We start from the raw sequence: 111,836 nt of genomic DNA on the forward strand, positions 1-111,836 counted from the left end.
GTATTCGATGAGCGAGAGATCGACGCCGGCATTGGAAAGCGCCGCCACGCGTCCGTCGAAACGTGCCAATGCGTTGCCGAGCTTCAGCCCTGCCGCATCGGCGAAATGCGCAAGCGATGCGGATGCGTTGACCAGCGGCACGTTGAGCGACAGGAACTGTTCCAGCACATGGAAGGCCGCGTCATCGAGACGGGTCTCGGAGAGCACGAGCTTTTCCTTGAGCCGCCGGGCAATTTCCTGCGGCGAGCGGCTGGCATTGGTGGAATAGCCGGTCGCCTGCATCGTCTCGTCGATATAGGCGATCAGCGGCGTCTCATCCTCGAGGCCGGCGAGGGCTGCGACCTTGTCGTCCAGGCCGGTGACGAATTGCGGGCTGACGAGGCTCGCCAGCAGGCTCTCGAGCCGGATCATGTTGCCGAAGGCGTGGATCAGCCGCTTCTGCCAGCCGAGCGGCAGGCCGAGTGCCTGCACCACGGCCTCGAACACGGCCTGATCGCCGATGGTGACGGAGAGTGGCCGGCCGGGCAGCAGGCGGCAGAGGATGCCGACGGCATCGCCGATCGCGCGGGCATCGGCGCTGGCAAGGTTGATATCGCCGAGGTCTTCGATGCCGGCCTGATAGAATTCGTTGCTGCCGTCCCGGCGCTGGCGGAAGACCTCGCCGAGATAGGAATAGCGCTTGGGCGTGCCCGTGGCGCTCTCGATATGGCGCAGACAGACGGGAATGGTGAATTCCGGGCGCAGGCAGAGGCTGGCGCCGGTTTCGCTTTCCGTCATGAAGATGCGGCGGCGAAGATCTTCGCCGGCGATATCGAGAAAGGGTTCGGCCGGCTGGATGACCGGTGTGTCGATGCGCTCCGCCTTGCGGGCGGAAAACTCGTCCAGAAGCTCGCCGGAGAAATCAGGGAGGTTGATCAGGGGCATGGTTGTGCTCCGGGGTAAAGTCCCCTCCCCAACCCCTCCCCACAGGTGGGAGGGGTTAACTTGGAGCGCTCGCCCCGCGAAGTCAGAAACGTTGAGGGGTGAGCAAATGCTGCTTTGGGCCGGACGGTGCCACGATAAGCCCCTCCCCGTTGTGGGGAGGGGTTGGGGAGGGGTTTACTGCGCATTCGCAGCCCTCTTCCGGTCCTCCGCCTGGGCGGCGAGGATTTCCTTCACCTTGGCGATCAGATCGGCTTCCGCAACGGTTTCCTGGGCCACGCGCGCCTCGCGCCAGGTCGTGTTGTCCTCGATCTCGCCGGAGAGGCGCTTGCCCTCGATGAGATCCTTGATCTGGACGACGCCCTCAGCGCGCTCGTCGCCGCCCTGGATGATGGCGATCGGGCAGCCGCGGCGGTCGGCATATTTCAGCTGGTTGCCGAACTTCTTCCAGTTGCCCTGGAACATTTCGGCGCGGATGCCGGCGGCGCGAAGCTCCTGCGTGAAGCGCTGGTAGCGGCCCATGGCCTCGACATCGCCATCCATGACGGTGACGAGGACCGGCTCGATAATGTCCTGCTGGCCGAGCTTGCCGAGGTTCTTCAGGGCCGTCATCAGGCGCGAGACGCCGATGGAGAAGCCCGTTGCCGGAACCGGCTGGCCCATGAAGCGGGAAACGAGACCGTCATACCGGCCGCCGCCGCCGACGGAACCGAAGACGACCTTTTCGCCCTTTTCGTTGGTGACGTCGAAGAGCAGCTCGGCCTCGTAGACCGGGCCGGTATAATATTCGAGGCCGCGCACGACGGAGGGATCGATCTTGATGCGGTCGGACTGGTAACCGGCGCTGGTGACGAGCGCGCCGATGAAATTCAGTTCTTCGACGCCTTCGACGCCCTTGCTCGTGCCGGCGACCAGCTCGGCGAGCTGGGCTGCACTTTCGGCATAATTCTTGATGCCGACGAAGAACAGCACCTTGTCGATCTGGCTCTGGTCGAGGCCGGCACCCTTGGTGAAGTCACCGGACTCATCCTTGCGGCCGGGGCCGAGCAGCAGGGCCACACCTTCCGGGCCGAACTTGTCGAGCTTGTCGATGGCGCGCAGCACGTTGAGGCGCTGGCCGGCCTTGTCGTCGCCGCCGAGACCGATCGCTTCCAGCACGCCGTCCAGAACCTTGCGGTTGTTGACGCGGATCACATAGTCGCCGCGCTTGATGCCGAGCGCTTCCAGCGTATCGGACATCATCATGCACATTTCGGCATCGGCCTGGACGCCCGGCGCGCCGACCGTATCGGCATCGAACTGCATGAACTGGCGGAAACGGCCCGGACCCGGCTTCTCGTTGCGGAACACGTAGCCGGCGCGATAGGTGCGATAGGGAAGCTGGATCTCGTTGAAATTCTCGGCGACGTGACGGGCAAGCGGCGCCGTCAGGTCGTAACGCAGCGACATCCACTGCTCGTCGTCGTCCTGCAGCGAGAAGACGCCCTCGTTCGGGCGATCGCTGTCGGGCAGGAACTTGCCGAGCGCGTCGGTATATTCAAGCAGCGGCGTTTCGACCGGATCGAAACCATAATGCTCGTAGACCTCGCGGATCTTCGCGGTCATTTCGTTGACGGCGCGGAGATCGGCTGCGGAGCGGTCGACGAAGCCGCGCGGAAGGCGGGCCTTGAGCTTTTGCGGTTTCTTCTGCTTGTCGTTCATTTCGGGGGATTTCCACATATGTGACAGTGGCGGTTTCCTAGCGGATTGGGCGGTTAGCGGCAAGGGCAAGGGTCTTGATATGGCGCCCAGAATCGATGGATCGATGCGGAAAGGACCTGTTGCCAGGATATCGCCATGATCGCGGAAGCGCTTCAGTATCTCGCCACGGCGGCGCTCACCGGCCGCGCCTACCGCCGCTTCGTGCGCTATTCGGTCAATCTCTGGTCGCGCGCCGGCCGTTGCGGGCGGGCCTGGGCGGCGCATGAGGCGAGCAGCAAGGACGCCATGCGGGCCGCGATGAGCGATCTTCGGCAGCGGCGAACCGCCGTCGTGCTCGGCTCCGGCCTGCTGAGGGACGTGCCGATCGGGGATCTGGCAGCAAGTTTCGATACGGTCGTGCTCGTCGATCTCGTGCATCTGGCATCCGTGCGCCTGTGGCTGAAGGCCAAGGGCTACCGCAACGTGCGGCTGATCGAACGCGATCTATCGGGTTATGACGACCTGAAGGCAGGGAGGGAAGTGGAACCGCTCGGCTTCCTGCGCAGCGTGCCCTATCTCGATTTCGTCGTTTCCGCCAACCTGCTCTCGCAGATCGGCCGGGGAGTCAAACGACGCTACGAGGCAGACGCCCCTTCGGACATGCCTGCGGACACGGTGGAACGCCTGATTGCGGCGCATATTCAGGGGCTTTCCGACCTGCCCTGCCGGACCTGCCTTGTGACCGACATTTCCTATGCCGTCATCGACCGCACCGGCAAAGTGCATGAAGAAGCCGACCTGATGCATGGCGTGGCGCTACCCGAGGCGAAGGTCCGCTGGGACTGGCCCGTGGCACCGCTTGGCGAGGAGAGCCGCGACTACCAGATCGTTCACAAAGTCATTGCCGGCTGGTGAGCCGCTTGGCTTTTCGCCCGCACCCGCCTATGTTTTGCCCATGCGCGCTTTCGCCCTCATAAGCATGATCTTCGCCTGGCTGGTCTACGGCACCCTGTCCGCATGGGCGGGCTGTCCGACCTGTGCCTCGATGACCATGCAGGTTGAGGCCAAGGCGAGCGTGGCGCATCACCACACGGAAGGCATGACGATGCCCGAGATGGCGGCCAAGGACAGATCCGCGAAGGACCCGTGCGCCACGGGTGTCGCCCATATGCCGCTTTGCGCGGCCTGCCTGGTGCTGCCGCCGGCCGATCTGCTTGCCGATGGCGGCAGGCATGTTTTCGCCTATCCTTCTCCGGCACTCGACCGGGCGCTTAGCGACAACAGGCCTGCACCGCAGGCGCCGCCTCCCCGTCTCGTCTGACGTCCCCTTCTTGAGAACGGCAGCCCTGCCGCCGCCAGAACCTATTGTCAGACAGAGGAAGGAATACTCATGTCTCTGAAAATCTTCGCACTTTCCGCACTGATCGCCTTTGCCGCGCCGGCTTTCGCCGAGGATATGCCGGCCATGGACATGTCCAAGCACATGGGCGGCCACAGCCCGTCCAGCCAGGCCTTTACCGAGGCCAATGACAGGATGCACAAGGATATGATGATCAAACTGAGCGGCGATACCGATGTCGATTTCGTCCGCAGCATGATCCCGCATCACCAGGGAGCGATCGACATGGCCAAGATCGAGCTGCAATACGGGAAAGATCCCGAAATCCGCAAGCTTGCGGAAGGCGTCATCAAGGCGCAGGAAGCCGAAATCGCCGAAATGAATGCCTGGCTGAAGGCGCACGCGAAGTAATTCTTCGGTCCAAAATGCGAGGACCGCCGCGGGAACGGCGGTCCTTTGTTCAATCCGGTTTCGGCTTGATCAGGCCTTGGGCTCGAAATCGACCGGGCGGCGGGCGGCGGCCTGGCGGGTCAGCATCCAGCCCGGATATTCCGGTGCAAGCGCGCTCACCTCGTCGAGCCGCTTCATATCGTCGGCATCGAGCTTCAGCTTGACGGCGGCAAGGTTCTGGTCGAGCTGGTCGACACGCTTGGCGCCGATGATGACGGTCGTCACGAAGGGCTTGGCGAGAATATAGGCCAGCGCCACGGTGGCGACGCTGACGCCGTGTTTGCCGGCAATCTCGCGCATGACGGCAACGCAGGCCCAGGCGCGATCGCTGTCGACGGGCGGGAAGTCGAAATTGGCGCGGCGGCCCTCGCCGTTGCCCGGTGCGCCCGGGCCGTATTTGCCCGAGAGCAGGCCGCCGGCGAGCGGCGACCAGACCATGAGGCCGAGCTTTTCTTCCTGCAGGAGCGGCACGATATCGCGCTCGAGATCGCGGCCGGCGATCGAATAATAGGCCTGCACGGTCTCGAAGCGGGCATAGTCCTTGCGTTCGGAAATGCCGAGCGCCTTGGCGATGCGCCAGGCCTGCCAGTTGGACACGCCGACATAACGCACGAGGCCACGAGAGACGAGATCGTCGAGCGCACGCAGCGTCTCGTCGATCGGCGTGACCGGATCGGTGGCGTGGATCTGGTAGAGATCGATATGGTCGGTCTGCAAGCGCTCAAGGCTCGCCTCGACGGAATCCATGATATGGCCGCGCGAGGCGCCGCGGTCGTTCGGCTTGTCGCCCATGACACCGTAGACCTTGGTGGCGATGACGACATCCTTGCGCGGAACGCCGAGATTCTTCAGCGCCTGGCCGAGCAGGCGTTCGGATTCGCCAAAGGAATAAACGTCTGCAGTATCGATGAAGTTGACGCCGGCATCGAGCGAGCGCCGGACGATCTCATCGGCCGCCTTCTGGTCGACATCGGCGATGGCGCCCCACAGGGAGCCCTCCTTGGCTTCACCAAAGGTCATGGTGCCAAGGCAGATTTCAGATACGAAAAGTCCGGTATTTCCGAGTTGGTTGTAACGCATGTCGAGAAATTCCCTTGTGTCTACCGCAATAGGGGCTTGCGGACTGCTGAACTCTATTTTTTGATTATTGGCCTGCGCGTGACAGGCACAGCCGGGGCTGGCTGCAAGGTGAGGCACCTCTCATGTAGGTCGCCGCCTCGCGTTTTTCAACGGAACGCCGATCCGTCGCGACCCGCGGTAACGCCCTTGTCTCGACACAGGCCGGGAATAGATTGCCTCTCATATTTATAAAGGTGCGCATATGACCGCCCGACCATTGACGACGATCGGCTTCGACGCCGATGACACACTCTGGCAGAACGAACATTATTACCGGCTGACAGAAGAGCATTTCCGCAGGCTTCTTGCCGATTTTGCCGAGAGCGCCACGATTTCCGAGCGGCTTCTCGAAGCGGAAAGGCGCAACCTCGCCCATTACGGATTCGGCATCAAGGGTTTCACGCTGTCGATGATCGAGACGGCGATCGAAATCACCGAGGGCAAGGTGCCGTCGAGCGTGATCGCCAAGATCCTCGATACCGGACGCGATCTTCTGTCCCATCCGGTCGAGACGCTGCCGCATGTGCGCGATACGCTGGAGACGCTGGCGGGGAAATATCTGCTGGTGCTGATTACCAAGGGCGACCTTTTCGACCAGGAGCGCAAGCTCGCCCAATCCGGGCTCGGCGATTATTTCGATGCGGTGGAGATCGTCTCGGACAAGACGGCCGTCACCTACCGGCGCATCTTCTCCAAAGTGGGGGACGGGCCGGAACGGGCGATGATGGTCGGCAATTCGCTGAAATCCGATATCGTGCCGGCCATCGCCGCCGGCAGTTACGGCGTCTTCGTGCCGCACGAACTGACCTGGGTGCTGGAACGCGTCGAGGAACCGAAGGAGGCGCCGCGCTTCCGCAAGATCGGCCATCTCGGTGAATTGCGCGGATTGATCGACACGCTGGAATAGGTTTTGCGCTACTGCCTCTTCGGAAAGAGCGACGGCCGCTCCTGTTGCTCGGGGGCGGGCTGTGACGGCTGGGGCGCGGCGGCAAGCGGCTCGATCAAAATGCTGTAGGGCGCGCCCAGCCCGCGGCGCGGCGAAACCTTGGAATAATAGGGACGCAGCAGCCAGGTGGCATTTTCCTTGACCGTCGTCTCGTAGCTGGCGCCATCCTCGTCCGTGCCGAAAAAGGCCTCGTCATCCGGCTTCGACAGGTCGAAGATCGCCAGGAAAGCAAATTTGCTCTTGGTCTGGAAACTGATCCTGACGTGCTGGCCGGTGCGGACCGGCAGCGTATAGACATGGCTGTTGCCGAACTTGGTCCAGCCCTTCAGCTGCATGGTGACGGCGGGAAACTGCAGCTTTTCCAGCTTCTCGCCGGGATCGAGCTGCGGCGTCTGCGCCAGGGCAGCGGAAGCGGAAAGGAAAAGTGCTGCGGCAAGGGCAAGAACAGGTTTCATGGGCGTACCAATGCAGCGCGCATCGCCTCCACTTCCGCGCGGCAAAAGCAACCTTCAAGATGATCGTTGACGAGACCCATAGCCTGCATGAAAGCGTAAATTGTGGTCGGCCCGACAAAGGTCCAGCCGCGCTTCTTCAAATCCTTGGAAATCCTGACCGAGGTCGCCGTCGTCGGATTGGCGAGGATATGCTCGCGGTCGACAATTGCCGGCCGCTCCTCGGCACGCGGCTCGTAGCTCCAGAAATAGCGCGCGAGCGAGCCGAATTCATGTCTGAGGTCGATCGCGCGGCGCGCATTGTTGATGGTCGAAACGATCTTGCCGCGATGGCGGATGATGCCGGCATCGGCCAGGCACCGGGCGATATCCTCCTCGCCGAAGCGCGCCACTTTCTCGAAATCGAAGCCGGCGAAAGCGGCGCGGAAATTCTCGCGCTTGCGCAGGATGGTCAGCCAGGACAGACCGGACTGGAAGCCCTCGAGGCAGATCTTCTCGAAGAGCCTGATATCGTCGGTGACGGGCCGGCCCCATTCCTCGTCATGGTAGCGCAGATAGTCGGGCAGATTCGCATGCCAGTGGCAGCGCTTCCTGCCGTCTTCGCCTGTCACTATGCCGGTTTCGCTCATGTTTTCTTCTCGTTTCCTGCCTGCAAAGCCGGCTTTACCATTTGCAAACCTTCTTTCCAAACCGAACGATAACCCTGACGAAAAGTTTATCCGGCGCTTCGTCTTTTAATGAATCCGCATTTACCATTCGCTGGCGGGCGCGGTGGCAGCATGACCGCAGGCGGACAATTCCGCCAGCACATTTTCGGTCATTTGTAGAGAGTTCGTCCGATGATGAAACCCCTTGTCCTTGCCGCAGCCATGCTCGGCATTATCTCCACGGCCGCCCTTGCAGACGACCGATATGCCTCCCGCCCGCCCGTGGTGCTGAGCCCGGACCTGACAGCGCCCTGGATCAACCAGCTCGGCGGCGGCCCGGTCCGTCCGGTCGTCTATCAGCGGCCGGTCGTCGTGCAGCAACGCGGCCTCTTCCAGCAACGCCGTACGATCATCCAGCGCGCGCCGCAGCCGGTGCCGCAGACCGTGTCGGCCGTCCGGCCCGGCATTCCGGTCATCCGCGGGCGGATCGAGCCGCAGTTCCTGCCGCAGGTCGTCGATTACGACACGAAGGAGAAAGCCGGCACCATCGTCATCGATACCAATAACCGCTTCCTCTATCTCGTCATGGATGGCGGCAAGGCTCGTCGTTATGGCGTCGGCGTCGGCAAGCCCGGCTTCGAATGGGCAGGCGCCCACAAGATCACCCGCAAGGCGGAATGGCCGGACTGGACACCGCCCTCGGACATGGTGAGCCGCGAAGCCGCCAAGGGCCATTACCTGCCGGCCCGCATGGATGGCGGCCCCGAGAACCCGCTTGGCGCGCGCGCCATGTATCTCGGCTCGACCCTCTACCGCATTCACGGCACCAACGCGCCCTGGACGATCGGCAGCGCCGTCTCCTCCGGCTGTATCCGCATGCGCAACGAGGATGTTGTCGATCTTTACGATCGCGTCAACGTCGGCACGCGCGTCATCGTGATGTAAAGAGCAAATAATGGGCAGCGGGCGGCAAGAACAGCGGCCCGCCGCGCTACAAAAAATCGTATCCCGCGCCTCTCCGACTTGAAATTCAAACCGATTTGACTAGCCTCTACGCGATCCTGAAGGAGAGGGTATAGAAAATGAAGCAGTTTCTTAGGCTCGCGGCGGCGGCAGCCGTTGCGCTGTCCTGTACGGTTGTGACTGTCAACGCCGAACCGGTCATGACCGCAACCGACGCCGTGCGGGGCGTCAAGCAGACCCGCGAGATCAAGCCGCAGTTCCGCAAGCGCGTGGTTCGCCTTGCCACCAGCGAAAAGCCGGGCACGATCATCGTCGATACCAACAACAAGTTTCTCTATCTCGTGGAAGGCAACAACCGCGCCACGCGCTACGGCATCGGCGTCGGGCGTGACGGCTTCGGCTGGTCGGGTGTCGTGACGATCGGGCGCATGGCCGAGTGGCCGAGCTGGACGCCGCCGGCGGAGATGCGCGCCCGCGAGGCCCGCGAAGGCCACAAGCTTCCGGCGGTTCAGCCCGGCGGCCCCGATAATCCGCTGGGTGCGCGCGCCATGTATCTCTACAAGGGCGGCCGCGACACGATCTTCCGCATTCACGGCACGAACCAGCCCTGGACGATCGGCCTCAACATGTCGTCCGGCTGCATCCGCATGATGAACGACGACGTGACGCATCTTTACAACCGCGTCTCCGTCGGCACCAAGGTCATCGTCGTCGGCCCCGGCAACAAGCAGGGCAACGTCGCCTTCCAGGACAAGGGCATCGATATCCTGCGCACCATGTTCGGCGGTTAAGCAACACTGCCTGCAAAAATGAAGGCGCACGCGTTGCGCCTTTTCTTTGTTAAGTTCGTGACACAGAACTCTGCCACAGAATCGAACTGATAACCTTTTGGGTACTTCGGGGATATTCAATGGCATATAGATTGCGTCGTTCCACCTTGCTTCTCGCAGGCGTAGCGTTTTCCGCCCTGGCTTCGGTGGCTGGCACGGCTTCGGCCGAAGACCTGGAATTTTCCATTTACGGCGGCTACCAGACGGCGCCGCACAGCCATGTCGATGTTTCCGACGGCACTTCGTTCAGCGCCGGATGGGAGGGAAAATCATTCGGCAGCCCGCCCTATTACGGCGGCCGCGTCACCTGGTGGCTGGGCGACTTCAACCTGCCGAACTGGGGCGTGTCGGTCGACTACACGCATGACAAGGTCTATGCCGACGACGATACCATGGCGCGCTCGCCCGGCTGGACGCATTTCGAATTCACCGACGGCCTGAACCTTTTGACCGTCAACGGCCTCTACCGCTTCAAGGACCCGGCCCGCCGCTGGACCCCCTATCTCGGCGCCGGCGTCGGCGTGAACATCCCGCATGTCGAAGTCACCCGTCCCCAGGGTACGACCTTCGACTACGAATTCGGCGGCGTGACCTTCCAGGCGCAGGCCGGTGTCGATTTCCGCGTTACCGACAACTGGTCGACCTTCGTGGAATACAAGGGCACCTATTCGCGCGTCGACGTTCCGATCGACAGCGGCGACCGCCTGAAGACGAATATCGTCACCAACGCGGTCAATGTCGGTATTTCCTACCACTGGTAATCCGGGGCAAGAGCCGCAAAGGCGCCTGGCGATTTTGCCGGACTTGCGCGGAACAATGAGATGATCTTGCGGGGCTATTTGGTGCCGCAGCTCACCTTGCCTTCGACGACGAAGAAGTTGGCCTTGTTTTCGAGCCGCAAGGCATAGGTGCCGCCGAAATTCGACGAAGTCTTGCCGTGCTGGCTGGCAAGAACCGCGAGATCCAGGGATTCGCTTTCCGCATCGGTACCGTCCGTGGCAAAGACTTCCAGGCGCAGATCGCCGTCGCGCGACCAGCGATTCGTCAGATCCTGCGATTCGAGGATCCGTTTGCCGAAGTTCTTGGATTTGTTGGCGTCCTTGAACATGAGCGCGCCGCGGAAATGGATCAGCTTGTGGCCGCCAGCGTCTTCAAAAGCGCTTTCGAGCGTAAAGCGCACATCCTTGTCGTCTGCAGAACAGAAATACCTGACGTCGGCCCGCGCCGCGCCAGCTGCGCCGAGCAATACGGCAAGCACCATCAATCCACGCCACATAGCCAAAGCTCCTGAGATCGCCGCCGAAATCGCCAATGAATCGGTGTTCTCAGGCTAGTGGCAAATCCCTTAATTTTTCAGGCACAGCACCACCATAAGCCCAATCCAGGAGCTCGACAGTGTGCAGAATCGGCGTCGCTGTGCCCGACCTTATCTGGGTGATACAGCCGATGTTGCCGGTGGCGATAATATCGGCCTTGGTCGCCTCGATATTCTTGACCTTGCGGGCCTTCAGCGCCGCGGAAATATCCGGCTGCAGGATGTTGTAGGTGCCGGCCGAGCCGCAGCAGAGGTGGCCTTCGGCCGGATCGCGCACGGTAAAGCCCGCCGCCTTGAGCAGGTGCTTCGGCGCCATGGTGATTTTCTGGCCGTGCTGCATGGAGCAGGCCGAATGATAGGCGACCGTAATGCCCTTCGGCATGTGTGCCGGCAAGTCAAGCCCGGCAAGATATTCGGTAATGTCCTTGGCAAGCGCCGAAACCCGCGCCGCCTTGCCGGCATAGGCGGGATCGAGGCGCAGCATGTGGCCGTAATCCTTGATCGTCGTGCCGCAGCCGGACGCGGTGATGATGATCGCGTCGAGGCCGCCGGCCTCGATCTCGCGGGTCCAGACGTCGACATTGGCGCGCGCGGAGGCGAGTGCCTGCTCTTCGCGTCCCATGTGATGGACGAGAGCGCCGCAGCAGGTCTCGCCCTCGGGGACGACCACTTCGACGCCGAGGCGGGTCAGAAGGCGGATCGTCGCCTCGTTGATGGCGGGGTCGAGGACGGGCTGGGCGCAGCCGGTGAGGATGGCGACGCGGCCGCGGCGCTCGGCCTGCGGCTCATGCCGGCCGGGCCTGGCGAAAGGCGACGGTGCGGGCACGCTCCGGGGCGCAAGCGCCAGCATGGCGGCAAAGGGCTTCAGTGCGGCGGCGCGCATCAGGCCGGCAAAGGGACGGCCGATACGGGCGAGCGCGAGTGCCGCGCGAAAACGGCCGGGATAGGGCAGCACCGCCGCCAGGATGGCGCGCGTCAGCCTGTCCATCAACGGCCGCTTATAGGTCTTTTCGATATGAATCCGGGCGTGATCGACCAGATGCATGTAGTCGACGCCCGAAGGACAGGTCGTGGTGCAGGCGAGGCAGGACAGACAGCGGTCGATATGGGTCGCCACTTCGGCATCGGCCGCACGGCCGTTTTCCAGCATATCCTTGATGAGATAGATGCGCCCGCGCGGGCTGTCGAGTTCGTTGCCGAGGGTGACATAGGTCGGACAGGTGGCGGTACAGAAGCCGCAATGGACGCATTTGCGCAGGATCTGCTCGGATTCGGCCACATGCGGATCGGCCAGCTGGGCGAGCGTGAAATTGGTCTGCATGTCAGTATCCCGCCATCTTCCCGGGATTGAAGATCCCTGCCGGATCGAATTTTTCCTTCACCCGGCGCGACAGCAAGGCAACCGCCTCCTCCTCCGGGTGGAACGCCGATATCGCCGCCCTCGCCGCAGCCGGCGCACGCATCAGCGTCGCATGGCCGCCGCCGAGCGCCTTGACGAAGCGGCGGACGAGATCGGCCTCGGGATCGGCTTCCATGCGCATCCAGACGAGGCCGCCCTGCCAGTCGTAGAAGGCGTCGACACCGGCTTCGAGCCTCAGCGCTGCCACCAGCTGGTGGCCGATGGCGGGCGCCACCGAAACGCGCCAGACAGGGCGCGCGGTTGCGTCGGCATAGGGTGCGACGTCGCGGATTTCCCGCCAGAGCTGGCGGCTTGCCGCCGGATCGAGCCTCACGGCCTGCCCGAAGGGCGCCATGGCCGACAGAAGCTTGGCCGCCCGCGATTCCACCGAGCCGGGCAGGCCCTCGATGCGCAGCACCGTTGCCTCGCCCTCCGGCAGTCTGCCGGAAAGGAATTTCCAGGTGACGGTCAAAGGCAGATGCGCGGCACCCGACACTTCCACCGGCAGAGCCATGGCCGCCGCCATCGCATGTGCGGCCTCGGCATCGTTGAGGCCGGAGATGACGACGGTTTCCTCGGTCTTGGGGCGCGGCGGCACGCGGAACGTCACCTCCGTCAGGAAGCCGAGCGTGCCATGCGAACCGGCAAGCAGCTTCACCAGATCGAGGCCGGTGACATTCTTCATCACCCGGCCGCCGGCCTTGACGATCTCGCCCCTGCCGTTGACGAAACGGATGCCAAGCAGGCTGTCGCGCGCAGCCCCCGCCACGAAACGGCGCGGGCCGGAGACATTGGCCGCAAAGACGCCGCCGATCGTCGGCTCGCCGGCAGTCCCCATGAGCGCACGATGATCCATGGGCTCGAAGGCGAGCATCTGGCCGTTTTCGGCAAGGGCCGCCTCGACCTCGGCCAGCGGCGTGCCCGCCCTTGCGGTCATCACCATCTCGCCGGGATTGTAGGCGACGATACCGGTGAGGCCGGTCGAGCGCAGGCGATCGTCCGCCTTGACGACATTGCCGAAACCGGAGCGCGTATCGCCGCCGCAGATCGCGAGCAGACGGCCCTGATCGGCATAGGCGCGGACCAGCACCGCGGCCTCCTCTTCGCTTGCCGGCACCAGATCGATCATGCAGCCGAACGCCCCTCGAGCGGAAAGACTTTGGACGGGTTCAGCAGCCATTGCGGATCGAAGGCGGATCTGGCGGCCATCTGCTGGGCAAGATCGGCCTCGGAATACTGGTGGTGCATCAGGTCCCGTTTTTCGATGCCGACGCCGTGCTCGCCGGTCAGGCAGCCGCCGGCATCGACGCAGAGCTTGAGGATATCGTTGCCGGCCGCTTCCGCCCTTGCCGCGTCTTCGGGATCGTTGGCATTGAAGAGGATCAAGGGATGCATGTTGCCGTCGCCGGCGTGGAAGACATTGGCGACGCGCAGGCCGTAGCTTGCGACGATCTCAGAGGTCCGCTGCAGCACGAAGGACAGCTGGCTCAGCGGCACCGTGCCGTCCATGCAGATATAGTCGGCAATGCGGCCGGTGGCGCCGAAGGCGGATTTGCGGCCCTTCCAGATCAACGCCGCTTCGGTTGCCGACTGGCATTCGCGCACCGTCTTGACGCCGTGTTTGCGGGCGATGTCGACGATGCTTTTCAGCATGTCGTCCATTTCCGTTTCCGATCCCTCGACCTCGACGATCAGCAGCGCCCCGACATCGAGCGGATAGCCGGCATGGGCAAAGGCCTCGCAGATTTCGATTGCCGGCTTGTCCATGAATTCGATGGCAACCGGGATGATGCCGGCGGCAATGACATCGGCGACACAGCGGCCGGCCTCTTCCGAGCTTTCGAAACCGAACAGCACGGGACGGGCGCCCTCCGGCTTGGCGATCAGGCGCACCGTCGCTTCGGTGACGATGCCGAGCTGGCCCTCATGGCCGCAGACGAGGCCGAGCAGATCGTAGCCGGCCGCATCGAGCGCCTTGCCGCCGAGCTCAACGACGCTGCCGTCGGTCAGCACCATCTTGACGCCGAGCAGGTTGTTGGTCGTCACGCCATATTTCAGACAGTGGGCACCACCGGAATTCATGCCGATATTGCCGCCGATCGTGCAGGCAAGCTGTGAACTCGGATCGGGCGCATAGAAGAAACCGTCCGCCGAGACGGCTTCGGAAATATTGAGATTGGTCACCCCCGCCTGGACGGTGGCGCAGCGATTGGCGAAATCGATATCCAGGATGCGGTTCATCTTCGACAGGCCGAGCACGACGGCATCTTCCTGCGGGATCGCGCCGCCGGAAAGCGAGGTGCCGGCGCCGCGCGGGACGACCGGGATGCCGTAGCGATGACAGTATTTCATCACCGTTGCCACTTCCGCCGTCGAGCGCGGCAAAGCGACGGCGAGCGGCAGGCGGCGGTAGGAAACGAAGGCATCGGTCTCGAACGGCACGAGTTCGCGCGCTTCGTGGATCAGGCATTCGGGCGGCAGGAGGTCGACGAGATCGGCGACGATTTCCTTGCGGCGGGCAAGGACTTCGGGGCGCGGAGCGAGAAACGAAATGGCGTCGGACATGGCGATCTCCCTCGGCCAACATGACGGAAGCCGGCGACAAATCCTCCCTGTGACCGGTTCTTTCGGCTTAGCACTTTCCCGAAACCGGCGCAAATGTTAAGCACTTATGCCAAAAGGGGAAAAAGTTGTAAAAGCTTATGACCAATCTGGGTGATCTCGAAATCTTTGCCAAGGTCGTTTCGACCGGCAGCATGTCGCTTGCCGGGCGCGCGCTCGGCTTTTCTCCGGCCGTCGTTTCCAAGCGCATCAAACGGCTGGAGGACCGGCTCGGCACAAGGCTCCTGCAGCGCACGACGCGGCAGATTTCGCTGACGGAAGCCGGCCAGGGCTTCTACGACCGCGTGCTCGGCATCCTGGCGGGGCTGGAAGAGGCGGAATTCTATATTTCCGGCCGCTCGGCGCAGATGCACGGAACGCTGAAGATCTCCGCTCCCACTTCCTTCGGGCGCATGCATATTGCGCCGCATCTGAAGGCTTTCATGGAAGCGCATCCGGAACTTGCGATCAACCTGGTACTGACCGACGAGTTCAGCGATATTGTCGGCGGCGGCTTCGACCTCGCCATCCGGATTGCGGAACTGACCGATTCGAGCCTCGTCGCGCGCCGGCTCGCTCCCGTGCGCCGGGTGCTCTGCGCCTCGCCGGATTATATTGCGACCCATGGCATGCCCAAACATATCGAAGAGCTGAAACAGCACCGCTGTCTGCCGGCTCACAACAACGACGTCTGGCGGCTGGACGGACCGGACGGCGCCTTCAGCCTGCGGCCCGAGGGCATGCTGATTACCAATTCCAGCGAGGTCATCCGCGAGACGGTCATTGCCGGCCTCGGCATTGCGCTGCGCTCCACCTGGGATATCGGCGAGGAGCTGAAGAACGGCAAGCTGGTGCAGGTGCTGCCGGCCTATGAGGGCTCGCACAATGTCACGCTCTCGGCCGTCTATCCGAGCCGCCAGTTCCTGCCGGCCAAGGTGCGTCTGTTCATCGATTTTCTGGCAGAGCTCTACGGCCCGGTTCCCTATTGGGAGCGTTGAGGAAGATAGCTAGCCCGCCAGTCGTTCGATGACGAGATCGAGCAGCGCCCTGAGTCTCGTCAGCCGCCGCATGTCGCGGTGATAGCCGACCCATGTGTCGCGGCCAGGCGGCGCTTCGCCGAGATCGACGGGCTCGATGGCCGGAATGGCATCGCCGAGCGGCCGCGGCAGGACGGCAAGACCGGCGCCTCTGGCACAAAGGGTCGCCTGCACATCCCGGTTGTTGCTGCGCATGGCAATCTCGGCCTTCGGGAGAACGCGCTGCAGCCAGCCGACGTCGGGCATGCCGCCGAAGGCCTCGTCCATGGTGACGAGCCGGGCGCCTCTGCCATCGCCGGCCTCCGGATGCGGCAGACCGCGGCGGAGATAGAGGCTGTAGTCGATACGCATGAGCTTGCGGGAGATGACTTCCGTCTCGGTGAAAGGCGCGATCCGAAAGACGATATCTGCCTCGCGTCGTGAAAGGCTGAGAAGCCGGCTGTCGGTCAGGAGTTCGATGACGACCTTCGGATAGGCAGCGGAAAACTCCGCCAGAACCGGCGACAGGACATGGGCGCCGAACCAGTCTGACGAAGAAAGCCGCAGCAATCCGTCGAGCTGCCGGTTCTGGCCGGCGAGTTCGCGTTCCAGTCCGAGCGCTTCCTCCTCCATGCGTTCGGCATGGGCAAAGACCGTCGTTCCCTCGTCCGTCAGCACGAAGCCTTCGGCGGTACGCTGGAAAAGCGTCTGACCGAGCGAGGCTTCCAATGCGCGCAGCCGGCGGCCCATGGTCGGCTGGGTCAGGCCGATGCTGCGTGCGGCTGCACCCAGCGTTCCGAGCCGGGCGATCGCCAGGAAAAGTTTCAGGTCGCTCCATTCCAAGGGCATTATCTCAAACAAGAATGCATGATCTTCATTCTTTATCTTTGATTTCCATTCAGAATTCAATGCGGCATTCTGCGGCCAACAAACCAAGGAGAGTTCCATGAGCATGATGAAAGCCGCGCTCGTCGAAGCGCAGAATGCCGAATTCACCGTTACCGATATCGAGAAGCCTGCCGCACAGGTCGGCCAGATCCTCGTTCGCATCAAGGCCGCCGCTCTCAATCCGCTGGACCTGAAAATCCGCGCCAACGAAGCCGCACATGCCCGCCATCCCCTGCCCGCCATCCTCGGCATCGACATGGCCGGCATTGTCGAAGCGGTCGGCCCCGATGTGGCGGGGTTTCACCCCGGTGACGAGGTCTACGGCATGACCGGCGGCGTGGGTGGATTGCAGGGGTCGCTTGCCGAATACGCGGCCGTCGATGCCGATCTCGTCGCGCTGAAGCCGCGCAATCTTTCCATGCGCGAAGCCGCCGCCCTGCCGCTGATTGCGATCACCGCCTGGGAAGGCCTTGAAGAACGCACCCAGGTGAGAGCGGGCCACAAGGTTCTGGTCATCGGCGGCGGCGGCGGCGTCGGCCATATCGCCGTGCAGATGGCTGTTGCCGCCGGTGCCGAGGTCTATGCCGTCGATGGCGGTTCGAAGGCTGAATATATCCGCAGTATCGGTGCGACGCCGATCGACTATGCGGTTGCGACTGTCGATGACTATGTCGCCCGCTACACTGATGGCAACGGCTTCGACATTGTCTATGATACAATCGGCGGGAAAGGTCTCGATGCCGCCTTCGAGGCAGTTGCGAAGTTCGGGCATGTCGTCACGAGCCTCGGCTGGGGCACGCATTCGCTGGCGCCGCTCTCCTTCAAGGGAGCCACCTATTCCGGCGTCTTCACACTCGCACCGCTCTTGACCGGCGAGGACCGTGCCCATCATGGCGATGTCCTCAGGCATATTGCGACACGCGTCGAAGCTGGAACGCTGATGCCGAACCTGGACCCGCATCCGTTTTCGCTTGGCGAGGTCGGCGATGCCTACCGGCTGATCGAAAGTCGGCAGGCAGAGGGCAAGATCGTCGTGGAAATCTAGCGCGCCAGATCGAGATAAGCGCTTGCCACCATCACATCGATATCGGCAGGCACCGGCATTCCGTCGCGGTTTTCTTCAATAACCGGCAGCCGTTGCCGATCCAGTCGATGCGTGTTGCAGCTTTTTCCATCTCATGCCCCTTTCGCTTCCCTCTGGTCTAACGGAGGGAAGATCGGGCCGGCATGGAGATATTTCTGGTGAAAGGGCAGAAAAACTGCCCTTTCTCATGTGCTGCCCGAGCGCAGCAGCCAGTTGCGGAGCGCCACGAGAGCCGGACGTTTTGCATCGGGGATGCGGCAGCAGAGGCTGTAGCCCGCCGGGCGGCGAATGAAACCATAGGGGGCGACCAGGATGCCACGGCTGAGGTCGTCCTCGATCGAGGCTTTCGGCGCCAGCGCAACGCCGAGGCCGGACCGGGCCGCCCCCAGCGCCAGAAGCAGGTCCTCGAACTCGCGCCGGCGGGCAAAGGCAACCGGCGGCGTGCCGCTTTCGGCAAACCATTCGGCCCAGAGTCCTGGCGCGCTGCGGCTTGCCAACATGGCGACGTCGGCCAGGGCTTCGGGCCTGCCCGCAAGTTCCCGCGCAAGCGCCGGTGTCGCAACCGGGCCGAACTCGTCCTCCATGAAGCGCGTTTCCACCGTGCCGGCCGAGGAGCGCTGCTCGCCGCCCATAATGACGGCGTCGAAATCCGGATGCCGGGACAGCGGCTCGACGACGGTCATCGGCACGATATCGACCTCGACACTGCCCAGGCTTGCCTGCATGTCGGCTGCGCGCGGCATCAGCCACCAGACGGCGAAGGCCGAAGGCACGCCGAGGCGGATGGCCTGCCTGCCCGCCTCCTCGAATTCATCGGCGGCGCGTTTCAAGATGGTCAGAGCAGTACCGGCCGCCTCGGCGAGGGCGCTTGCCCTCTCGGTCGGAAGGAGCCTGCGGCCATCGCGCACGAAGAGCTTGCTGCCGAGGTGATCTTCGAGCGTTGCGATCTGCTGGCGCACGGCGCCGCGCACCACGCCCAGCTCTTCGGCCGCCCTCACAATGCTGCCGTGCCGGCAGACGGCTTCAAAGGCGCGGATCGCATTCAAGGGCGGAAGTCGCATAGTTACCACATTCCAGAAAATCACGGTGGATCACCTGATCTCGGCATTGAACGGAATGCAAGATCCGACCATATTGTACAGGTGTGCAAGGCGACGCATTCGAGACAGGAAATGGCGGAATTCCCGAACCTGTCCCGCTTCGATTTTTCCTATGTACGTACAATGAACCAAATCGTAATTGTTTCGCTTTGCACGTATGGATCGCGCAAGCTTTTCATATGATACTAATATAACAGCAACTCAGACAAAGACCCTAAAGGTGACCCGACAATTGACCCTTCTCGCCCGCCTGGCTTCCGATGTGCAACTCATGTTCCGGCGTCCGCCGCGACAGCAGTACGCCGCGCTCTGCTACCGGGTGAAAAAGAAAACGGGCGATGTCGAGGTTCTGCTGATGACCAGCCGCGACACCGGTCGCTGGGTGATCCCCAAGGGCTGGCCGATGGCGCGCAAGCACGCCTATGAGGTGGCAGCCCAGGAAGCCTTCGAGGAGGCCGGCATACGCGGGACGGTCGAGACCGAAACGTTCGGCCACTACAGCTACCCGAAAGTTCTGCGCGATGGCCTGAAAGTGACCTGCAAGGTTCAGGTCTTTGCCCTTGAGGTGACGGGTGTGGCGAAAAACTTCAAGGAAAAGGGCGAACGGACCATCGAGTGGGTTTCCTGCGACGAGGCCGTGAAGCGCGTGAACGAACCCGACCTGCGCAACCTCTTCCTTGCCTTCAAGCGGCGCATGGCGGAGCGGCTTTCCGGCACTCTGCCAAAACAAATTCCGGCGGAATGAGTATTGCCATCTTGCGCTGCTAAAAAGAGCAGCGCAAAAGCAGGGCACCGCCGGGAAAGAGAATGCCGCAACGTAACCCAGTCCTGACCAAACGTACGCTTGATAAGGATCTCGACAAGGTCACGCATGTCGAGGATGCGGCAAAGTATGTCGCGCGACGGCTGGTGGCACCGGGACTTGGCCTGATCTTTCTCGGCCTCGCCATGCTTTTTGCCGGCGTCTACGTGTTCGACAGGCCCGGCGCGGTGCTGGTGGTCGCGGCCGCGGCACTTGCCGCCTACATGGCCCTGAATATCGGCGCCAACGACGTGACCAACAATGTGGGCGCTGCCGTCGGGGCGCGCGCCATCACCATGAAGCAGGCGCTGATCGTCGCCGCGATCTTCGAGGTTCTGGGCGCGACGATCGCCGGCGGCGAGGTCGTCAAGACCATTTCCTCCAGCATCGTCGATACGGTGCAGGTACCGCAGGCGACGCTCGGCTGGATCATGATGGCGGCGCTCACGGCCGCCGCATTGTGGATCAACCTCGCCACCTGGATGAACGCACCGGTTTCGACGACGCACGCGATCGTGGGTGCGGTGATCGGCGCGGGCATCGGCGCGGTCGGATTCGAGCCGGTCAACTGGCGGGTGATGCTGGAAATCACCGTAAGCTGGATGACGTCGCCGCTGTTTGGCGGGCTGATCGCCGCCGGACTGCTCTATCTGGTCAAAACCCTCATCGTCTATCGTGAGGACAAGATTGCCGCCGCCCGGCGCTGGGTCCCGGTGATGATCGCCGCCATGGCCGGCGGCTTCATGGCCTATATGATGCTGCAGCTCGCGCCGGAGGGCCGATATCCGGCGCTGACGATCCTTCTGGTCGGGATCGGCACCGGACTCGTCAGCTGGCTGGCTGTGCGGCCCCTCATCCTGCGGCAGGCGGAAAATCTGGAGAACCGCAACAGCTCGCTTCGGACACTCTTCCACTTTCCGCTGGTGGGTTCGGCCGCCCTGCTTTCCTTCGCGCATGGCGCAAACGACGTTTCCAACGCTGTCGGCCCGCTCTCGGCCATCGTCCATTCGGCAGGCATCGCCAATGGCGGCGCCGTCGGCCAGCCGCCGCTCTGGGTCATGCTGATCGGCGCCTTCGGAATCTCGGTCGGTCTCCTGCTTTTCGGGCCACGCCTCATCCGGCTCGTCGGCGAGGAGATCACCAAGCTCAATCCGACACGGGCCTATTGCGTGGCGCTTTCGACCGCCTTTACCGTCATTGCCGCCTCATGGCTCGGCCTGCCGGTTTCCACCACGCATATCGCCGTCGGCTCGGTCTTCGGCGTCGGCTTCTTCCGCGAGTGGTACACGCGCCATTCGAAGCGCCGCATCGAATTCATCCGCCGCAAGGCCGAGACCTGGGAAATCGACGAGCCGGAGCCGAACGTCCACGAAGTGCGCAGGCGCTATCTCGTCCGCCGCTCACATTTCATGACGATCCTCGGCGCCTGGATCATCACCGTGCCGGTTTCCGCCGCGCTTGCGGCCCTGATTTATTGGGCTATGTTCGCGCTCTTCATTTGAGTCAGGGTTTCAGGATGCGCGCCAATTTCCGCATGCAGCGGCTTTTCATCGATGCTCCCTTGTCGAAGGGTGCCGCCGTCGAAGCCAGCGCCGACCAGTTCAACTATCTCGCCAACGTGCTGCGCATGGAAGAGGGCGCGGAAATCCTGGTCTTCAACGGCCGCGACGGCGAGTGGAAGGCGAGCCTTTCCTTCCCGACGCGCAAGCGCATCCTGCTGACGGCGAGCGAAGAGACCCGGCCGCAGCCCGCCCCTTGCGACCTGCACTATCTCTTCGCGCCGCTCAAGGTCGGCCGCATGGACTATCTGGTCCAGAAGGCGGTGGAAATGGGCGCCGGCCTGCTGCAGCCGGTCATGACCCAGCATGTGCAGGGCAAGATCACCAATCTTGACAAGATCCGCGCCAATGTCATCGAGGCGGCCGAACAATGCGGCGTGCTCGGCATTCCCGCGGTGGCCGAACCGGTCAGGCTTGCCGATCTGCTCGACCGCTGGCCGGCCGACCGGCGCATCATCTATTGCGACGAAGGCGATGCCGGGCAGAACCCGCTGCCGCTGCTTTCAAAGGTGAGCGAACGGAAGCTCGCGCTGCTCGTCGGCCCGGAAGGCGGCTTCTCCGAAGAGGAACGGGCGCGGCTGCGCAGCCTCGATTTCGTGACCGCCATTCCGCTCGGGCCGCGCATCCTGCGCGCCGATACGGCGGCTGTGGCGGCCCTGGCGGTGATACAGGCTGCCATCGGCGACTGGAATTGACTACCGCACGCCGATAGCGCGGAAAGTGCTGCTATTTTTTTGATGACCTGTTGAAACAATTTCACTTGCAACTTAGCTGACTTGGGCACTAATCACCCTTCCAATTGCCCCGGCCCCGGCGCTTTCCGAATACAGGTAATTTCATGGCTCGCGACACTACCGACCAGACGCCGCTCTCTTCGGTTCAGGAGCTGACCGACTATCTTGCCGCCGGCAACAAGCCGAAGGAACGGTTCCGCATTGGCACCGAGCATGAGAAGTTCGTCTTCTTCCGCAAGGACAACAGCCCGGTTCCCTATTTCGGCGAGGCCAGCATTTCGGCGCTCCTCAAGGGCCTGCAGGCCAGGAGCGGCTGGGAGCCGATCATGGACGGCGACAACATCATCGGTCTCGGCGAGCAGAACGGCATGGGCGCCATCTCGATCGAGCCCGGCGGCCAGTTCGAACTCTCGGGCGCGCCGCTCGAAAACATTCACCAGACCTGCAAGGAATCCAACCTGCATCTGGCGCAGGTGCGCGAGATCGCCGAGCCGATGGGCATCGGCTTCCTCGGCATCGGCGGCAGCCCGAAATGGACCTATGCGGAGACCCCGCATATGCCGAAATCCCGCTACGAGATCATGACCAACTACATGCCCGAGGTCGGCACACGCGGCCTCGACATGATGTACCGCACCTGCACGATCCAGGTGAATCTCGATTTCTCCTCGGAAGACGACATGCGCCGCAAGATGCGCGTCTCGATGAAACTGCAGTCGCTGGCAACAGCGCTTTTCGCGTCCTCTCCCTTCACCGAAGGCAGGCCGAACGGCATGTTCTCCTGGCGCGGCGATGTCTGGCGCGACGTGGACAACCAGCGCAGCGGCCTCCTGGACTTCACCTTCCGCGACGATTTCGGCTTCAAGGACTATGCCGAATGGGCGCTCGACGTGCCCATGTATTTCGTCATGCGCGACGGCCACTATCACAAGGCGACCCATGTCACTTTCCGGCAATTCATGAACGGCGCGCTGAAGGGCGAGATCGCCGCTTACGAGCCGACGATGGGCGACTGGACGAACCATCTTTCGACGCTCTTCCCGGACGTGCGCCTGAAACGCTTCCTGGAAATGCGCGGTGCGGACGGCGGTCCGTGGCGGCGCATCTGTGCGCTGCCGGCCTTCTGGGTCGGCCTGCTCTATGACGACGCCGCCCTCGAAGCGGCCGATTTGCTGACGAAGGACTGGCGTTTCGACGAGGTCAACGCGCTGCGCAACGCCGTGCCGGAAGAAGGCCTGAAAGCCAGCTTCCGCGGCCACCAGCTGATCGAGACGGCGCGCGAGGTCGTCAATATTTCCCGCGCCGGCCTCAAGGCGCGCAACAGGCTGAACGGCGAGGGTGTCGACGAGAGCGTCTTCCTGGCGCCGCTCGACGAGGTTCTCGCCAAGAAGGCGACGCTTGGCGAGGATCTGCTGGCGCTCTATCACGGCCGCTGGAACGGCTCGGTCGAGCCGGTTTTCCAGGAATATCAATATTAAGAGGCAACAGGCCCTTTCCAAAAAGCCGTTTGCGCATTGCCTTTTCGAGCTATAGTGGCGCGAACATGCGCCACGACTCGGGAAAGGGACTCTTATGCTGCCGCTTTTCGACATGATGATGCAGGCGCAGAACGGGGCGGCGATGGATGCCATCGCCAAACAGTTCAACCTCGCCCAGGAACAGGCGACGAAGGCGATGGCGGCACTGATGCCGGCTTTTTCCGCCGGCCTCAAGCGCAGCACGGCCAACCCTTACGATTTCGCGGGCCTGATGCAGGCGGTGGCCTCCGGCAATTATGGCAAATATTTCGAGGACATGAGCAAGGCCTTCACGCCCGAGGGCATTTCCGACGGCAACACCATTCTTTCCCAGGTCTTCGGTTCCAAGGAGGTCTCGCGCGCCGTCGCCGCGCAGGCCGCGCAGATGACCGGCATCGGCCAGGAGATCTACAAGCAGATGCTGCCGGTTATGGCCGGCACGCTGATGGGCGGGCTTTTCAAGCAGTCGACGGGACAGATGGCCTCGCCGGTCAACCCGTTCGTCAATACCGCCATGGGCGAGACGATCCAGAAATGGCTGGAGAGCACCGGCTTTGCGCCGAAGCCGAAGGCGGCACCCGAACCCAGCATCTTCGATAATCCGTTCACGCAGGCCATGCAGCTGATGTTCAGCGTGCCGAAGCCGGAGCCTCAGCCTGAGCCGGCCAATCCCTTCCTCGACAATCCCTTCGCCAGGGCATTCCAGGACATGATGGCAAACCTTCAACAGCCCGCGGCCAAGGCTGCGGAGCCGCCGAAGGAAGAGCGCAAGGCCGAAAACGACAGTTATACGCAGATGCTGAATACGATGTTCGACAGCGGTCTCGAAGTGCAGAAGGGCTATCAGAAGAGCCTCGAAGCGATTTTCGAGGCCTACCGGCCGAAATCCACGCCCTCCCCCGAAGCCCCCTCTTCCACGGCCAGGAAATAAAAAAACCCGGAGATGGCTGGGAAAGCCGATCACCGGGTCAAGCGGCAGGGCTATTGGCTATCACCCTGCGGGGAAACGCGTGCGCTCAGCCCCGGTAGGGGCGCGTGAGCGCAATACGCCAGCGGCGCTTGGCCGCCTGCGTCAGATGCTCCGACGGATCTTCAAAGAAGGTCGAAGCCAGGAATGCGGAGGTGACGTCGGCCCGCGTCAGGCCGATATCGCGCAACTGATAATCATCGAGTTCGTGCAGCCCGTTCACCTGCGAGCGATTGCGCAGAATGCGAAGAGCGGTTGCCAGCGGCGAGAAAGCGGCCATGAGACGCTGGGTGAACGTCGGGGCGAGCTTGCCGCAGTCGAGTTCTAGTGTCTGTTCATGAGTGCGCATCGAACTCTCCTTTCTTCGGGCGCAGAACGGCCCACCCCGCCTGCGAGGTCGTGCAGGAAGGGTCAAGCCGGTCACAGGGCGGACAGGCAGGGTGTCTGTCCTTCACTTTGCTTGATTTGCATCCCGAAGATGCCAAAGGAGTATTGATCAGTCCAACGAATGTTTCTAATGATTAGCATCAGCGATCTTTATGGATGGACAAGATCATGTCGGCGCCTCTTGATATCGACCAGTTGCAGACCTTCATCGCAATCGTGGACTCCGGCAGCTTCACCAAGGCCGCCGACAAGGTCTACAAGACACAGTCCGCCGTCTCCATGCAGATGCGGCGGCTGGAAGAACGCATCGGCAAGCAGCTCTTCATCAAGGACGGCCGCGGCAACCGGCTGACGGTGGAGGGCGAGAAGCTGCTCAACTATGCGCGCCGCATCATCCGCCTGAACAACGAGGCGATTGCCGCCTTCGATGACAACCGGCTGGAAGGCACGCTGCGCATCGGCACGCCAGACGATTACGCCGATCGTTATATGCCCGAGATTATCGGGCGCTTTGCTAAGACGCATCCGAACGTCGAGCTCTACATCGTCTGCGAGCCTTCGGTGGATCTGGCCGAACGCATGCACAAGGGCGAGCTCGATATCGCGCTTGTGACGCACAATCCGCGCGAGCGCATTTCGGATGTGGTGCGCACGGAGCCGCTCTGCTGGGTCAGTTCCGCCAACCATCCGATCCGGGACGACGCTCCGGTGCCGCTGGCCGTCGGCCGCCGCGACTGCCAGTGGCGTCAGCTTGCCTGCTCCGCGCTCGATGCGGTCGGCCGCGAGTATCAGGTCCTGTTCACGAGTTGGTCCTGCACCGTGGTCGCCTCCGCCGTACTTGCCGGCATGGCGGTTTCGGTCATGCCGGAATCGGCGCTGCGCACGGGCATGAAGGTCTTGAGCCAGGCAGACGGTTTCCCGGCGCTGCCGCCGGTCCAGATCGGCATCATGAAGCGGCCCGGCGTTTCGCTGTCGCTGATGAATGCGATTACGGCACACATCACCGCCTGCCTCGACAATATCACGCCGACCGTCATCGAGGACGGGCTGGAGCACGATATGAAGACGGGTTACGCCCGCCACTATCCGCGGCTCAAGGCTGCGGCGAGCATGATGCCGAGCTGGTAGGCGGTTTCAAGCCGCCGAAACGGACGTTGGAGCAAAGAGGGAAGCGCGGATCACGCGCTTCCATTCCTTGAGAATATTCTCGCCGAAGCCGTTTTCGCTCAATACCGCAAGACGGACGGCCGCACCGATCAGGTGACTGAACAGGTAGGTGCGCGCTTTCATTTGTTCGTCGCAGAATTCCGGCGCCAGGCGGCGCACGGCTTCCTGGAATATCTCGGCGACATGGCCGCTGTGCTCGATATTCAGGCGCAGGAGATCCTGATCCGTCTCCGTGCCCATCCAGACGCCGAGATAGGCGGCATCGTTGCGGTATTCGGCATAGTACCAGTCGATCATTGCGGAGATCAGGTCGAGCGCTTCGTCGAAGGACTGGACGTCGGCGAACATTTCCGCCGTCTTCTGCTGGATCGCCTGGGCATGGCGGTCGAACAGCGCTTTGACGATCGCCGCCTTCTCCGGGAAATATTGATAGACCGAACCGATCGGAACTTTTGCGGCGACCGCAAGCTCGGTCATCCGCATGGCGCTGACGCCCTTTTCCGCGATGATGGCGGCGGCGGCGTTGAGGATCAGATCCAGCCGCTGGATGCTCCGCTCCTGTTTCGGCTTCCTGCGAAGAGCAATGCGATCCGAAATGTCCGCGCCCATGTGGTTCCCATCTGTCTTGTTATTGAGCGACGGAGGCAGTGTGTCATACCGGCGCGTCGGGCCGATATGACATGCAGGTCTTCATCCGTCGTAAATGGAAATGGTCGGATTTTAGGCAATGGCAAGAGCCCATGGAAAACGGGGCGTTACACCCCGTTTTGGTCTGTGTAAAAACTGCTCTTAGCACTTTGTTCAGCAAGACGGCCTGGCACCTGTCGACCGGGTCCGCCGCCTTGCTGCGCAGGGCGAAAGCCCGGCTCAGGCAAGGTTCTGTTTCAGAAACGCGACCGTGCGGCTCCAGGCGAGTTCGGCTGCCGCCTTGTCGTAGCGGGCAGCCGACGTATCGTTGTTGAAGGCGTGGTTGACGCCGTCATAGACGTAGATCTCGAATTTTTTACCATTCTCCTCCAGCGCCTTCCGGAAGGCATCGATGCCGGCATTGATGCGGTCGTCGAGGCCGGCATAGTGGAGCAAGAGCGCCGCCTTGATATTGGGGACTTCTGCAGCCGGCGGCTGGGCGCCGTAATAGGCAACGCCCGCTTTCAGTTCCGGCGATTTGGTGGCGAGATTGTTGACCGCACCGCCGCCCCAGCAGAAGCCGATCGCGCCGACATTGCCGTTGGCCGCATCGAGTTTGGAAAGGTAGGCGACCGTCGCCTCGCCATTGGCGGCAACCGTGGCCGCATCGAGCTTGCTGAACATTTCGCGCGCCTGATCCTCATTCTGCGGCGTGCCGCCCTGCGGCGACAGGAAATCGGGGGCAAGCGCCACGAAGCCTTCCAGCGCCATGCGGCGGGCGACATCGCGGATATGCGGGTTGAGGCCGCGGTTTTCATGGATAACGATGACGGCGCCGAGCTTGCCGGACGCGTCCTTCGGCTGCACCAGATAGCCTTTCATGTCCCCGCCGCTGCCGGGGTAGGTAATATCCTGCCCGGTCAGACGATCGTCGTTTTCGGCGACGACCTCGGCGGCGGCCTTGTTGGCGGCAAGCAGCGGCGCAATTGCCGCAGCCGCGGTTGCCGAACCGGCAAGCTTGGTGAGCTTGTCCATGAAACTGCGGCGATCGAGCGTCAGATGCGTATATTCATCATAGGCGTTGATCATCGCCTGTGTAATGACGGGCTTTTCCATGACAGACCTCCTCTGTTCCCTACCCCATGCCCAATCGGCATGGGAGAACATAGGTCAGCGGCCGATAACGCAGGAACAAAACTCCGTTACCGGACGCGTTCGGATCAGGAGAACAGCATCCAGCCGGCAAGCCAGGCCCACATGGCGGCGAGCACGACGAAACCGGCGGCGAAAAGCGGGCTGCGGTAACGCAGGTCGTTGCTGGTGACATGCACATAGGCATGCGCATAGCGCAGAGCGACGAACAGCCAGGCGAGCAGGACGGCGACGAGATTATCGGCCTCGGTAATATAAAGAAGAATGCTGCAGGCATAGAAAAGCACCGGCAGCTCGAACTGGTTGGCCAGGCTGTTCTTGACGAAGAGACTCTCGACCGGCTCGTCGCGGTTTTCGCGGTAACCGGATTTCTGCATCCGCCCCTCGCGGACGTCCTTGCCGCGGCGCAGGCCGAGCAGGCCGTAAAGGAGATAGACCAGCAGGACATGGGCAAGCAGAGGCCAGAACATCTCATAGCCGGTCATCGGTCATTCCTCTCCTTTGGCGACAGCGGGGAGCAGTAGCGGAAAGGCCGGACCGATGCCAGAGCCAAGGCGGCCTGCGGCGATGCCACCAGCGGCGAAGATTTCGGCGCCGGCTATGAAGCTCGAATGTTCGCAGGCGGGGATTTCCTTGCGGCACGGCTCTCGCAGCCGGCGTGGCGCTGGCCGCAGCAGAGCCATTCCGGCAAAAGAGTGCAGCGGCCCTGCGCCGGCAATTGCGCAAAAGGAAAATGCAGCAACCGATCAGCCTTCGCGCGAACCGCCAAGAAGCGCGCCGCGCACGATCAGAATGGCGCAGACGGCAAGGCTTGCGAATTTCAGCTTTGTCATCCACGGCAGGATTTGCGCCGCAATGCCGGCGGCGCCGCTGTCGCTGAAGGCAAGGAGGCTCGAGATGTTTTCGCTGTAATCCGCAAAGCCGTAGATGAAAGGCAGGAGATAGGTGATGCGCCCGAGCAGGCGGGGCGCCTGGCGGCCGCGCCATGTCTCGATCGGCCCGAGCCGCAGGAAAATCAGAAACAGAAGTGCCGTCAAAAGGGCGGGAAAGACGAGTTCCGGACCGAAATACATGGCCCGGAGAATGCGGCTGGCCGTTTCGTTCTGATCGAGCAGCGCCTGCATATCGAAGACGGCGGATTCGTCGTAACCGGCGAAATAGGTGTCGAGTACCGCCTGGCCCGTCTCATGCTCGAAGGGCATGGTGAAGCCGAAGGTCGTCCAGCCGAGGACGACGAGGCAGAGGGCGGCGAGCAGCGCGATGATCCACAACGGAATTGCGCTGCCCGCCTTCATGGTCAGACGCCGACGCCCGGATAGTTCGGGCTTTCGCGGGTGATCGTCACGTCATGCGGATGGCTTTCGCGCAGGCCGGCGCTGGAGATGCGCACGAAGGTGGCGCGGTCCTGGAACTCCTTGATGTCCTTGCCGCCGACATAGCCCATGGCCGCCTTGAGGCCGCCGGCGAGCTGATGCAGCACGCCGGAAACCGGACCCTTGTAGGGAACCTGGCCTTCGATGCCTTCCGGCACCAGCTTCAGCGTGTCGCGCACTTCCGCCTGGAAGTAGCGGTCCGCCGAGCCGCGCGCCATGGCGCCGACAGAGCCCATGCCGCGATAGGCCTTGAAGGAGCGGCCCTGGTAGAGATAGACCTCACCCGGGCTTTCGTCCGTGCCGGCAAGCAGCGAGCCGACCATGACGGCGGAGGCGCCCGAAGCGATGGCCTTGGCCACGTCGCCCGAGAACTTGATGCCGCCATCGGCGATGACAGGAATGTCCTGCGCCTTCGCGGCCTCGACCGCCGACATGATGGCGGCAAGCTGGGGAACGCCGACGCCGGCAACGACGCGCGTGGTGCAGATCGAGCCCGGTCCGATACCGACCTTCACGGCGTCGGCGCCGGCATCGATCAGCGCCTTGGTGCCGTCATAGGTCGCGACATTGCCGGCCATGATGCGAACGGAATTGGAAAGCTTCTTGACGCGGCCGACCGCTTCGAGAACGCGGGCCGAATGACCGTGGGCCGTATCGACGACGAGCAGGTCGACGCCGGCATCGATCAGACGCTCGGCACGCTCGAAACCATCCTCACCGACGCCGACGGCAGCGGCGGCCCGCAGGCGGCCCTGCGCATCCTTGGAGGCGTTCGGGTTCAGCTGCGCCTTTTCGATGTCCTTGACGGTGATGAGACCGACGCAACGGCCTTCGCCGTCCACCACCAGCAGCTTCTCGATGCGGTGGGCGTGCAGCAGCCGCTTGGCCTCCTGCTGATCGACGCTTTCCTTGACCGTCACGAGATTTTCGCGGGTCATGAGTTCGTAGATCTTCTGCTTGGGATCGGAAGCAAAGCGCACGTCGCGGTTGGTGAGGATGCCGACGAGGCGGCCGGACTTCTCGACGACCGGGATGCCGGAAATGCCGTGCATCTTCATCAGCGCCAGCGCATCGGCAAGGGTGGCGTCCGGGCCGATCGTCACGGGATTGACGACCATGCCGCTTTCGAACTTCTTGACCTGGCGAACCTGCTCGGCCTGTTCGGCCGGCGTCAGGTTCTTGTGGATGACGCCGAGGCCGCCGGCCTGGGCCATGGCGATCGCCAGCCGGCCTTCGGTGACGGTATCCATCGCGGCCGAGATGATCGGGATATTCAGTTCGAAGTCGGGGGCGATGCGGGTTGCGACACTCGTCTGGCCGGGGAGGACTTCGGAATGACCGGGTTGCAGCAGCACGTCGTCGAAGGTGAGTGCGTCCAGTCCGGTCGGCGTTTCTATGATGCGAGCCATGGCCAAATTCCTTCAAGAAAGAAAAATGCGCCCCACCCGGTACGAATCGTCCGCACCGGCGGTGTGCATGAGTTTATGGAAGTTGGCGAGGGCTGGTAACACGTCTATGACAGGAAGGAAATAGCAAAATAGCCCGGCTGGCCGCCGGGCTCGGTATGGCAGCTATGCAGATTGAACGTGCCGCATATCGTTGCCGCAAAACCGCTGCGCAGTTTTGCGCGACATGTCCGGTTCAAATATCGAACTGACAGGCCTTCGGCACGAAGCGATAACCGGTCTCCTGCTTCTCGACGAAACCGAGCGAAGGGAACGGCATTTCCATGCTCGACGCTGTGCGGTGCGTCGCAGCACGCCCACCGATAGGATGCGACCGATTTCTGGCCCCGGCCAGGTAAGCATATGTCAATCCTGAGAGGCGAAAGTGTCGAGCAAGCCGTCTCACGCAGTCGTGATCCAAACTTGTAATGGAACCCGATTGGGGGATTGGCACAGCCGACAACTGGGACTACACAGCACGGGCCTTCCGCGCCCTTTCCGCCCCCATCAAGGCAATCGCCTATGAACCGCATTGTCCCGCTGATCCTTGCTGTTGCCCTTTTCATGGAACAGATGGATTCGACCGTGATCTCGACGGCCCTGCCGGCCATCGCGGCCGATCTGCATGTCGGGCCGATCACCCTGAAACTGGCGCTCACGTCCTATATGGTGGCGCTGGCGGTGTTCATTCCCATCAGCGGCTGGATGGCGGACCGTTTCGGCGCCAAGAAAATCTTCCGCCTGGCGATCTGCGTCTTCGTCGTCGGCTCCATCTTCTGTGCCTTCTCCTCCAGCCTTGTCGAATTCGTCTTCGCGCGCTTCCTGCAGGGCATGGGCGGCGCGATGATGACGCCGGTCGGGCGCCTCGTGCTGGTGCGCACCACGCAGAAGAGCGAACTGGTTTCGGCCATGGCGCTCTTGACGATTCCCGCCCTTGTCGGCCCGCTTGCCGGCCCGCCGCTCGGCGGCTTCATCACCACCTATTTCAGCTGGCACTGGATCTTCCTGATCAACGTGCCGGTCGGCGTCATCGGCGTGTGGCTGGCGACCATCTTCCTGCCGGAAATCGAGGCGACGGCGCCGCCGAAGCTCGATTTCAACGGTTTCATCCTGACCAGCCTTGCCGCTGCCGGCGTCGTCTTCGGCCTGTCGGTCGTCAGCCTTCCGGCGCTGCCGCCGATCATCGGCATCTCGGCCACGGCCATCGGCATCATCTGCGGCGTGCTTTACGTGCGCCATGCCAGGCGCTATCCGACGCCGATCCTCGACCTGAACCTGTTCAAGAATTCGACCTTCCGCGCCTCGACCAGCGGCGGCACGCTGTTTCGCATCTGCGTCGGCGCCATGCCTTTCCTGACGCCGCTGATGCTGCAGCTCGGCTTCGGGCTGACGCCCTTCCAGTCCGGCCTGATCACCTTTTCCGGCGCGATCGGCGCCATTACCACAAAGTTCATCGCGCGCCGCGTCTACAAGGCGATCGGCTTCCGCACGACGCTTCTGTGCGCCGGCGCGGTGACGACGGTCGTCACAGCCGTTACCGGCCTCTTCACGCCGGATACGCCGCATCTGCTCATCATCGGCGTGCTGCTGCTCGGCGGCTTCTCGCGCTCCTTCATGTTCACCGGCGTCAACGCGCTGGCCTTTGCCGATATCGACGATGCGCAGGCAAGCCAGGCGACCTCCATGGCCTCCGTCATGCAGCAGGTGAGCCTCGCGCTCGGCGTTGCCGTTGCCGCGTCGATCCTGGAAACGTCGATCTATCTGCGCGGCGCCGAGCTGCAGATCGTCGATTTCCACATCGCCTTCTTCGTCATTGCCGGCCTGACGGTGCTTGCCACCATCCCCTTTGTGCGCATGGCCAAGGATGCCGGGGCCTCCGTTTCCGGCCACCGCGCCAAGCAGGTGCCGCCGGCGATCAATGCCGAGCAGCAACCGGTCAAATAAAGGCCGCTCTTCTGCCTTGCGAACAGATCAGGCGCTCTCGGGCGCCGCTTCGGCCTTGCGGCCCTTGAAGCCTTTCGCCAGCAGGAACATTTCCACCGATTCGGCGCGCGACGAGGCCGGCTTGACATGCACGACCTGGCGGAAATGCTGCTTCAGCATGGCGAGCAGATCGCGCTCGGTGCCGCCCTGAAAGGTCTTGGCGAGGAAATGCCCGCCCTCGCCCAGCACTTCGATCGCGAAATGGGCGGCGACCTCGCAAAGATGCATGGTGCGCAGATGGTCTGTGCGGTGGTGGCCGGTCGTGGGGGCGGCCATATCGGAAATCACCAGATCGGGCGTGCCGCCGACGGCCTCCATCAGCTTTTCGGGTGCCGTAGGATCGAGAAAGTCGAGCTGGAGGATCTTCACGCCCGGAAGCTGCGCCATTTCCAGAAAGTCGATCGCGGCCACGCGGATATCCTCGTCCGTCGACCCCGTCACCTTGGCGGCGATCTGCGACCAGCTGCCGGGCGCGGCGCCCAGATCGATGATGCGCTTGGCGCCCTTCAGGATGTTGTATTTCTCGTCGATCTCCAGCAGCTTGAAAGCCGCGCGGGCGCGATAGCCTTCGAGCTGCGCGCGCTGCACATAGGGATCGTTGATATGGCGCTGCAGCCACTGGCGGGAGGAAGCCTTCAGCTTCTTCTTCTTGACGCGCTGGCCGAGCTTGCGGCCGATCGGTGCCTTGGTCATGCCTACCCCTTGTTACCCCGCTGGCCGCGGCGGCTGCGGTGCCGCCGCCACACACCGTCATCGGCCATCATGTCGGTGAGCAGCCCTTCCCTCAAGCCGCGATCGGCAACCCGCATGCGCGGGCTCGGCCAGCGGCGGCGGATCGCCTCCAGAATGGCGCAGCCGGCCAGAACCAGATCGGCGCGGTCCGGCCCGATGCAGGGATTGGCGGCGCGGCTTTCGAAATTCCAGGAAAGAAGCTTCGCCTGCATGGCGGAGACCTCGTCATCCGACAGCCATATGCCGTCGACCTTGCGGCGATCGTAACGCGGCAGGTCAAGATGCACGCCGGCAAGCGTCGTCACCGTGCCCGAGGTGCCGATCAGATGGAAATCGCCATCCTCGGCAATTTCGATTTCCGGGCAATCGAACGCAGACAGCATGCCGGCGACTTCGCGCACCATGCCCTCGAAAACATCGGGCGTCACATCGCGGCCGCCATGGCGTTCCGACAGCGTGACCACGCCGACGGGAAGCGAGGTCCAGTGGGTGATGTGGTTGGCAAGGCGGGCGAAGCGGTTGTCGCCGATGCGGATGACGGCGATTTCCGAGGAGCCGCCGCCGATATCGAACAGCACGACGGAGCGCGCCTCGCGCCCGACCAGCGACGAGCAGCCGGAAACGGCCAGCCGCGCCTCGGTCTCCCGGTCGATGATTTCCAGTTCCAGCCCGGTCTCGGTCACGACCCGCTGCAGGAATTCCTCGCCATTGGCCGCCTGCCGGCAGGCCTCGGTGGCGATCAGCCGCATGCGGCGGATTTCGCGGTTGCGAAGCTTGGAGGCGCAGATGCGAAGCGCATCGATCGCGCGCTCCATCGCCTCGTCGGACAGCCTGCCGCTGGCGGCAAGCCCCTCGCCGAGACGCACGATGCGCGAGAAGGCATCGACGACGCGAAACTGGCCGGGGCGCGTCGGCTGGGCGATCAGCAGGCGGCAATTGTTGGTGCCGAGATCGAGCGCGGCATAAAGCTCGTCCGGCCAAGGATGATCGCCGGCGGCCCGCTCCTCGTCATGACCCGGCTGGCGGTTTCGGCGATGACCCGCATCGGCATCCTGCCCCTCGCGGAGCAGAGCGCGCGAAGGGGCTTCGGCGCGCTGCTCCGGCCGCGCGGACGGCGGCGCCTGCACCGGAGCCAGCGGCCGGCCCTGCAGGCCGCGCTTGCTGCGATGTTTGCGCCGGTTGCGGCGGCTGGAGGACGAATCACCCTCCGGGCGCGGAGCATGACCGTGACCGGCGGCCTGAACCACGGGCTGCGACTGGGCGGAACTATCGGATTGAGATGCGCCGCGCCCACCGCGACGGCGGCGCTTGCGCTTACGGGCCGGGCTTTCCGGATCGTCCTTCGGGCGCGCAGCCTCGCCGGCATGGCCGACAAGATCATGCGAAGCGGGATGAGCGGCGCTGCGGGATTGCCCGCCGCGCTTGCCCTTGCGACGCCTGGACTTCTTGCCGTCCCTGCGCCCTGCCGCCGTCGCCCCGTCAAATTGCGGCTTTGCGCCGCCCTCGGGGTCTTCCACGTTCGTTTTCCACCGCGCCGCGCAAGTCCGGAAAGGTATGCAGCAGGCGCTCATTCGATTTTTGCGTTGGCGCGAGAATATCAGCGAGCGACGAAATCACCAAATTCTTTTTGATTCCGGATTTTAGCCGTTCAATTTTCACCCGGATTGGCAGGATGGAATTTTTTCAAAACGGGTATTTGCATTCCGCCCGCTTTTGTTTATAAGCGCCGCACACCAGCCGAACCGGTGCGGTTCGCAGCTGCTGGGGAATAGTTCAATGGTAGAACAGCGGACTCTGACTCCGTCGATCTTGGTTCGAATCCAGGTTCCCCAGCCACTTTACCTGTTGTAATTCAATAACTTAGATCCATGTCGCTTGCCGTTGCCATCGCGCGCACGTTGGGCGAAGGACACGGCTCCATTCCGGATGCCGCCGTCACGACCATTGTAGGGATGGAGATTTTCGAGATGTTGGCGCGCATCGAACGCGCTGTAATCAAATCTGGCGAGGCCAGACGGAGCGTTGTCAGCAATTTGGTTTTGAAAGATATGGTTCGGCTCGGCTTCGGAGGTGGAGTATCCGAGCCCGGCGCTCAAGCCGTCGTCAACGGCGACTTTACATTCTCAACAATGTCGTTCAGCATTTTGGAACACCTTGTGAAAACCGCCGGAGGGTTGCGAGCCCTGTGATGGCGGTTTTTCTAGGCTCGACGGGCGGCGAGCCGACGTCAATACCAACCTACTATCGGTTGATCGGTGAATCGAATATCCTCCACGACCAACATGGAGAAGCCAATGCTCACCGCAGAGATCGAAGCAGCCCAACGTAGCGTCAAAACCGATGCCTATCAGATGTCTATCGGCGAAATTGTCACAATGTATGACGATAAGGAAATCGTCGTTGATCCGGATTTTCAGCGGATGTTCCGATGGGAAGTTGGTCAAAAGTCGAAACTGATAGAATCTCTTCTGCTTGGCATACCTCTTCCGTCGATCTTTGTGTTCGAGAAAAATGACGGTACATGGGAACTCATTGATGGGCTCCAACGGATTTCCACGATCCTAGAGTTCATGGGGAAGTTGAGGGAAGAGGATGGTAGTCTTCGTCCGCCATCTATCCTTGAGGCAACGAAATACCTTCCATCGCTCCATAACGGCGTGTGGGAGAAGTCCGAGCGATTGGAACACATCCCCCTAGATGAGCAGGCTCCAATCGACAAAAGTCACCAGATCGCAATCCGACGTGCACGAATAGGCGTCGAGATTCTAAAACGGCCCAGCGATGATCAGACCAAGTTCGATCTTTTTCAAAGATTGAACGCTGGGGGAACCCAGGCGAATGCGCAGGAGCTGCGCAACTGTATTATGTTGATGGTTAACAAGGATTTCTTCGCAGGCGTCAAGGATGCAGCGGAGTCAGACCAGTTCCGAAGGGTGACAAACGTTTCCGACGATCAAGCTTCAAAGCAGCGTCATATGGAACTCGCGGTCCGGTTCCTCGTCCATACCAACATAGCGTACGACGGCAAACTGGATGTAGAAGAGTACATTGATGAGGGAATCGTTCAACTGGCTATTGCCGGAGATCGAGCTAAGGCAGTCAAGCAGATTACCGAGACTTTCGATCTGCTCGATAAGGCGGCTGGTGCGGATGCCCTACGCCGATGGGATGCTAACCATGCCTCAGGGAAAATTGGTCTCGTCGCTCTCGAAGGTATCGCGGTCGGAATCGCGAAAAACCTAGACCACATCAAGGCGAAACAAGACTCAATTGACTTTGTCCGCGACCAACTCAAATCCTTCTGGGCCCAAGATGGTGTCAAAGGCCTTACAGCGCCCGGGATGCGTGGCACCACAAGGATCCAAAGAACGGTACCGTTCGGGGAGAAATGGTTTGCCGCATGAGCAAGGCATTCACCGAAGACGAATTCAGCGATCAGATCACTCAAGACCGCACGTGGCGTTTGAGGGAGATTTCCGATCTCAAATCCGCGGTCCGGCGTGCTGACCGAACGCTTCAAACTGTTCTCCTCAGAGCCCTCGTAACGGTGTGTTACGCACACTGGGAAGGGTACGTAAAATTCACAGCAATGAAGTACATGGACTTCATTGCAAGGAGGAAGCTTCAATATTCGGAGCTGAATTCGCAATTCCTACGGAATTACTTCCTTCCTCGACTAGCGGCCTTATCCATCAACAGAACCAGCGTGAAAGATCGATGCGCTCTCGTCGATGAAATTCTTTTTTCCGCAGATAAGCGCTTCTCAAAGACAAACGTTGACCTGATAAACACGAAGGCAAACCTAAACTATGACGTCCTTACAGACATCTGTACTGTCTGTGGACTATCCATTGATGATTTTTCGGCATCAGAAACATTCTTGGACGTTTTGTTATTGAAGCGCAGAAATGAGATAGCTCACGGTGAAAACACCTTTGTAGCTGTGGAAGACCTTGATGACATTGCGGATAGAACAATCGCACTCATGCGCACCTTCGGCGATGCCGTCGAGAATCAGATTGCCACTAAAGGATACCGCGCCGACGCTCAACCAGCCGCGGCAGGCGCAGCCCTCGCAGAACTACCGGGCTAGATGGCGGTCGGATATCGAGTCGCGAACGGCCCGGGTTCAGCCGGACGGCTGCATTGAGAGCGATCAAGCCTTAAAGGGGTGACGGCGGGCAACGACCAGATGGGATTTAAGAAGCATGAGTCAGCAGTGAGTTGAACGTTTTTGAAGGCCCTAAAACCTTAATTGTTGACACCCCCACAAACTACCCCCACATTGTTGACGTGACATCGAGCAACAGACTGAAAGTAAACGGGTTTTAGGAACGTTTCTCCGGCTCCAGGTTCCTCAGCCAACTCCTCAACTCTCTTGCTGATACTATTCGCCGGATCCTGACGCCGAGGCCGCAACATTGCCGGCTTTTCCGGACGGGTCATCGTTGATAGAAAACCTAGCGAATATATCCGCTCAGAGAGACGCCATGCAGATTCCCACAGGTAGCGAAGGCGAGCGGCTGCTGGCGATCCTGGACCTCTGGCACAAGATCGAATTCTTCATCCCTTACGATCTCTCCAGGCGGGCGGCGGGCGATGAAAACAGGACGGCGTTTTGGCTGCATGCCGAAACGCTCGAGGATGACAGTGCCGCCGTGCGACGGCCTGTCGTCCCCGAGCACAAGGAGATCACCGGGCTTACGCTATTCCTTGGCGTTTTCAGCAAATCGGAGACGACGAGGGCCAGCAGGAACTTTGCCAGCCCTGCGGGCGGCATGGCGGACTTCGAGGATGCGGAGCGAGGCGACCTGGATGGAGACACCTGCTTTGCAAGCCTGGAGCTCGATCCGCACGGCAATCCGATTTTCCAGACGTTTTCCATCTCGACTCTGCCCTGGGCACTTGGGCAAATCCGCGAACATGGGCTTGCGGCCCTCAGTTCGGAAGCATTCGCCGATGGCAAAAAGCGCCTGCAGGAATTGCTTGGAAATTTCCAGGCCCAGCGCCGCCTGTCCCATCAGCCTTCCGAGGAAGGCGACAACCAGCCGCTCGCGCCGGCTGAGATTCTTGCTCTTCATGCTTTGCTGTGCGAATGGGCCGGCTTCGTGCCCGATAGCGGCAAGCCGATCGCGCTTGTCGAAATCCGCTATAGGGACAAGCCGTCGAAACCGACGGTAAAGCTCCTGCCTGCGCCGCCGGAGCACGGCGCGGCCGGCGACGACGACCATGACGAAGAAGACATCACGCCCGACCAGGAAATCGGGATTTTGAACAGTTTCTTCATCGAGGATATCGAGCGGGCGATGGACTGCGTTCGCAGCGGCGCCGTGCCCGAACCGCTGAGGCGATACTTGACGCCGCTTGCGCCCGGTGCGCGGATCGACCTCTACACGGAAGCGGGCCGCCGCGCCCTCATCCGGTCGCTGCATCCGCGGAACCTCAATACCGGACGCTGGCTCGCGGAAACCCATCATGCCATGAGCCTGATGCAGCAATTCGCAATCAATACCGCCCTGGAAACCCTCTCGGACACGGGGCTGTTTTCCGTCAACGGCCCTCCTGGAACCGGCAAAACGACGCTGCTGCGCGACATATTCGCGGACAATATCGTGCGGCGGGCGCGCGCCCTCGCTACATTGAGGACGGCGCGGGATGCCTTTGACGACGCATCGCGAAAGATCCGTTTCAGGGATGGCAGCGAGGCGTCGATATCGAACCTGGATACCGGCCTTACCGGCTTCGAAATGGTCGTCGCCTCCTCCAACAACACGGCGGTCGAGAACATATCGCGCGACCTTCCGAAGCAAAGCTCGATCACGAAAGGCAAGTCGTTCGGCTATTTGCAGACCGTTGCCCACAAGATCGCCGCACAGAAAGACAATGGCAGCTTCACCGCCCTTGACGATGAAACCCGCCCATGGGGACTGATCGCCTGCGCGCTCGGAAAGAGCGGGAACCGGCGTGCGTTCAAGGAGCGCTTCGCCTTCATGCCGGCCAAAGACAAGGACAAGGCGAAGCCCGGCTGGTCCGGCCCGGACATGCCGCAGACGATCTGGGAGTGGCGGACCAGTTACAGCGGACCGACATTTGCCGAAGCAGGCCGTCGTTTTCGCGACGCCGACGAGGCGGTTCGCTCGATGATCGACGAATACGGGCAGCTTGCCGATCTCCATGGTGAAATCGCCACGACTTCCCCCGATGCCTTCTGTGGCCCGGCGCGTAGGGCCGTGGAAACTGCGGAGGCCGCGGTTCTGCTGGCTCAGGATCGGTATGCCGCAGCCGAGTCTCAGCTCCTTGCCATCCGCGCCGAATTGGCCCGGCTCAAGGAAGAGGAGCGGCTTCTCGACCGTTCGACGCCGGCCTGGTGGAAAAGGATGCTGCCCAGCAGCGACAACCAGGAGCACAGGAAAAATATCAAGTCGAACGCCCGGGAGCAGATCGCGCTGCGCCGGACGCTCGGCGGCTGCGAACGAGAACTTGCGGGTAAGCACCGGCCCGCCCTGGAGAAGGCTCTGCAGGAGCGCGAGCGGGCCAAAAGGGACCTGAACGCCAGACAGAAAGCCTGGGATGAAAAATCCGCAAGGTTCGAAGAGTTGCGGCAGAGGTTGGGCGGGCCGGCCCTGCCCGTAGACCTCGACGATCTGGAAACCGACCGTTTGCAGATCGAGGGGCTCTGGCACTCCGACAGGCTGGCCGACCTGCGCTCCACCTTGCTGGAAGAGGCATTGACACTGCATGAGGCATGGCTGGCGGAGGTCAGCAAGCCGGGCGGAGGTTTCGGCGGAAATATCGTGGCGATCACGAAGCTGCTTTCGGGAAATGTTCCTGACGACGCCGCCGACGTCCTGCCCATATGGCAGAGCCTCTTCATGATCGTTCCCGTCATTTCGACGACGTTTGCCTCGCTTGCCCGTCAGTTCGCCGGTCTCGGACCGGCTTCGATCGGCTGGGTCTTCGTCGATGAGGCTGGTCAGGCCGTGCCGCAGGCTGCCGTCGGCGCCCTGATGCGCGCACGCCGCCTGATGGCGATCGGCGACCCCCTGCAGATCGAGCCGGTCTTCACCCTGCCCGGCGCCCTCATTCGGTCACTCTGCCGCCTGTCGCCGCACACAAGGACGGAGACCTATTCGCCCAACCATGTATCCGTGCAAACACTTGCCGACGCGGCAAACCGCTATGGAACGGCCTTGCCGTCGGAGGATGGCAATGGGCTTTGGATCGGCAGCCCGCTCCGAGTGCATCGCCGCTGCATCGACCCGATGTTCTCCATCGCCAATCGGATCGCCTATCGGGACAAGATGGTATTCGGATTGAAGGAGCGGCAGCCGGCCGGTGACGCTTGGCCCTTTTATGGCGACAGCGTCTGGATCGACGTCAGGGGCAAGGTTGTCGGCCGGCAGCGTGTTCCCGAACAGATCGACTTCGTCGTCGATGTCCTGACCGCAACCTACCGCCGGGACGGGGTGCTGCCGGACCTCTACGTCATTTCCCCGTTCAAGGAGATCAAGAATGCGCTGAAGACGGCGCTGGAAAGGGCTGTGTGGATCGATGCGGCCGGCTCCCGCACCTCGCCTCCGCAACTGAAGAAGTGGCTGAAGGACAGGATCGGGACTGTTCATACTTTCCAGGGCAAGGAAAGGGACACCGTCTTCATGGTGCTCGGCGCCGACAGGGAGCATGCCGGCGCTGCCGCCTGGGCTTCTTCGAAGCCCAACCTGCTGAACGTGGCACTGACACGCGCCCAGCGACGTTTTCATATCGTCGGGGACAGAGGCTTTTGGGAAACGATGCCGTATTTCAGAGAGGTTGCCGGCGCTCTCGAGCCCGTCAGTGCGCAGGATTTTCTGCACGCGCTGCGATCGGCACCGCCGGTCGTCGAAACGAGCGCGCGGCGAGATGGATCATTTTAGCGTGCCGGCAACCCGTGCCGGCGGCCGCCCGGTAGCAAAACCTCAACTTTCCGCCGCTAGAATCAGCCCAACTCCTGGAGGCGATTCGAGCCATGAAGACCTTTTCTGCGATATTGCTGGCGGCACTTCTCGTCCCGGTGGCGGCCCGGAGCGAAGCGGTGCCGGGCGAGACGGAATGGATGGGCGAAGCCCGGCAATGGGCGGTCGGGTTTGTCGGCGAGAAGCCGTCCTATTGCCGGCTGGTCTGGGACGACGAGCTTGGAAAGACGGTCGAATTCCGGCAGAGCCTCGACAGCGTCATGTGGCTGGTCTCGAAAGACGGCTGGGATATCCCGGCAGGTACTGCGACCAAGGTAACGCTCGTCGGCTATTCCGGCACCAAGGCTGTTGCCGCCGAAGCCTTCGACGGCAAGACGCTTCGCATTCTGCCGGCCGACGGCAAGACCGGTGTCGCGCAGATCAAAAAGATCCTCAAGAACTCCTTTGTCGGCACGCCGGACATGGAGCTCGATTTTTCGGGAAATGAAGAGAAGTGGGTGGTGCCGCTGTCGCGGCTCCAGCAGATGTATACGACCTATGTCAATTGCCTGAACCGGCTCGTGCCTGCCAATCAGGCCAGACCGGTTTCCGACAAGACCCAGCCGTTCTGAATCCTGTCGCGATCCCCCGGATCGGTCGGCACGCCTTCGCTTTCTCACGCAGGCCTTGGCCGCGAAACCGCTGAACACTTTTGCGCGGCCTGCTCTCATTCCACGCAGGCCTTTGCCGCAAAACCGCTAAACACTTTTGCGCGACCTGCTTGCAAACCCCGCATTCTGCGTCGCCACGCCGCAGCAGCGCGCCACAAATACGGCCTCCGCCGCAATGATCATCCATTTCGCCCGCCGCCCTTATCGAGGCGGGCTGTTGGATGGTGCTCTTCCCCTTTCAGGAGGTCATTGTGCAAAAACGTCGTATCGCATCTCTCATGGGCGCTGCCGTCATTGCCGCCGCAGGCTTTGCCGGCCCCTCGGCAGCCCAGACCGTCTCCCATAAATCCACCGATACCCATATGCTCGTCGTGCGCCTGCCCGATGGCTCGCTCGAGCGCATCCGCTATGCCGGCAACCAGGTGCCGCAGATCCGTATCGACGGCGAGCCGGATCCGGCGCCCGGCCTCTTCGATCCGTTCTGGCCTGCGGCGCCCTTTGCCGATCTGGACCGCATATCCGCAGCGATGGATCGCGAGGCTGCCGCCATGCTGCAACAGGCCGACACGATGATGCAGGCCCCGCCTCGCGATCCGGTAACGATCACCGGGCTTCCTGTCGGCGTGCAGGGCTATTCGATGGTCTCGACCATATCCGGCGACGGCGTGTGCACGCGCAGCCTCCGCTACTTCAGCACCGGTAACGGCAAGCCGCATGTCGAGAGCAGCACGTCAGGCAATTGCTCGCCAGGCAAGGCGGCGAGCGCGCCTCTGCCCGCGAAGGCGCCTCACCCGGCCTTCAAGCCGAAAGCATCCGGCATCATCCAGGTGAATGCCGAGCCGCCGGCCGCAGCCGGAAGCATGTCGCAGGCAGGCTTTCGGCTTGCGAGCGCCGTGAACTGACGGATCGGGGCATGGCCCCTCTCGTCATGGCTAGACGGAAATCTTGCTTCGTACCGCGTCGGCGATCTCGGTCATCCGGTCGACGGGCGCGTGGCCGATGAGCATGAAGGCGTGGGTGGCGCTCGACCAGTAGACGACATTCATGCCCTTGCGGCCCTCTATATCGGGCGCCTTGGGACCGGCACCGGAGGCGACGATGCAGAGCGCCATGGGGCCGGTCTCCGGGTCGAGATAGGCGATCTGGGCCAGCGGCTTGCCGTCATATTGCAGGATCTGCGCGCGCTTGAAATCGACATCCGGCAAGGCGACCTGTTCCGGCGAGAGCTGCAGGCCGAGCGTGGTGTCGAGGCGGGCAAGCTGGGTTGCCTGCACTTCAGCCGATGGTACGGGACCGGCCAAGGTTTCCGGCGTATAGAGCGAGATATATTCGGCGACGACGGCGCGCCATTCGCCGTTTTCGTCCCTGCCCGAAAGCCTGGTGCCGAGGCCGATCACGGCGCGATCGACGGCAATGCCGACAACGAGCGAAGCGGCAAGCGCGCCGAGGAAACCGCGGCGGCTGGCAAAGACCGCCGGCCTTGCCGGCTGCGGGACCGGAATGGCCGACAGCATGGATTCGAGCTTCGCCTGCGGGGCGGCGTCGAGCAGCGGCGCAAAGGCTTCCCTGTACGGCAGGTCGGCGCGGGCCAGGAATTCCAGCCGCTCGGCCACGGCTTCGTCAGTGCCGATCAGCGCCTCGATGCGGGCTGTGTCTTCGGGGCCAAGCTCACCGTCGATGAAGGCGGTCAGTTCCTCGTCGGAGGGCATTATGTGCTTCGTGCTCATTCAAATCCCCCTGCCGATACGGTCTCGGAGAGCTTCGCGCGGGCGGCTGCCAGCCGGCTCATCACGGTGCCGATCGGAACATCCAGTATGGCGGCGACCTCGCGATAGGAAAGCCCTTCCACATAGGCGAGGAAAACCGCCGAACGCTGCGCCTCCGGCAGCGCGTTCACCTGTTTCAAGACCTGGTTGGCCATGACATGCGTTTCGGTGTCGCGGGCGCCGTCGAAGGTCAGCGTTTCATCCGCGTCGACGAAGCCCTGGCCCTGGCGCACGCGCCGCGCACGGATCTCGTTCAGCCAGATCGAATGCAGGATCGAAAACAGCCAGCGGTCGAGCCTGGTGCCGGCCACGAACTGCTCGGCCCTTTCCAGCGCGCGAAGGCATGTCGCCTGCACGAGATCGTCGGCCACATCGCGCTGGTGCGAAAGGACGAGGCCGTAGCGCCAGAGACGGGACAGATGTTCCGTCAGGCCTCTCCTGATATCCGCCTCGCTCGCGATGGCCGCCTCCGCGCGTATCTGTTGTCTGGGAACCGCCGGCGGCGCCGGCGATTCCGTTCGGGCGTGACTATAGGCAGGAAATGCGGTGTGTGCGACCGACATCCGGAAATATCCTTCAATCAACTCTGCCTCTCTCCTGCCGGCTGCCAACTCAGATCTTCGACGGATCGAGGATGGCGGCGTTGAGGTCCTGATATTCCTCGCAGCCGGTGCCGCAGATCGCCTTGATCGTCGTCAGCTGCTCCTTGGCGAGGGTGAGCTCACCTTTGACGACATAGGCTTCGCCGAGATATTCGCGAACCTTGGCATAGTGCGGATCGAGCTTCACCGACTGCAGATAGTAGGAGATGCCCTCATCCGTGCGGCCAAGCTTGCGGGTGGCGTAACCGCGATAATTCAGCCATTCGGCATTGTTCCTGTCCTTGACGGTGTCGAGCATGGCGAGCGCTTCTTCAAAGCGGCCGGCCTTGGCAAGCGAATAGGCGTAGTCGGTGCGGTTTTCATCCGTCACGTTGGCGCTCTGCTGCTTGACGCATTTCTTGGCCTTCTTGTCGTAGATTTCGCCCTTCTTGCAGACCGGCATGGTGCTGCTATCATCGCCGATTGCGAAGACAGGGCCGGAAAAGACGGAGGCGGCAATGCAGCTGCCGAGCACGAGGGTAGCGATGCGGACAGTCTTGGTCGTCATTGGAAAACTCCTCAGAAAATGACGTTGCGAGGAGTGAACACCGCTGCATCGGGCTTTATTCGGCGGCGTTGTGCTTTTTTGCGATCACGTCTTCTTGAAGAGAGCCGCACCGAATAAACCTTTCAGCCAGCGTGTTTTCCGCTCGTTCCGCCGGGAACGACAAGGAGAATATCGTGTTGCAATCCGTCAGACTCTTAAGTCTCGTCACCGCAGTGCCCGAACATATCATTCCCCAGACCGAGGCGGCCGAAGCCTCTGCCCGCCTTTTTGCCGACCGCTATAAGGAATTCCGCCATCTCGCGCGCGTCTTTGCCAATGCCGGCATCGAAAAGCGTCATAGCGCCCGTCCCCTCTCGTGGTTCGAGGAGACGCATGGCTGGCAGGACAGGATGGAGGCGTTTGAGGAAGTCGCCGGTTCGCTGTTCGCGACGGCAGCAACCCGCGCGCTCGAACAAGCGGGGCTGACGGCCGGCGAGGTCGATTGCATCGTCAGCGTTTCTTCCACCGGCATCACCACGCCGAGCCTCGACGCACGGCTGGCGGGCCGGCTCGGTTTTCGCGCCGATATCGAGCGCGTGCCGGTCTTCGGGCTCGGCTGCGCTGCCGGCGTATCCGGCTTCGGCATCGCCTCGCGGCTGGCACGCAGCCGCCCCGGCGCCGTCGTGCTCTTCGTCGCCATCGAACTCTGCACGCTCGCCTTCCGTCTGGACGAACTGACGAAACCGAACATCATCGCGACGGCGCTTTTCGGCGACGGGGCCGCAGCCTGCGTGCTGCGATCGGGCGACGGGGGCATGGCGGCGGTGGAATCGGCCGGCGATCACCTGTTTCCCGACACGCTCGACATCATGGGCTGGAAAATCGATGATACCGGCCTCGGCATCCTGCTGGCGCAATCGCTGCCCCCTTTTGCGGAAAGGGAACTCGGGCCGGCAATCGACGGCATTCTGGCGCGCAGCGGGCTCAAGCGCAGCGATATCGGCCGGTTCATCTGCCATCCCGGCGGCACCAAGGTGCTGGCGGCGATGGAGAGTGCACTTTCCATGGAATCGGACACGCTCGACATCGAGCGGTCGGTGCTTGCCGACTATGGCAATATGTCCTCGCCGACCGTGCTCTTCGTCCTGGAGCGGGCCATCCGTGCCGGCCTGCCGGACCGGGCAGCAATGGTCGCCATGGGGCCGGGCTTCACGGCAAGCTGCGTGACGCTGCGGAGGGTCGCATGATGTGGCCGTCCATCGCGCTGCTGACCTTCGTGACCGCCCAGCGGCTCTCGGAACTGGCGATCGCGCGCCGCAACACGATGGCGCTTTTTGCCAAGGGGGCGCGCGAGATCGCGCCCGAGCACTATCCCTATATGGTGGCGCTGCATACGGGCTGGCTCGCCGGGCTCTGGATGCTGGCGGCGGGGCAACCGATCCAGCCTGTCTGGTTCGGCCTGTTCATGCTGCTGCAGGTGCTGCGGCTATGGGTGCTGTTCACGCTTGGCGAGCGCTGGACGACGCGCATCATCATCCTGCCGGGCGCGCCGCTTGTCAAAAACGGCCCCTACCGCTTCCTCAAACATCCGAATTACATGATCGTGATCGGAGAGATCGCGGCCCTGCCGCTCGCCTTCGGCATGCCGCTCTACGCGCTCGTGTTTTCGCTGCTCAACGCCATCATCCTGACGATCCGCATCAGGGCTGAAAATGCCGCACTGAAGAGCGCAATGATTTTGAAATGAAATGCGATTTTTCGTTTGCGCCGCAGCATTCAGATGGGCATTTTAGGCTTTAAAAACACAGCGGAATGCAGGGGAAAATGACGAAAAACGCAATCGTGCTCGGCGCCGGTATCGTCGGGGTTTCGACGGCCATCCATCTTCAACGCCGCGGCCGGCAGGTGACACTGGTCGACCGCAAGGAGCCGGGCAACGAAACCTCCTTCGGCAATGCCGGCCTGATCCAGCGCGAAGGCGTCATGCCCTACGGCTTTCCCCAGCAGATCGGCCTTCTGCTGCGCTATGCGCTGAACAACCGCATCGATGCGCATTATCACCTGAAGGCGCTGCCGAGCCAGCTGGCGTTTCTGGCCCGCTACTGGTGGAACTCCAATCCGAAACGGCATGCGATGATCACCAGAGCCTATGCGCCGCTGATCGAAAACTCGATCATCGAGCACAAGGACCTGATCGAGGCCTCGCAGGCGCAAGCGCTGATCCGCAGGGACGGCTGGATGAAGATCTTCCGCACCGAGGCCAAGCGCGACGAAGCCTTTGCGGAAGCCGCCCAGTGGAAGGACCAGTTCGGCGTCGGCTACGAAAGACTGGATTCCGCCGATATCGCCCGTCTCGAACCGAACATCATGGGGAAATTCGTAGGCGGGTTGCGCTGGATCGACCCCTGGTCCGTGCTCGACCCGCATGCGCTGACGCGCGCCTACCGCACCTATTTCGAAAGCCTCGGCGGCCGCTTCGTGACCGGGGATGCGGCTTCGCTCGGGCAGGCCGGCTCCGGCTGGAGGATCATGACGGCGGAAGGCTCGATGGAGGCCGATGACGTGGTGCTGGCGCTCGGCCCCTGGGCAGCGGTTGCGACGCGCCGCCTCGGCTATTCCTTCCCGCTCGGCGTCAAGCGCGGCTATCACATGCATTACGGCGTCGAGGGCAATGCGGTGCTCAACAACTGGACGCTCGATTCCGAGCGCGGCTATTTCCTGGCGCCGATGAACCGTGGCGTGCGCCTGACGACGGGGGCCGAATTCGCAACGCTGGAGGCACCGAAAACGCCGGTGCAACTGGACCGGGCCGAAGCCGTGGCGCGCACGATATTTCCGCTGGGTGAAAGGCTCGATGCGGAGCCGTGGATGGGTGCGCGGCCCTGCACGCCCGACATGATGCCGATCATCGGCAAGGCGCCACGCCATCAGGGACTGTGGTTCGCCTTCGGTCATGCCCATCACGGGCTGACGCTCGGGCCGGTGACGGGACGCGTGCTGGCGGAGCTGATGACCGGCGAGACGCCGTTCATCAATATCTCGGCCTATTCGCCCAACAGGTTCAATCCGTAACGGCCAGGGCGGCGAGAGCCTTCAGGGCCTGCGCCGCGATTGCCTCGACCGTGTCGTCGATCCCGACCGTCACAACGCCCCTTTCGCCTGTCGGCACTTCCAGCGTCTGCAACTGGCTTTCCAGAAGCGAGGCCGGCATGAAGTGGCCCTTGCGATGGGCCATGCGCTCCGTCAGCAGCGCCCTGGAGCCTTCGAGATAGACGAAATAGAGATTGCCGCCGGCTGCCGCCCGCAGGCGGTCGCGATAGATGCGCTTCAGCGCCGAACACGAGACAACGATGCCCTCGCCCCTGGCAAGCGATGCCTTCATCGTCTCGCCGATGCGGTCGAGCCAGGGCATGCGGTCCTCGTCGGTGAGCGGAATGCCCTTGGACATTTTCTCGACGTTGGAGGCCGGGTGAAGGGCGTCGCCTTCCGCGAACGGCAGGCCGAGGCCTGCCGCTATCTTTTCGCCGATCGAGGATTTGCCGGAACCGCTGACCCCCATGACGATGATCGCATGGAGAGTTCGGCTATCCTCGGTCATTGCTCATCTCGCTCATATTGGCTGCGTGGACGATCTGCGGTTTACGAGACCGCAGACAAAACGGCATTCTTGCGCGCGAGGCGCGCCTTGATCGTATCGACATCCGCGCGCGGCGTCGCTGCAAACAGGGTCTTGGTGTAGTTGTGCTGCGGATCGTTGAAGACCTGATCGCGCGTGCCGTATTCGACCGCCTCGCCGAAATACATCACCATCACGTCGTCTGCCATGTAGCGGACGACCGAAAGGTCGTGGCTGATGAAGACATAGGTCAGGTTCAGTTCGTCCTGCAGATCGGCGAGCAGGTTCAGAACCTGGGCCTGCACCGACAGGTCGAGCGCGGAGACCGGTTCGTCGAGAACCAGAAGCCGGGGCTTGAGCATCAGCGCGCGGGCAATGGCGATGCGCTGGCGCTGGCCGCCCGAGAACATGTGCGGGAAACGATTGAAATGCACGTCCTGCAGGCCGACCTTGCGCAGCATCGCCATGGCGAGGTCGCGCCGCTCGGAGGCGGGCGTATTGGTGTTGATGACCAGCGGCTCCATCAGGATATCGCCGATCTTCTTGCGCGGGTTCAGCGATCCATAGGGATTCTGGAAAACGATCTGCACCTTACGGCGGATTTCTGGCGTCAGGTCGCCCTTGAAGATGTCGACCTTGTTGCCGTCGATCAGGAGATCGCCCGAGGTGGCCGGGTCGATCATCGTGACGATGCGGGCAAGCGTCGACTTGCCGCAGCCGCTTTCACCGACGATCGCGAGCGTCTTGCCCTGTTCGACGGAGAAACTCACGCCCTTGACGGCATGGACCGTTCTCGCCTTCTTGAACATGCCGCCCGGCAGGTAATAGTCGCGAACGATGTTCTTTGCTTCGAGGACTGGCGTCATCAGGCCGCTCCCTCCACGGTCTTGTTCGGATTGAAAAGTTCGCCGATGGTCGGCAACCGGTCGCCCGTCGCGTTTTCCGGAAGGGCGGCGAGCAGGGCGCGCGTATAATCGCTCTTCGGGGATTCGAACAGGGAGAGAACGTCGGCCTCCTCCATCTTGCGGCCCTTGTACTGCACGATCACGCGGTCGGCCGTTTCGGCAACCACGCCCATATTGTGGGTGATCATGATCAGGCCCATGCGATGCTCCGTCTGCAGGCGCATCAGAAGATCGAGGATCTGCTTCTGGATGGTCACGTCGAGCGCGGTGGTCGGCTCGTCGGCGATCAGGAGCTTCGGATTGCAGGCGATCGCAATGGCGATCATGACGCGCTGGCACTGGCCGCCCGACATCTGGTGCGGGAAGTGGTTGAGCCGTTCGGCGGGATCGGGAATGCCGACCGCCTGAAAGAGCTCGATCGCGCGCTTGCGGCGTTCCGCCTTGTTGAGGCCGAGATGGATCCTCAACACTTCCTCGATCTGGAAGCCGACGGTGAAGCAGGGGTTGAGGCTGGCAATCGGTTCCTGGAAGATCATCGACATATCCTTGCCGATGATTTCGCGCCGCTTGGCGCCGGACATGCCGAGCAGGTTCTGCCCGTCGAAGACCATCTTGTCGGCCGTCACCTTCGCCGTCCAGGGCAGAAGGCCCATGGCGGCCAGCATCGAGACCGACTTGCCGGAACCGGATTCGCCGACGATCGCCAGGACTTCGCCGGCATCGACCTTCAGCGAAACGCCGTCGACGGCCCGGAAAGGTCCGGTCGAGGTCTGGAATTCGACGACGAGATTTTCGATTTCGAGAAGCGCCATATCAGGACCTCTTCATCTTGGGATCGAGCGCATCACGCAGGCCATCGCCCATCAGGTTGATGGCGAGAACGGTGATGAGGATGGCAAGGCCCGGAAATGTGACGACCCACCAGGCGCGCGAGATGAACTCGCGCGCTTCGGCGAGCATCGTGCCCCATTCGGGTGTCGGCGGCTGCGCGCCCTGGCCGAGGAAGCCGAGGGCGGCTGCATCGAGGATCGCGGCGGAGAAGGCGAGCGTTGCCTGAACGATCAGCGGACCGAGGCAGTTCGGCAGGATCGTCTTGAACATCAGCCGGAAGGTGCCGGCACCCGCCACGCGGGAGGCAACGACATATTCCTTTTCACGCTCGCTCATGACGGCGGCGCGCGTCAGGCGCACGAAATGCGGCTGGTTGACGATCGAGATCGCGATCATCGCGTTCAACAGGCCAGGACCGAGAACGGCAACGAGCACGAGGGCCAGAAGCAGCGACGGGAAGGCCAGGATGATATCCATCAGGCGCATGATGACGATATCGACGCGGCCGCGGAAATAGCCGGCGACGAGGCCGATCAGCACGCCCGCCACCACCGACAGCGTGACGACCACGACACCGATGAACAGGGAAAAACGGGCGCCGAAGATCAGGCGCGACAGGATATCGCGGCCGACGGCATCGGTTCCGAGCGGATAGGAGATGCTGCCGCCATCCATCCAGAAGGGGACGGAAAGCAGAAGCTGGCGGTTCTGCTCGTTCGGCGCATGCGGCGAAACGAGCGGGGCGAAGATCGCCATCAGAAGGATGAGGACGAAAACGAAGAGGCCGATGACGGCGCCCTTGTTTCGCGAGAAATAATACCAGAATTCCGTGAGGGCGGAGGGCTGGTCGGATTTTGCAGTAACCGTGCTCATGGACCGCTCCTAGTGCCTGATACGCGGATTGACGAAGCCATAGGCCAGGTCGACGAGCAGATTCACCAGCATGATGATGCCGGCGATCAGGAGAAGGCCGCCCTGGACGACCGCGTAGTCGCGCTTGAAGACGGCATCGACCATCCACTTGCCGATGCCCGGCCAGGAGAAGATCGTTTCGGTCAGGATGGCGCCGGCAAGCAGCACGCCGACCTGCAGGCCGATCGTGGTGATGACAGGGATCATGGCGTTTCTGAGCGCATGGATGCCGACGACACGCAAGGGCGCCAGACCTTTCGAACGGGCCGTGCGCACATAATCCTCGCCCAGCACTTCGAGCATCGCCGAACGCGTCTGGCGGGCGATAACGGCAAGCGGGATGGTGGCAAGCACCACGGTCGGCAGGATGAGATAGCTGACGGCCGAGGCGAAGGCGCCCTTCTGGCCGGAGAGAAGACTGTCGATCAGCATGAAGCCGGTGACAGGCTTGAAGAAATACATCAGCGAGATGCGGCCGGAGACCGGCGTCCAGCCAAGATAGCCGGAGAAGAAGATGATGAGCAGCAGGCCCCACCAGAAGATCGGCATCGAATAGCCGATGAGGGCGACACCCATCACGCTCTGGTCGAACCAGGTCCCGCGCTTGACCGCGGCAAAGACGCCGGCGGGAACACCGAGGAGGATTGCGACAAGGATGGCGCAGATCGAAAGTTCGAGCGTGGCCGGGAAGAGCGTGAAGAACTCGCCGAGAACCGGGCGCTTAGTGACGATCGAGGTGCCGAGGTCGCCGTGCAGCACTTTTCCGAGATAATCGAAATACTGCACATACATGGGCCGGTCAAAACCGAGATCGTGCATGATCTGTGCGTGCCGTTCGGGTGCCATGGTTCGTTCGCCCGACAACAGCATGACGGGATCGCCAGGAAGCAGGCGGATGAACGAGAAGGCAATGAGCGAAACGCCTAGGAAGGTCGGTATCAGGACTGCGAGGCGCCCGATGAGAAATCGCAACATAGCAGGTTGTCCAATAGTTTCCGGCGGTCAGGTGGAAACCTGACCGCCGGTCAAGCCCGGTTTTAGCCGGGCAGTTTATCATTTTTCTTATTCGGCGATATCAACGCCGTCGAAGCGGTGAATGCCGAGCGGGTCCATGTGGAAGCCCGACACCTTCTTGCTCACGGGAACGAAGACCAGCGAGTGATCGAGCGGAGCCCAGGGGGCTTCCTTCTTGAAGATCAGCTGGGCTTCTTCGTAGAGCTTCGTGCGCTCGGCAACGTCAGCCGTTTCCTTGGCCTTCGTCATCAGAGCGTCGTAGTCCTTGTTGCACCACTGGGCGCGGTTGTTGCCGCCGACAGCGTCGCAGCCGAGCAGCGTATCCATGAAGTTGTCCGGGTCGCCGTTGTCGCCGGTCCAGCCGAGGATGACGGCGCCATCGCGCTTCGTGTCGGAGGAGAGCTTCAGGTATTCGGCCCATTCATGGGTGACGATCTCGACATTGACGCCGATCTTGGCAAAGTCCGCCTGGATCAGTTCGGCGGCGCGACGCGCGTTCAGCATGTACGGACGCGAAACCGGCATTGCCCAGACCTTCATGGAAAGGCCCTTGACGCCGGCAGCTTCGAGAGCCTTCTTGGCGCCTTCCGGATCGTACTTGTCGTCCTCGACCTTGTCGTTATAGGACCACATGGTCGGCGGGATCGGGTTCTTGGCAACCTGGGCAGCGCCCTGGAAGACGGCGTCGATGATCGCCTGCTTGTTGATCGCCATGTTCAGCGCGCGGCGGACTTCCGGCTTGTCGAACGGAGCCTGCTGGGTGTTGTAGGCGAGGAAGCCGACGTTCAGGCCCGGCTGTTCCATGACCGTGAGGTTTGCGTCCTTCTTCAGCTCGGCAACGTCGGCTGCGTTCGGATACGGGATCAGGTGGCACTCGCCGGCCTTCAGCTTCTGGGCGCGCACGGCAGCGTCAGGGGTGATCGCGAAGACGAGATCGTCGATCTTTTCCTTGCCCTTGAAGTAGCTTTCGTTGGCCTTGTAGCGGATGACGGCATCCGGCTGGTAGGCGACGAAGGTAAAGGCGCCCGTGCCGACCGGCTGCTGGTTGAACTGGGCCATTTTGCCGTCGGCAGCGAGCTTGTCGGCATATTCCTTGGAAACGATGGATGCGAAGTCCATGGCGAGATCGGCCAGGAACGGTGCTTCCGGATGGTTGAGCGTGAACTTGACCGTCAGGTCGTCAACCTTCTCGACCGACTTGATGAGATCGGGGAAGCCCATGCCGGCAGCGTATTCGTAGGAACCGCCTTCGACATACTTGTTCCACGGATTGTCGGACTTGATCTGGCGCTCGAAGGAGAAGACGACGTCGTCGGCGGTGAGATCACGCGACGGGGTGAAGAAATCGGTCGTCTGGAACTTCACGCCGGGATGCAGCTTGAACGTATATTCGGTGCCGTCGGGGGAAACCGTCCAGCTGTCGGCGACGCCGGGCTCGATCTCCGTACCGCCATGCTTGAATTCAACGAGGCGGCTGAAGACCGTGCGCGAAGAAGCGTCGAAGGTCGTGCCCGCCGTGTAGAGGCTCGGATCGAAGCCTTCCGGCGATCCTTCGGAGCAATAGACAAGCGTCTTGGAATACGCGGCGGTGGCCATGACCGAAGCCAGGGCTGTCGCTGCGAGCAGGACAGAGAACTTTTTCATGATGTCGTTTCCCAGGTTTGTTCTTTTTTGATCTTTGGAGATCGGGGGCTCATTACCCCGATCAGCGGGCCGATGGAACGATATTTATTTGCTGAAAGCAACGGCATCCGCAGAAAATTTTTCCAGAAAAGCAATTTTAGAAATTTTCGGTCAAAAATAGGCCAAAATTTGCAAGATTGAGGCAGATTTAATCCGATTCCCGTCGCTTTTGGTATAATTTCGCGTCGCGAAACGGCTCTGAAAACGGTTTCAAGCCACTCTGATATATCAACAGTCCGTGAGCCACCAACAAAAAACCACGGCCACTGAAAATGGCCATGGTTCGTGACGGTATCAGAATATTCCAATCTCAGGCGGCCGGCGCCGGAACGGCAGGCTTGCGATAGTCGTGTTCACCGGTGAGGCCGAGCAGGAAGTTGATCTGCGGCCGGGCTTTGACCAGGTCGTCGATCGAATATTCGGTCAGCACGTCGAAAAAGGCATTCAGCGCCTTGCGCAGCGCCGAATTCAAGCCGCAGCTATCGACCAGCGGGCATTCGATCGCACCGTCCTCAAAGCATTCCGCCATGGCGAAACTGTCTTCCGTGACCTTAACCACATCGAAGAGGCTGATCTCAGTCGCCGGCTTGCCGAGGCGCACGCCGCCGTTGCGGCCGCGCACCGTCTCGACAAGGCCCGCCTTGTTGAGCGGCTGCAGAATCTTGAAGAGAAAGAGCTCGGAAACGCCGTATGCCCTGGCAATTTCGGGAATGCGGCTCAACTGCCCTTCATTGGCTGCACAATACATCAACATGCGAACCGCATAGTTGGTCTGCTTCGTCAACCGCATGCCAATCTCCTGAATCGTCTTTACAAAGCGTATATAGTGGCTTTCGTAGTTTTGAACAATTCCAAAATATGAAATTCACATTCAGCTTAATTGAGGCCGATTGCCGCTGGCTTACCGGCCTTCCAGGCTCTTGGCGTAGTCGACGATAGCCTGCCGGCGCTCGGGCGTTCCCGGGTGGGTCGACAGCATGCTCGTCCCGGAGTGATCTCCAGGCCTGTCCTCGAGCTCTTCGAAAAACCGGGCGATCGCAAGCGGATCCATCCCGCTTGCCCGCATCAGCTCAACCGAGCGCCGGTCGGCCTGGCTTTCGGCGCTGCGGGAATAGGAGAGCGCCAGCAGGCCGCCGCCCTGAGTCATGATGTCTTCGACCCCGGAACCGACGTCGCCCGCGATCAACATGACGAGAGCCGCCATGCCGGCGGCGCGATAAAGCTGCCGAAGGCTGTGCTTGTATTCGACATGGCCTATCTCGTGGGCGAGAACGCCCGAAATCATTTCATCATCGCCATCGGCGAATTCGATCAACTGATCGGTGATGACGATATTACCGTCGGGAAGCGCAAAGGCATTGGGACCAATCGCACCGCCATCACGGAAATTCAGCACATAACCTGCAGCCCCCTCCTTCGTTGCGCCGGCAATACGCATGAAGCGCTCGGTAATTTCTGTCTGGCGCGCTTGCGGCACGTCACTTACCGACAGGACGGTCGTATCGAGCGTATTGAGCGTTCCTGACGACATCATCTGCGGCACGACGGGCGGCGTCACCAGAACGGCGATCTCGACCAGAAGCGGAAGAGCATAGCGGTAGATGCCGATGGCAAGAAGGATAACGAGTGCGGCGAAAACGAAGATGCGCGGATGGAATTCCTCAAGCAGATGAACCCAGCCGGCATGGCGCCGCCCGGCATTCTTCAAAAAGGCATCGATAGCCGCATTATCGGCCGTTTCGAAGAGCGAGCCATCTGCGAAATTGATCCGGCGCGGAATGTCGCCGACCCTTGCGCTGATCGACAGACCGGCAAACGCACCGCTGGAAAGCCTGGTTCCCTCGGCCGAGACGGCGGAAATACCATCGGGATACGAGACGAGGGTCGCGATGACGCGACCGCTCGAACCTGGCGGATACCATTCGCCGCCGGCGATGGTTTGGCCGTCAGAAACCAAAATCGAAGCCTTCCATGCTCATGTATTCCGAGCCGACCGCTCCACCGCTCTGCTGGACTGCCGTGACGACATCGCCGATATCTCCATCGACGGCTATTGCCGTGTGCTCCACGACATAGCGCGTCAGTCGCACTACCGCCCACGGACGCATCAGCCCGAAAGTGCAGATCGTCACCACCAGGTTCGACAATGTGATCCAGACATAACGGCCACGTGACAGATCGCTTCTCAGCCGGTGACGGCCATCGATCACCATGGACGACCATACGATGTTATGGACAGCCGCACGATAGATGATACCTGCAAGCGCGTAGACAATCACGACGCCGAATGTGACTAGGTAGATCGAACCGACCAGCACGGCCCCCGGCAGATTACCGGAGGACTGGGTAGCGACGGCTCCGGCGATCAGGACTCCCAGAATGACGAAGCCGATGATCGTGATGATCGCCGGGATGACAAGCGCCAGGTAGAGCGATCCAATACGGGGATCGACAAGGAATTTGCGATCGCCGTAACGAAGATTGTTGAACACATAACGGTTCAGCCACCGGCTGGCGAAGGGCGCCAGCAGACCGAGCGAAATGGCAGCCAGAAAACCGCCCACCATTACGGCAGCGAAGGCGCCGCCGACCGTGCCGACGAAATCGAACCGGACATTGCGGTAGCTCATCACCCGCGCGTTGAAGCGGATCCCGCGCATGATCAGCCACGGCATGGCGATCAGAACTAGGATCAGGGTGACGAAAGCAAACAGGGGATGGAGAGTAGTGAGAATGTTGAGAACCACGACAAGTCCGAAGACGATCAGCCGGCCGATGAAGATCTGCTTTCCGGTGGCGTGATATTCGAAGCTGCTGCCGAGCAGGACGGTATTGCCGTAGAAATACCGATTGCGACGCACCTTCGCCCAGGCCGAATAGATGCCTAGCGTGATGACCGTCAGAAGAATGTTGACGATCCAGATGCCGAAATATTCCGATGCACGACCGTTGAATTTCGCGCGCTCAAATGAATTGACGGCAGGCTTTGCCGTTCCAAAGTCCATGACATTTCCCCCAAACCCGGCATTCGCAGCTGCATAACGGAATCACTCGCAGAACAGCTTGCACGTGAACATGATTTGAGAAGCAAAAATCAGCGGAATTAACAACCTGCAATCGAACAAAAAGAGGGCCTCCCGGCCCTCAAATTGCAAATTCATGTGGTTTTCACGTTATTTCATCGTCGGCATGACGAATTCGGCGTCGCCCTTGATGCCGGAGGGCCAGCGGGCGGTGATGGTCTTGGTGCGGGTCCAGAACTTGATGGAATCGGTGCCGTGCTGGTTGAGATCGCCGAAGCTCGAGGCCTTCCAGCCGCCGAAGGAATGATAGGCGAGCGGCACCGGGATCGGAACGTTGATGCCGATCATGCCGATATTGACGCGGGAGGCGAAATCGCGGGCCGCGTCACCGTCACGCGTGAAGATCGCGACGCCGTTGCCGTATTCGTGCTTCATCGGCAGGGAGAGCGCTTCCTCGTAATTGTGGGCGCGCACGACCGAAAGGACCGGCCCGAAGATTTCCGTCTTGTAGATTTCCATCTCCGGCGTGACGTTGTCGAACAGGCAGCCGCCGACGAAATAACCGTTTTCATAGCCCTGCAGCTTGAAGTCGCGGCCGTCGACGACGAGCTTGGCGCCCTCTTCGATGCCCTTGCCGATGAGGCCCTGGATGCGGTTATAGGCATCCTTGGTGACGACCGGCCCCATGTCTGCCTTTTCGTCGGTGTAAGGACCGATGCGCAGGGATTCGATCTTCGGGACCAGCTTTTCGACGAGACGGTTTGCCGTCTCCTCGCCAACGGGAACGGCGACCGAGACGGCCATGCAACGCTCGCCGGCAGAGCCGTAACCCGCGCCCATCAGGGCGTTGACGGCCTGATCCATGTCGGCATCCGGCATGATGATCATGTGGTTCTTGGCGCCGCCGAAGCATTGGGCACGCTTGCCGTTCGATGCAGCCGTTCCATAGACGTAACGGGCGATCGGCGTGGAGCCGACGAAGGAAACGGCACCGATATCGGGATCGGTGAGAATTGCGTCGACCGCGGTCTTGTCGCCGTTGACGACGTTCAGGATGCCGGCCGGCAGACCGGCTTCGATCATCAGTTCGGCGAGGCGGATCGGCAGGGACGGATCACGCTCGGAAGGCTTGAGGATGAAGGCGTTGCCGCAGGCGATCGCCGGGGCGAACATCCACATCGGGATCATGCCCGGGAAATTGAAGGGCGTAATGCCGGCGCCGATGCCGACCGGCTGACGCAGGGAATACATGTCGATCGCCGGACCGGCACCTTCGGTAAACTCACCCTTGGCAAGATGGGGAATGCCGCAGACGAATTCGCAGACTTCGAGGCCGCGGACGATATCACCCTTGGAATCCTCGACCGTCTTGCCGTGCTCGCTGGAGAGCAGCGTCGCAAGCTCATCCATGTGCTGGTTGAGGAGATCGACGAACTTGAAGAAGACGCGGGCGCGGCGCTGCGGGTTGGTGGCGGCCCATTTCGGCTGTGCGGCCTTGGCGTTTGCGACGGCGGCGCGCAGTTCCTCGACGCTTGCGAGCGCCACCTTTGCCTGTACTTCGCCGGTCGCCGGGTTGAAGACGTCGCTGGTGCGGCCGCTGGTGCCGGCAACCTTCTTGCCGCCGATGAAATGACCAATCTCACGCATGGGTGTTCCTCCTGATCTTCTGGATGACGCAACAATCGCACTTCAATTTGCACAAATCAATGCGCTGGAATTAGCAACCGTTGTGCGCATATTATAGCTCTATCTGCGATGACCGGCGCTCCTGCCTGAAAACTTGGCACGGCGCGCGGGCAAGTCAAAGGGAAGGTCAAGAGATGCGTGGAAAACCTGTCGTCAGAATGGCGGAACTGGAGATCGATCCCGAAAGGCTCGAGGCCTATCGGGTGCTGCTCGCCGAAGAGATCGAAACTTCCGTGGCGCTGGAGGATGGCGTGCTTGCGCTGAATGCCGTTTCCGTCCGAGAGCGGCCGAGCAGCATCCGCATTCTCGAGGTCTATGCCAGCAGGGAGGCCTACGAGGCGCATCTGCAGACACCGCATTTCCTCAAATACAAGCGCGAGACGGCGGGCATGGTGACGTCACTGACGCTGATCGACGTCGATCCGATCGCGATGCGGTCTAAAGGATGAACTGGTCCGATCATGAACTGGCCCGATCATGAACTGGGATGACGTTCGCATTTTCCTTGCCGTCGCCCGTACCGGGCAGATCCTTGCCGCGTCGAAACGGCTGGGGCTCAATCACGCCACGCTCTCGCGCCGGCTGACCTCGCTGGAGGAGGCGCTGAAGACGCGGCTTTTCATCCGCCGCACGAACGGCTGCGAGCTGACGGCCGAAGGCGAGGTCTTCCTCGGCTCGGCGGAGCGGATGGAGACGGAAATGCTCGCCGCGCAGGCCAATCTCGGCCACACCGACACGGCCATCGCCGGGACGGTGCGCGTCGGCGCGCCGGACGGGTTCGGCGTCTCCTTTCTCGCGCCGCGCATGGGCAGGCTGATCGAGCGCCACCCGGCCCTGAAGATCCAGCTCGTGCCGGTGCCGCGGTCCTTCTCGCTGTCGCAGCGCGAGGCGGATATCGCCATCACGCTGGAACGGCCGGAACAGGGCCGGCTCGTTTCCTCCAAGCTGACCGACTACACGCTCGGCCTCTATGCGTCGCGGGATTACCTGGCGCTGCACGGCAGGCCTGACGATATCGAGGCGCTGAAGGCGCATCCGCGCATCGGCTATGTCGAGGACCTGATCTTCACCGCCTCATTGAATTTCTCGGGCGAAGTCATGCGCAGCTGGGATGCGGGGTTCGAAATCTCGACGGCGATCGGCCAGACGGAGGCGGTGCGCACGGGAGCGGGCATCGGCATCCTGCACGACTATATTGCCCGACAATACGCGGAACTGGAGCGTATCCTGCCGCAGGTCTCCATCCGGCGCGCCTATTGGACGACCTATCACGAGAGCGCGCGCGATCTCTTGCGCGTACGCTGCGTCATCGATTTTCTGCAGGAGCTGATCGATGCCGAGAAACACATCTTTCTCTAGAGATGGCTTGTTTCTCCGCAGATAACTTGGCCGTTGAAGGCCGACGACGGCCGATCAGAAAAGGCTGATCGGCCTTGTCGCAACGTCAGATATGCAAAAAGGCGGAAACCGGAACCTGCAGCGCTGCAGCAATGCGCTTCAGCTTTGCCGGATCGGCACTTTCGCCATTCTCAATTTCGAGGATTTCGCCGTTGGCCAGACCGCAGGTCACTGCGAGGTCTTCGATACTGTAGCCAACCGCACTGCGTGCGCCCTTGACTGCCGCAGCCACGTCAATCGGGGAAACAGCGGTCGATTCCTCAATATTCTGAACAGAAATGGACATCAAATTCTCCTTAATGCCTCGGTGGACTGTCCCTACCCCCAGGCGGCAAGCCGCCAGCATTTCGCGACGCAACGAAAACATCGGGCAATTGCTGCATCGCACCGCCCATAAATAGGTAAACGAATATTAACGGCAATAGCAAAATGCGAGCAGGCATCATTTTGACGTCAAAAAGCGTCCATGCCGTGTATTGTCGTCAGATCAAACCTACTTATGGGGGAGATGGTACGGTTGAGTGGGGTCGAACCACTGACCTCAGGTGCCACAAACCTGCGCTCTAACCAACTGAGCTACAACCGCACAATGTCACGCTCGGCGCGACGGGGGTCACATACGAGGACTTGAACTTTAATTCAAGTCCCGATTTGCACTCAATATACAAAAAGGCTGAACGCAAGGTCCAGCCTTTTATTGGCTATCGAGAGCAGCCGATCAGGCAGCCTTGAAGGATGCCATGACCTTTTCGGCGGCTTCCTTCGAAGGCTTTGCGACCTTCTCGGCCACCTGCTTGGTGGTTTCCTGCAGCGCCTTCGCCTGCTCGACGGTCACTTCCGCCTGCTTGCGCAGGAAAGAGGTCTGCAGCTCGAAGAATTCGGCGACGGACTTGACGTTGAGAAGCGCTTCCAGGTGGGAGAGCGAGCTTTCGGCATTGACGCGCAGCGCGTCGATCGCCTTGAGGCCGATCTCGACGCCGCCGGCCTGTGCGGTCTGCACGGTCGCTTCCAGCGTCTTGCCGGCTTCCTCGCCTGCAGACTTCAGCTTGGCATAGGCTTCCTTGGACTGCTGAGCACCTTTTTCAGCGAAGTCACGGAAGGACTCGGCCAGCTTGCTCGGGTCGAAAGAGGCAATTGAAAAAACGTCGTCGGTCTTTATGGTAGCCATGGGATAGCGTCCTTTGGGGCGGGCAGATCTCGTGCCCTCGATAAATTGGATAAATCTTATATAGGGCATTTTATTGTGCATTGCAACATCATTGTGCGTCGCACAATACGTTAACCTTCCCGGCCGAAAGCTCCCCGCTCTTCTGGACCGGTCGCAGACCTGCAGTTATTAATAAGCAGTTAATTCTAAAGAGGCGAAAGCGACAGGTTCGATCATGCCCGCAGTCCAGTATCCGTTCATCGACATTGCCGTGCATGCGCGGGTGCGTGAGCGATTCTCGCGTGGCGAAGCCATGGTGCTGTTCTCTGCCGATCTTGCGCGCCTGCTGTGGGCAAACGGCGCGGGTGCTGCGCTTTTCGGCCATACGGCGGTCTATGACCTGCTCGACCAGGGCGTCAGCCATGCCGACATTACCTTCCGGCAGCTGGAAGCGACCGCCCGCCAGCTCGGCGCGGTCGGCGACCAGAAAGGCCTCGTCATCCGGATCGCCAAGGGCTTCCAGCGCGTTCAGGCTCCGGCGACGGCGGAACTCATCCGCCTTGCCTCCGGCGAGAAGGCCATCCTGTTTTCGGTTCCCGTTTCCACACGGCCGCTGACGGCGGGTACCAGCGCCGCGCAGATGCTGCAGGGGCTCGACGATCCGGATACGCATATGGCCGTTATCGGCGCGGAAGGCGAAGTGATTGCGGCCTCGCCGGGTTTTGCCTCCCTCGGCATCACCCAGCAGGCAGCCAGGACGCTCATCACCCTTGCCGGCGCCCATCCGGACCGCATGGTCAAGCGTCCGGTCGCCACAGGACGTGGCTATCTGCCGGCTGCGTTCGGCAAGCTCAACGACAACCCGGCGCTCCACCTTCTGTTTGCGGTCGAAACGGCAATCGGCCATCTCGATCCGATCGAACCGGAGAGCGGGGCCGAAGAGGCTGAGGATATTGCATCGGCGCAAGCGCCGGCGGACGAAGTTGCCGTTGTCGCCGCACCGGCGGCCGGTTTCACCGAAGCCGAGGCGATCGAGGCGGTTTCCGGCATCGAGGAGGTCGAGGATACGCTGGAGGATATTACCGGCGAGACGGAACACCTGACCGACACGAGCCAGCCAGGGAAGGTCGAGGCCCGGTCGCGGCCGGCGGCAGACGATATCGATTCCGCGCCCGAAACGGTTGCCGCCGATGGAGCCGGCGAGCAGCCGGTCGAGGCGGATGCTGCGGCAGAAGCGGCCGTTGCGGAAAGCGCAGAGGCGCCCTCCCCCGTTGCGGCCGACGTGGAGCCGGAAGCGGCCATTTCCGTGGCCGAAAATTTTGCCGCCGCACCCGTCGTTCCGGAAGCAGCGGCCGCCGCCAGGGCGAGCAGCTTCGTCTTCAAGCCCAACAGCCGCGCGACCCGCTTCGTCTGGAAGATCGACGCGGAGGGCCGCTTCAGCGAAGTCTCGCACGAATTCGCCGAGGCTGTCGGACCGCATGCCAGCAACATTATCGGCAGCGCATTTTCCGATGTCGCCGCGCTCTTCAATCTCGATCCGGAAGCCAAGCTTTCCGAAGCCCTGGCGCGACGCGATACCTGGTCCGGCAAGACGATCTACTGGCCGATCGAAGGCTCGAGCCTGGTCGTTCCCGTCGATCTCGCCGCCTTGCCGACCTATACGCGCAACCGCGACTTCGACGGTTTCCGCGGCTTCGGCGTCGTGCGTCTGTCGGATGCCCAGGAAGATCCCCTTGCGCTTGGCCTGACGCTTGGACCTGACGGCATCGGCCATGACGCCTCCTCGCTCGGCCCGGTCAACGAAACCGCAGCGCAAGAGGCGGACGAAGAAGAAGAAGCGCCGCAGGCAGCCGGGACAGAGGCCGCCGTCCGGGATGAGACGGCAGAGCCGGAACTTGCAGAAGCCGAGCAGGCCGCCTCCGCGCCTGATAGTGCCGGGCAGCCGGAAGAACAGCAGGTTCGCGATGCAGAGGAGGAACCGCCGGCGCTGCGTATTTCGGAGACGCCGAACCGCCGTTTCACCGACAAGATCGTGCAGCTTCATAACGCCACGGGTGGCCTGACGGCCGCCGAGCAGGCCAACTTCCGCGAGATCGCCAAGCGCCTCGAAGCCTTCGGTGCCCGGCGCGACGAGCCGGTCGCGGCAGCCCAGCCGGAACCTGACGCGGCCGAAGCACCGGCCATCGACGACGAGACGGCGACGGTCGGGCAGGCAGCGCCGCAGGAGGCGATTTTCGAAGCCGCCGCCGAACCGCTGACGCAAGAGCCGGCCGGCGACGAGACCTCCGGCCCCGAAGCCGAAGATGACGTGACCGAAGGCCTGCAGGAAACGGTCAGCCAGATCGAAGTGCTGACCAGCTTTATTCCGCCGCGCGTGAAGATGACGGACGGGCTCTCGGCTGCGACCGTCGACCTGCTGCCCGTTGCCGTGCTCATCCATGCCGGCGACCAGCTGATCCACGGCAACCCGGAATTCCTGCGGCTGACCGGCTATGCGTCTGTCGATGCGCTCGCCGAAGTGGGCGGCATCGATGCGCTGCTGCAGCGTCACGATCTTGAGACCGGCGCCGGTGCGATGATGCTGGTCAGGGCCGATGACAGGCTGGTGCCGGTTACGGCGCGCCTGCAGTCGGTGCGCTGGGAAGATTCCAATGCACTGATGCTGGCGCTGATGCCGGTCGAGAGCCGGGAGGAAGGCAAGGGCGAGGTGATCCGCCTCGACCAGCGCTCCGACCGCATGGTCGAGAAGGTCGCCAAGCTGCAGGTCGAGGTGGAGGAACTGCGCTCGATCCTGGAAACGGCAACCGACGGCGTGGTCGTGATCGGCGCGGAAGGTGAAATCCGCTCGATGAACCGCTCGGCAAGCGCGCTCTTCAACTATGATGAGCAGGAAACGCGCGGCAAGCCTTTCGTCATGCTGTTTGCGCATGAAAGCCAGAAGGCGGTGCTCGATTATCTGCATGGGCTTTCGGGCCACGGTGTGGCGAGCGTGCTGAACGACGGACGCGAGGTGATCGGGCGCGAGGCAGCCGGCGGCTTCGTGCCGCTGTTCATGACGATGGGGCGGCTCACCTCCTCCAGCGGCTATTGCGCCGTCATTCGCGACATTACCCAGTGGAAGCGCACCGAAGACGAGCTGCGCAACGCCAAGGGGGCGGCCGAAACAGCCAACGCCCACAAGACGGATTTCCTGGCGCGCGTCAGCCATGAAATCCGCACGCCGCTCAACGCCATCATCGGCTTTTCCGACATGATGGCGAGCGAACGGTTCGGGCCGATCGGCCATCCGCGCTATATCGAATATGCCAACGATATCGGCCGCTCGGGCCGGCATGTCCTCGATATCGTCAACGACCTGCTCGACATTTCCAAGATCGAGGCAGGCGAGATGGATCTCGACTTTGCCTCCGTCGGCCTCAACGAGGCGATCTCGGAGGCCGTGGCGCTGGTGCAGCCGCAGGCCAACAGCCAGCGCGTCATCATCCGCACGGCACTGTCGCAATCCGTGCCCGACGTCGTGGCCGACCTGCGCTCGATCAAGCAGATCGCGCTCAACATCCTGTCGAACGCCATCCGTTTCACGCCATCGGGCGGGCAGATCGTCGTTTCGACCTCCTATGAGGCGAACGGCAGCGTGGTGCTCAGGGTGCGCGATACCGGCATCGGCATGACGCGCAGCGAGCTCGATCAGGCGATGAAGCCGTTCCGGCAGGTGCCGTCCACGCAATCGCGCCATCGCGGCGACGGCACCGGTCTCGGCCTGCCGCTCACCAAGGCGATGGTCGATGCCAACAGGGCGATTTTCTCGATCAATTCGGCGCCGAACGAGGGAACGCTGGTGGAAATCACCTTCCCGTCGCAGCGTGTGCTTGCCGGCTGAAACGCTTATTGTCGCGCGGTTTCGGACACAGAGCCGCTCTTCTGCTCACCAAAGAAAAGGCAGCCATTGGCTGCCTTCGAGAGTTAGTGCTGGTAAAACAAGAGCTTAGTCTGAGAACGTCATGTTTCGGGAACCGCGGTTCCAGGCCATCTCTTCATGTACGGCCTCCAAGTTGGCTTCACCTTTGACAAACCTTTCTTAACGAAAGGTTTCCGGCACAAAGAATTGATCAACGGCGAAAGTTTGTAGTTTAGCAAGCTCTTTCAAACCTTTAGCTCGTCCAGACCGGCAAAAAGCCTGAGCGCCTCGGGATTGGCAAGCGCCTCCTGGTTTTTCACCGGCCGGCCGTGGACGACTTCGCGCACGGCAAGTTCGACGATCTTGCCGGATTTGGTGCGCGGGATATCGGCGACCGCAATGACCTTGGCGGGCACATGGCGCGGCGAGGCGCCGACCCGGATGCGGGTCTTGATCGCCTTGACCAGATCCTCGCTCAAGGTGACGCCGGGCGCCAGCCGGACGAAGAGCACGACGCGCACGTCGTCCTCCCAATCCTGGCCGATGCAGAGCGCCTCGGCCACCTCCTCCATCTGCTCGACCTGATTGTAGATTTCCGCCGTGCCGATGCGCACGCCGCCGGGATTGAGCGTGGCGTCCGAGCGGCCGTGGATGATGAGGCCGCCATGTTCGGTCCATTCGGCGAAATCGCCATGGCACCAGACATTGTCGAAGCGCTCGAAATAGGCGGCGCGATATTTGGCGCCATCGGGATCGTTCCAGAACATCACGGGCATCGAGGGAAAGGCCCTGGTGCAGACGAGTTCGCCCTTTTCCTGACGGACAGAATTGCCCTCGTCGTTCCAGACATCCACGGCAAGGCCGAGCCCCGGCCCCTGGATCTCGCCACGCCAGACCGGCTGCAGCGGATTGCCGAGCACGAAGCAGGAGACGATATCCGTGCCACCCGATATCGAGGCGAGTTGGACGTCTTGCTTGATACCTTCGTAGACAAAGCTGAAGCCTTCCGGCGACAGCGGCGAACCGGTGGAGGTAATCAGCCGCAGGCTCGACAGGTCATGGCTGAGGCGCGGCGCCAGCCCGCTTTTGCGCACCGCGTCGATATATTTGGCCGAGGTTCCGAAGATCGCGAACTTCTCCTGAGCCGCATAGTCGAAGAGCACGTTGCCATCGGGCGCAAAGGGCGAGCCGTCGAACAGGCAGAGCGTGGCGCCGGAGGCAAGGCCGCTGACCAGCCAGTTCCACATCATCCAGCCGCAGGTGGTGAAATAGAAAAGCCTGTCTCCCGGCCGCAGGCTGCAATGGAGACGGTGCTCTTTCAGATGCTGGAGCAGCGTGCCGCCGGCCGAATGCACGATGCATTTCGGCACACCCGTCGTCCCCGAGGAAAACAGGATATAGGCCGGGTGGGAAAAGGGCAGCTGCACGAATTCAACCGGCTTGGCCGCGTAGGGCGCGATGAAATCGGCAAGCGTCTTGCCGCCTTCGGTCTCGCGCGCCACGGTTTCGGCGTCACCCGCATAGGGAACGACGATGGTCGGCACGCCAAGGCTGCTTGCGACGGCCGCCACCTTGGCCTTCACGTCCTGCAGCTTGCCATTATACCAGTAGCCGTCGCAGGCGATGAAAAGCTTCGGCGTGATCTGGCCGAAACGGTCCAGCACGCCCTGTTCGCCAAAGTCGGGCGAGCAGGACGACCAGATGGCGCCGATCGAGGTTGCCGCCAGCATGGCAGCCACCGTTTCCGGCATGTTCGGCATCATGGCGGCAATACGGTCGCCCTCACCGACGCCGAGCGCGCGAAAACCCTGCTGGAGCTGCGACACGAGCGCGCGCAGACGATCCCACGACCAGCGATCGCTCACCTTGTCCTCGCCGCGGAAGATAATGGCGTCACCCGTCCCGCTTCCGCTCAAGAGGTTTTCCGCAAAGTTCAGCCGCGCCCCGGGGAAGAAGCGCGCTTCCAGCATACGGTCGCCATTGACCAGGACATCGGCGCCGCGCTCTCCCTTCACGCCGCAGAAATCCCAGAGGGCCGACCAGAAATTTTCCCGGTCGGCGATCGACCAGGCATGCAGATCCTCAAAGCCTTTCAAAGCAAGGCCGAAATCCGCGTTGCAGCGCTGCATGAAGGCATGAATCGGGCTGTTCTCGATCCCGTCTTGCGTGGGTGTCCAAAGCGGCTGGTTTTCCTGCATTCAATCCTCCTCCCAATGCGGAAGTTATATCATGCTGCATTGCATTATAAAGTGTGCAACCATGCGTTTCACCATGCGCGGCATTTGCATATACCCGGCATTTCATATATCCGGCAAAATCAGAGAATAACGGGTAACCGACTGAATTTCCGGCAGAGCTCATGGGTACGTCAAGACACCGCAGATGGCGAAGAAAGATCGGCCCCGCCTCGCGCTGGCTGCCGGCCTTTGCCCGCGTCTCCACTATCGTGCTGCTGGCCGGCCTTGCCTTCTTCGTCTCGCTCCGCATCGCGGCGCCCTATCTGATCTCCACCGGCTTCGTGCGTTCGGGCATCGAGGACGCCCTGTCGAAATGGACGGGCTATCATGCCGAGATCAAGGGCACGCCGGTTCTCGAATTCTGGCCGACGCCGCGCATCACGCTCAACGACGTCACCATTCGCCAGCCGCGCGGGAGCGGTGACAAGCTGCTTGGCCGCATCGAGAGCCTTTCGGCCGATTTCAGCCTGATCGACGCGCTGCGCGGGCGCACCCGCTTCCACGAATTTCATCTGCTGCGCCCGAACCTTGCGCTGACGCGCGACGAGAACGGCCTGATCGACTGGAGCTATGCCGGCCTTCTGGCTCGCGCCATCGCCGGCGCGCAGGACAACAACGGCACCGAGGTTCTTCCTGCGAAACTTGATGCCGATATCGGCGCCGTGACCGTCGAGGACGGCGCGCTGACGGTGAGCGATACGCTGACGGGCAATGTCTATCATTTCGACGGCGTCGCGGCGGATATTGCTTGGGCGAAGCTGTCGAGGCCGATTTCGGCCGTGCTCATTGCCCGCTTCAACGGCCAGGACCTGAAGGTCGACTTCTCTTCGGCCGCGCCCCTGCTCGTCTTCGGCGGCAAGAACGCCGAGATGAAGGCCTCGATCACCTCCAATCTCATGACGGCACGCTTCCAGGGCGTCGGCAGCATGGTGAGCCTTTCTGCCGTATCGGGCAATATCAACGCGAGCTTTCCGGATGTGCCTGCCCTGCTGAAATGGTCCGGCAAATCGATGCCGGGGATCGAGTCGCTGAAGAGCGCGTCGATGACCTCGGATGTCACGTCGTCGTCCGGCGGTTTCCGCTTCAACAATCTCAGCATGACGCTGAACGATGCGAGCGCCACCGGGGTGATGGATTTCACCGTGGCGCCCGGCAAGCGGCCGAAGATCGGCGGGACGCTTGCCTTCGATCAGATGAACCTCAAGCCGTTCCTCGATGCCTTTGCCTTGCGGCTTGCCGCAGGCGGCATCGGCGACCTTGTGCTGCCGAGCCCGCTCGGACCGCTGCAGCTTCTCGATCTCGACGTGCGGCTGTCGGCACGACAGGCGCAGATGGGCATCTTTTCGCTTGCCGATGTCGGCGCCAGCGTGATCGTGGCCGGCGAAGAGGCAAAATTCGATATCGGCGACAGCCAGTTCGAAGGCGGCGAGATGACCGTCCACCTGGAAGCCACCCGGCGCGACTTCGATGGCGGCGGCAAGATGCAGCTTTCGATCCGCGACGCCGATTTCAACGCGCTTGCGGAAAAGCTGCAGCTCAAGGGGCCGCTGCCGCATGCGACCGGCTCGCTCGACCTTTCGCTGCAGACGCCGAAAGCAATCTGGACGACGGGGCTTGCGGACGTAACGGGCAAGCTGAAATTCTGGACGAGTGCCGGTTCCATTCCGGGCATCAACGTCTCCGAGGTCCGCACACAGGCCGCCCAGAAGCCGTTCTTCTCGCTGAGTGCGGCCTCAAACGGCACCTTCGCCTTCAACAGGCTGGATCTCCAGGCCGACTTTGCCGATGGCACTGCCGAAATCCATGACGCGCGCTTTACCGGCTCCGATCAGACGCTCTCGCTCTCAGGCGTCATCACCTACGAATCGAACGGTCTTGCGCTTTCCGGCTCGCTGGAAGCGACCGATCCCGCGAAAGCGGCCGATCTGCCGCTTCTGCCCTTCTTCATCGGCGGCTCCTGGCCGAACCCGGTGATTTCGCCGGTGCCGCTCCTGAACGCGCCAACGAAAAGCCAGCCATAGGCTTCCGCGCAATTCCGGGCGCAAAACCGCTGCGCACTTTTGCTGGAACTTGATTTCTTTGTTTGGCGCAATTCCGGACGCAAAACCGCTGCGCACTTTTGCTGGAACTTGCTCCTTGTCTGGCGCAATTCCGGACGCAAAACCGCTGCGCACTTTTGCTGGAACTTGCTCCTTGTCTGGCGCAATTCCGGACGCAAAACCGCTACGCACTTTTGCTGGAACTTGCTTTTAAGCCGTTGCCGCGGCAGCCCGTTCGTCGCGCTCGCGCTGCAGTTCCCGGCGCTTGGTGATGATGGATGCGCAGATGACGCCGACGGTGACGATGGCGATGAGGATGGTGCAGACGGCGTTGATTTCAGGCGTTACGCCAAGGCGCACCTGGCTGTAGATCTTCATCGGCAGCGTGGTGGCACCCGGTCCCGAGGTGAAGCTCGCAATCACGAGATCGTCCAGCGACAGGGTGAAGGCCAGGATCCAGCCTGAAAAGACGGCCGGCGAAATGATCGGCAGGGTGATTTCGAAGAAGGTGCGCACCGGCGGCGCACCGAGATCCTGCGCCGCTTCCTCGATCGACTGGTCGAAGCTCAGGAGCCGCGACTGCACGACGACGGCGACGAAACACATGGTCAGCGTCGTATGCGCCAGCGTGATCGTCCAGAAACCGCGATCGAGGCCGATTGCCACGAAGAGCAGCAGCAGCGACAGGCCGGTGATGACGTCAGGCATGACGAGCGGCGCATAGACCATGCCCGAAAACAGCATGCGGCCGCGGAAGCGCGTGTAGCGCACCAGCGTCAGCGCCGCCATCGTGCCGAGGATGGTCGCGAACGTGGCCGACAGCAGGCCAACACGGATCGTCACCCAGGCGGCATCGAGCAGTGCCTGGTTCGACAGAAGCGAGACATACCACTTGGTGGAGAAGCCGCCCCAGACGGTGACGAGCTTCGATTCGTTGAAGGAGAAGACCACCAGAAGCACGATCGGCAGATAGAGGAAGGCAAAGCCGAGCACGACGGAAATGATGTTGAAGCGGGTCCATCTCAGCATGACTTATTTCCCCCGCTCTTCGGCCTTGGCCTGCGCGTTCTGGAAGAAGACGATCGGGATCACCAGGATCAGCAGCAGGATGGTTGCCACCGCCGAGGAGACCGGCCAGTCGCGGTTGGCGTTGAATTCGTTCCAGAGCGTCTTGCCGATCATCAGCGTCTGCGAACCGCCGAGCAGGTCGGGGATGACGAATTCGCCGACGGCGGGAATGAAGACCAGCATGCAGCCGGCAATCACACCGGGGATCGACAGCGGGAAGGTGACGCGCCAGAAGGCCTGGATCGGCGTGCAGCCGAGATCCTGCGCGGCCTCGATCAGCGTGCCGTCCATCTTTTCGAGCGCCGAATAGAGCGGCAGCACCATGAAGGGAAGATAGGAATAGACGATGCCGATATAGACGGCCGTCGTGGTGTTGAGGATGATCAGCGGGCTGTCGATGACATGCAGCGACAGGAGAAGCTGGTTCAAGAGCCCTTCCGGCTTCAGGATGGCGATCCAGGAATAGACGCGGATCAGGAAGCTCGTCCAGAAGGGCAGGATGACGAGCATCAACAGCGTCGGGCGGATGGTGCGCGGCGCCTGCGCCATGCCGTAGGCGATCGGATAGGCGATCAAGAGCATCAGGAAGGTGGAAATCGCCGCGATGACGACGCTCGAGACATAGGCGTTGAAGTAGAGCGGGTCGTCGGTCAGGTAGCCGTAATTGTCGAAGGAGAAGGTCGCGACCTTGGCCCAGAAGCCGCTCCAGCCGTCGGCAAGCGAGAAGACCGGCTCATAGGGCGGAATGGCGATCGCCGTCGTCGACAGCGAAATGCGAAAGACGATGAAGAAGGGCGCCAGGAAAAAGAGCAGCAGCCAGGCATAGGGAACGATGATGACGAGGCGGCTGTAGAAGCGTGAAGCGACAGTTTCCATAGGCTCAATCCTTCAGCAGCACGCCGCCATCTTCGTCGAAGGAGACCCAGACTTCCTGATCGTAGGTGAAGGGGTCGTCGACGGAACGCTGGGCGTTGAGGGAGGATGCCCTGACGAACTTGCCGCTCGGCAGCCTGATATGGAAGACGGTCATATCGCCGAGATAGGCGATATCCCAGATCTCGCCCTTGGCGGCATTGGCCGATGCGTTGGCAGGGGCGGCGCGCGTCACGCGGATCTTTTCCGGGCGAATGGCAAAACCGACGCTGCTGCCGACGGCAGGCGTTTCGGAGGTGGCGATGCGGATCGAAAAGCCGCTTTCGACCGCGATCTCGACCGAGCCGTTTCCGGATGCGGCCACCTTGCCGTCGAAAATGTTCACGTCGCCGATGAAGTCGGCCACGAAACGGGAATTCGGCGCTTCGTAGATTTCGGCAGGGGTCGCGACCTGCACGACCTTGCCGTGGCTCATGACGGCGATGCGGTCGGCCATGGTCATCGCCTCCTCCTGGTCGTGGGTGACGACGACGAAGGTGAGGCCGAGGTTCTGCTGCAGGTCCATCAGTTCGAACTGGGTTTCCTCGCGCAGCTTCTTGTCGAGCGCGCCGAGCGGTTCGTCGAGCAGCAAGACTTTCGGACGCTTGGCGAGCGAGCGGGCGAGCGCCACGCGCTGGCGCTGGCCGCCGGAAAGCTGGTTCGGCTTGCGCGCGGCGAACTGCTCGAGTTTCACGAGCTTCAGCATCTGCGATACGCGCTCGGTGATCTCGTCCTTCGGCATGCCGTCCTGCCTGAGGCCGAAGGCGATATTCTTCTCGACCGTCATATGCGGGAAAAGGGCGTAGGACTGGAACATCATGTTGACGGGCCGCTTGTAGGGCGGCGTACCGGCAAGGTCGGTGCCGTCGAGCACGATCTCGCCCGATGTCGGCTGTTCGAAGCCGGCAAGCATGCGCAGCAGCGTGGACTTGCCGCAGCCGGAAGCGCCGAGCAGCGCGAAGAATTCGCGGTGATAGATGTTCAGCGACAAATCGTTGACGGCGGTAAAATCGCCGAAGCGCTTGGTGACGTTCCTGAAGGCAATGAAGGGTTTCGCAGACGGATCGGACCAGGGCGCGAATGCGCGGCGGATATTGCCGAGAGACTTCATATAATTCCCCGAAAGACAAGGTTTCAGCCGGCCTCCACCCGGGCCGGGAATTAAAAGGCCCGGACGTTTCCGTCCGGGCCTGGCATCGACTTACTGGCCAGTGACGACTTTCGTCCAGATTCGCGTCGCCGTGCGCTGGGTCTTCGGGTCCCACGGCCGCACCGTGAAGAGGCCCTTCATCACCTCATCCGTCGGATAGATCGCCGGGTCTTCCAGCACATCCTTGCTGACGAACTGCTGCGAAGCCTTGTTGCCGTTGGCGTAGAAGGTGAAGTCGCTCGCCTTGGCGATGACCTCAGGCTTCATCATGTAGTTCAGGAATTCATGCGCTTCGGCCACATGCGGCGCGTCGGCGGGGATCGCCATCATGTCGAACCACATCTGCGCGCCCTGCGCCGGGATCGAGTAGTTCACCTCGACGCCGTTATTGGCTTCGGCCGCGCGGTCGCGGGCCTGCAGCATGTCGCCGGAATAGCCGAAGGCGATGCAGATGTCGCCGTTGGCGAGCGCATTGATATATTCGGAGGAGTGGAACTTGCGGATATAAGGGCGAACGGCCGTCAGCAGTTCCTCGACCTTCTGGAAATCCTCCGGCTTGGTCGAGTTGGGGTCGAGGCCGAGATAACGCAGCGCGGTCGTCATCACGTCCTTCGGCGTGTCGAGCACGTAGATGCCGCAGTCCTTGAACTTTTCGGCGACTTTCGGATCGAAGATCACTTCGAGACCCGGCTTGGCATCGGGGCCGAGGATTTCGGCGACCTTCTTGACGTTGTAGCCGATACCGTCCGTGCCCCACATGTAGTCAACGGCATATTCGTTGCCCGGATCATACTCGCCAGTGCGCTGCTGGATCACATCCCACATGTTGGAAAGGTTCGGCAGCTTGGACTTGTCGAGCTTCTGGAAGACGCCGGCCTGGATCTGGCGCTGCAGGAAGTCGGCGGTCGGGACGACGACGTCGTAACCCGTGCCGCCGGCAAGCAGCTTGGTTTCCACGGTCTCGTTCGAGTCGAACGTGTCATAGACGACCTTGATGCCGGTTTCCTTGGTGAAATCGGCAAGGATGCTGTCGTCGATATAATCGGACCAGTTGTAGACATTGACGACGCGCTCCTGGGCGAAGGCCGGCGCAGCGGCGAGGAGAGCGATGACGGCGACTGCCGTCAGGTTGGCTTTTCTTGACCTCATGGTATCTCCTGTTTGTAAAGGTATCGCGCCCCCGGACACCTCTTCGTTCCCTCTGGTTTAACAGCAGACTAGAAAGGAATTTCGGAGCCTACAAGCGTAAAATCCTGCAGTGTCAATCATTTCACAATCACTGAAAATCGAAGGCTCCGAGGCCGGCGGCGGCCTCGTCCAGCGCAAGCGGGCGCGTCAGCGGCGGCTCGGCCCGCGAAAGGCAGCCGCGCCTCTCGCAAAGGCGACAGGCGGGGCCGATCGCCACCGGCGAAAGCTCGCTTCGGCCGTAGTCCAGGCTGTCCCTGAGCGCGGCATCGCAACCGAGCAGGAGAGCCGTGCGCCGCGCCCTCTCGCCAAATTCGACGACCGGGCCTTCGAGCGTGCGCGCAACCGTGAGGAAGGTTGCGCCATCAGGCATGGCGACCGTCTCGGCCAGCACCCTGCCCGGTTCGAGAAAGGCGGCGTGCACATTGAGCTTGGGACAGTTTCCGCCGAAACGCGCCTGCGGAAAACCCTGAGCACCTGCCCTCCTGACGACATGGCCGGCGGCATCGATCTCCATGCAGAAGAAGGGAATGCCGGAAGCACCGGGGCGCTGCAGCATGACAAGGCGCCATCCCGCCTGGGCAAAGGAGACCGCGAAGCGGGCGCGGATGAGATCGATGTCATAGCGGCAATTCTGCGCGGCAAGAAGAAAGGCGCCATAAGGCATCAACAGGGCCAGCGCCGCATTGCGCGTCAGCTCGAAACGGGCGAGGCGCCGCCCCTCGTCCGATGACAAAGGCAATTCGTCAAGCGCGGCTTCGATCTCCGGCCTGAGGGCGAGCCTTGCCACTTCGATCGCGATTTCCTGCGCCTGGTCGGCCGGCGAAAGCCGTTCCGACAGGAAAAGGCGCATCGAATGACGATCGAAGCGGCGGCGAAGATCCGGCATGACATGGACGGGCAGAACTCTCACATTGATGCCGCGTTCGCTCTTCAGCCAATCCTTCAGGCCGGCGCCGGCGGCAAGTCCGCTGGCGAAGCGTTCCGCCGCCGCCTCGATACCGGCGAAATAGGCGGAGCGGCGCTCCAGCGCCTCCCGCGCCTCATCCAACGGCAGGCGGCCGGGAGCGACAGGCGCAGGCCCCTCGCCTGCCATCAGGGCCGTCAGGTCGGAAAGCCGCATGGCCTGTTCCCTGTAGGCGCGGTAGAGCTTGATCATGCCGCCGGCCGCATTCGGCGCCGCATCGGCCACCTCGACCAGTTCCTGATCTCCCGGCAATTCGCCCGACAGAAGGGGATCGGCGAACACTTCCTTCAGCTGGCCGAGGCTGCCGGCAGTTTCGCCCTGCAGTTCGTCGAGGTCGATGCGATAGACGGCGGAGAGTTTCAGCAGCAATTGCACCGTCAGCGGCCGCTGATTGCGCTCGATGAGATTGAGATAGGAAGGCGAAATCTCCAGTGCTTCCGCCATGGCGGTCTGGGTCAGCGCCAGCGCATTGCGGATGCGCCTGACCTTCGGCCCCGCAAATATCTTCCGCTCCGCCATATCACATCCTTTACACCGCGCGATTTACAATATTTTACAAAATGACAGAACCAGCCTGTAAATCCTCCTCATCCTAACCTCTTTCCTCTCCTGAAATCAAAGGTTTTTCTGGATCATTCGCCCGGATTTGTAAACTCTGTCATCAGCGCTCAAACGTTGGACGCCAAAGAGGAGATTTGCATGACAGATTTTTACAAACTCATCCGCAACGCACCGGACGGACGTTTCGACGGCATCGAGCGGCCCTATTCGGCAGAGGATGTCGAGCGGCTGCGCGGCTCGGTGACGCTCAGCCATACGCTTGCCGAAATGGGGGCCGCGCGGCTCTGGCGGCTGCTGCACGAGGAGACGTTCGTCAACGCGCTCGGGGCGCTCTCCGGCAACCAGGCCATGCAGATGGTGCGCGCCGGGCTGAAGGCGATCTACCTCTCGGGCTGGCAGGTCGCCGCCGACGCCAACACGGCATCGGCGATGTATCCGGACCAATCGCTCTATCCCGCCAATGCCGGGCCGGAGCTTGCCAGACGCATCAACCGAACGCTGCAGCGCGCCGACCAGATCGAAACGTCCGAAGGCAGCGGGCTCTCGGTCGAAACCTGGTTTGCGCCCATCGTCGCCGATGCCGAGGCCGGTTTCGGCGGGCCTCTCAACGCTTTCGAGATCATGAAGGCCTATATCGAGGCGGGGGCGGCCGGGGTTCACTTCGAGGACCAGCTGGCATCGGAGAAAAAGTGCGGCCATCTCGGCGGCAAGGTGCTGATCCCGACCGCCGCCCATATCCGCAATCTCGACGCGGCGCGGCTTGCGGCCGATATCATGGGCGTGCCGACGCTCGTCATCGCCCGCACCGATGCGGAGGCGGCGAAACTTCTGACGTCCGACATCGACGAGCGCGACCAGCCCTTCGTCGATTACGATGCCGGCCGCACGGTCGAAGGCTTCTACCGGGTGCGCAGCGGGCTGGAGCCCTGTATCGCACGCGCCGTCGCCTATGCCAGCCATTGCGACCTCATCTGGTGCGAAACGTCGAAACCGGACCTGGAACAGGCGCGGCGTTTTGCCGAAGGCGTCCACAGGGCGCATCCCGGCAAGCTTCTCGCCTATAATTGCTCGCCCTCCTTCAACTGGAAGAAGAACCTCGACGACGCGACCATTGCGAAGTTCCAGCGCGAGCTCGGAGCCATGGGCTACAAGTTCCAGTTCATCACGCTCGCCGGCTTCCACCAGCTGAACTACGGCATGTATGAACTTGCCCGCGGCTATCGCGAGCGGCAGATGGCGGCCTATTGCGAACTGCAGCAGGCGGAATTCGCGGCCGAGCCGCATGGCTACACCGCCACCAAACATCAGCGTGAAGTCGGCACCGGCTATTTCGACGCCGTGTCACTGGCGATAACGGGCGGCCGCGCCTCGACCACGGCCATGCGGGAATCGACCGAACAGGCTCAATTCAAACCGGCTGCCGAATAGAGGAGGAACCGATATGGCATCCATCGCACGCGTCCGCGAACGGACGGAAGAGCAGGCAAGCAGCATGACCGACAACCAGCAGAGCGTGATCCGCATGCTCGCCAACGACCTGCACAGGCTCAACCAGTCGGTCATGAAAGCGGTCGATTCCGGTGTTTCGGTCGAACTGGTGCGTTCCGCCCGGCATCATGGCGGCGACGGCAACTGGGGCGATCTTCTGATCCCTGTCATCGTCGCCCACAGAAACTGAGGGTAGAGGCCCGGCGGTATATTCCACCGGGCCTACGCTATTTGACGCAATTGTCACCACGGCGGAGTCGCGGCATAATTGAGTACATATTCGAACGGAACTGCATATGCCCGGTTCGCCGCACGCAAAACTCGAAGTTCTGACCGATCTTATCTACGGCGCGCTTTTTGGCGAGACGACGTGGCAAGCCTTCCTCGACGTCCTCACCGCGACGATGCCGGATGCGAAATCGACGCTGTTCTTCCACGACGCCGTGGCGCGCACCGGCGGCCTCTCCCTGTCGTCCGGTCTGGCGGAAAAGGAAACCGAGGCCTATAACCGCTACTATGCGTCCATCAACCCCTGGATGCCCCGCGCCGCCACCCGGCCGATCGGCCTTGGCGTGATCGCCGACCAGATGCTGCCGCACGATCAGCTGCAGAAGACGGAATTCTACAACGATTACCTTCGCTGGATCGGCTGCGAGAGCAGCGTCGGCGTGACGATCATGCGCGAGCGCGGGCGCTCCTTCAATCTTTCGACGCTGACGTCCTCTTCCGATCCGGATTTCAATCGCGGCAACGCCGAACTTCTCAGCGATCTGGCGCCGCATCTGCGTCGCGCCTTCGATTTCATCCGCCGCGAACACAGCGATCCGCACCACAATGAAAACGGGCTGGCGCTTTTCGATGCGATCGGCGTCGGCATCGTCTATATCGGCGAGGATCAGGCCATTCGCTCCATCAACGGCGCGGCCGAACGGATGATCGCCGAGGGCGAAGCGATCGGCGTGACGTCGACCGGGCGGATCATGATCAACGACGGCGAGCTTGCCTCCCGCCTGTCGGCCCTGCTGCGCCATCGCCTGCCGGCAGTTTCGCCGGCCAGCACGCTGATCAGGACGAAGAACACCAGTTTCAAATGCACGCTGGTGAAGATGCAGTCGGATTTCATCACCGAATTTCTCGAAGGACCGACGGTGGCGATGATCATCGAGCGGACAAGCCTGCCGCTGCGGCCCGATCTCAATGACGCCCTGCCCCGCATCGACCAGCTGACGGCAGCGGAAATGCGGATCGCCGCCGGCATTGCGGCCGGCCTGTCGCTGCGCGAAGTGGCCCGAACGAACGATGTGAGCTACGAAACCGCGCGCTCGCATCTGAAGAACATCTATTCGAAGCTCGGCGTGAACAGCCAGGTGGGCCTGGTGCGCCGGCTGATGCCGTAGCGCCTTTCGAGCTAGCCGCGGCTGGCGCGTTTGCCGGCAATGAGGTCGGTATAGCTTTTCAGGAGTTTCGTCATCCGGTCGGCAACGGTGCGGATTTCCGGGCGGTGGCGATCCTCGGCATTCATGACGATCCATTGACGGTGGCGCAGTTCCGGCAGCTCGCCGCCGCAGCGTTCGAGTTCGGGATCGAGGTCGCCGACGAAACAGGGCAACACGGCCTTTCCCGCCCCCGCCCGCACGAGATCCGGCAGCGAGCGCGGGCGATTGACGGTTGCGACGATGGCGGACCCGGCCTGCCTGTAGGGCCAGCGCAGATAGGAAGAGATGGCATCCTCCTCGCCGACGGCGATCCATCTGTTGTCGTCCTGGCCGGCGTTGCGCCTGATGTAGACGGCATAGGCGACTTCGCCGAGCAGGCGGGCGGCGAGATTGCTTTCCTCCGGCTCGAAGGCGCGGATGCCGATGTCGCTTTCGCGGTAGTTCAGATTCGCGCGCGCTTCCCCGATCGTCAGGGAGATGGCGAACGTATCGGCCGGCATGCGGATCGCCGAAAAATTCTCGGTCAGCAGCCAGGAGATCCATGTGCCGGCTGTGATCCTGACGGTGACGCCCCGCTCGGAGGATTGCCGCCACGCTTCGACCTTGCGGGCGGCCGCCTCCATTTCCAGCAAATGGTCGACGAGCGTCTGCCCATCGGCCGTCAGGCGGTAGCCGGTCTGGCTGCGGTGAAAGAGCGTGCGAGCGAGTTCCTGCTCCAGGTCGAGCATGCGCCGGCCGATCGTCGCCGGGCTCAAATCCGTGGCGGCACTCGCGCCCGTCAGCCCGCCGGTGCGGGCAACCTGCAGGAAAAGCTGATAGGAATCCCAATTGCTGTTTTTCATGAGTGAAAAACATAGCGGGATCTTGCTTGTTCAGAAAGCGAATTTTGATGTGTAGATCAATCGATGTCCACGAAACGAAAGGACATCGTGATGATCGACTTTTTCATAATCGCATCGATCGGCAGCCGGATGCAACGCGCAGGCCTGTGCCCACCATCCACGGCGCGTGAGCGGATGAAGGAAGAAGACGCCTTCTACAACGAGGCCGGCAGCAGCTATCCGACGCGCTTCGTCGCCTGGCTGACATCGCCGGCAGGCGCGAGCGCCGGCCGCGCGAAGGCGCGGCCCGGCGAAGACCGATGCGCAGCTCAGGCCGCCTGCCGCGCACGACCCTGAGCGGCAGGCGTTCCGGCAAGGCGGAACTGGTCGATGAGCGCCATCAGCATGTCGGCCTCTTCCGCCAGCTGGCGGCTTGCCCGCGTGGCTTCGGCCACCATCGACGCGTTCTTCTGGGTCATCTGGTCCATCGCGTTGACGGAGCTGTTGACGTCCTGAAGGGCGGCCGACTGGTCGCGGCTTGCGGTGGCTATGGTTTCGACATGGCCGCTGATCGCGATGATCTCGTGGCTGATCGAGGCGAGTACGCTGCCGGTCTTCTGCACCAGTTCGGAACCGGCATTCACTTCGCGGGTCGACTGTTCGATGAGCGCCTTGATTTCCTTGGCGGCATTGGCCGAGCGCTGGGCAAGCTCACGGACTTCCTGGGCAACGACGGCAAAGCCCTTGCCGGCTTCACCGGCGCGAGCCGCTTCGACACCGGCATTCAGCGCCAGAAGGTTGGTCTGGAAGGCGATGTCGTCGATGACGACGATGATCTGTTCGATGCGTTGCGAGGCGTCTTCGATACGGCCCATGGCGGCGACCGCGTCACCGACGACAGTGCCGGAACTGTCGGCCGTGCGCTTGGTTGCGGCCACTACGTTGTTTGCCTCATGGGCGCGTTCGGCCGACGAGCGGACGGTGACGGTGATTTCCTCAACGGCGGCGGCGGTTTCCTCCAGGCTTGCGGCCTGGGATTCCGTGCGCTTGGAAAGCTCGTCCGCCGAGGCCGAGACCGAGCCGCTGTTGCGCTGGATCGAGGCGGCGCTCGCCCGGATGCGGGTCAGCGTATCCTGAAGGCGCTCGAGCGAACAGTTGAAATCGATCCGCAGCTGTTCGAGGCGGCCGACGAAGGGCGTTTCGATGGTCTGCGAGACATCGCCCTGCGACAGGCGCCCGAGGCCGGCCGCAAGCTGGTTGACGGCGAAATCGATCTGGCCGTCCAGCGTGCGCTTTTCGGCGTCGTTGCGGCTTCGCTCGGCATCGTTGAGGGCACGCTGTTCGGCGGCCTGCGTTTCGAGCTCCTGGCGGGCTGCCGCGCCGTCGCGGAAGAGAGCAAGCGCGCGGCCGATCTCGCCGAATTCGTTCTTCTTGTCGACGCAGGGGACAGCGCTGACGAGATCGCCGGACGAAATGGCATGCACGCTCGACGTCAGCGCCTGCATCGGCTTTACGGAGCGGCGGATCGCAAAGAAGGCCAGCACACCGACGAGCAGCATCACCACGGCGCCGACGCTCAGAACCAGTGTCTGCAGCTGGTTCATGCGCTCGTAGTAGACTTCCATGGGTATGCCGATGAAGAGAATGCCGATCGTGGCGCCCGACGGGTTCTTGACCGGGAAATAGCCCGTCATGAACTTGCGGCCGAAGAGGTCTGCCGGACCGTAATAGGCGTTGCCCTGCGCCAGCACGGGCTGGGCGGGATGATCGGCGGCGAGCTTGGTGCCGACGGCGCGATCGCCGTTTTCCTTCTTCAGGTTGGTGGAGACGCGGACATAATCGGCGCCCTGCTTTTCGAATATGGTGGCGACGCCGGCGATCGACTGCGCCGTGCGGTCAACCAGCGAATAATCGGCAAAGCTGGGGATCTTGTCCTCGGTGACGCCGGACAGCACGTTGTCCTTCACATCGATGCGGACACCGGCATCGCTTGCGCCATAGAGCACCGCCATCGAGCGGCTCGCGTCCTTGGCGTCGGAGACCGCGCTATCCATGACGTAACTGCCGAGATTGTAATAGGTCACGCCGACAATCGCAGCGGTGCTGACGGCAAGCAGAAGCAGCGTGATCGCAACGATCTGGCGCACAATGGATGTCGAAAAGAAACGCGGCATCAAAACCTCCGGCGAATACAACCAAAGCTAGGTTAACGGAAAAACGTTAAGGAAAATTTTCTCTTAACGCCTTTGCCAGCCGGGCATTCCATGCCTGCAGGCGCCACAAGACATGCCCTTTTGCGGCACGTCGCTGCGAACGCGGCACAGAATTTTCAATCATCGCATTTTTTCTGCAATCATTGCGTGATTTATGCCACCATAAAAAATGGCCCCGAATGCGGGGCCATTTCACTGCTTCGATGAAGATGAAGTTCGGGTCAGGCAGCGCGATAGACCTGCATGTCGCTGTCGCCATCGATCTTGAACTGCCGCACGAGGTGCAGCAGCGCATCCGCCTCGTTTGCCAGCTCGCGGCTCGCAGCCGTGGTTTCTTCCACCATCGCGGCGTTCTGCTGGGTCATCTGGTCCATCTGGTTGACGGTGGAGTTGACTTCCTGCAGCGCGCTCGACTGGTCGTGGCTGGCACGGGCGATCATTTCGACATGCTGGCTGATCGTGACGATCTGGGCGCTGATCTTGGCGAGAACCGTGCCGGTTTCCTGCACGAACTGCGAACCGGAATTGACCTCGTTGGTGGATTTGTTGATGAGGCCCTTGATCTCCTGCGCGGCAGCGGCGGAGCGCTGGGCAAGCTCACGGACTTCCATGGCGACGACCGCGAAGCCCTTGCCGGCTTCACCGGCACGCGCCGCCTCGATGCCGGCGTTGAGTGCCAGCAGGTTGGTCTGGAAGGCGATCTCGTCGATGACGCCGATGATCTGCTCGATCTGGCGCGAAGCTTCCTCGATCCGGCCCATGGCGTCGATCGCGTTGTTGACGACGACGGCGGAGTCGTCGGCGCTGCGCTTGGCCTGACGGACGATCTGGTCGGCATCCTTGGCGCGCTCGGCGGAGGAGCGGACCGTGACGGTGATCTGATCGACGGCTGCGGCGGTTTCTTCCAGCGACGCGGCCTGCTGCTCGGTACGCTTGGAGAGGTCCTCGGCGGACTGGGCCATCTGGTTGCCGTTGCCCTGGATCATCTGCACGTTGTCGCGGATCTGGCTCATCGTCGCCTGCAGGCGCATCATCGAACCGTTGAAATCCTGACGCAGCTGCTCGAGGCGGCCGATGAAGGGCGTATCGATCGTCGTCGAGATGTCGCCCTGCGACATGCGCTCCAGACCGGCGGCGAGCTGGTTGACGGCAAATTCGATCTGGCGGTCCATCTCGCGCTTTTCGGCATCGTTGCGCTGGCGCTCGTGTTCGGCGGCCTGGCGCTCTTCGTCGCTCTGCTCCTCGATGCGGATCTTGGAGATGGCATTTTCCTTGAAGATGCCGAGCGCACGGGCCATGTCGCCGATTTCGTCATGCCGCTTCTCACCGGAGATGCTGGTGTCGAGCGCACCTTCGGCGATGCGGCGCATGGCGGCGGTGATCTGGGCGATCGGCCGCTGCAGCGTCAGCACCAGCGCAATGCCGCCGACGATGGAGACCAGGATGCCGAGCGCGGTCGTGCCGACGGAAATGCTGTTGGCCTGATCGCGTTCCGTGCCGGCAGTCTGCTTCTGCTCTTCGGCAAAGCTGGTGAGCTGGCCCCAGACGCCGTCGAGCTGCTGGCGTGCGGCAACGTAATCGGCCGTGCGCTGATCGATCACATCGACGAGGCTCTGCGCGCCCTTGTCCATCGAGGTGAGAGCGGGGGTGATCGCATCGACGATATCGCTGGCGAAGTTCATGCCCTTGGCGCTTGCCTGCAGAGTGTTGAGCATGGTGTTGAGCGTGGCGATTTCCTGGTTCAGGCGAACGCGGTTTTCCTTGTTCGGCCTGGCGTTGAAATCGGCGAGCACGAGCTGCAGCGAGTAGATGGAGCTTTCGAGGCGACGCGTATCCTCGAGGACCGAGTTGGTCTGGGCGATGCGGCTGTCGAGCTCGACGAAGGTCGTCGTTGCCTCGCGCATCATCTGCGTGGCGGTGAGCTGCGTATAGGTCGACATCTGGCGGAAGCGGGAGACGAGACGGCCGAGATTGGCAACGCCCTCATCCGTGCCGGCATCGGGTGCCGCCGCCTGAGCCTTCAGGTCGCTGACGGTCTGCGCCATCGACTGGGTCATGCTCTTCTGGTTCTGCGGCACGGAGATTTCGATCATGCGCTGCGCCTTGATGATGCCGGGAAGCGCATCGGTCACGGCCTTCAGCTTGTCGGCCGGTGTCTGCGCCTTGCCGAAATCGTTCATGGCGTTTGCCAGCGTGTCGCCGCCCTTCAGCAGACGGTCGGCGGCGCGCAGCGTCGCCGTCGCATTGCCCTCGTCGGTGCGGATGTTTTCTTCCAGCTGCTTGGCGTCATAGCTGACGTTGAAGCGGTTGGTGATCATGACCTTCTGGGCGTCGTCGATCTGCTTGCGCAGCGCCACTTCCTGCTCGTGCAGGGTCCAGAGCTTGCCGACGGTATCGGAAATGCCGTTCGTTCCCTCGATTGCCGATTGCAGGTTGTCATGGCCGGAATTGTCGCCGATCTGCGCCATGGTGGCGTCCAGCGTCTGTCCCTGCGCCTTGATGTCCGCATAGAGCTTGTCGCGCGCCTGCTCGTTGGTGGTCTGCAGGAAGTCGTCCATCGAGGCGTAGAGATCCTTGAAGCCACTCAGCGACTGGAGAACGCTGTTGGAAATCTCCATGCGGCCCTGCAGCAGACCGGAGGCGTAGAGACCGGTCAGGCCGACGGCGGAAATGGTGATGACGAATGGCAGTACAAAAATCAGAACCTTGGTCTGAATCTTGAAACGAGAAAGAATCTTGTCAATGAACATGGCGCGCCGTGCCTTTCATACACCACTCCTCCCGCCGGCAGCCTTCTGGCGCCAGCCGGGTGCATATCGAGCTGATCTAATGACAGTTGGGAAACCCAGGAACGGGCGGCAATCATTGCCTGCTCATTTCCGGCGAGGCCGGAAACACCCAAATATTCGTCTACAATGTGTCAGATTAGATATTAATTTTCGGATAAGCGGTGAGGCGGCGTTAGCCTTGATCGCACAATAGTTGCAAATTGCGCGCAATGGCATCGCGATAGGTCGGTCCCGAGACCGAAAACTTCCATTTCAAGCTGCGGAAAAATCAGATGAAGTGGGAAAGAAGAACAGCAATGCTGGCGGCGGTTGCACCAGCGGCGAGCATCAGATAACGCAGGGTTACGAGCTTCGTATCAGGCTTTGCCTGGGCAATTGCAATGGCGCGGGCGCGTCGAGTGTTTCTGTTCATTGCGAAACCTCACTTCTTGTCTATACGCAACAATCCATCAAAACGGCTTGCCGGTAAAGCTTAATTTAGGAACGACTTTGCCAACCTGCCATTGAGACAGGATGGCGCAGCCAATCTTAAGAAGTCTTGAATCCGCCAAAAGGTTTCACGTCTACAAATATTAGCGTTTACAATGCCTCACCAGCGGCAAAGCCCGACGCCCAGGCCCACTGGAAATTATAGCCGCCGAGCCAGCCGGTCACATCGACGCATTCGCCGATGAAATAGAGGCCGGGAACGGCCTTGGCCTGCATGCTGCGCGAATCGAGCGCGGTCGTGTCGATGCCGCCGAGCGTGACTTCGGCCGTGCGATAGCCTTCCGAACCGGACGGGCGAAGCGACCAGTTCTGTGCCGCCTCGGCAAGCCGGCCCAGAAGCTTGTCGGAAAGGTCGGCCATGTTGCCGCTGACGCCCTCACGCTCGACAATATATTGCGCCAGCCGTTTCGGCAGGATTTCGCCGAGCGCGGTCTGCGCCGACTGGCGCCCGTTTACCTGTTTCGCCCTCTTCAGATGCGCGGCGAGGTCGATCTCCGGTTCGATATCGACGGTGATCGCGTCGCCTTCGCGCCAGTAGGAGGAAATCTGCAGGATGGCGGGGCCGCTCAAGCCCCGATGGGTGAAGAGCAGCGCTTCGCGGAACGCGGTCTTGCCGTGGCGGATCTCGGCGGGGGCGGAAATGCCCGACAGGGCAGCGATGCTTTCAAGCAGGACCGGGTCGAGGGTGAGCGGCACAAGGGCCGGGCGCATTTCGGTCAGCGCAAGACAGAATTGCTCGGCAATGCGATAGGCAAAGCCGGTCGCGCCCATTTTGGGAATGGATTTTCCGCCCGATGCGATGACGAGCGAGGAGGCTTCGAAAAGGCCTTCCGACGTCGAGACCCGGAAGCCGCCGTCGGTCTTTTCGACGCCCGATATCTCGACGCCGAGATGCCAGGCGGCACCGGCCGCGCGCATCTCGTCGAGAAGCATGTAGATGATGTCCTTGGCGCTGTTGTCGCAGAAAAGCTGGCCGAGCGTCTTTTCATGCCAGGCGATCCCGTGGCGATCGACCATGGCGATGAAATCCGCCGGGGTGAAGCGGGCAAGCGCCGACTTGCAGAAATGCGGGTTGGCGGAGAGGAAGTTCTTCGGGCCGGCATTGATATTGGTGAAATTGCAGCGGCCTCCGCCGGAGATGCGGATCTTCTCGCCCGGCGCGCGGGCATGGTCGAGCACGGTGACGGAACGGCCGCGCTGACCGGCGCGGATCGCGCACATCATGCCCGCGGCACCCGCCCCGATGACGATCACATCGCTCTTGCGCTGCAAAATCCGTTTTCCCCACTGAAATCCGCGCCTTCTTTTTCCATCGGAGGGCTGATGTCAACGCCTTCCACCCCCTCGCCAATTGCCAAACTCCGGTTATGATGGCGTTACGATCAACGCAAACCGGTGTGTCATGTCCCCAAAAAAGACGACGCTGAAGCCTGCCAGAAACGTGCCTGCCTCGCCGAAAATCCCCCCTGATCCCGGATCCTCGCGTGGTGTTGCAGACTGGAAGGAAGCGGCGCAGTGGCTGAGGGCACGCGGGATCGAAGACATCGAATGCATCACCCCCGATCTTGCCGGGGTACCGCGCGGCAAGATGATGCCGACCTCCAAGTTCACCTCCAACACGTCGCTCGCCCTGCCTTCGGCGATTTACCGCCACACGATATCGGGCGAATATCCTGAAGAAACCGAGAGCTTCCGCTACGAGCCGCGCGACAGCGACCTGAAGCTGGTGCCGGATCTTTCCACGCTCTCCGTCGTGCCTTGGGAGACCGACCCGACCGCGCAGGTCATCTGCGACATCGTCAATTCCGAAGGGCAGGAAGTGCCCTATACGCCGCGCAACGTGCTGAAGCGTATCCTCAGCCTCTATGCGCAGCGCGGCTGGAAGCCGATCGTGGCGCCGGAAATCGAGTTCTATCTCGTGGCCATGAACGACGACCCGGATTATCCGCTGCATCCGCCGAAGGGCCGTTCGGGCCGCTCGATCCTCGGCGGCCAGGGTTATTCGATCGCCGGCATCAACGAGTTCGACGAGCTGATCGACGACATCTATCACTTCTCGGAAAAACAGGGCCTCGAGATCGACACGCTGATCCATGAGGAAGGACCGGCGCAGCTCGAGATCAACCTGCGCCACGGCAATCCGATCGAGCTTGCAGACCAGGTCTTCCTGTTCAAGCGCACCATCCGCGAGGCGGCGCTGAAGCACAATATCTACGCCACCTTCATGGCCAAGCCGATGCAGGGCCAGCCGGGTTCGGCGATGCATATCCACCAGTCCGTCGTCGATATCGAGACGGGCAAAAACGTCTTTTCCAGCAATGACGGTTCCGCCTCGAAGGAATTCTTCCACTTCATCGGCGGCATGCAGAAATACGTGCCGAGCGCGCTTGCCATGCTGGCGCCCTATGTGAATTCCTACCGGCGCCTGCAGCCGGACATGTCCTGCCCGGTCAACAATGCCTGGGGCTACGACAACCGCACGACGGCCTTCCGCGTGCCGGTCTCCGATCCGCAGGCACGGCGCGTGGAAAACCGCCTGCCGAGTTCGGATGCCAATCCCTATCTGGCGCTTGCCGCCTCGCTCGCCTCCGGCCTGCTCGGCATCATGAAGGAGATCGAGCCGACGGCGCCGACGGAGGATGCGGCCAACGAAGGCTCGATCGACCTGCCGCGCGGCCTTCTGGAAGCCGTGGCGCTGCTGGAAGACGAGCCGGCCTTCGAGGAGGTCTTCGGCAAGGAATTCATCGGCCTCTATGCCGGCGTGAAGCGGGGTGAATTCGAAACCTTCATGCAGGTGATCAGCCCCTGGGAGCGGGAATTCCTCCTTCTGAACGTATAAGGGGCCGCCATGACCGAGGAGATTTGGCAAAGCCCCATCGCGCCCGGCCTGTCCTGGTACCAGGCGACCGTCGGCGAGCGCCCGGACTATCCGGCGCTCGACGGCTCCAGGCAGTGCGACGTCGCCGTTATCGGCGGCGGTTACACGGGCCTGCAGGCCGCCTATCATCTCGCCAGGGCCGGCGTTTCAGTGACGCTCATCGAGGCGGCCAGGCTCGGCGACGGCGCCTCCGGGCGCAATGGCGGGCAGCTCGGCACCGGCCAGCGCTGGTGGCCGGAAGAGCTGGAAGAGAAGATCGGCTACGAACGCTCCAAGGCGCTCTTCGATCTTGCCGAGGATGCCAAGAAGCACCTTCTCGATTTTGCGACCGAGCACCAGATCGACATGGATTACGTGCCCGGCCAGCTCAACGTCGCCCACAAGGAGAGCTACAAGCGCTATTATTACGAGAATGCGGAGATCGCGGCCTTCCGCTACGACTATCCGCATCTGCGCTTCATGGACCGCGAGGAGACGCAGGAGCGGCTCGGCTCCAGACGCTTCCATTGCGGCGTTCGCGACGTCGGCACCGGCCATATCCATCCGCTGAAGCTGCTGGTCGGCCTCGGCCGGGTGGCCGCCGATGCGGGGGCCGATATTTTCGAAATGACCAGGGCGACATCGATCGCGGAGCGCGGCGGCAAGGTCATCATCGAGACCGAACGCGGCACGATCACCGCCAGCCGGGCGCTGATCGCCTGCAACGCCCATATCGGCAATCTGGAGCCGGTCACGGCAAGCCATGTCATGCCGATCCGCTCCTTCATCGGCGCCACCGTGCCGCTCGACCGCTTCCCCGATGTGATACCGGGCGGCGAAGCGGTGGCGGATTCGCGTTTCGTGGTGCGCTATTTCCGCAAATCGAAGGACGGGCGGCTGCTCTTCGGCGGGCGCGAGGCCTACACGGCCGACAATCCGCGCGACATTTCGCGGCATATCCGCCGGCAGATCGCCGAAATCTATCCCAGCCTGAAGGATATCGAGATTACCCATGCCTGGGGCGGCTCGGTCGGCATCACCATGCCGCGCCAGCCGTTCGTGCGGGAAGTCATGCCGGGCGTCACCTCGATCGGCGGTTATTCCGGCCACGGCGTGATGCTGTCAAATTACTGTGGCAAGCTTTACGCAGAAATGATGCTGGGAAAATCGGCCGATCTCGATCTCTTCAAGGCGCTCGATATTCCCGCCTTTCCGGGCGGCGCGCGCATGCGGGCGCCGCTGCTTTTCCTTGCCTTGTCGTGGTTTGCCCTCCGCGACAAGTTTTAGTTCGATTGCGGATTTCCTCTCGCGGCAATTCGCTTTAAAACCGATGACCGACAGATTCATTGCACCGCACACTGGCTTTTTTAAATCGATTAGATTAAAACGGCCGCCAACCAAGCCTGATTGAGAGATAAGCTCATGAGCAGCCAGATCATTCCCGTTGAGCCTTTTGATTATGTCGTCTTCGGCGGCAGCGGCGACCTTGCCGAGCGCAAGCTTCTGCCCGCGCTGTACCATCGCCAGATCGAGGGCCAGTTCTCGGAACCGACCCGCGTCATCGGTGCTTCGCGCAGTCCGCTTTCGCATGAGGAATACCGCAAGTTCGCCAAGGACGCGCTCAAGGAGCACCTGAAGAAGGGCGAGTACAACGATGCGGAAGTCGAGAAGTTCTGCGCCCGCCTCTTCTACGTTTCGGTCGACGCACGCACGGATACCGGCTGGGACCACCTGAAGAAGCTGCTCGACGAGGGCAAGGAGCGCGTGCGCGCCTTCTACCTCGCGGTTGCGCCGGGCATTTTCGGCGACATCGCGCAGAAGATCCACGACCACAAGCTGATCACCAAGTCGACCCGCATCGTCGTCGAAAAGCCGATCGGCCGCGACCTCGCCTCGGCCCTGCAGCTCAACGACAATATCGGCCGCGTCTTCAAGGAAGAACAGATCTTCCGCATCGACCACTATCTCGGCAAGGAAACGGTGCAGAACCTGATGGCGCTGCGCTTTGCCAACGCGCTCTATGAGCCGCTGTGGAACGCCAACTATATCGACCACGTGCAGATCACCGTTGCCGAATCCGTCGGCCTCGAAGGCCGCGCCGGTTATTACGATACGGCCGGCGCGCTGCGCGACATGGTGCAGAACCACATCCTGCAGCTTCTCTGCCTGACCGCGATGGAAGTTCCTTCCTCGATGGATTCGGAAGCCGTCCGCGACGAAAAGCTCAAGGTTCTGCGCGCCCTGAAGCCGATCAACGCTTCCAATGTCGAGCAGGCGACCGTTCGCGGCCAGTACCGCGCCGGCGCTTCCGGCAACGGCCCGGTCAAGGGTTATCTGGAGGAGCTGGAAGGCGGCGTTTCCAACACGGAAACCTTCGTCGCCATCAAGGCCGAGATCAACAACTGGCGCTGGGCGGGCGTTCCCTTCTACATCCGCACCGGCAAGCGCCTCGCCGGCCGCGTTTCGGAAATCGTCATCACCTTCAAGTCGATCCCGCACTCGGTCTTCGACCAGGCCGCCGGCCGCATCAGCCAGAACCAGCTGATCATCCGCCTGCAGCCGGACGAAGGCGTCAAGCAGTCGCTGATGATCAAGGATCCGGGTCCGGGCGGCATGCGCCTGCGCAACGTTTCGCTCGACATGAGCTTCGCCCAGGCCTTCAACGTCCGCAACCCCGACGCCTACGAGCGCCTGCTGATGGACGTCATCCGCTCCAACCAGACGCTGTTCATGCGCCGCGACGAAGTCGAAGCCGCATGGCAGTGGGTCGATCCGATCCTCAAGGGTTGGGAATCCACCGGCCAGCAGGTGCAGGGCTACACGGCCGGCACCTGGGGTCCGAGCCAGGCCATCGCGCTGATCGAACGCGACGGCCGCACCTGGCACGACGACATCTAGTCCAAGGTCCGAAGATATGGCATCGACACTGCATTCCTTCGCCAACGCCGCCGAACTTGCCGCCAACCTTGCCGACAAGGTTTCCGGCGCCCTTTCGGCGGCCATCACAGCCCGCGGAGCGGCCAGCATTGCCGTATCAGGCGGCTCCACGCCGAAAGCCTTCTTCCAGGCGCTTTCGACGCGCGATATCGACTGGGCCAAGGTGACGATCACGCTGGTCGACGAACGTTTCGTTCCCGCCGACAATCCGCGCTCGAACCATCTGCTGGTCGATGCCAATCTTCTCCAGAACAGAGCCAAGGCGGCGCGTTTCGTGCCGCTTTACCAGCCGGCAACCTCCGTCGAGGAGGCTGCAAAGCTTGCAACGGCAAAGAGCGCCGAGATCGGCATCCCCTTCGATGTCGTCATTCTCGGCATGGGCGGCGACGGGCACACGGCCTCGTTTTTCCCGGGCGGCAACAATCTGAGCGTTGCGCTCAACCCGCAGACGCCGCGCGGCATCATCACAATGGATGCGGAAGGGGCCGGCGAGCCGCGCCTGACCTTCACCTTCTCCGCGCTCCAGGATGCCAAACTGCTCATTCTCCACATTGAGGGCGAAGGCAAAAAAGACGTTCTCGCCAAGGCAGAAGGCAACGGTGACGAGGCAGAAATGCCGATCCGCGCCATTCTGCGCCGGGCCACTTCCCCGGTCGAGATCTATTGGGCTCCCTGATTGAGGCCTGGAGCATGTCGTTACCGCAAAACCGCTTCGCACTTTTGCGCGACATGCTTTGAAGCCGCCGGAGCCGGCGAACAGATACAGACGAACCAGAACAAGGCAGGGATTTTCCATGTCCGCTCACGCACGCATTGCTGCGATCACGAATCGCATTGTCGAACGCTCGAAGCCGACCCGCGAGCGCTATCTGGAGCGCCTGCGCGCTGCCGCCTCCCAAGGCGTCAACCGTTCGGTTCTCGGCTGCGCCAACCTCGCCCACGGCTTCGCGGTCTGTTCCCCCGCCGAGAAGGATGCACTTGCGGGCGACCGCGTGCCCAATCTCGGCATCATCACCGCCTATAACGACATGCTCTCGGCCCACCAGCCGTTCGAGACCTATCCGGCGATCATCCGCGAAGCGGCCGCACAGGCCGGCGGTATCGCCCAGGTCGCGGGCGGCGTGCCGGCCATGTGCGACGGCGTGACCCAGGGCCAGCCGGGCATGGAGCTTTCGCTCTTCTCGCGCGACCTGATCGCCATGGCAGCCGGTGTCGGCCTGTCGCACAACATGTTCGATGCCGCCCTCTTCCTCGGCGTCTGCGACAAGATCGTGCCAGGCCTCGTCATTGCAGCGCTTTCCTTCGGCCACCTGCCGGCAATCTTCATCCCGGCCGGGCCGATGACGTCTGGCCTGCCGAACGACGAGAAGTCGCGGGTGCGCCAGCTCTTTGCGGAAGGCAAGGTCGGCCGCGCCGAGCTGCTGGAAGCCGAATCCAAGTCCTATCACGGCCCCGGCACCTGCACCTTCTACGGCACCGCCAATTCCAACCAGATGCTGATGGAGATCATGGGCTTCCATATGCCCGGCTCCTCCTTCGTCAATCCCGGCACGCCGCTGCGCGAAGCGCTGACGCGCGAGGCAACGAAGCGGGCGCTCGCCATCACCGCGCTCGGCAACGAATTCACGCCGGCCGGCGAGATGATCGACGAGCGCTCGATCGTCAACGGCGTCGTCGGCCTGCATGCGACCGGCGGCTCGACGAACCACACGATGCATCTCGTCGCGATGGCGCGCGCCGGCGGCATCGTGCTCACCTGGCAGGATATTGCCGAGCTTTCGGAGCTGGTGCCGCTGCTTGCCCGCGTCTACCCGAACGGGCTTGCCGACGTGAACCATTTCCAGGCGGCCGGCGGCATGGGCTTCCTCATCAAGGAACTGCTGAAGCAGGGCCTCGTGCATGACGATGTGCGCACCGTCTTCGGCCAGGGTCTCGAAGCCTATACGGTCGATGCGCAACTCGGCGAAAACGGCGCGGTCGTGCGCCAGCCCTCCCCGGAAAAAAGCCACGACCCGAAGGTGCTTGCCAGCATCGAGACGCCCTTCCAGGCCAATGGCGGCCTGAAGATGCTGCGCGGCAATCTCGGCAAGGCGGTCATCAAGATTTCCGCCGTCAAGGCCGAGCGCCATATCATCGAGGCGCCGGCGATCGTCTTCCACAGCCAGCAGGAACTGCAGGAGGCTTTCAAGGAGGGCAAACTCAACCGCGATTTCGTCGCCGTCGTGCGCTTCCAGGGACCCAAGGCCAACGGCATGCCGGAACTGCACAAGCTGACGCCGGCGCTCGGCGTGCTGCAGGACCGGGGTTTCCGCGTGGCGCTGCTGACGGACGGGCGCATGTCGGGCGCCTCCGGCAAGGTTCCGGCGGCGATCCACGTCACGCCCGAGGCGGTCGACGGCGGCCCGATCGCCCGGATCAAGGATGGCGACATGATCCGTCTCGACGCGATCAGAGGCACGCTGGAGGTTCTGGTCGATGCCGCCGACATGGCCGAGCGCGAGCCGGTCACCATCGATCTCTCGGAGAATGAGTTCGGCATGGGCCGCGAACTCTTTGCCCCGTTCCGCCATGCGGTCGGCCCGTCGGACCAGGGCGCGAGCGTGCTGTTCCACGCCCATCACTGAGCAGAGCGCCACCGGCACAAACGAAAAGGCTCGCGGCCAAATGAACTGCCCCCGACGTTGGAGGTCCAACTTCGGGGGCAGTTCAAGAAGCCGCGGGTTTTCCGTATCCAGCGAGACGCGAGACTATTATGCGCGGATATCGAGGACGTAGTCCTTGTGGGCCGGATGGGTGGAGTAGACGAAGATCTTGTTCAGCTCCTTCTGCGTCAGCAGCCGCAGGAAGCGAACCTCGATCGTGTTGTTGGTGAAGGTCTTCATCAGGAGGCAGCCGACCTTGGTGATGCGGGCGTCGGGGATATCCAGATAAAACTGCTTGGGGAGCGTGTACTGCGTGAGGATCGCCAGGATGGCGCTGCTCATCGAAATGCGAACGATATCGCAGCGGCGCGAAGCGGCGTGCATGACGCCCTTTTCCGTATATTCGATGCGCGCGGCGTTCATCGTGTCTTCCATCTTGAACCGCGATTCGCGGTCGTACATGAAAGACTCCTCCCTGGCCAGGAAGTGCGGTTTTGGCGGTGTTGGATTCGATGCGGCCATGGCCATATTCCCCTCAGTCTTGATGGGGAAAAAGGCTAGCACCGCATGTTTAACAGAAAGTGAGAATCCTTCCCGTCCACAGGCTCGGGAGGAAGGATTCCACCAAAAATGGATGGTTATTTTCTGTAGGTGTGACCCGCGGCGTCGAAGAGGTGCAGCTTCTGCCTGTCGGCGGCGAAATGCATCTTCTGGCCGCGCTTCACGTCGTAGATTCCGGGCAGCTTGACGATGATCGGTTCGCCCTGAACCAGACCTTCGATATAGAGCAGCGTCACTTCGCCGAGCGCTTCGACGATCGAGACTTCGCCCTCGAAAAGATAGTTCTCGCTGGGCTCGGCGACCCGAAGGTCTTCCGGGCGAACACCGAAGCTTGCCTGCTTGCCCTTTTCCGATGCTGCCGTGGCGATATCGAGCGTCACCGACTTGCCGCCCGTCAGCGTCACCGTGGTCGCCTGGCCGGCTTCGGTGATCGTTGCCGGGATGATGTTCATGGCCGGCGAGCCGATGAACTTGGCGACGAACAGGTTTGCCGGGCGCTCGTAAAGCTCCAGCGGCGCCCCCACCTGCTCAATATTGCCGGCCGAGAGGACGACGATCCGGTCCGCCAATGTCATCGCCTCGACCTGGTCGTGGGTGACATAGATCATCGTCGTATCGGCCATCTGCTCGTTGAGGCGGGCGATCTCGATACGGGTCGCGACGCGCAGCGCCGCGTCGAGGTTCGACAGCGGCTCGTCGAAGAGAAAGACCTTGGGGTTGCGGCAGATGGCGCGGCCGATCGCCACGCGCTGGCGCTGGCCGCCCGAGAGCGCCTTCGGCAGGCGGTCGAGATATTTGGTCAGCTGCAGGCTTTCGGCCGCAGCCCGCACGCGGCGGTCGATCTCCTGCTTGCTCTCGCCGGCAATCTTCATGCCGAAGGCCATGTTGTCGAAGACGGTCATATGCGGATAGAGCGCATAGGACTGGAAGACCATGGCGATGCCGCGCTTCGACGGCGGCACGTCGTTGACCAGCATGCCGTCGATATACATCTCGCCGCCGGTGATGTTTTCCAGGCCGGCGATCATGCGCAGAAGCGTGGATTTGCCGCAGCCGGAGGGGCCGACGAAAACGATGAATTCGCCCTGGTTGATTTCCAGATCGATGCCGTGGAGCACATCCACGGAGCCATAGGATTTGCGGATATCCTTGAGCGTCAGTCCAGTCATTTTCCTCTCCCCTCCTGATCCTTAAGCGAGGCGGGCGAAATACGCCCCCCAGGCCGGAATATCGATCCTGTCGCCGTAATTGTTGCTGGTAAAGCCGTGCCCCGTCAGGGCCTGCCATTCGCCCGCCGGCAGGGTCACGCTGGTTTCCGCCGACCCCATGTTGAAGATGCAGAGCAGCGTTTCGTTGCCGTATTCGCGCGTGAAAAGCAGCGCGTCGCCCTGCGGTTCCTCGAACTCGATCTCGCCCTTGGCGAAAGCCGGATGCTGCCTGCGGAAAGCGATGAAACGGCGGTAGTGCTCGAGCACGGAATTTTCGTCGCCCTGCTGCACGCTGACGGCGCGCAGGATGTGCTCGACCGGAACCGGAAGCCAGGGCTTGACCGTCGAGAAGCCGCCCTGCGCGACCTGGCTGTCCCAGACCATCGGCGTGCGGCAGCCGTCACGGCCCTTGAATTCCGGCCAGAACTGGATGCCGTAGGGATCCTGCAGATCCTGATAGGCGAGATCGGCTTCGGTGAGCGCAAGTTCCTCGCCCTGATAGAGGCAGACCGAACCGCGCAGCGTCAGGAGCAGCGAAGCATAGAGCTTGGCGAAAGCATCGTGATCGGCGACGAGCGAGCCCCAGCGGCTGACATGGCGCATGACGTCATGGTTGGAAAAGGCCCAGCAGGCCCAGCCATCGGGCGCGGCCGCGCCGAAATCCTTCATGACTTCCTCGACACGTTCCGGCGAAAGCGGATCGGGCGCCAGGAATTCGAAGGCGTAGCACATGTGCATCTTGTCGTTGCCGGACGTATATTCGCCGACGATCTCGAGGCCGCGCTGGCTGTCGCCGACTTCGCCGACGGCGGCAATCGCCGGAAACTCTTCCAGCACCGCACGGAAACGCTTCAGGAATTCGAGGTTCTCCGGGCGGTTCTTGTCGTAGAGATGCTCCTGGAAATTATAGGGGTTCACGGCCGGCGCGGTCGATGCGTTGCGGCGCTCCGGGGCAAGCGCCGGATTGTCGCGCAGCTGCTTGTCGTGGAAGTAGAAGTTGATCGTATCGAGACGGAAGCCGTCGACGCCGCGCTTCAGCCAGAACCGGACGACATCGAGCAGGCGGTCCTGAACCTCGGGATTATGCAGGTTCATGTCCGGCTGCGAGGTCAGGAAGTTGTGCATGTAATATTGCATGCGCGTCGGATCCCACGCCCAGGCGGACCCGCCGAAGATCGACAGCCAGTTGTTCGGCGGCGTGCCATCGGGCTTCGCATCGGCCCAGACGTACCAGTCGGCCTTGGCGTTGGTCCTGCTGGAACGGCTTTCGACGAACCAGGGATGCTGGTCGGAGGAATGCGAGATGACGAGGTCGATCATCACGCGGATGCCGAGGCGATGGGCTTCCGATATCAGCGTGTCGAAGTCGATCAGCGTGCCGAAAATGGAATCGACATTTTCATAGTCGGAAACGTCATAGCCGAAATCGCGCATCGGCGAGGTGAAGAAGGGCGATATCCAGATCGCGTCGGCGCCGAGGCTTGCCACATGCGGCAGGCGGGCGGTGATGCCCTTCAGGTCGCCGATCCCGTCGCCGTTGGAATCCTGGTAGGAGCGCGGGTAGATCTGATAGATCACCGCGCCGCGCCACCAGTCCTTGTCGGCGGTCAGAATGGATTGGGAAGCCACAGTCATGGGATATCCTGTCTAAAAATCATGTCTTGGGATGGATCAGCCTCCCTTGACCGACCCCGCCAGCAGGCCGCGCACCAGATAACGCTGCAGCCCGAAGAAGACGAGCAGCGGAACGATGATGGTGACGAAGGCGGACGCCGTCAGGATTTCCCAGTTGCCGCCGCGCGAGCCGAGCAGCGCGTTCAGCGCCCCGGTCAGCACGAGGTGGTCCTTGTCGGTGCCGAGGAAGACCATGGCCACAAGCAGGTCGTTCCACACCCACAGGAACTGGAAGATCGCGAAAGATGCGAGCGCGGGGAAGGACAGAGGCAATACGATGCGGGTGAAGATCTCGAAGTCGCTGGCGCCGTCGACGCGGGCGGATTCGATGATCTCCTTGGGCAGGCCGGCAATATAGGCCCGCAGCAGATAGATGGCGAGCGGCATGCCGAAGGCGGTATGGGCCAGCCAGATGCCGGGATAGGTCTTCGACGGCTGTCCGATCGCGGTACCGATCTCGTTATAGAGCCTGAGCAGCGGGATGAGCGACATCTGCAGCGGCACGACGATGAGGCCGACGACGAGCGCAATCAACAGCGCGCGGCCGGGAAACTCCATCCAGCTCAGCGCATAGGCGGCGAAAGCGGCAATCAGGATCGGAATGATCGTCGCCGGAATCGTCACCGTCAGAGAGTTGATGAAGGACTGGCCGATGCCCTCGCTGGCCAGAACGGTCTGGTAGTTCTGCATGGTGAATTCGGGTGGCGCGGAGGCGGCAACATAGATGCGGCGGGGACGCTCGTCCGGCGCGAAGGCGGCGTTCTTCATGTAGCGATAGCTGCCGTCGCTGTTGATGACGAGGCTCTCGCCGTCGCCGAGGTCGGCGGTCTCGCCGGCCCCGAAGGCCGAAGGCTGCTGCACGCGCACGCCAAAGGCCTTGACCGAGCGGCCGGGCTGATCCGCCAGGACGTTGCCCGTTATGACGTAGACATCGCCCTCCTGTTTCTGCTGGTCGGGCGTGCCGAGGCGCACGGCAACCGTCTGCGTGGAGCCGGCAAAGGCGGTCCACCAGCCCGAAACCGTGATCTGGTCCCTGTCGCGCAGCGCGCTGACGAAGATGCCGAGCGTCGGCACCAGCCAGATGACGACGATGACGAGAACGCAGAAATGGACGAAGAGACGGGCGGGGCCGATCTTGAAATAGCGTGAGGCTGTCGTCATCTCAGCGTCCCTTCATTTCGGCATTGGCACGGCGCACGTTCCACACCATGATCGGTGTGACGGCCAGCATGATGATGATGGCGATGACGGCCGATCTGCCGGAATCGCCGCCGCCGCGGAACATCCAGTCGAACATCAGGTTCGCCAGAACCATGGTCTGCCACTGGCCGTTGGTCATGGTCAGCACGATATCGAAGACTTTGAGGACGAGGATGGTGATCGTCGTCCAGACGACGGCGATCGTGCCCCAGATCTGCGGCACCATGATGCGCCAGAAGATCTGCCAGCCGTTGGCGCCGTCGATGACGGCAGCCTCGATCGTCTCCTCCGGGATGCCGCGCAACGCGGCCGAGAGGATGACCATGGCGAAACCGGTCTGGATCCAGACCAGGATCACCATCAGGAAGAAATTGTTCCAGAAGGGAATGGAGATCCACACTTCGGGCGTGCCGCCAAAAGTCTGCACGATGGCGTTGAGAAGGCCGATCTGCACATCGTTGCCGCCGCGATATTCATAGATGAATTTCCAGATGACGGAGGCGCCGACGAAGGAGATCGCCATCGGCATGAAGACGATGCTCTTGGCGATATTGCCCCACCAGATGCGGTCGGTCATGACGGCGATGACGAGGCCGAAAAAGGTGCAGGCGGCAGGCACGACGGCAAGCCACAGGATGTTGTTGAAGATCGACTGGCGGAATTCGCGGTCGTTCAGGGCCCACAGATAGTTGGTCGTACCGACGAACTGATTGCCCGACCGGTCGTAGAAGGACAGGATGAAGGTCGCGACGACGGGATAGACGAGGTAGACGACCAGCAGGAAGAGTGCCGGGCCGAGGAAAAGCCAGGGGCGGATCATCGCGCGCCGGTTCAGATTGCGCGAGGCCTGGCGGATATCGCCGTCCCGCACCGGCAGGGCGAGATCGAGGATCTTGTTCGAGAAAAAGAAATAGGCCGAACACGCGAAAACGGCGACGACCACGACGCCCAAAGCGGACACAATCTGCGACAGCATTTCGTCCCTCCCCTGCTTCCCTGTCTTATTCTGAAGGGTTAAGGCCGGATGCCGTCAATACATCTCGTGTGTCTGGGCGCGGGATCCGGCACGACCGGGCTCCCCCTCCGGAACCCGGCCGCTCATTCCGGTGATGCCGCCGGCTGCCCGGCGGCATGGATTCAAAGGAGTTACTTGATGCCGTCCCAGGCGCTCTGGATTTCGGCTGCGGCATCCTGAGCGGATTTGCCGCCGACGAAATCGACCATGCCGGTCCAGAAGGCGCCGGCGCCGATCTTGCCGGGCATCAGGTCCGAACCGTCGAAGCGGAAGGTGGTGGCCGAGGTCAGGATCTCGCCTTCCTTCTTCATCTGATCGTTGGCATAGGCATCGACATTGACGCCCTTGTACGGCGTCAGGAAGCTCGACTGCGCCATCCAGACCTCATGCGCGATCGGCGTCTTCAGGAAGTCGATGAAGGCGCGGGCCGTCGGAGAATCCTTGGCGATGGAGACGAGCGTGCCCGCACCGAGAACCGGCTTGCCGAGGTCGGCATGCGAGGCATAGGTCGGCATATAGAAGAAGTCGGCATCGGTGCCGAGCTTCGTGCCTTCCGGGAAGAAGGACGGGATGAACGAAGCCTGGTGATGCAGGTAGCACTTCGGCGGAACGGCGAAGAGGCCCTTCGGGCTGTCGCGGAAGTCGGTCGAAGCGACAGCCGCAACGCCGCCGTCGACATATTTTTCGTTCTTGGCGAACTTGCCGAATTCGTCGATCGCGGCAACGACGGCCGGATCGGTGAACTTCACTTCGTTGGTGGTCCACTTGTCGTAGACGTCAGGCTTCTGCATGCGCAGCATGATGTCCTCGACCCAGTCGGTCGCCGGCCAGCCGGTCGCGCCGCCGGAACCCAGACCAATGCACCAGGGAACGCCGCCGTCCTTGACGATCTGGTCGGTCAGGGCGTGCAGCTCTTCCATGGTCGTCGGGACCTTGTAGCCCGCTTCCTCGAAATTCTCAGGCACGTACCAGACGAGCGACTTCACGTCGGCCTTGTACGGGAAGGCGAAGAAGGCCTCCTTGCCGTCCTTGCCCTTGTAGGTGCCGTAGCCGACCCAGCTGTCGCCGGCGCCGTAATTGTCCTTGACCCATTTCGATGTGTCGTCGCCGAGCGGCGTCAGGTAGCCCTTGCTGGCGAGATCGGCGAGCAGGCCCGGCTGCGGCAGGACCGCGATGTTCGGAGGCGAGCCGGCCTGCGTGTCGATGACGATCTGCTGCTCGTAATTTTCCGAGGAGGAATATTTGGCGTCGATGCCGGTGGCCTCGACGAAATAGGCGAGAATGCTCTGGAAGAAGGCTTCGTCTTCGCCGCGCCAGGGGCCGAAGATCGTCAGCGGCTGCCCCTTCAGGTCGGCATGCGCAGCCTTGAAGTCGTCATAGCTCTTCCAGTTGAACTTGGCGTCCTGGCCCGGAGGGAATTTCAGATCCGCGGCCGACGCAGCGCCGGCAAAAAGCGCCGCAAGTGCAACGCCCATCAGGAATGACTTTTTCATGTGATCAACCTCCCATCACAATCCGATAGCGCAGAATTTCATTCAAAGGAAATTTCAAAGCGCTTTGACAAAGCAACTCATTCACTTTCGCTGGAATGAAGTCAAGCCATTTTGCGAAAACGGCGGGAATACCGCCACTATATCGCTTTGCAGCAAGGCTTAATGGGGAATATGGAGCGATTTTCCTTGAGTCAAGCGCAGCAGATGCTACATATTTGAAAGCGCTTTGGGAGCCATTGGGAGGTGGCGGCCATTATTTGACGGCCACAGGGCAGGCCGGGAGGAAGCATAGCAGGTGAATCTCAAACAGCTATCGGAATTGCTGGGGCTTTCGCAGACGACCGTGAGCCGCGCGCTCAACGGCTATCCCGAGGTCAACGAGGCGACCCGGGAACGCGTGCTCCGGGCAGTCAAGGAAACCGGATATCGGCCGAACAAGGCCGCCCAGCGTCTTGCGACCGGCAAGGCCGGCTCGATCGGCCTCGTCATGCCGACGGCGCCCGGCCATCAGTCGGACGTGCATTTCGGCGAGTTCCTGACCGGGCTCGGCGAGGAAGCCGTGCGCCACGACTTCCACTTCGTCATCATGCCGGCCGACCCGGACGATGAGGTGGCGGCACTGCGGCGCCTGGCGATCAGCGGCAATGTGGACGCGCTCTTCGTCGCCTATATGCGCGGCCACGACCCGCGGCTCGCCATGCTGAAATCGCTTTCCATGCCCTTCGTCGTGCACGGCCGCTCCTTCGGTTCCGAGCCGGATTATCCCTATCTCGACATCGACAACGAGGCCGCCTTTTACGATGCGGCGCGGCTGCTGCTGCAGCTCGGCCATACGCGCTTTGCGCTGATGAACGGGCCGGCGCATCTCGACTTCGCCATTCGCCGCAGGAACGGCCTCGTTGCTGCCCTTAACGAACGCGGGCTGGAGCTGAAAGAGGACTGCACGAGCCATACCGTGATGTCGGACGAAGAGGGGCTGATCGCCATGGAGCGCTTCCTGCAGCTTGACGAGCGGCCGACCGCCATCCTCTGCTCCAGCACGGTGCTTGCGCTTGGCGCGATCCGGGCCGTCAATCAGGCCGGGCTGAAACTCGGCGAGGATATCTCGCTGATCGCCCATGACGACGTGCTGCCGCTGCTGAAGCCGGAGAATTTCTCGGTGCCGCTGACGACCACGCGCTCGTCGCTGCGCGCCGCCGGCGTGCGCGTCGCGCAGCGGCTGATCGGCACGGTCAAACAGGCAGGCCCCTTCCCGGAGCAGGAACTCTGGAAGACCGAGCTGATCGTCAGGGCCTCGACAGGCCCTGCCCCGCAGGGTTGAGCGAAAGAGCCTGATCAGAAGGCCGGCGCAGTCAGCCCCGCCGAACGATGAGCGGCAATCACCGTATTGGCCATCAGCATGGCGATCGTCATCGGGCCGACGCCGCCCGGAACCGGGGTGATGACGGCGGCAACCGGGGAGACTTCCGCAAAGGCGACGTCGCCGACGAGCCGGGTCTTGCCCTCGCCCCGTTCGGGAGCCGCGATGCGATTGATGCCGACGTCGATGACGGTGGCGCCGGGCTTGACCCAGTCCGCCCGGACCATTTCCGGGCGGCCGACGGCAGCCACGAGGATATCGGCGTTGCGGCAGATTTCCGAAAGGTTCTTCGTGCGCGAATGCGCGATCGTCACGGTCGCATTGGCATTCAGCAGCAGCTGCGCCATCGGTTTGCCGAACAGGTTGGAGCGGCCGATGACGACGGCATTGAGGCCCGAAAGGTCCTCGCCATGGGTACGGCGGACGAACACCATGGCGCCGGCCGGCGTGCAGGAAACGAGACCCGTCTTCAAATCGCCGGTCGCAAGCTTGCCGGCATTGACGACGCTCAGGCCATCGACATCCTTTTCCGGCAGGATCGACTGGATGATCGGTTCGCTGTCGAGATGTTTCGGCAGCGGCAGCTGCACGAGAATACCGTGGATCGAAGCGTCCGCATTGAGCGAGGCCACGAGTGCGGCCAACTCCTCCTGCTTCGTCTCGGCGGGCAGCGTGTGCTGGACGGACTTGAAGCCGCACTCCTTGGCCATGCGGCTCTTGGAACCGACATAGGTGTGGCTTGCCGGATCGTCGCCGACGATGATGACTGCAAGACCCGTGCGGATGCCCTTGGCGGCTTCGAGCGCGGCATTTGCCGATTTCACGGTTTCGATTACCGAAGCGGCAACCTGCTTGCCATCGATTACAGTCGTCACGCGTCTTCTCCGCCCAATTTCGCGCCAGTCTATTCGCCCGCAGCGGGCATGATTTCCCGATAACGCCCTATCACGTCTAAAAACGGCAAATGCAAGAGCAATCTGTGGCCCGGCGCTCGTTTACTGCGAGGCCTTGTAGGCGTGAAAGCGGTCGCGCAGGCTGGCGATCTGCGAGCGCAGCGCGTCGACTTCGCCGGCCGCCTGCGGGACCGGCGCCGGCTGGGGAGCCCTCGCCAACGCCGTAGCCTGCGCGTGTTCGGGCTCAGGCGCACGGAAGGGAGCCGGGACCTGCGCCCGTTCGGGCTGCCGGCGGAAGAGGCGCGGCAGGAAAGCCAGGCCGAGGCCCAGCGCCAAACCGGCAAGGCCGCCAAGCAGGGCGCTGAAACCGAGATTGTTGTCGCCGGAAGCCGGCAGGAGTAGAGCGGGCCTCGCGACCGTGACCCTGCCATCGCCGATCGCACCTGTCGTGGAAACCTCCTCTTCCAGGCGCGAGCGGGCGGCAGACGCCTTCTCCCGCAGTTCGGTCAGCCTGGCGAGATCGACGCCGGTATCGCGGCTCTGGGCGATCAGTGCGTTGCGGCGGTCGCTGAGCTGCCTGCGTGCGTCAACGGCAGCCTTGGCCGCCGCATTCGCGTTCTGGGCAAGGCGCGCCAGTTCCTTGCCGATACTGTCTTTCAGACCGTCGACCTCGGATTGCTGCTGGAGCAGGCGCGGATGACGCGGCCCGAGATCGGCGGAAAGCTGGGCCAAGGCCGTCTTGGCGATCGCATATCGGTCGCGCAGATCCTGCAGGGCGGGCGAGATCATATCCGGAAGGAGCGAGCCTTCCAGCACGTCCGCGAGCTTGGCGGCTTTCAGCTTGTCGGCCTGGGCCTTGGCGGCCAGGATATTCTCGTCGGCTTTCTTCAGGTCGGCATCGAGCCCGGCGATCTGGTGCTGCAACTGGGTCGCGACCTTGACGTTGCCCTCGCCGTTCTTCTGGCTGAAGGCCGCAAGGTCTGCCTGGGCCTGGTCATTTTCCCTCTTCAGGGCAGCGGCCGTCTCGGCCGCCTTGCCGGTGGCGCTGCCGCCGGTCACGGCGTCCGACAGACGCGTGGCGATGCGCGTCGACTTGTTGGCATCGCCAGTCGTCACCATCAGGCGGATCGTGCCCGCCCGATCGTCGGGAACAACCGCCACGGCAGACTTCAGCGCCGCCTCCGCCCGCGATGCCGGATCGGCGGCCGCACCGCTGCCGGAGAGAAGATCGAAGGCCACGCCAAGCGCATTGGCGTTGTTGCCGGCAAATTCCGGATCGCGGTCGAGCTTCAGGGCCGCAACGGCAGAGGCGATGACCGGTGCCGAAGAGAGCCTTCTGGCCGTATCTCCGACGAGCACGGCCCGATTGCCCGCGCCTGCATCCACGACAAGCGTCGTTTCTGCCGTATAGAGCGCCGGCGAGACCGGCATGAGAATGGGGACGACAGCGCCGCCGGACGAGAGGGCCGCCACGACAGCAGCGCTTCCGACCCAGTTCGGGCGCCGTCCCTTGCGCGGAACCGTCGGAACGGACGCTTTCTCCACGGGAGCGACGTGGTGGACCTCGGTCAATTGCGGCCGTGGCGCAGGCACGGGACGAGCCGGTTCAGGCGCGGAGGCGATATCGTTTGCAGCCTGAAGACGCGAACCAAGGATGGTTTCGATCCGGTCCACCAGCGGCTCGGTCTGCCGTGCCTTCGCACGCTGTTCGTCGAGCAGCCGGCCTATGGCGCGCAGAAGTTCGGCTTCGGAAGGACGGATCTCCGGCGGAGGGAAGCTGTTTTCGGCATGGCTTTGCCGCTGGCCGCGGGGAGAAGCGGTTGCGCGATCATGGAAACTGTTCTTCGCCCTGGAATCGTGCATTGGCGTCACATCTCACGCGCATGATGGCCGAGTTCGCTCAACCGCGGCGACGCGGATGATTAAGCTACTCTAAATATACATGGCAAAGAAATGGTTAACCGGAGCCTGCAAAAATCCGCAATCAGCCGGCTTTCTTGATCTGCTCGATTCTCTTCTGTTCGCCTGAAGCGTGTATCCGTTCATCCGGCTGACCGAGAATGCGCGCACGCCGGCTGAAACGATACTGGAGAACCCGGAAAAGGAAGACCGGAATACCGATAATATAGCGCCGCCACAGGCGCGCCGGTTCCTGCACCAGACGATAGGCCCATTCCAGACGCATCATGCGCACCGTTTTCGGCGCGCGGGGGACGGCGCCCGAAACGAAATCGAAGAGCGCGCCGACCGTCAGCACGAGCCTTGCATGATCGGCGCGGATATTCTGGTGAACCCATTTTTCCTGCAGCGGCGTGCCCATGCCGACAATCAGGATATCGAGTTTCTGGCGCTCCACCTCGGCGATCACGGGTTCGGGATTGGCCTTGTCGAAGAAGCCGTCGGAGATGACGACAAAATCATGCCAGGGCGCGTGCCTGGAAAAGTTCTCGGCCGCCTTCTCGACGACCGGCCGCGCGCCGCCGATCAGGCCGATACGGCGCGGTGTCTCCATGAAGGTCAGGAGGGCCGGCACGAAATCGGTGCCGTTCAGGTTGGCGGGAAACGGCGAACCATGCGCGACCTGCGATGCGATATTGAGGCCGATGCCGTCAGGCAGCACGAGATTGTGCGACATCAACTGATAATATTCGTCGTCGCGCAGCGCCGTCAGCATGTTGTGGGCGTTGACGAAGCAAACCACGGTCTGCCCGACGGGAATGGAAGCCAGTTCGTTGATGAAGACCAGCGCATCATCCCAGCCGAGATCGCAGACCGGCAGATCGAAGATCGTCCGCCGCGATGCAAGCACCGCGAAGTTTGCAATCAAATTCATTCCAACCTCCTGCCGAAGGTGCGTCATGCGCCCGACATCCCGGAAAACGAACCCATCTTTCCGCAGCCGGGGTCCCGCAGGACCGGCAGCGTCCAGCCCGAGCGGCCTCCGCCACCCCTGCGGCGACGTCCTCCCAAGCCAGTGCCGTGTTTGTATCAGCTCGGCTTCAAACAACCCTTAGGAAAGAAGCTTGGATTTTCATGCGCGCCTAAGCGGTTCATTAACCAAGGCGAGAACGCAAAAACGGCGCCTTTCGGCACCGTTCTTTAACCGGGCGGCCGGAAGCCGTCAGTGTCCGGAGGACGGAGCGGGCGTTTCGCTCGCAGGCGCGGTCTCGACAATCTTGACCGGCGCGCCGACTTTCGCCGGCTTGCCGCCGGAGGGCACGTCTTCCTTGGAGAGATAGTCGAGCTGCTCCAGCATGACTTCGGCGACATAGTCGCCGCCGAGACGCTCGTTCATGCCCTTCTTGATTTCCTCGCGGAAAGCGGCGGGATCGAAGGCCTTGATATTGGTGACATCGACCATCTTGTTGCCGACGAGCAGGCTGAAAAGTTCGTCGGTCGTCATCTCCGTGAGCGGCAGGTTGAGCCCCTCGATCAAATCCTTATGCATCATGAAAGAGATGCGGCCGAGGAAATAGCCGTTGACCGCACCATTGCCGATGACAGGCACGGTGATCGTCTCGCCCTTCACCAGCTCAAGCGCGTTCTGCTTGGTATCGGCCACAGCCGGCGCCGGCGCGGTCGCCATGTTCACTGAGAAATAAACCGATGCCAGCGTAACCGCGCAGACCCAGACACCTGTGAGGACGAGCTTGATCATCAGGCATCCCGCGCGACAAACTGTTCCTGGGAATAGGTGCCGTCGGCATCGGCATCCTGCACGGCGTTCTTCAGAAGATCGGCAACGGCGCGAACCGCCTCCAGATGCGCTTCGACGCGACGCGCGTTCAGCGTGAGCTTCTTCTTCAGACCGTGAAGCTGGTCGAGATGCGAAGCAGCGAGTTCGGCCGGGTCGGTATCGCGGAAGAGCATCGAGAGTTCGTACAGGCACCGGCTCTTATGCGCGTTCGAGACCTTGAGATCGAACTGCGGATCGCTGCCGATCCGGTTGTTCTCATTGTCGATTATCATTTCGAGGCGTCCGAGAACGGATTTGATCCTGTATTCGTTCGAAACTATTTCCATCTTATCCTCGATTATGCGTCGCGTGTTGCGGACTTATTGTCGGCAGTCGGGGTGCCGAAGGTCTTGCGCTGAAATTCGTCGATCATGCTGAGTGCGGTCTTGCGGTCGTCTTCATCCGTGGAGGCGTTGACGATCTTGCCTTCCTGGCGGCGCAGCTGTTCGGAATACATCTGCTTGGCAATGCCGATGCCGTCGCCCTTGGCCATGACGTTGCCGAGCTGCTCGGCCATCATGCCCTTCCAGATGTCACCGGTCGCGCCCTTGCCGAAGACGTTTTCGGCATCGCTCGGCAGCATGGATTTCACGAAATTCTGCAGAACCATGGCCTCGAACTTCCGGTAGGTTTCCGGCACCTCCTCGGGCTTTTCGCGGTTCTGGATATTGTGCACGCCGCTCTTCTGCTTGAGATGGTCGAGAATATCGACCGCCGACGAAAAGCCGTTGCCGTTTTCGGCCAGGCTGGTTGCGGCAAAGGCCGCCCGGTTGGCCTTCAGCTTTTCCTGGGCAGCCTGAACCTCCATGGGGTCGGCCGCCTTGACGACGTCCATCACCAGATCGCTGGGGGGTGAAATAGCCACGTTACAATCCTCTAATGTAAGATCGTGGCGATTATTATTTTTGAAGCTTGCTGGAGGCTGGCGTTGCGAACTGCTGATCGATGACGTCATAGACGGCGTTGTCATCCGCCTCGCGACGCTCGGCCTGAAGGGCTTCGAGCATGCTTTCTTCCAGCCGGTCGCCCTTGGCGCGCTCACGCGTCAGGCGCATTTCGTGCACCTGCTGCATGCCCGTCAGCTGCTGGTCCTTGATGGTCAGCCTGCCGAATCGGTCGGCATAGCTCTGCGAAAAGGCGCGATGGACCGGGTCCAGCGAGCCAAGCGCAAGAATGGCGACATCCATGGCCGCATTGACTTCCGCGCGCTGGCGGGCGGTTTCCGCCAGGTCGTACTCCGCCATCTTCTCAAGATGACGCTGTACCGCGACCAGGCGCTTGAGCTTGTCGGACCGTTTCTTCTCGATCATCGCCCCTCACCTTCCCACGAATATGCCGGCAAATGACTGGCCGAACTGGCTGATCAGCGCAGCGATCGAGAAATAGAGCAGGAAGAGGCCGCCCATCAGCAGATAGGGCGTGGAGATGAAGTAGACCGGTATCTGCGGGGCGAGCTTGTTGATGAAGCCGATCGAAATGTTGAAGATCAGCCCGTAGATCAGGTAGGGGCTCGAAAGCCGCAGCATGATGTAGGTCGTCTGCTCCAGCGTATCGGTGAAGGTGATGAGCGTGGCGCGCAACTGCAGCAAGCCGCCGAAAGGCATGGTCGTGTAGGAATCGATCAGCGCGCGGAAGACGATGTGATGGAAGTCCATGATGAAGAGGACCATCAGGCCGGTCATCGTGATGAAGGCGGTCAGGCTGATTTCGGCCGAATCTTCGACGATATCGGTCGTGCTCGGCTGCGTATAGCCGACCATCATCGACACGATCGAGGCCGCAAACTGCAGGCCGAGCGTATAGAGGCGGGCCAGCATGCCGTACATGACGCCGATCAGCGATTCGCTGAAAATCAGGCCGATATAGGTGCCGGAACTGGTGTGAACGGACGGGTAGACCGTATCCCAGAGCACCGGCAGGACGGCCAGCGAAAGCGCGCCTGCGATGAAGACGCGCAATTGCTCGGGCACGCGGGCGGAGGAAAAACCCGGAAGGGTCAGCACGCAGCCGCCGATCCGGCAGAAAACCAGAAACAGCGCCAGAACTGTCCCTTGCGGGTCTGAAATCATGAAATCGAGCCCAGAATCTTGATTTCGATGCCCTTGGCCAGTTCCACATGCGAAAGAACGGGAAGCGTTGCGAAGAGTCGCTCGATGATCATGCGGACATAGGAGCGCGTTTCCGGTGAGGTGACAAGGGCGAAAGGCAGGCCCCTGTCCATGAATTCACGGATAACTTTCGTCGCCTGTTCGCTGAACTCCTCGAGCGTGCGCGGATCGATGTCGAATTCGACGACTTCGCCCTTGGCATCGCGCTTGAGCGCCTGATGGAAGGCCAGATCCCATTTGCTGCCAAGCCGCAGCACGCGCAGCACGCCGTTGTCGGCAAGGTCGCCGCAAAGCTGCTGGGCCATGCGGATGCGCACATGCTCGACGATCTGCTCCGTCTTGCGGACATGCGGGGCAAGTTCGGCGACCGCTTCGAGGATGAGGTGCAGGTTGCGGATCGAGACACGCTCGGCAAGCAGCAGTTTCAGCACCGCCTGCAGGCCCGAATAGGACATGTGCGACGAGCAGATTTCGTCGGCGAGCTTCTTGTATTCGGGATCGAGACGATCGATCAGGATCTTCACGTCCTTATAGGAGAGAAGCTGCGGCAGGTTGTTCCTGATGACCTCGCTCATATGGGTCAGCACGACGGAGACGTTGTCGATCGGCTGGAAGCCTTCGCGCTTGAGGTCGTCGGCGAAGTTTTCGAGGATCGAAACCGCCGGCATGCCGAAAGCGGGCTCGCGGATCTCGTCGCCCGGAATGCTCGGCTTGCGGCCGGCGCCGGTGACGACCAGAACTTCGCCGACACGCAGCAGGTTCGAGGCGACGGTCGTGCCGTGGATGCGGATCTGGTAGGACTTTTCGGGAATGCCGATATCGTCCGTCACCTTGATTTCCGGCACGACGAAACCGTACTGGGTGGCAAACTTCTTGCGCATCTTGCCGACGCGGAAGGCGAGTTCCTGATGGGCGCCGAGCAGGCGGGTCGAGACCATCTTGCCGAGAGCAAGCTCGATTTCCGACGTGCGCAGAACCGACTTGACCGAGTCCTTCTCGAGTTCCTTGTTCTGGACGACCTTCTTTTCCTCCGCCTCGCGGCGGATCTTGTTTTCAGCCTCGATCTGGCGCGGGATGAACCAGGCGCCGAAGGCGAGAAGGCTGCCGAGGAAGACGAAGGGCAGCGTCGGCAGGCCCGGCATCAGGCCGAGCACGAACATCAGCACGGCCGAAACGGAGAGCGCGCGCGGATAGCCGCTGAGCTGGTTGACGACCGCCTGATCGGTGGAGCCGACGGTGCCGCCGCGGGAGACGAGAAGGCCGGCGGCGAGCGAGACGATCAGGGCCGGCATCTGCGAGACGAGGCCGTCGCCGACCGACAGCTTGACGAAAACATCGGCCGCTTCGCCGATCGGCATGCCGTGACGGAAATAACCGATGATGATGCCGCCGAAGACGTTGATGGCGGTAATCAGAAGACCGGCAACCGCGTCACCGCGAACGAATTTCGAGGCACCGTCCATCGCACCGAAGAAGGAGCTTTCTTCCTCCAGTTCCTTGCGGCGGCGCTGGGCTTCCTTCTCGTCGATGATGCCGGCAGAAAGGTCGGCGTCGATCGACATCTGCTTGCCGGGGATGGCGTCCAGGGTGAAACGTGCGCCGACTTCCGCGATACGCGTCGCACCCTTGGTGATGACGATGAAATTGATGGTGATGAGGATCAGGAAGACGATCAGACCGATGACGAAGTCGCCGGACATGACGAGGCTTGCGAAGCCCGCAATCACGCCGCCGGCCGCATCGTGCCCCTCGTTGCCATGCGAAAGGATGACGCGTGTCGTGGCGATGTTCAGCGCCAGTCGCGTCATCGTCGCGATCAGAAGGATGGTCGGGAAGGACGAGAAATCGAGCGGCTTCTGGATCCACAGCGCGACCATGAGGATCAGCACCGAGAAGGCGATCGAGAATGCCAGGCCCATGTCGATCAGGAACGGCGGGATCGGCAGGAAGAGGATACAGATGATACCGACGATGCCCAAGGCAAAGCCGATGTCACGCATGCTGGGAGCGACTTTCGGAAGGGGTAGTGCAGGTGGTTGCGCCATAACGATTCCGTCTCTTCATGAGAGGAGGCGGACATCACAGTCCGCCCAGTTCGGATCGACAGTTAAATGGCGAAGCTTGCGCGAAGAATGCTTCGCCCAACCAGGAAAGGCTCCTGCTCAGAAACCGGACTGGATGCGCGAGAAGACCAGATTGGTGAAGATGGAAATCTGGGAGCCCACAAAGGGGGCGGATATGCCGATCGTGACCAGAACGGCAACGATCTTGGGCACGAAGGTAAGCGTGGCTTCCTGCACCTGCGTCAGCGCCTGGATGAGCGCGATCACGAGACCGACGACCATTGCCGCAATGACGGCGGGACCCGCGGCAACGAGAACAGTCCAGATCGCAGCCTGGAACAGGTCGAGTGCATCAGCTTCATTCATCGTCAGGCAACCTCATATCGCATTGAAAGCAGACAGCCCGGCTTAGCCGGACTGATATTTTGCGACATCATCCGAAGGGAATGATGTCAGACGCCATCCGTTTCGTCGGTGCCGCTGTCGTCACCGGTTTCATCCGAACCGCTATCGTCGCCCGAACCGTTGGTCGGGGCCGAATCGGCCAGCGAGATGCCCGGCTGGATGAGAATCTTACCGCCATCGTCGAGCGTTGCAATGAGGCCGTCCGAATAAACCTTGACGGATTCGACAATACCCTTGGTGCTGCCGTCGGCGCTTTCCATGTACTTGCCGATATAGCTGCTTGCCTGGGTCAGGCTGGAGCTCGTCAGCAGCGTGTCGAGCTTCTGGTTCGTCTGGATGGTCTGCTCGACCTGCGAGAAGCTCGCGAGCTGCGACATCTGCTCGCTGGCATCCATCGGATCGGTCGGATCCTGGTTTTGCATCTGCGCGACGAGCAGCTGCAGGAAGTTGTCGTAGTTCAGCGTCGCCTTCTGCTGGGCAGCGCTGGAGGAGCCATACGTGCTGCTGCCGGCACCGACTGCCTGAGTTCCGTCTACCGCCATGGTGCGATCTCCCTGCGAATCTGCTCGACCATGGTCGGCGGCAGCTCGTGATTGTTGAGAATACTGTCTTCGATCGGATAGAGAGCCCGGATCGCCTTCAGCGCATCGAAGGCGCGGCCGGTCGAGACGAGTGCGTCGATCCGCTTCAGCTCGGCGAGGATTTCCTCGTTCTTGAAGCAGGTGAGCAGCATCGTGATCGACTTGCGGAACATGGCGGTGGAATGTTCCTTGCCCTCGGGGTTGATGAGGATCATCTGGGCGATGAAGTAGAGCTGGCGCAGCGGCGTGGTCGCGCCTTCCGGCTGCAGCACGTGGTTTTCGAGAAGGAACGTCACATCATTCAGGAATTCCAGCGCGACCTTGCGGTCGACACGCAGGACGGCGCCGTTGATGAAGATTCTTTCCCCGGCTTTCAGAGAAATGCGAAGTGTACTTTTCATTTAAGTCCATCCCTGATGATGGTGGTAACGTCGATAATGCCCTGGTAGTTATTCGACTGACGTTTTCTAATTCTGTCGCATTCCTTCAATATCCAGATCGCGATCGAGATGAGGTTGGCCCTGAGCTCGACTTCCAACTGGTTGTCGGGATGTTTCAAATCCTCGATGAAGCTGATCCACACCCTTCGCGTATAGAAGAGAGCTTCAATGGCCTCCCGGCTGTACTTCTCCTTGTCGCGCGCCGCCGAAAGCAGTTCGATCGAACGTTCGAGAACCTGCCATTCCCGCTCTTTCGCGTCGGCAACCGAGTCTTGCATGACCTCGGCATAAGAGAACTGATACATTCATGCATCCTTCTTTATATTGCGCGCCTTTGATCATCAAAGGTAGTTCACGAGGCTCAGCTGCTGGATCTTCGATACGATCGTGTAAGCGGTTTCGAGCTGTGTTTCCAAAGTCTTGACGAGCGTCGAGGCCTCGTAGGGATCGACGCCCTGGATATCGACGAGCTTGGTCTGCATGATGTTGGCCTGAGCGTCGAGG

104 protein-coding genes and 2 tRNA genes (2 of these 106 cut by a window edge) are annotated in these 111,836 nt (G+C 61.9%); 40 read left to right on the forward strand and 66 right to left on the reverse strand.

All coding sequences use genetic code 11. From position 1 onward, the window contains the following. Positions 1 to 924 carry the 5' portion of an ATP phosphoribosyltransferase regulatory subunit gene (locus ACU8HS_RS05140; RefSeq protein WP_112754882.1) on the reverse strand. The gene continues 198 nt to the left of window position 1, outside the view, so 924 of the gene's 1,122 nt are visible here — the first part of the coding sequence; the start codon lies at positions 922 to 924; the stop codon falls past the left edge of the window. 174 nt (positions 925 to 1,098) lie between these two features. Then, entirely contained in the window at positions 1,099 to 2,622 is a 1,524-nt protein-coding gene (hisS, locus tag ACU8HS_RS05145; RefSeq protein WP_447015509.1) for a histidine--tRNA ligase, read from the reverse strand. 135 nt (positions 2,623 to 2,757) lie between these two features. Between hisS and ACU8HS_RS05150 the strand changes: the two genes are divergently transcribed. From ACU8HS_RS05150 to copM, 3 genes are all read left to right on the forward strand, one after another. Next, positions 2,758 to 3,516 carry a hypothetical protein gene (locus ACU8HS_RS05150; RefSeq protein ID WP_447015510.1) on the forward strand — a complete coding sequence of 253 codons (759 nt, stop codon included), beginning with the start codon at positions 2,758 to 2,760 and terminating at the stop codon, positions 3,514 to 3,516. A 40-nt stretch (positions 3,517 to 3,556) separates the two neighbouring features. After that, complete coding sequence (locus ACU8HS_RS05155) at positions 3,557 to 3,922, forward strand: hypothetical protein (protein WP_447015511.1); 366 nt, start codon at positions 3,557 to 3,559, stop codon at positions 3,920 to 3,922. Between the two features lie 69 nt (positions 3,923 to 3,991). Further along, positions 3,992 to 4,351 (forward strand): CopM family metallochaperone, encoded by a 360-nt coding sequence (gene copM / locus ACU8HS_RS05160; protein WP_112570992.1) that lies wholly within the window; start codon positions 3,992 to 3,994, stop codon positions 4,349 to 4,351. A gap of 69 nt (positions 4,352 to 4,420) precedes the next feature. On the opposite strand, the gene ACU8HS_RS05165 is transcribed toward copM, so the two are convergent. Beyond that, on the reverse strand, positions 4,421 to 5,470 hold the full coding sequence (locus tag ACU8HS_RS05165) for an aldo/keto reductase (RefSeq protein ID WP_112704661.1): 1,050 nt from the start codon (positions 5,468 to 5,470) through the stop codon (positions 4,421 to 4,423). Between the two features lie 241 nt (positions 5,471 to 5,711). Between ACU8HS_RS05165 and ACU8HS_RS05170 the strand changes: the two genes are divergently transcribed. Further along, positions 5,712 to 6,416: an HAD family hydrolase gene (locus tag ACU8HS_RS05170; RefSeq protein ID WP_112704660.1), complete on the forward strand. Its 705-nt coding sequence runs from the start codon at positions 5,712 to 5,714 to the stop codon at positions 6,414 to 6,416. An 8-nt stretch (positions 6,417 to 6,424) separates the two neighbouring features. Here the strand turns inward: ACU8HS_RS05170 and ACU8HS_RS05175 are convergent, their stop codons facing one another. Next, on the reverse strand, positions 6,425 to 6,910 hold the full coding sequence (locus ACU8HS_RS05175) for a hypothetical protein (protein WP_447015512.1): 486 nt from the start codon (positions 6,908 to 6,910) through the stop codon (positions 6,425 to 6,427). Next, the gene (locus ACU8HS_RS05180; RefSeq protein WP_112754876.1) at positions 6,907 to 7,536 is read right to left on the reverse strand and encodes a DNA-3-methyladenine glycosylase I; all 630 of its coding nucleotides are present in this window, start codon (positions 7,534 to 7,536) and stop codon (positions 6,907 to 6,909) included. Before ACU8HS_RS05180 ends, ACU8HS_RS05175 begins: the two co-directional genes overlap by 4 nt. A gap of 210 nt (positions 7,537 to 7,746) precedes the next feature. Between ACU8HS_RS05180 and ACU8HS_RS05185 the strand changes: the two genes are divergently transcribed. From ACU8HS_RS05185 to ACU8HS_RS05195, 3 genes are all read left to right on the forward strand, one after another. Then, positions 7,747 to 8,499, forward strand: a complete 753-nt coding sequence (locus ACU8HS_RS05185) for a L,D-transpeptidase (protein ID WP_112704659.1) — start codon at positions 7,747 to 7,749, stop codon at positions 8,497 to 8,499. Between the two features lie 137 nt (positions 8,500 to 8,636). Next, positions 8,637 to 9,308, forward strand: a complete 672-nt coding sequence (locus ACU8HS_RS05190) for a L,D-transpeptidase (protein WP_112570980.1) — start codon at positions 8,637 to 8,639, stop codon at positions 9,306 to 9,308. A gap of 119 nt (positions 9,309 to 9,427) precedes the next feature. After that, on the forward strand, positions 9,428 to 10,108 hold the full coding sequence (locus tag ACU8HS_RS05195; protein WP_112570979.1) for a porin family protein: 681 nt from the start codon (positions 9,428 to 9,430) through the stop codon (positions 10,106 to 10,108). A 74-nt stretch (positions 10,109 to 10,182) separates the two neighbouring features. Here the strand turns inward: ACU8HS_RS05195 and ACU8HS_RS05200 are convergent, their stop codons facing one another. From ACU8HS_RS05200 to ACU8HS_RS05215, 4 genes are read right to left on the reverse strand one after another with little or no spacing between them, the layout of a single operon-like run. Further along, entirely contained in the window at positions 10,183 to 10,623 is a 441-nt protein-coding gene (locus tag ACU8HS_RS05200; protein ID WP_112570977.1) for a hypothetical protein, read from the reverse strand. Between the two features lie 49 nt (positions 10,624 to 10,672). Beyond that, positions 10,673 to 11,983, reverse strand: a complete 1,311-nt coding sequence (gene glcF / locus ACU8HS_RS05205; RefSeq protein WP_112570975.1) for a glycolate oxidase subunit GlcF — start codon at positions 11,981 to 11,983, stop codon at positions 10,673 to 10,675. 1 nt (position 11,984) lies between these two features. Then, positions 11,985 to 13,190 (reverse strand): FAD-binding protein, encoded by a 1,206-nt coding sequence (locus ACU8HS_RS05210; protein WP_447015513.1) that lies wholly within the window; start codon positions 13,188 to 13,190, stop codon positions 11,985 to 11,987. Next, a complete protein-coding gene (locus ACU8HS_RS05215; protein ID WP_447015514.1) occupies positions 13,187 to 14,626 on the reverse strand; it encodes an FAD-linked oxidase C-terminal domain-containing protein in 1,440 nt (479 codons plus the stop codon). Before ACU8HS_RS05215 ends, ACU8HS_RS05210 begins: the two co-directional genes overlap by 4 nt. A 137-nt stretch (positions 14,627 to 14,763) precedes the next feature. Between ACU8HS_RS05215 and ACU8HS_RS05220 the strand changes: the two genes are divergently transcribed. After that, positions 14,764 to 15,660, forward strand: a complete 897-nt coding sequence (locus ACU8HS_RS05220; protein WP_447015515.1) for a LysR family transcriptional regulator — start codon at positions 14,764 to 14,766, stop codon at positions 15,658 to 15,660. Positions 15,661 to 15,669: 9 nt separating this feature from the next. Here the strand turns inward: ACU8HS_RS05220 and ACU8HS_RS05225 are convergent, their stop codons facing one another. Next, positions 15,670 to 16,521 (reverse strand): LysR family transcriptional regulator, encoded by an 852-nt coding sequence (locus tag ACU8HS_RS05225; RefSeq protein WP_112570967.1) that lies wholly within the window; start codon positions 16,519 to 16,521, stop codon positions 15,670 to 15,672. Positions 16,522 to 16,624: 103 nt separating this feature from the next. On the opposite strand from ACU8HS_RS05225, the gene ACU8HS_RS05230 reads away from it, so the two are divergent. Then, positions 16,625 to 17,611: a zinc-dependent alcohol dehydrogenase family protein gene (locus ACU8HS_RS05230; RefSeq protein ID WP_112704655.1), complete on the forward strand. Its 987-nt coding sequence runs from the start codon at positions 16,625 to 16,627 to the stop codon at positions 17,609 to 17,611. A gap of 224 nt (positions 17,612 to 17,835) precedes the next feature. Here ACU8HS_RS05230 and ACU8HS_RS05235 read toward each other — a convergent pair whose 3' ends face one another. After that, the gene (locus tag ACU8HS_RS05235) at positions 17,836 to 18,711 is read right to left on the reverse strand and encodes a LysR substrate-binding domain-containing protein (RefSeq protein ID WP_112704653.1); all 876 of its coding nucleotides are present in this window, start codon (positions 18,709 to 18,711) and stop codon (positions 17,836 to 17,838) included. A 271-nt stretch (positions 18,712 to 18,982) separates the two neighbouring features. On the opposite strand from ACU8HS_RS05235, the gene ACU8HS_RS05240 reads away from it, so the two are divergent. The 5 genes from ACU8HS_RS05240 to ACU8HS_RS05260 all read left to right on the forward strand — a co-directional run bounded on the left by ACU8HS_RS05240 (position 18,983) and on the right by ACU8HS_RS05260 (position 24,293). Continuing rightward, entirely contained in the window at positions 18,983 to 19,495 is a 513-nt protein-coding gene (locus ACU8HS_RS05240) for an NUDIX hydrolase (protein ID WP_112570959.1), read from the forward strand. Between the two features lie 62 nt (positions 19,496 to 19,557). Continuing rightward, positions 19,558 to 21,054: an inorganic phosphate transporter gene (locus ACU8HS_RS05245; protein WP_112570957.1), complete on the forward strand. Its 1,497-nt coding sequence runs from the start codon at positions 19,558 to 19,560 to the stop codon at positions 21,052 to 21,054. A gap of 14 nt (positions 21,055 to 21,068) precedes the next feature. Next, a complete protein-coding gene (locus tag ACU8HS_RS05250; protein ID WP_112570956.1) occupies positions 21,069 to 21,806 on the forward strand; it encodes a 16S rRNA (uracil(1498)-N(3))-methyltransferase in 738 nt (245 codons plus the stop codon). A 143-nt stretch (positions 21,807 to 21,949) separates the two neighbouring features. Then, the gene (locus ACU8HS_RS05255) at positions 21,950 to 23,323 is read left to right on the forward strand and encodes a glutamate--cysteine ligase (protein WP_447015516.1); all 1,374 of its coding nucleotides are present in this window, start codon (positions 21,950 to 21,952) and stop codon (positions 23,321 to 23,323) included. A 94-nt stretch (positions 23,324 to 23,417) separates the two neighbouring features. Then, on the forward strand, positions 23,418 to 24,293 hold the full coding sequence (locus ACU8HS_RS05260) for a DUF937 domain-containing protein (RefSeq protein WP_447015517.1): 876 nt from the start codon (positions 23,418 to 23,420) through the stop codon (positions 24,291 to 24,293). Between the two features lie 85 nt (positions 24,294 to 24,378). Here ACU8HS_RS05260 and ACU8HS_RS05265 read toward each other — a convergent pair whose 3' ends face one another. After that, positions 24,379 to 24,678, reverse strand: a complete 300-nt coding sequence (locus ACU8HS_RS05265) for a DUF1127 domain-containing protein (RefSeq protein WP_447015518.1) — start codon at positions 24,676 to 24,678, stop codon at positions 24,379 to 24,381. A 206-nt stretch (positions 24,679 to 24,884) separates the two neighbouring features. Between ACU8HS_RS05265 and ACU8HS_RS05270 the strand changes: the two genes are divergently transcribed. Then, positions 24,885 to 25,844, forward strand: a complete 960-nt coding sequence (locus ACU8HS_RS05270) for a LysR substrate-binding domain-containing protein (RefSeq protein ID WP_112571053.1) — start codon at positions 24,885 to 24,887, stop codon at positions 25,842 to 25,844. 6 nt (positions 25,845 to 25,850) lie between these two features. Here ACU8HS_RS05270 and ACU8HS_RS05275 read toward each other — a convergent pair whose 3' ends face one another. The 5 genes from ACU8HS_RS05275 to guaB form a co-directional block, all read right to left on the reverse strand. After that, positions 25,851 to 26,492 (reverse strand): TetR family transcriptional regulator, encoded by a 642-nt coding sequence (locus ACU8HS_RS05275; protein WP_447015519.1) that lies wholly within the window; start codon positions 26,490 to 26,492, stop codon positions 25,851 to 25,853. A gap of 258 nt (positions 26,493 to 26,750) precedes the next feature. Further along, complete coding sequence (locus ACU8HS_RS05280) at positions 26,751 to 27,626, reverse strand: dienelactone hydrolase family protein (protein ID WP_112704647.1); 876 nt, start codon at positions 27,624 to 27,626, stop codon at positions 26,751 to 26,753. A 104-nt stretch (positions 27,627 to 27,730) separates the two neighbouring features. Continuing rightward, entirely contained in the window at positions 27,731 to 28,147 is a 417-nt protein-coding gene (locus ACU8HS_RS05285) for an MAPEG family protein (RefSeq protein ID WP_112704646.1), read from the reverse strand. Between the two features lie 261 nt (positions 28,148 to 28,408). Next, positions 28,409 to 28,957: a hypothetical protein gene (locus ACU8HS_RS05290; protein WP_112570944.1), complete on the reverse strand. Its 549-nt coding sequence runs from the start codon at positions 28,955 to 28,957 to the stop codon at positions 28,409 to 28,411. Between the two features lie 2 nt (positions 28,958 to 28,959). Further along, positions 28,960 to 30,444: an IMP dehydrogenase gene (guaB, locus tag ACU8HS_RS05295; RefSeq protein WP_112570942.1), complete on the reverse strand. Its 1,485-nt coding sequence runs from the start codon at positions 30,442 to 30,444 to the stop codon at positions 28,960 to 28,962. Positions 30,445 to 31,002: 558 nt separating this feature from the next. Here guaB and ACU8HS_RS05300 point away from each other — a divergent pair. Next, entirely contained in the window at positions 31,003 to 32,424 is a 1,422-nt protein-coding gene (locus tag ACU8HS_RS05300; protein ID WP_112759318.1) for a DHA2 family efflux MFS transporter permease subunit, read from the forward strand. 27 nt (positions 32,425 to 32,451) lie between these two features. On the opposite strand, the gene ACU8HS_RS05305 is transcribed toward ACU8HS_RS05300, so the two are convergent. Both ACU8HS_RS05305 and ACU8HS_RS05310 read right to left on the reverse strand, forming a co-directional pair. After that, complete coding sequence (locus ACU8HS_RS05305) at positions 32,452 to 33,156, reverse strand: RlmE family RNA methyltransferase (RefSeq protein ID WP_112570938.1); 705 nt, start codon at positions 33,154 to 33,156, stop codon at positions 32,452 to 32,454. A 2-nt stretch (positions 33,157 to 33,158) separates the two neighbouring features. Beyond that, positions 33,159 to 34,712: a Ppx/GppA phosphatase family protein gene (locus ACU8HS_RS05310; protein WP_447015520.1), complete on the reverse strand. Its 1,554-nt coding sequence runs from the start codon at positions 34,710 to 34,712 to the stop codon at positions 33,159 to 33,161. A gap of 245 nt (positions 34,713 to 34,957) precedes the next feature. Between ACU8HS_RS05310 and ACU8HS_RS05315 the strand changes: the two genes are divergently transcribed. From ACU8HS_RS05315 to ACU8HS_RS05345, 7 genes are all read left to right on the forward strand, one after another. Next, a tRNA-Gln gene (locus ACU8HS_RS05315) sits at positions 34,958 to 35,031 on the forward strand. A 32-nt stretch (positions 35,032 to 35,063) separates the two neighbouring features. Beyond that, entirely contained in the window at positions 35,064 to 35,384 is a 321-nt protein-coding gene (locus ACU8HS_RS05320; protein ID WP_112570934.1) for a hypothetical protein, read from the forward strand. A 105-nt stretch (positions 35,385 to 35,489) separates the two neighbouring features. Continuing rightward, positions 35,490 to 36,599, forward strand: a complete 1,110-nt coding sequence (locus tag ACU8HS_RS05325) for a DUF262 domain-containing protein (RefSeq protein ID WP_112570932.1) — start codon at positions 35,490 to 35,492, stop codon at positions 36,597 to 36,599. Beyond that, positions 36,596 to 37,288 (forward strand): MAE_28990/MAE_18760 family HEPN-like nuclease, encoded by a 693-nt coding sequence (locus ACU8HS_RS05330; protein ID WP_112570930.1) that lies wholly within the window; start codon positions 36,596 to 36,598, stop codon positions 37,286 to 37,288. The genes ACU8HS_RS05325 and ACU8HS_RS05330 overlap by 4 nt, the downstream gene beginning before the upstream one ends. Positions 37,289 to 37,685: 397 nt before the next feature. Next, positions 37,686 to 41,108, forward strand: a complete 3,423-nt coding sequence (locus ACU8HS_RS05335; RefSeq protein ID WP_447015521.1) for a DEAD/DEAH box helicase — start codon at positions 37,686 to 37,688, stop codon at positions 41,106 to 41,108. A 92-nt stretch (positions 41,109 to 41,200) separates the two neighbouring features. Then, entirely contained in the window at positions 41,201 to 41,758 is a 558-nt protein-coding gene (locus tag ACU8HS_RS05340) for a hypothetical protein (RefSeq protein ID WP_112706116.1), read from the forward strand. Positions 41,759 to 42,048: 290 nt separating this feature from the next. Continuing rightward, on the forward strand, positions 42,049 to 42,699 hold the full coding sequence (locus tag ACU8HS_RS05345; protein WP_447015522.1) for a hypothetical protein: 651 nt from the start codon (positions 42,049 to 42,051) through the stop codon (positions 42,697 to 42,699). 30 nt (positions 42,700 to 42,729) lie between these two features. Here the strand turns inward: ACU8HS_RS05345 and ACU8HS_RS05350 are convergent, their stop codons facing one another. From ACU8HS_RS05350 to ACU8HS_RS05360, 3 genes are read right to left on the reverse strand one after another with little or no spacing between them, the layout of a single operon-like run. Further along, on the reverse strand, positions 42,730 to 43,524 hold the full coding sequence (locus ACU8HS_RS05350) for an anti-sigma factor (RefSeq protein WP_112754965.1): 795 nt from the start codon (positions 43,522 to 43,524) through the stop codon (positions 42,730 to 42,732). Further along, positions 43,521 to 44,126, reverse strand: coding sequence for an RNA polymerase sigma factor (locus ACU8HS_RS05355; RefSeq protein WP_112754833.1), 606 nt, complete (start codon positions 44,124 to 44,126; stop codon positions 43,521 to 43,523). Before ACU8HS_RS05355 ends, ACU8HS_RS05350 begins: the two co-directional genes overlap by 4 nt. Before the next feature lie 49 nt (positions 44,127 to 44,175). Further along, the gene (locus tag ACU8HS_RS05360) at positions 44,176 to 44,712 is read right to left on the reverse strand and encodes a tetratricopeptide repeat protein (protein WP_112754831.1); all 537 of its coding nucleotides are present in this window, start codon (positions 44,710 to 44,712) and stop codon (positions 44,176 to 44,178) included. A gap of 173 nt (positions 44,713 to 44,885) precedes the next feature. Here ACU8HS_RS05360 and ACU8HS_RS05365 point away from each other — a divergent pair, with 173 nt between their 5' ends. The 3 genes from ACU8HS_RS05365 to ACU8HS_RS05375 all read left to right on the forward strand — a co-directional run bounded on the left by ACU8HS_RS05365 (position 44,886) and on the right by ACU8HS_RS05375 (position 47,763). Then, positions 44,886 to 45,938 (forward strand): type III polyketide synthase, encoded by a 1,053-nt coding sequence (locus ACU8HS_RS05365; RefSeq protein ID WP_112571051.1) that lies wholly within the window; start codon positions 44,886 to 44,888, stop codon positions 45,936 to 45,938. Further along, entirely contained in the window at positions 45,935 to 46,438 is a 504-nt protein-coding gene (locus tag ACU8HS_RS05370; protein WP_447015523.1) for an isoprenylcysteine carboxyl methyltransferase family protein, read from the forward strand. Before ACU8HS_RS05365 ends, ACU8HS_RS05370 begins: the two co-directional genes overlap by 4 nt. Before the next feature lie 77 nt (positions 46,439 to 46,515). Further along, positions 46,516 to 47,763 (forward strand): NAD(P)/FAD-dependent oxidoreductase, encoded by a 1,248-nt coding sequence (locus ACU8HS_RS05375; protein ID WP_112754827.1) that lies wholly within the window; start codon positions 46,516 to 46,518, stop codon positions 47,761 to 47,763. Here ACU8HS_RS05375 and ACU8HS_RS05380 read toward each other — a convergent pair. The 10 genes from ACU8HS_RS05380 to ACU8HS_RS05425 form a co-directional block, all read right to left on the reverse strand. Next, on the reverse strand, positions 47,753 to 48,289 hold the full coding sequence (locus ACU8HS_RS05380) for a gluconokinase (protein WP_447015524.1): 537 nt from the start codon (positions 48,287 to 48,289) through the stop codon (positions 47,753 to 47,755). The two genes, ACU8HS_RS05375 and ACU8HS_RS05380, sit on opposite strands and share 11 nt — an antisense overlap. Before the next feature lie 41 nt (positions 48,290 to 48,330). Continuing rightward, positions 48,331 to 49,173 carry a dipeptide ABC transporter ATP-binding protein gene (locus ACU8HS_RS05385; protein ID WP_112706109.1) on the reverse strand — a complete coding sequence of 281 codons (843 nt, stop codon included), beginning with the start codon at positions 49,171 to 49,173 and terminating at the stop codon, positions 48,331 to 48,333. Next, positions 49,173 to 50,024 (reverse strand): ABC transporter ATP-binding protein, encoded by an 852-nt coding sequence (locus tag ACU8HS_RS05390; protein ID WP_112706108.1) that lies wholly within the window; start codon positions 50,022 to 50,024, stop codon positions 49,173 to 49,175. Before ACU8HS_RS05390 ends, ACU8HS_RS05385 begins: the two co-directional genes overlap by 1 nt. A 1-nt stretch (position 50,025) precedes the next feature. Then, complete coding sequence (locus ACU8HS_RS05395) at positions 50,026 to 50,916, reverse strand: ABC transporter permease subunit (RefSeq protein WP_112570906.1); 891 nt, start codon at positions 50,914 to 50,916, stop codon at positions 50,026 to 50,028. 9 nt (positions 50,917 to 50,925) lie between these two features. After that, entirely contained in the window at positions 50,926 to 51,930 is a 1,005-nt protein-coding gene (locus tag ACU8HS_RS05400; protein ID WP_112570904.1) for an ABC transporter permease subunit, read from the reverse strand. Positions 51,931 to 52,017: 87 nt separating this feature from the next. Beyond that, the gene (locus ACU8HS_RS05405) at positions 52,018 to 53,613 is read right to left on the reverse strand and encodes an ABC transporter substrate-binding protein (protein WP_112570902.1); all 1,596 of its coding nucleotides are present in this window, start codon (positions 53,611 to 53,613) and stop codon (positions 52,018 to 52,020) included. A gap of 349 nt (positions 53,614 to 53,962) precedes the next feature. Then, complete coding sequence (gene rirA, locus ACU8HS_RS05410) at positions 53,963 to 54,442, reverse strand: iron-responsive transcriptional regulator RirA (protein ID WP_112570900.1); 480 nt, start codon at positions 54,440 to 54,442, stop codon at positions 53,963 to 53,965. 111 nt (positions 54,443 to 54,553) lie between these two features. After that, a complete protein-coding gene (locus ACU8HS_RS05415) occupies positions 54,554 to 55,609 on the reverse strand; it encodes a M48 family metallopeptidase (RefSeq protein ID WP_447015525.1) in 1,056 nt (351 codons plus the stop codon). Then, positions 55,599 to 56,657 (reverse strand): YjgN family protein, encoded by a 1,059-nt coding sequence (locus ACU8HS_RS05420; protein WP_447015526.1) that lies wholly within the window; start codon positions 56,655 to 56,657, stop codon positions 55,599 to 55,601. Before ACU8HS_RS05420 ends, ACU8HS_RS05415 begins: the two co-directional genes overlap by 11 nt. A 168-nt stretch (positions 56,658 to 56,825) precedes the next feature. Continuing rightward, positions 56,826 to 58,322, reverse strand: coding sequence for a CoA-acylating methylmalonate-semialdehyde dehydrogenase (locus ACU8HS_RS05425; protein WP_112570894.1), 1,497 nt, complete (start codon positions 58,320 to 58,322; stop codon positions 56,826 to 56,828). 173 nt (positions 58,323 to 58,495) lie between these two features. Here ACU8HS_RS05425 and ACU8HS_RS05430 point away from each other — a divergent pair, with 173 nt between their 5' ends. Together ACU8HS_RS05430 and ACU8HS_RS05435 are read left to right on the forward strand one after the other, a co-directional pair. Beyond that, positions 58,496 to 58,810 (forward strand): putative quinol monooxygenase, encoded by a 315-nt coding sequence (locus ACU8HS_RS05430; RefSeq protein ID WP_113413104.1) that lies wholly within the window; start codon positions 58,496 to 58,498, stop codon positions 58,808 to 58,810. Positions 58,811 to 58,838: 28 nt separating this feature from the next. Then, the gene (locus tag ACU8HS_RS05435) at positions 58,839 to 59,720 is read left to right on the forward strand and encodes a LysR family transcriptional regulator (protein ID WP_112570890.1); all 882 of its coding nucleotides are present in this window, start codon (positions 58,839 to 58,841) and stop codon (positions 59,718 to 59,720) included. An 85-nt stretch (positions 59,721 to 59,805) separates the two neighbouring features. Here ACU8HS_RS05435 and ACU8HS_RS05440 read toward each other — a convergent pair whose 3' ends face one another. From ACU8HS_RS05440 to ACU8HS_RS05450, 3 genes are all read right to left on the reverse strand, one after another. Beyond that, positions 59,806 to 60,045, reverse strand: coding sequence for a helix-turn-helix domain-containing protein (locus ACU8HS_RS05440; RefSeq protein ID WP_112570888.1), 240 nt, complete (start codon positions 60,043 to 60,045; stop codon positions 59,806 to 59,808). Positions 60,046 to 60,268: 223 nt separating this feature from the next. Then, positions 60,269 to 60,345 (reverse strand) — tRNA-His (locus ACU8HS_RS05445). 132 nt (positions 60,346 to 60,477) lie between these two features. Beyond that, positions 60,478 to 60,927, reverse strand: a complete 450-nt coding sequence (locus ACU8HS_RS05450) for a phasin (protein WP_112570886.1) — start codon at positions 60,925 to 60,927, stop codon at positions 60,478 to 60,480. Positions 60,928 to 61,141: 214 nt separating this feature from the next. Between ACU8HS_RS05450 and ACU8HS_RS05455 the strand changes: the two genes are divergently transcribed. Next, entirely contained in the window at positions 61,142 to 64,786 is a 3,645-nt protein-coding gene (locus tag ACU8HS_RS05455) for an ATP-binding protein (protein WP_447015527.1), read from the forward strand. Between the two features lie 263 nt (positions 64,787 to 65,049). Here the strand turns inward: ACU8HS_RS05455 and ACU8HS_RS05460 are convergent, their stop codons facing one another. Further along, entirely contained in the window at positions 65,050 to 67,002 is a 1,953-nt protein-coding gene (locus ACU8HS_RS05460) for an acetoacetate--CoA ligase (RefSeq protein ID WP_113500760.1), read from the reverse strand. 161 nt (positions 67,003 to 67,163) lie between these two features. Between ACU8HS_RS05460 and ACU8HS_RS05465 the strand changes: the two genes are divergently transcribed. Then, positions 67,164 to 69,062, forward strand: a complete 1,899-nt coding sequence (locus tag ACU8HS_RS05465; RefSeq protein WP_112754810.1) for an AsmA family protein — start codon at positions 67,164 to 67,166, stop codon at positions 69,060 to 69,062. 228 nt (positions 69,063 to 69,290) lie between these two features. Here ACU8HS_RS05465 and ACU8HS_RS05470 read toward each other — a convergent pair whose 3' ends face one another. From ACU8HS_RS05470 to ACU8HS_RS05490, 5 genes are all read right to left on the reverse strand, one after another. Further along, positions 69,291 to 70,109 (reverse strand): ABC transporter permease, encoded by an 819-nt coding sequence (locus ACU8HS_RS05470; RefSeq protein ID WP_112570878.1) that lies wholly within the window; start codon positions 70,107 to 70,109, stop codon positions 69,291 to 69,293. Between the two features lie 3 nt (positions 70,110 to 70,112). Continuing rightward, positions 70,113 to 71,024, reverse strand: a complete 912-nt coding sequence (locus tag ACU8HS_RS05475) for an ABC transporter permease subunit (protein ID WP_112570876.1) — start codon at positions 71,022 to 71,024, stop codon at positions 70,113 to 70,115. A gap of 4 nt (positions 71,025 to 71,028) precedes the next feature. Further along, positions 71,029 to 72,171, reverse strand: a complete 1,143-nt coding sequence (locus ACU8HS_RS05480; protein WP_447015528.1) for an ABC transporter ATP-binding protein — start codon at positions 72,169 to 72,171, stop codon at positions 71,029 to 71,031. Positions 72,172 to 72,261: 90 nt separating this feature from the next. Continuing rightward, entirely contained in the window at positions 72,262 to 73,359 is a 1,098-nt protein-coding gene (locus ACU8HS_RS05485; RefSeq protein ID WP_447015529.1) for a polyamine ABC transporter substrate-binding protein, read from the reverse strand. Between the two features lie 127 nt (positions 73,360 to 73,486). Further along, a complete protein-coding gene (locus tag ACU8HS_RS05490; RefSeq protein WP_447015530.1) occupies positions 73,487 to 74,881 on the reverse strand; it encodes a helix-turn-helix domain-containing protein in 1,395 nt (464 codons plus the stop codon). Positions 74,882 to 75,061: 180 nt separating this feature from the next. Here ACU8HS_RS05490 and aceA point away from each other — a divergent pair, with 180 nt between their 5' ends. From aceA to ACU8HS_RS05505, 3 genes are all read left to right on the forward strand, one after another. Beyond that, positions 75,062 to 76,351 carry an isocitrate lyase gene (gene aceA / locus ACU8HS_RS05495; RefSeq protein WP_112754990.1) on the forward strand — a complete coding sequence of 430 codons (1,290 nt, stop codon included), beginning with the start codon at positions 75,062 to 75,064 and terminating at the stop codon, positions 76,349 to 76,351. Positions 76,352 to 76,364: 13 nt separating this feature from the next. After that, positions 76,365 to 76,601, forward strand: a complete 237-nt coding sequence (locus tag ACU8HS_RS05500; RefSeq protein ID WP_112570867.1) for an SMc00767 family acetate metabolism repressor — start codon at positions 76,365 to 76,367, stop codon at positions 76,599 to 76,601. 106 nt (positions 76,602 to 76,707) lie between these two features. Continuing rightward, positions 76,708 to 77,808 (forward strand): helix-turn-helix transcriptional regulator, encoded by a 1,101-nt coding sequence (locus tag ACU8HS_RS05505; protein ID WP_447015531.1) that lies wholly within the window; start codon positions 76,708 to 76,710, stop codon positions 77,806 to 77,808. A gap of 11 nt (positions 77,809 to 77,819) precedes the next feature. On the opposite strand, the gene ACU8HS_RS05510 is transcribed toward ACU8HS_RS05505, so the two are convergent. Then, positions 77,820 to 78,689 carry a LysR family transcriptional regulator gene (locus ACU8HS_RS05510; RefSeq protein WP_447015532.1) on the reverse strand — a complete coding sequence of 290 codons (870 nt, stop codon included), beginning with the start codon at positions 78,687 to 78,689 and terminating at the stop codon, positions 77,820 to 77,822. Positions 78,690 to 78,779: 90 nt separating this feature from the next. On the opposite strand from ACU8HS_RS05510, the gene ACU8HS_RS05515 reads away from it, so the two are divergent. Next, the gene (locus tag ACU8HS_RS05515; RefSeq protein ID WP_377313362.1) at positions 78,780 to 79,025 is read left to right on the forward strand and encodes a hypothetical protein; all 246 of its coding nucleotides are present in this window, start codon (positions 78,780 to 78,782) and stop codon (positions 79,023 to 79,025) included. Here the strand turns inward: ACU8HS_RS05515 and ACU8HS_RS05520 are convergent. From ACU8HS_RS05520 to ACU8HS_RS05535, 4 genes are all read right to left on the reverse strand, one after another. Continuing rightward, positions 78,998 to 80,842, reverse strand: a complete 1,845-nt coding sequence (locus tag ACU8HS_RS05520) for a methyl-accepting chemotaxis protein (protein WP_447015533.1) — start codon at positions 80,840 to 80,842, stop codon at positions 78,998 to 79,000. The two genes, ACU8HS_RS05515 and ACU8HS_RS05520, sit on opposite strands and share 28 nt — an antisense overlap. A 260-nt stretch (positions 80,843 to 81,102) precedes the next feature. Further along, complete coding sequence (locus ACU8HS_RS05525; protein ID WP_112570859.1) at positions 81,103 to 83,631, reverse strand: methyl-accepting chemotaxis protein; 2,529 nt, start codon at positions 83,629 to 83,631, stop codon at positions 81,103 to 81,105. Between the two features lie 307 nt (positions 83,632 to 83,938). Then, the gene (locus ACU8HS_RS05530) at positions 83,939 to 84,082 is read right to left on the reverse strand and encodes a hypothetical protein (RefSeq protein ID WP_007819333.1); all 144 of its coding nucleotides are present in this window, start codon (positions 84,080 to 84,082) and stop codon (positions 83,939 to 83,941) included. 167 nt (positions 84,083 to 84,249) lie between these two features. Then, complete coding sequence (locus ACU8HS_RS05535) at positions 84,250 to 85,431, reverse strand: NAD(P)/FAD-dependent oxidoreductase (protein ID WP_447015534.1); 1,182 nt, start codon at positions 85,429 to 85,431, stop codon at positions 84,250 to 84,252. Between the two features lie 130 nt (positions 85,432 to 85,561). Here ACU8HS_RS05535 and ACU8HS_RS05540 point away from each other — a divergent pair, with 130 nt between their 5' ends. The 5 genes from ACU8HS_RS05540 (at position 85,562) to edd (ending at position 92,577) form a co-directional block, all read left to right on the forward strand. After that, positions 85,562 to 86,998, forward strand: coding sequence for a glutamine synthetase family protein (locus ACU8HS_RS05540; protein WP_112570855.1), 1,437 nt, complete (start codon positions 85,562 to 85,564; stop codon positions 86,996 to 86,998). Between the two features lie 9 nt (positions 86,999 to 87,007). Next, on the forward strand, positions 87,008 to 88,303 hold the full coding sequence (locus tag ACU8HS_RS05545) for an NAD(P)/FAD-dependent oxidoreductase (protein ID WP_447015535.1): 1,296 nt from the start codon (positions 87,008 to 87,010) through the stop codon (positions 88,301 to 88,303). Positions 88,304 to 88,438: 135 nt separating this feature from the next. Continuing rightward, entirely contained in the window at positions 88,439 to 89,914 is a 1,476-nt protein-coding gene (zwf, locus tag ACU8HS_RS05550; protein WP_112570851.1) for a glucose-6-phosphate dehydrogenase, read from the forward strand. A gap of 16 nt (positions 89,915 to 89,930) precedes the next feature. Then, positions 89,931 to 90,629, forward strand: coding sequence for a 6-phosphogluconolactonase (gene pgl / locus ACU8HS_RS05555; protein WP_447015536.1), 699 nt, complete (start codon positions 89,931 to 89,933; stop codon positions 90,627 to 90,629). A gap of 118 nt (positions 90,630 to 90,747) precedes the next feature. After that, positions 90,748 to 92,577 carry a phosphogluconate dehydratase gene (edd, locus tag ACU8HS_RS05560; protein WP_447015537.1) on the forward strand — a complete coding sequence of 610 codons (1,830 nt, stop codon included), beginning with the start codon at positions 90,748 to 90,750 and terminating at the stop codon, positions 92,575 to 92,577. Positions 92,578 to 92,703: 126 nt separating this feature from the next. Here the strand turns inward: edd and ACU8HS_RS05565 are convergent, their stop codons facing one another. The 6 genes from ACU8HS_RS05565 to ACU8HS_RS05590 form a co-directional block, all read right to left on the reverse strand. Further along, positions 92,704 to 93,117, reverse strand: coding sequence for a hypothetical protein (locus ACU8HS_RS05565; RefSeq protein ID WP_377313373.1), 414 nt, complete (start codon positions 93,115 to 93,117; stop codon positions 92,704 to 92,706). 116 nt (positions 93,118 to 93,233) lie between these two features. Next, a complete protein-coding gene (locus ACU8HS_RS05570) occupies positions 93,234 to 94,325 on the reverse strand; it encodes an ABC transporter ATP-binding protein (protein ID WP_112570843.1) in 1,092 nt (363 codons plus the stop codon). Between the two features lie 21 nt (positions 94,326 to 94,346). Then, positions 94,347 to 95,999 (reverse strand): beta-galactosidase BglA, encoded by a 1,653-nt coding sequence (bglA, locus tag ACU8HS_RS05575; protein ID WP_113500770.1) that lies wholly within the window; start codon positions 95,997 to 95,999, stop codon positions 94,347 to 94,349. A 36-nt stretch (positions 96,000 to 96,035) separates the two neighbouring features. Next, positions 96,036 to 97,199: a carbohydrate ABC transporter permease gene (locus ACU8HS_RS05580; protein WP_112754790.1), complete on the reverse strand. Its 1,164-nt coding sequence runs from the start codon at positions 97,197 to 97,199 to the stop codon at positions 96,036 to 96,038. Between the two features lies 1 nt (position 97,200). After that, the gene (locus ACU8HS_RS05585; protein WP_112570837.1) at positions 97,201 to 98,214 is read right to left on the reverse strand and encodes a carbohydrate ABC transporter permease; all 1,014 of its coding nucleotides are present in this window, start codon (positions 98,212 to 98,214) and stop codon (positions 97,201 to 97,203) included. A 170-nt stretch (positions 98,215 to 98,384) separates the two neighbouring features. Continuing rightward, a complete protein-coding gene (locus ACU8HS_RS05590) occupies positions 98,385 to 99,746 on the reverse strand; it encodes an ABC transporter substrate-binding protein (protein ID WP_447015538.1) in 1,362 nt (453 codons plus the stop codon). 295 nt (positions 99,747 to 100,041) lie between these two features. Between ACU8HS_RS05590 and ACU8HS_RS05595 the strand changes: the two genes are divergently transcribed. After that, entirely contained in the window at positions 100,042 to 101,067 is a 1,026-nt protein-coding gene (locus tag ACU8HS_RS05595) for a LacI family DNA-binding transcriptional regulator (RefSeq protein ID WP_447015539.1), read from the forward strand. A gap of 14 nt (positions 101,068 to 101,081) precedes the next feature. On the opposite strand, the gene folD is transcribed toward ACU8HS_RS05595, so the two are convergent. The 14 genes from folD to ACU8HS_RS05665 all read right to left on the reverse strand — a co-directional run. After that, positions 101,082 to 101,981, reverse strand: a complete 900-nt coding sequence (gene folD / locus ACU8HS_RS05600; RefSeq protein ID WP_112570831.1) for a bifunctional methylenetetrahydrofolate dehydrogenase/methenyltetrahydrofolate cyclohydrolase FolD — start codon at positions 101,979 to 101,981, stop codon at positions 101,082 to 101,084. Positions 101,982 to 102,101: 120 nt separating this feature from the next. Then, entirely contained in the window at positions 102,102 to 103,862 is a 1,761-nt protein-coding gene (locus tag ACU8HS_RS05605; protein WP_447015540.1) for a succinoglycan biosynthesis protein exop, read from the reverse strand. A 121-nt stretch (positions 103,863 to 103,983) separates the two neighbouring features. Then, complete coding sequence (locus tag ACU8HS_RS05610) at positions 103,984 to 104,832, reverse strand: WecB/TagA/CpsF family glycosyltransferase (RefSeq protein ID WP_112754783.1); 849 nt, start codon at positions 104,830 to 104,832, stop codon at positions 103,984 to 103,986. 288 nt (positions 104,833 to 105,120) lie between these two features. Further along, positions 105,121 to 105,657, reverse strand: a complete 537-nt coding sequence (locus tag ACU8HS_RS05615; RefSeq protein WP_447015541.1) for a hypothetical protein — start codon at positions 105,655 to 105,657, stop codon at positions 105,121 to 105,123. Continuing rightward, on the reverse strand, positions 105,657 to 106,022 hold the full coding sequence (locus tag ACU8HS_RS05620; protein ID WP_112570823.1) for a hypothetical protein: 366 nt from the start codon (positions 106,020 to 106,022) through the stop codon (positions 105,657 to 105,659). Before ACU8HS_RS05620 ends, ACU8HS_RS05615 begins: the two co-directional genes overlap by 1 nt. An 11-nt stretch (positions 106,023 to 106,033) precedes the next feature. After that, a complete protein-coding gene (locus tag ACU8HS_RS05625; RefSeq protein ID WP_112570821.1) occupies positions 106,034 to 106,600 on the reverse strand; it encodes a rod-binding protein in 567 nt (188 codons plus the stop codon). A gap of 34 nt (positions 106,601 to 106,634) precedes the next feature. Further along, the gene (locus tag ACU8HS_RS05630) at positions 106,635 to 107,045 is read right to left on the reverse strand and encodes a hypothetical protein (protein WP_112570819.1); all 411 of its coding nucleotides are present in this window, start codon (positions 107,043 to 107,045) and stop codon (positions 106,635 to 106,637) included. A gap of 6 nt (positions 107,046 to 107,051) precedes the next feature. Then, complete coding sequence (gene fliR, locus ACU8HS_RS05635; protein ID WP_112570817.1) at positions 107,052 to 107,804, reverse strand: flagellar biosynthetic protein FliR; 753 nt, start codon at positions 107,802 to 107,804, stop codon at positions 107,052 to 107,054. Further along, positions 107,801 to 109,888, reverse strand: a complete 2,088-nt coding sequence (gene flhA, locus ACU8HS_RS05640) for a flagellar biosynthesis protein FlhA (protein ID WP_112570815.1) — start codon at positions 109,886 to 109,888, stop codon at positions 107,801 to 107,803. Before flhA ends, fliR begins: the two co-directional genes overlap by 4 nt. 117 nt (positions 109,889 to 110,005) lie before the next feature. Next, complete coding sequence (fliQ, locus tag ACU8HS_RS05645) at positions 110,006 to 110,272, reverse strand: flagellar biosynthesis protein FliQ (RefSeq protein WP_112570812.1); 267 nt, start codon at positions 110,270 to 110,272, stop codon at positions 110,006 to 110,008. Positions 110,273 to 110,358: 86 nt separating this feature from the next. Then, positions 110,359 to 110,853, reverse strand: coding sequence for a flagellar hook assembly protein FlgD (gene flgD, locus ACU8HS_RS05650; RefSeq protein ID WP_112570810.1), 495 nt, complete (start codon positions 110,851 to 110,853; stop codon positions 110,359 to 110,361). After that, a complete protein-coding gene (gene flbT, locus ACU8HS_RS05655) occupies positions 110,844 to 111,293 on the reverse strand; it encodes a flagellar biosynthesis repressor FlbT (RefSeq protein ID WP_112570808.1) in 450 nt (149 codons plus the stop codon). The genes flgD and flbT overlap by 10 nt, the downstream gene beginning before the upstream one ends. Next, a complete protein-coding gene (flaF, locus tag ACU8HS_RS05660) occupies positions 111,290 to 111,637 on the reverse strand; it encodes a flagellar biosynthesis regulator FlaF (RefSeq protein ID WP_112570806.1) in 348 nt (115 codons plus the stop codon). Before flaF ends, flbT begins: the two co-directional genes overlap by 4 nt. Positions 111,638 to 111,673: 36 nt before the next feature. Beyond that, on the reverse strand, positions 111,674 to 111,836 hold the end of the coding sequence (locus tag ACU8HS_RS05665) for a flagellar hook-associated family protein (protein ID WP_112570804.1). Its footprint extends 884 nt past the window's final position; the window shows 163 of its 1,047 coding nt (coding positions 885–1,047); its start codon lies off the right edge, out of view — the gene reads right to left on this strand; it ends in the stop codon at positions 111,674 to 111,676.

The organism is Rhizobium sp. KDH_Rht_773_N, assembly GCF_052946295.1.

What these genes read in the sequence shown, in the direction of transcription:
- hisS (WP_447015509.1), bottom strand. Translation starts at nt 2,622, where the DNA reads ATGAACGACAAGCAGAAGAAACCGCAAAAGCTCAAGGCCCGCCTTCCG.
- ACU8HS_RS05150 (WP_447015510.1), top strand. Translation starts at nt 2,758, where the DNA reads ATGATCGCGGAAGCGCTTCAGTATCTCGCCACGGCGGCGCTCACCGGC.
- ACU8HS_RS05155 (WP_447015511.1), top strand. Translation starts at nt 3,557, where the DNA reads ATGCGCGCTTTCGCCCTCATAAGCATGATCTTCGCCTGGCTGGTCTAC.
- copM (WP_112570992.1), top strand. Translation starts at nt 3,992, where the DNA reads ATGTCTCTGAAAATCTTCGCACTTTCCGCACTGATCGCCTTTGCCGCG.
- ACU8HS_RS05165 (WP_112704661.1), bottom strand. Translation starts at nt 5,470, where the DNA reads ATGCGTTACAACCAACTCGGAAATACCGGACTTTTCGTATCTGAAATC.
- ACU8HS_RS05170 (WP_112704660.1), top strand. Translation starts at nt 5,712, where the DNA reads ATGACCGCCCGACCATTGACGACGATCGGCTTCGACGCCGATGACACA.
- ACU8HS_RS05175 (WP_447015512.1), bottom strand. Translation starts at nt 6,910, where the DNA reads ATGAAACCTGTTCTTGCCCTTGCCGCAGCACTTTTCCTTTCCGCTTCC.
- ACU8HS_RS05180 (WP_112754876.1), bottom strand. Translation starts at nt 7,536, where the DNA reads ATGAGCGAAACCGGCATAGTGACAGGCGAAGACGGCAGGAAGCGCTGC.
- ACU8HS_RS05185 (WP_112704659.1), top strand. Translation starts at nt 7,747, where the DNA reads ATGATGAAACCCCTTGTCCTTGCCGCAGCCATGCTCGGCATTATCTCC.
- ACU8HS_RS05190 (WP_112570980.1), top strand. Translation starts at nt 8,637, where the DNA reads ATGAAGCAGTTTCTTAGGCTCGCGGCGGCGGCAGCCGTTGCGCTGTCC.
- ACU8HS_RS05195 (WP_112570979.1), top strand. Translation starts at nt 9,428, where the DNA reads ATGGCATATAGATTGCGTCGTTCCACCTTGCTTCTCGCAGGCGTAGCG.
- ACU8HS_RS05200 (WP_112570977.1), bottom strand. Translation starts at nt 10,623, where the DNA reads ATGTGGCGTGGATTGATGGTGCTTGCCGTATTGCTCGGCGCAGCTGGC.
- glcF (WP_112570975.1), bottom strand. Translation starts at nt 11,983, where the DNA reads ATGCAGACCAATTTCACGCTCGCCCAGCTGGCCGATCCGCATGTGGCC.
- ACU8HS_RS05210 (WP_447015513.1), bottom strand. Translation starts at nt 13,190, where the DNA reads ATGATCGATCTGGTGCCGGCAAGCGAAGAGGAGGCCGCGGTGCTGGTC.
- ACU8HS_RS05215 (WP_447015514.1), bottom strand. Translation starts at nt 14,626, where the DNA reads ATGTCCGACGCCATTTCGTTTCTCGCTCCGCGCCCCGAAGTCCTTGCC.
- ACU8HS_RS05220 (WP_447015515.1), top strand. Translation starts at nt 14,764, where the DNA reads ATGACCAATCTGGGTGATCTCGAAATCTTTGCCAAGGTCGTTTCGACC.
- ACU8HS_RS05230 (WP_112704655.1), top strand. Translation starts at nt 16,625, where the DNA reads ATGAGCATGATGAAAGCCGCGCTCGTCGAAGCGCAGAATGCCGAATTC.
- ACU8HS_RS05235 (WP_112704653.1), bottom strand. Translation starts at nt 18,711, where the DNA reads ATGCGACTTCCGCCCTTGAATGCGATCCGCGCCTTTGAAGCCGTCTGC.
- ACU8HS_RS05245 (WP_112570957.1), top strand. Translation starts at nt 19,558, where the DNA reads ATGCCGCAACGTAACCCAGTCCTGACCAAACGTACGCTTGATAAGGAT.
- ACU8HS_RS05250 (WP_112570956.1), top strand. Translation starts at nt 21,069, where the DNA reads ATGCGCGCCAATTTCCGCATGCAGCGGCTTTTCATCGATGCTCCCTTG.
- ACU8HS_RS05255 (WP_447015516.1), top strand. Translation starts at nt 21,950, where the DNA reads ATGGCTCGCGACACTACCGACCAGACGCCGCTCTCTTCGGTTCAGGAG.
- ACU8HS_RS05260 (WP_447015517.1), top strand. Translation starts at nt 23,418, where the DNA reads ATGCTGCCGCTTTTCGACATGATGATGCAGGCGCAGAACGGGGCGGCG.
- ACU8HS_RS05265 (WP_447015518.1), bottom strand. Translation starts at nt 24,678, where the DNA reads ATGCGCACTCATGAACAGACACTAGAACTCGACTGCGGCAAGCTCGCC.
- ACU8HS_RS05270 (WP_112571053.1), top strand. Translation starts at nt 24,885, where the DNA reads ATGTCGGCGCCTCTTGATATCGACCAGTTGCAGACCTTCATCGCAATC.
- ACU8HS_RS05275 (WP_447015519.1), bottom strand. Translation starts at nt 26,492, where the DNA reads ATGGGCGCGGACATTTCGGATCGCATTGCTCTTCGCAGGAAGCCGAAA.
- ACU8HS_RS05280 (WP_112704647.1), bottom strand. Translation starts at nt 27,626, where the DNA reads ATGGAAAAGCCCGTCATTACACAGGCGATGATCAACGCCTATGATGAA.
- ACU8HS_RS05285 (WP_112704646.1), bottom strand. Translation starts at nt 28,147, where the DNA reads ATGACCGGCTATGAGATGTTCTGGCCTCTGCTTGCCCATGTCCTGCTG.
- ACU8HS_RS05290 (WP_112570944.1), bottom strand. Translation starts at nt 28,957, where the DNA reads ATGAAGGCGGGCAGCGCAATTCCGTTGTGGATCATCGCGCTGCTCGCC.
- guaB (WP_112570942.1), bottom strand. Translation starts at nt 30,444, where the DNA reads ATGGCTCGCATCATAGAAACGCCGACCGGACTGGACGCACTCACCTTC.
- ACU8HS_RS05300 (WP_112759318.1), top strand. Translation starts at nt 31,003, where the DNA reads ATGAACCGCATTGTCCCGCTGATCCTTGCTGTTGCCCTTTTCATGGAA.
- ACU8HS_RS05305 (WP_112570938.1), bottom strand. Translation starts at nt 33,156, where the DNA reads ATGACCAAGGCACCGATCGGCCGCAAGCTCGGCCAGCGCGTCAAGAAG.
- ACU8HS_RS05320 (WP_112570934.1), top strand. Translation starts at nt 35,064, where the DNA reads ATGTCGCTTGCCGTTGCCATCGCGCGCACGTTGGGCGAAGGACACGGC.
- ACU8HS_RS05325 (WP_112570932.1), top strand. Translation starts at nt 35,490, where the DNA reads ATGCTCACCGCAGAGATCGAAGCAGCCCAACGTAGCGTCAAAACCGAT.
- ACU8HS_RS05330 (WP_112570930.1), top strand. Translation starts at nt 36,596, where the DNA reads ATGAGCAAGGCATTCACCGAAGACGAATTCAGCGATCAGATCACTCAA.
- ACU8HS_RS05335 (WP_447015521.1), top strand. Translation starts at nt 37,686, where the DNA reads ATGCAGATTCCCACAGGTAGCGAAGGCGAGCGGCTGCTGGCGATCCTG.
- ACU8HS_RS05340 (WP_112706116.1), top strand. Translation starts at nt 41,201, where the DNA reads ATGAAGACCTTTTCTGCGATATTGCTGGCGGCACTTCTCGTCCCGGTG.
- ACU8HS_RS05350 (WP_112754965.1), bottom strand. Translation starts at nt 43,524, where the DNA reads ATGAGCACGAAGCACATAATGCCCTCCGACGAGGAACTGACCGCCTTC.
- ACU8HS_RS05355 (WP_112754833.1), bottom strand. Translation starts at nt 44,126, where the DNA reads ATGTCGGTCGCACACACCGCATTTCCTGCCTATAGTCACGCCCGAACG.
- ACU8HS_RS05360 (WP_112754831.1), bottom strand. Translation starts at nt 44,712, where the DNA reads ATGACGACCAAGACTGTCCGCATCGCTACCCTCGTGCTCGGCAGCTGC.
- ACU8HS_RS05370 (WP_447015523.1), top strand. Translation starts at nt 45,935, where the DNA reads ATGATGTGGCCGTCCATCGCGCTGCTGACCTTCGTGACCGCCCAGCGG.
- ACU8HS_RS05375 (WP_112754827.1), top strand. Translation starts at nt 46,516, where the DNA reads ATGACGAAAAACGCAATCGTGCTCGGCGCCGGTATCGTCGGGGTTTCG.
- ACU8HS_RS05380 (WP_447015524.1), bottom strand. Translation starts at nt 48,289, where the DNA reads ATGACCGAGGATAGCCGAACTCTCCATGCGATCATCGTCATGGGGGTC.
- ACU8HS_RS05385 (WP_112706109.1), bottom strand. Translation starts at nt 49,173, where the DNA reads ATGACGCCAGTCCTCGAAGCAAAGAACATCGTTCGCGACTATTACCTG.
- ACU8HS_RS05390 (WP_112706108.1), bottom strand. Translation starts at nt 50,024, where the DNA reads ATGGCGCTTCTCGAAATCGAAAATCTCGTCGTCGAATTCCAGACCTCG.
- ACU8HS_RS05395 (WP_112570906.1), bottom strand. Translation starts at nt 50,916, where the DNA reads ATGAGCACGGTTACTGCAAAATCCGACCAGCCCTCCGCCCTCACGGAA.
- ACU8HS_RS05400 (WP_112570904.1), bottom strand. Translation starts at nt 51,930, where the DNA reads ATGTTGCGATTTCTCATCGGGCGCCTCGCAGTCCTGATACCGACCTTC.
- ACU8HS_RS05405 (WP_112570902.1), bottom strand. Translation starts at nt 53,613, where the DNA reads ATGAAAAAGTTCTCTGTCCTGCTCGCAGCGACAGCCCTGGCTTCGGTC.
- rirA (WP_112570900.1), bottom strand. Translation starts at nt 54,442, where the DNA reads ATGCGGTTGACGAAGCAGACCAACTATGCGGTTCGCATGTTGATGTAT.
- ACU8HS_RS05420 (WP_447015526.1), bottom strand. Translation starts at nt 56,657, where the DNA reads ATGGACTTTGGAACGGCAAAGCCTGCCGTCAATTCATTTGAGCGCGCG.
- ACU8HS_RS05425 (WP_112570894.1), bottom strand. Translation starts at nt 58,322, where the DNA reads ATGCGTGAGATTGGTCATTTCATCGGCGGCAAGAAGGTTGCCGGCACC.
- ACU8HS_RS05430 (WP_113413104.1), top strand. Translation starts at nt 58,496, where the DNA reads ATGCGTGGAAAACCTGTCGTCAGAATGGCGGAACTGGAGATCGATCCC.
- ACU8HS_RS05435 (WP_112570890.1), top strand. Translation starts at nt 58,839, where the DNA reads ATGAACTGGGATGACGTTCGCATTTTCCTTGCCGTCGCCCGTACCGGG.
- ACU8HS_RS05440 (WP_112570888.1), bottom strand. Translation starts at nt 60,045, where the DNA reads ATGTCCATTTCTGTTCAGAATATTGAGGAATCGACCGCTGTTTCCCCG.
- ACU8HS_RS05450 (WP_112570886.1), bottom strand. Translation starts at nt 60,927, where the DNA reads ATGGCTACCATAAAGACCGACGACGTTTTTTCAATTGCCTCTTTCGAC.
- ACU8HS_RS05455 (WP_447015527.1), top strand. Translation starts at nt 61,142, where the DNA reads ATGCCCGCAGTCCAGTATCCGTTCATCGACATTGCCGTGCATGCGCGG.
- ACU8HS_RS05460 (WP_113500760.1), bottom strand. Translation starts at nt 67,002, where the DNA reads ATGCAGGAAAACCAGCCGCTTTGGACACCCACGCAAGACGGGATCGAG.
- ACU8HS_RS05465 (WP_112754810.1), top strand. Translation starts at nt 67,164, where the DNA reads ATGGGTACGTCAAGACACCGCAGATGGCGAAGAAAGATCGGCCCCGCC.
- ACU8HS_RS05470 (WP_112570878.1), bottom strand. Translation starts at nt 70,109, where the DNA reads ATGCTGAGATGGACCCGCTTCAACATCATTTCCGTCGTGCTCGGCTTT.
- ACU8HS_RS05475 (WP_112570876.1), bottom strand. Translation starts at nt 71,024, where the DNA reads ATGGAAACTGTCGCTTCACGCTTCTACAGCCGCCTCGTCATCATCGTT.
- ACU8HS_RS05480 (WP_447015528.1), bottom strand. Translation starts at nt 72,171, where the DNA reads ATGAAGTCTCTCGGCAATATCCGCCGCGCATTCGCGCCCTGGTCCGAT.
- ACU8HS_RS05485 (WP_447015529.1), bottom strand. Translation starts at nt 73,359, where the DNA reads ATGAGGTCAAGAAAAGCCAACCTGACGGCAGTCGCCGTCATCGCTCTC.
- ACU8HS_RS05490 (WP_447015530.1), bottom strand. Translation starts at nt 74,881, where the DNA reads ATGGCGGAGCGGAAGATATTTGCGGGGCCGAAGGTCAGGCGCATCCGC.
- aceA (WP_112754990.1), top strand. Translation starts at nt 75,062, where the DNA reads ATGACAGATTTTTACAAACTCATCCGCAACGCACCGGACGGACGTTTC.
- ACU8HS_RS05500 (WP_112570867.1), top strand. Translation starts at nt 76,365, where the DNA reads ATGGCATCCATCGCACGCGTCCGCGAACGGACGGAAGAGCAGGCAAGC.
- ACU8HS_RS05505 (WP_447015531.1), top strand. Translation starts at nt 76,708, where the DNA reads ATGCCCGGTTCGCCGCACGCAAAACTCGAAGTTCTGACCGATCTTATC.
- ACU8HS_RS05510 (WP_447015532.1), bottom strand. Translation starts at nt 78,689, where the DNA reads ATGAAAAACAGCAATTGGGATTCCTATCAGCTTTTCCTGCAGGTTGCC.
- ACU8HS_RS05515 (WP_377313362.1), top strand. Translation starts at nt 78,780, where the DNA reads ATGATCGACTTTTTCATAATCGCATCGATCGGCAGCCGGATGCAACGC.
- ACU8HS_RS05520 (WP_447015533.1), bottom strand. Translation starts at nt 80,842, where the DNA reads ATGCCGCGTTTCTTTTCGACATCCATTGTGCGCCAGATCGTTGCGATC.
- ACU8HS_RS05525 (WP_112570859.1), bottom strand. Translation starts at nt 83,631, where the DNA reads ATGTTCATTGACAAGATTCTTTCTCGTTTCAAGATTCAGACCAAGGTT.
- ACU8HS_RS05530 (WP_007819333.1), bottom strand. Translation starts at nt 84,082, where the DNA reads ATGAACAGAAACACTCGACGCGCCCGCGCCATTGCAATTGCCCAGGCA.
- ACU8HS_RS05540 (WP_112570855.1), top strand. Translation starts at nt 85,562, where the DNA reads ATGTCCCCAAAAAAGACGACGCTGAAGCCTGCCAGAAACGTGCCTGCC.
- ACU8HS_RS05545 (WP_447015535.1), top strand. Translation starts at nt 87,008, where the DNA reads ATGACCGAGGAGATTTGGCAAAGCCCCATCGCGCCCGGCCTGTCCTGG.
- zwf (WP_112570851.1), top strand. Translation starts at nt 88,439, where the DNA reads ATGAGCAGCCAGATCATTCCCGTTGAGCCTTTTGATTATGTCGTCTTC.
- pgl (WP_447015536.1), top strand. Translation starts at nt 89,931, where the DNA reads ATGGCATCGACACTGCATTCCTTCGCCAACGCCGCCGAACTTGCCGCC.
- edd (WP_447015537.1), top strand. Translation starts at nt 90,748, where the DNA reads ATGTCCGCTCACGCACGCATTGCTGCGATCACGAATCGCATTGTCGAA.
- ACU8HS_RS05565 (WP_377313373.1), bottom strand. Translation starts at nt 93,117, where the DNA reads ATGGCCGCATCGAATCCAACACCGCCAAAACCGCACTTCCTGGCCAGG.
- ACU8HS_RS05570 (WP_112570843.1), bottom strand. Translation starts at nt 94,325, where the DNA reads ATGACTGGACTGACGCTCAAGGATATCCGCAAATCCTATGGCTCCGTG.
- bglA (WP_113500770.1), bottom strand. Translation starts at nt 95,999, where the DNA reads ATGACTGTGGCTTCCCAATCCATTCTGACCGCCGACAAGGACTGGTGG.
- ACU8HS_RS05580 (WP_112754790.1), bottom strand. Translation starts at nt 97,199, where the DNA reads ATGACGACAGCCTCACGCTATTTCAAGATCGGCCCCGCCCGTCTCTTC.
- ACU8HS_RS05585 (WP_112570837.1), bottom strand. Translation starts at nt 98,214, where the DNA reads ATGCTGTCGCAGATTGTGTCCGCTTTGGGCGTCGTGGTCGTCGCCGTT.
- ACU8HS_RS05590 (WP_447015538.1), bottom strand. Translation starts at nt 99,746, where the DNA reads ATGAAAAAGTCATTCCTGATGGGCGTTGCACTTGCGGCGCTTTTTGCC.
- ACU8HS_RS05605 (WP_447015540.1), bottom strand. Translation starts at nt 103,862, where the DNA reads ATGCACGATTCCAGGGCGAAGAACAGTTTCCATGATCGCGCAACCGCT.
- ACU8HS_RS05610 (WP_112754783.1), bottom strand. Translation starts at nt 104,832, where the DNA reads ATGAATTTGATTGCAAACTTCGCGGTGCTTGCATCGCGGCGGACGATC.
- ACU8HS_RS05615 (WP_447015541.1), bottom strand. Translation starts at nt 105,657, where the DNA reads ATGATCAAGCTCGTCCTCACAGGTGTCTGGGTCTGCGCGGTTACGCTG.
- ACU8HS_RS05620 (WP_112570823.1), bottom strand. Translation starts at nt 106,022, where the DNA reads ATGGAAATAGTTTCGAACGAATACAGGATCAAATCCGTTCTCGGACGC.
- ACU8HS_RS05630 (WP_112570819.1), bottom strand. Translation starts at nt 107,045, where the DNA reads ATGATCGAGAAGAAACGGTCCGACAAGCTCAAGCGCCTGGTCGCGGTA.
- fliR (WP_112570817.1), bottom strand. Translation starts at nt 107,804, where the DNA reads ATGATTTCAGACCCGCAAGGGACAGTTCTGGCGCTGTTTCTGGTTTTC.
- flhA (WP_112570815.1), bottom strand. Translation starts at nt 109,888, where the DNA reads ATGGCGCAACCACCTGCACTACCCCTTCCGAAAGTCGCTCCCAGCATG.
- fliQ (WP_112570812.1), bottom strand. Translation starts at nt 110,272, where the DNA reads ATGAATGAAGCTGATGCACTCGACCTGTTCCAGGCTGCGATCTGGACT.
- flgD (WP_112570810.1), bottom strand. Translation starts at nt 110,853, where the DNA reads ATGGCGGTAGACGGAACTCAGGCAGTCGGTGCCGGCAGCAGCACGTAT.
- flbT (WP_112570808.1), bottom strand. Translation starts at nt 111,293, where the DNA reads ATGAAAAGTACACTTCGCATTTCTCTGAAAGCCGGGGAAAGAATCTTC.
- flaF (WP_112570806.1), bottom strand. Translation starts at nt 111,637, where the DNA reads ATGTATCAGTTCTCTTATGCCGAGGTCATGCAAGACTCGGTTGCCGAC.